The following is a 102,370-nucleotide window of genomic DNA, read 5'->3' as shown; positions in this document are numbered from 1 at the left end:
ATATAAGTCGTTGACAAATTTTGCATGTATTCTTAAAGTGTGAGGTGAAATCGCGTCTGGGCAATGAACAGAGGTAGATGGCACGGGTGAAGATAAAAAATGAACCTGACCACTGCTCGTGGAGACAAAATGATGAGAAAAAAAATCTTGTTATTTGTCTTATTTGTCGTGTTCCTGATCGGCTGTGTCGCACCGCAGACCCAAATCGTCCCCCCGGCTGATTCACCGATGGCTGATTCATCGGCAGCCGATTCGTTGGCGGCGCGAGAAGAATTTGACCCGCAGACGCTCATGGACGACGACCCGGTGTTGCAAACACCTGTACGCGCCGAAGCAATATCCCCTGCGGAAGTATCACAAATTGAGGGCTTCCGCGTTCAAGTTGCAGCCCTTCGCGATCACAACCGGGCAGAAGCTTTGCGCGAACAAATTCAGCGTGAGGCTCAGGTCCTGACATATATGCATCTCGACGAAGACATCCAACTCTACAAAATTCAAGCGGGCAACAGCCGCACGCCCGAATCGGCCAAAACACTACGCGACGCCATCAGAGCACTGGGCTTTCCCGATGCTTATGTGGTTCGCACACAAATTGCCAATGTGCTACCTGAAAGCGGTGCCACATCGGGATTTCGAGTTCAAATTTTTTCGTCATCGACGCGAGGCTCAGCGGAAAATGCACAAATGCAAGCGCGTGTTCAACTGGCGCGCGACGATGTTTTTATCGATTTTGAACCCCCTTATTTTAAGGTGCGCGTCGGCAATTTTCAGACGCGCAACGATGCAAAAATATTACTCGAGGAGGTAACAAAAAAAGGCTATGAAACAGCATTTATTGTACAGACAAAATCTTCTCAATAACGCGAAGGCTGCCATGCGGTATAACCTTTGTCTCATTGCGGTTATAGTTTTGGCGGGTTGCGCTACTACCGCACGCACTCCCCTCACACCCGCACCTGCCCCCGTAACTTTACCAGAAGTTACAGAACCAGCAGAAGTTGTAGAACCAATTATACCAATAAAGCCTTCTATAGCTATAGAAAATATAGAAGATATTGAACCCAAGGGCGATCGTCTCTATGAACTGCTTCAAAATGCCGCAGTCGAAACCCACTCTCTTCGCGTAAGAGCTTTGCTCGATACGGCAGCGCACATGTTGCGCCATCGTTTTGTTTCTGAACCGAATACAGCCGCCAAATGGACCGCGACAATGCGTTTTACACTCGAACGCTATTACGCGATTTCGTCCCGTGCGCCCATACCACCGCATGCGCCACTGGCAACCCTGCTCAATACCCTTCCCGAATCTGTAGTTGCCGACTTGTTGCATCATCCGCACTATCGAGAACTAAAAATAAGAGTGCTGGCAGGGCAAGCCGATGTACCTATTGACCTGACCCCCGAAGTCATGGCTTACATCCAATATTTCCTTACGGAAAAGCGCGACTTCTTTGAACGCAGTCTGTCTCGCTCCACCGCCTATCTGCCCATGATCCAAACTGTTTTCCGCGAACAGGGCCTGCCTTTGGACCTCGCGTACAAAGCCATGATCGAAAGCGGATTTAATCCCCGTGCACTCTCGCGTGCATACGCCCTGGGCATGTGGCAATTTATGTACCGCACTGGCTTGCTCTATGGCCTGCGGCGCAACACCTATATCGACGATCGCATGAACCCCGAAAAATCTACACACGCTGCTGCGCGACATCTCAATCATCTATACACCTACTTTGGAGATTGGCGCCTCGTTGTCGCGGCCTACAACTGTGGACAGGGTCGGATGGATCGCGCCATTGCAAGATCCAGAACCCGCGACTTTTGGGAAATCGACGCATTACCCAGAGAAACCCGCAATCATGTACCCAAATTTATGGCTATGGTCATCATCGCCAAAGACCCCACTTTTTTTGGCTTTAAAGATGTTGTCTATCAACCTCCCATGTCTTATGACAAAGTCGTTTTAACAGAACCAGTAAACCTGCGTTTGGCAGCGGAATGTGCGGGCACTACCTATACCTGGCTGAGGCACCTCAACCCCGAACTGCGTCGTCCATATACACCGCCTGCCATGCGGCGAAACGCCTATACTTTGCGCGTTCCAAAAGGCACAGGCGCGAAATTTAGAGCCAATTACGCGCAAATACCAGAACACAAAAAGATCCAACTCATTGACTATGTGGTCAAACGCGGCGACACCATATCGGGCATCGCATCCCGTGTGGGGGTGTCGTCAGCCGACCTGCAGGCAGCCAATGGCATCACCAACCCTCGCCGCCTGCAAATCGGTCAGAAACTCAGCATTCCAATGTATCCCCACGCCAAACGCGTGTCTGCTACAACACAGACACGCCCGGTACTACAAACAAAAAATATCAGCCACAAGCCCGACCCCAAACACTATCGCCAGATCAATGTCACGGTGCGCACAGGTGATACTCTATGGGGCATTGCCAGACGAAAAGGCATCACGGTCTCGCACCTGCGCGCGTGGAATAATCTGAATACCAATCATCCCATTCATCCGGGAGATCGTCTCACATTATGGGTGCCCAAAGATGGAACATCGGAATCTACTATCTTTTATACAGTACGCACGGGCGATACCTTGTGGGGCATAGCGCGCGCCTTTGATACCAGTGTGGCAGCTTTGCAATCCTGGAATGACATTCGAAGTCCATCGCGCTTGCGGCCCGGCACGCGCATTCGCGTTAGAGAAATTGCGGATTAAAAACTGCCAGCTATCCGTTTTTAATCCGCTCCAATGGGTGAAAGCTGACTGTTTTACCAATGATTATCACCCGCAATATTTTGCTCATTCTTTTGGCACTGCTTATCCAGGCATCCTGGATCGATAGCCTCGCCATTTACGGCATTGCGCCGGACATCGTCATCATCATACTGGTTTTTATTGCCTTTACCCGAGGGCAAATTGAAGCGACGGTACTGGGTTTTATATCGGGATTGCTCATCGACATATACGACCCCGGCACGCGTTTGGGTGTCAATGCTCTCGGCAACAGCCTGATTGGTTTTTTTGCAGGTTATAGCCGTGTGAGCGTTGCCGCAGAAGCCCTGCGGGCACAGGCCGCCATTTTATTTTTGGCAACACTCTTACACGATATAATTTTTTTTCTCGTTGCTTTGCAACCGTTCAAAATTTTGAGCATCGGATTGGGTACAGGCCTTTACACAGCTGTATTGGGTATGGCATTGTCGTCTGTCCTCACTCATTTCTCACTTCTCAATATTGAATCCCATGCAGAATGACTTCACACATAACGGCATTCGAGCACATCGCGCACGCATTCTTTTCGGTGTAATCGCGTTTCTCTTTGGCATATTGGGCATTCGCCTCTATATATTGCAGATTGCCGAATGGGAACAGTATCGCATCCAATCTGAAAAGAATACCATGCAGCCCGTCATCATCCAGGCCAATCGCGGCCTGATCCGCGACCGCAATGGTATCATTTTGGTCGATAACAGACCAGCTTATAACATCTCAGTCATTCCCCCTCGCTTTTTGGCAAATATTGAAGAAGATAAATGTAATGGGCTTCTCGAACGCCTTGGGCAAATTGTAGATCTGCCCTGCAAAACAATAACAGAAAAATTGCAATCGCATAATCGGCATTTTTACGACCCGGTCAAACTCAAACTCGATGTGGATTTTGAAACCATTTCCATCATCGAAGAAAACCGCTATGACTTTCCAGGTGTAGAAATCCAAATCGAACCCCGCAGGGGCTATCCCATCTTTGACACACCCGCGGTGCTTTCCACCGGGTTTTCGCACGCCCAGCACAACACCAGTAACCCCCTGGTCTTAGCACCCCATATTTTGGGCTATGTCGGGCTTATCAACGCATCTCAATATACCCACATGAAAACGCGGGGATATGGCTACGACGACCAGATTGGAAAACGAGGTATTGAGCGCATATTTGAAGACCGAATGCGAGGCCATAAAGGCGTCAAATACATCGAAGTGAATGCAAAAGGACGCGAAGTGGGCAGTTTCCCCGAAAAAACAGATCCTCCCATTTCCGGTGAAGATTTGTGGCTCACGCTCGACTGGCGCGTGCAGCATGCCGCTGAGCACGCCTTTGCAGATAGCATGCGCGGCAGCCTGATTGCCATGCACCCACAATCTGGCGAAATCATTGCCATGGTCAGCAAACCTGGTTTTCATCCACAATCTATCCGGGCCCCCAAAGCCTGGCAGCACTTACAAACAGACCCATCAAAACCCTTGCTCAACCGCAGCCTTAAAGGCGAATATCCACCCGCTTCGGTCTTTAAAATGATCACATCAATAGCCGCTTTGGACCTGGGCATAATCAAAGCCGATGAATATCGCTTGAGACCATGCACAGGAGGCATGGTTTTGGGCGATCGCCGGTTTAGATGTCACAACAAAAAAGGTTGTGGGCCTATCAACATGCGACAAGCACTCGTAAAATCGTGTGATGTATTCTTTTACCAACTCGGCCTCAAAGTGGGCATTGACAACTGGCATCGGTATGCCGCTATGTTCGGATTTGGCGAATTGACAAATATCGACATCGCTTCGGAAGGCGATGGTGAAGCACGCGGTCTGCTGCCCAACCGCGCCTATTACAAGCAAAGGCACGGCTTCTGGGCTGGTGGCTATATGCTCAACCTGACCATTGGGCAAGGGGAACTTCTGGCAACACCCCTTCAGGTGGTGCGCTATACGAGCGCGCTGGCAACCGGTCAGTTACCTACTCCGCATGTGATCAAAGGCGCACAGGGAGGAACCACATCTCTACCCCTCTCGAAAGAGGTAATTAAAACAGTGCAAAGCATGATGGAAGACGTGGTCAACAGCCCTGGCGGCACCGGGTTTTCTGCCCGTTTACCCAATATTGTCGTTGCGGGAAAAACGGGCACCGCACAAAATCCCCATGGTGAAGACCACGCCTGGTTTGTCGCTTATGCACCGGCAGAAAACCCGCGCATTGCCATTGCTGTAATTGTTGAAAACGGCGGTTCGGGGGGTAGAATTGCCGGGCCTATTGCACAAAAAACGCTCGAAGCCTATTTCGAACACACGGTGCCAAAACCCACCGACGAAATGATTGTGGTCAATAACCAGTAACCTCTCTTTTTTCGAGGTAGTTGTGAGTCTTTCTCTATTTGTTCGACGCGACCTCGACATCGGTCTCCTCTCAGCAATATGCCTGGGCATTGGTGTGGGCATTACCACCATATACAGTGCCAGCTACAATTGGGATTTGGGCCTGGCCGGCAATATTTATGAAAAGCAAATCCTCTGGGCCTTACTCGGGTTTATTGCCATGATCATCACCATGGCCATTCCCCTTAAACTTTTTTACGCCTTTGCCTATGTCCTTTATGGCCTGACAGTTACACTTTTGATACTCGTGCTCGAATTGGGGGACCGGCGTTGGCTCAACGTTGGTCCCATTCACATACAGCCTTCTGAATTAGCCAAGATAACGACCGTCCTGGTACTCGCGCGCTTTTTGACCTATCGCAACCGCGACCTGACCCGCGTACGTGCCTTTATCCCTCCTCTGTTGTTCGTTCTCGTACCCATCTTACTCGTTTTTAAGCAACCCGATCTGGGCACCGCTCTGGTTTTTAGCATTCTCATCCTGCCCATGTTCTTTTGGGCCGGTGCCAAACCCCTTCATCTATTTTTTTTGATTTCTCCTGCCCTCACCCTGATATGTGCTTTTCACCCATGGATGCTGGTTGCGGTGGTAATCCTGCTCATTGGGATCCTTTTCCATGAACGCACCCGTTTGTCCACCGCAGGCATCTTGCTATTGGTCAATCTCGCGGTTGCTATCGCCGCACCTTATGTATGGGAAAACAAACTCCACGACTACCAAAAACGCCGTATCCTCACCTTTCTCGACCCCAATATAGACAAACTCGGCGCGGGTTATCAGGTCATTCAGTCCAAAATCGCCATTGGGTCTGGTGGTCTCAAGGGCAAGGGCTTTTTAGAAGGCACACAAACCAAACTCGCCTTTTTACCCGAACAACACACCGATTTTATTTTTTCCGTTATATGCGAAGAATTTGGATTTCTCGGTGCCTTTTTTGTTCTGGCATTATTTGTGTTCATCTTATGGCGCGCCTTGTCCATTGCCGTACAGACCAAAAACCGCTTCTCCAGCTTGACCGCTATCGGTCTGGCGACCATTCTCTTCTTCCACATTTTTGTCAACATCGGCATGACCGTCGGCATCATGCCCGTCACGGGCCTACCTTTGCCTTTCCTGAGCTACGGAGGTTCCACCCTCATCACAAACATGATCCTCATTGGTCTGTTGCTCAACATTTATGCCAACAGGTATGAGGATTATTAAAGATGTAAAACGCAAAAGGCGAGAGGTCATCCGGCCTCTCGCCTTTTATTTTTATTCATTTTTCTCGTCTCTCATCACGCCGTTACAAGCCCCCCCTCGAAGACCATTTCATCGGATTGGCGTCTCGCCGCACGTCGGGCTCGTCCCACCTCAGTTGATACCCAGGCATTAGCCCTGCCGTCCGTGAGTTCGACAATTTCTCGCAACAGGGCATCGGAAGGCAACACCTGAACCTGGCGAGACAGGACGACGGTTGAATGGTCGCGCTCCAATTCCAGATGTAATCGCAACTGACAATTGCCCGGATGTCTCAGACACAGGGTATGCAGTGATTTGAGTGGCTCCATTCGAATCAAATCACCCGGCAACATCACATTGACGGTATCGGCCAGTTGCTCGCGCGCTTGCTCGATAGGCATCGCATTTTCAACCTGCACCGAAGACCGCCCATTGCGTGCGGAAAATCGACCTTGTAAAACCACCATTTCATCGACCAGCAGTTGCTCGCGCAATTTTTCAAAATTATCGGAAAACACCACGAGATCAACCGTGCCGCTCAAATCTTCCAGCACACCAAAAGCCATGGGCCGGCCATCGCGTGTCGTATGCGGTTTTACCTCGGTCAACACGCCTCCAATCTGGACCTCAGCACCATCGGGCAATCCCGTCAGATCACTTACCGATCTCATACCCATTTCCGCCAAATCGGTTCTGTAGCGTTCCAGCGGATGCCCCGAAAGATAAAAGCCCAGCATATCTTTTTCATAAGCGAGGCGTTCGCGCTCAGTCCATTCCTCAACCTCGGGCAGCGATTGGTCGTTCACCACCTGCGTTTGCATCTCGACCATTTCAAACATGGAGATTTGCCCGCGCGCGCGATCCATCTGTACAGATTGCGCCATCTCCAGTGCGCGGTCTAAGGCTTCGAGCAACTGCGCGCGATGCCCCGGCACGCAATCATAAGCACCGGCTTTAATCAGACTTTCGATACACCGCCTGTTCACAGCCTGAGAATCCACGCGGTCACAAAAATCAAATAGCGACTCAAAAGGGCCATCTGCTTCACGCGCTGCAACAATCGCTTGAACCGCACTGCGCCCCACATTGCGAATGGCAGCCATACCCATTCGAATCTCATTTTTGGTCGCCACAAAATCGACCTGCCCTTCATTCACATCCGGGGGCAATACATCCAGATCCATCCGCCGGCATTCTTCAATCAAAACGACCAGACGCTCGATATTGCCAATTTCACTGTTGAGGTTCGCCGCCATAAATTCAGCCGGATAATGCGCCTTGAGATACGCGCACTGGTAAGCCACCATCGAATAGCCCGCACTATGCGCCTTATTGAACCCATAGCCCGAGAAAACCTCAATATCTCGCCATATTTGTTGTGCAACCGTTTTCTCAACGTCATTGGTCATGGCACCTTCTAAAAATTCGAGCCGATACTTTTCCATTACATCGGCCAACTTCTTCCCCATGGCTTTGCGGATGCCATCGGCTTTGGCAAGTGTAAATCCGGCCAGGTCGCGGCACAGGCGCTGCACCTGTTCCTGGTAGGTAATAATGCCGTACGTCTCTTCCAGAGCCGGGCGCATCTTCTCATCGTCATACGTCACTTCTTCCCGCCCGTGCTTGCGGTCAACGTAATTGGGAATGTACTGCATCGGTCCCGGGCGATAAAGCGCGTTCATCGCAATAATATCGTCAATCGTATCCGGCTTCAGTTGTTGCAAATAGCCCCTCATCCCCGCGCTTTCAAACTGAAACACCCCGGTCGTATCCCCCCGGCCAAACAGGCGATAGGTCTTCTCATCGTCCAGAGGCAAGTTATCCACATCCACATCCACGCCGTAATTTTCCTTCACCATCTTCACGGCATCGTCAATCACCGTCAGATTGCGAAGCCCCAAAAAATCCATCTTCAAAAAGCCCAGGTCTTCCACATGGTGCATATTGTACTGCGTCATCACCTCGCCGCCTTTGGGCGCTTTGTAAACGGGCATAAACTCGGTCACAGGCTCGGGCGTAATCACCACCGCAGCCGCGTGAATCGACGCATGGCGCGCCAGACCTTCGAGTTGCTTTCCAATACCGATCATCTTTTGCCCCGTGCCCCCATCTTCCGCAATCTGACGCAACTCGGACACCTGATCGAGTGCTTTATTGAGCGTCACCTTCAATTCTCCGGGCACCAGTTTTGAAATTCTATCGACTTCGGCAAATGGCTGGTCCAACACCCGCCCCACATCGCGAATCACGCCCTTTGCACCCATGGTGCCAAACGTAATCACCTGACACACATTGTCGCGCCCGTATTTTTCCACCACGTAATCAATGATCTGCTCGCGGTCGCGGTCGGCAATATCGTAATCAATATCGGGCGGCGAAATCCGCTCGGGATTCAAAAACCGCTCAAACACCAGCCCGTATTCGATGGGATCCACAGCCGTAATACCCAGTGCATAAGCCACCAGACTGCTCACCGCAGACCCACGCGCGCCTGCGCGGATGCCAGAGGCATTGGAAAATTGCACCAGATCGTGCAAAATCAAAAAATAGCCCGGATATCCCGTCTGATCGATCACACCCAACTCAAACTTCAGGCGCTCCTCATGCTCAGCGGTCACCTGCTTACAACGCGTTTCCATGCCCTTGTGCGCCAGATCTTTCAGATAATCACTGGCCGAATCATACTTCTCTGGCAAAGGGAAATCGGGCGCGTGAGACTCATCAAATGAAATCTCCAGATTGCATTTTTCGGCAATCTCAAGCGTGGGTTCCAGAACGTGTGGCATATCCTTAAACAGCTCGTACATCTCCTCTGCCGACTTAAAATACACGCCTTCGGGATAACACATGCGCTTGGGATCGTCCAATGTCTTACCCGTCTGAATAGCGACCAGAGCCGCATGCGCTTCGTGGTCTTCAGCGCGCGTAAAATGCGAATCATTGGTCGCCACCAAGGGCACGCCCATCTCCTCGTGCAGCTTGACCAATCCGGGATTGATCTTTTTTTCTTTGTCAATGCCGTGTCGCTGAATCTCCAGATAATAATCATCGCCGAAAATATCGAGATACGTCTCCACGGCCTTTTGCGCCGTCTTATATCCCTCGCGTTCGATCAAATAGGGTATCTCGCCCCCGACGCACGCCGACAGGCAAATCAGCCCTTCCGAATGCTGGCGCAGCAAGTCTTTGTCTATGCGCGGATTATAATAATAGCCCTCGAGATATCCCGCGGACACCAGCTTGATCAGATTTTTATAGCCCGTATAATTTTTGACCAGTAAAACAAGATGATTTGAACTGCCCTGAAGACCCGGCATAGATTTTTTGTCAAATCGACTTCCGAGCGCGCAATACACTTCGCACCCGATAATCGGATTGACGCCCACATCTTTCATTGCGCGATAAAAATCAATGGCACCAAAAAGATTGCCGTGATCGGTCATCGCAACCGCAGGCATGCCCCATTCGGCGGCTACCTGGGCAATATCTTCTATTCTCGACGCACCATCGAGCAGGCTGTACATGGTGTGGCTGTGCAAATGGACAAAGTCAGAGGATTTCATCAACACGCTCCCGTAAATGGAGATGTTGGGGGAGGGCATCTCGGACAAACAAAGAAATCGGAGAGAGGGAAAAGAATCAGGAGAGAATATTACAATCTGCTCTCTAATCTAAAACCGGTACCGGAAAAAATCAAGCGACAGAATGGCAGGGTGTAACGCCATTAAAACAGGACATCGAAAAAACGCCCACAGAAAAACTATTGTGCATTGTGCATTTTTAATTTTTCATTTATTTTTAGACCTATGAAAACTCTTGAAATTCAACCCATGACAGCCCCAGTCGATGCAAATGTCGCGATTCCGGGTTCTAAAAGCATCACCAACCGCGTTCTGCTGATTGCCGCACTTGCCGATGGCATCAGCCACCTCAACAACGCACTCATGAGCGATGATACGCAGTATATGGTAAATGCCCTGCGCGATCTGGGCATTCGCGTGGAAGAAAACGAAACAGAGGCTGCATTTCGCGTCTATGGCACAGGCGGGCGCATCCCCGCTGATCAGGCAGAACTTCACATTGGCAACTCGGGCACCTCGGCGCGCTTTCTCGCGGCATATCTCGGCCTGGGTGCTGGAACCTATACCATAGATGGCGTCGAACGGATGCGCGAGCGCCCCATCCAGGATCTTCTCGACGGCCTCACCCCCCTCGGTGTAACCGCGCGTTGTGAAGGCAAGGACGGGCTATGCCCCCCCGCGCTCATCGTCGCCTCTGGCCTCAAAGGCGGCCGCACCACCATGAACGGCAGCAAAAGCAGCCAGTATTTCACGGCTCTGCTCCAGGTGGCTTCCTACGCCCAAAGTGATGTCGAAATCCACGTCAAAGGCGACCTCGTATCCAAACCGTATATCGACCTCACCATTGCCGTCATGCGCGACTTCGGCATTGAAGTCACCAATAATAATTACCGCTTTTTCACAGTGCGCGCAGGTCAGCGCTATCATTCCCGCACCTACCTGATCGAACCCGATGCATCCAACGCCTCCTATTTTTTTGCCGCAGCCGCACTCACCCTCGGTCGCGTGCGCGTACCCAATTTAACAGCGCAATCCATTCAGGGCGACATCGGCTTTGTCGATATTCTGTCCAAAATGGGCTGTGATGTGCGCAAAGACTCTGAAGGCATTGAAGTGCGCGGAACAGGGCGTCTGTCGGGCCTCGACATCGACATGAACGCCACGCCCGACATCGTGCCAACCCTGTGCGCCCTGGCCCCGTTTGCCTCTGCTCCAATCAGCGTACACAACGTAGCCGTCCTCCGCATCCACGAAACCGACCGCATCGCCGCACTCAAAACCGAACTGAACAAGCTCGGCGTGCGCGTTGACACCCGCGCCGACGGCCTCACGGTCTATCCCGCAGACCACATCCAACCCGCGGCACTCGACACGTACGACGATCACCGCATGGCGATGAGTCTATCGCTGATCGGACTAAAAATCCCCGGCATTGTCATTAACGACCCCGACTGCGTCAACAAAACATTTCCGACGTATTTCGATGTCTTAAACTCATTGTATTGAATCTGCATAATTAGCGGCAAAGGTACCTTCTGTCCGCCCCCTTTCATCCGTGTTTATCTGTGTTCATCTGTGGTTGCTTTTTCATGTCCAATTTCCAAAACGAATTTTCCTGGTCGCCTTCGCGCCATCGCATGTTTGATTCGTGCAAACGACAATACTATTTCAACTACTACGGAAGCTGGGGAGGCTGGGACAAAGACGCAGACGCGCAGACCCAGTTGCTCTATCGCCTGAAAAAAATAACCACAGTACCGCAACTCGTCGGTACCGTGGTTCACGACGCCATCAGCAACGCGCTCAACGCACTGAAACTGGGACGCGATATTCTCCCCTTTGCCGTCGAGACCTACGCGCAAAATTTATTCCGCCAACACCTGCAAGAATCCGCGGAACATCTCTGGCGCTATTCAGCCTCTCGATACACCAATTTGTTTGAACACTATTACAACGAACCCTTTACAGAAACCGATCAGAACAAGTCGGCCAATCACATCTCGACGAGTCTCAACGCTTTTTTCGCCTCCAAAGCCTACGCCACCCTGCAATCTGCCCGCCCCGAAGACTATCTCACCATTGAAGACCTCACAGATTTTACCCTTGCCAATACCAAAATCTGGGTCGTGCTCGACGTGGCGATTCGCCGCGACAAATCGGTCTATATCTTCGACTGGAAAACCGGGCGCGAACGCCAGGCCGACCGCCACCAACTCGCTGTGTACGCCCTCTATGCCACCTCGCAGTGGGGCGTCGCATTATCCGACCTGCAACTCCAGGACATCTACCTGCAAACCAACACCGAGCGCACCCTACACCTCTCTCCCGATGACCTCGACCAGACCCGTATATTCGTCACCGAAAGCGTCCAGAAAATGCGCGCCCTCCTCGACGACCCCGAACAAAATACCGCTTCACAAGACACCTTCCCAATGACGACAAATACCCACCTGTGTACCACCTGCCCCTTCAAAGCCGTGTGCTACCCCGATGACAGACCTGCCAGACAATCCACCCCACAACCCGACACAGAACAAGACCCCGTTCAGCTCTCACTTTTTTAATTTTTTGTTGACGAAAGAGTCCAAAATGGAACGACAAGATAACAACAGTTCACCTATCCACATCGGCACAGACCGCCAATTATTCGTGGACAATTTCTGGATTGCCGAAACGCGGGGTGTCACGCAGCGCTTGCATGAACCTGTGCGTCGTGAGGTTGTAATTTCCCCTGAACACCCGTGGGAACGGGGCGGTGTTTCCTATATGGTAACATTCCGCGAGGGCGACCGGTTCCGCGCGTGGTATCGCTGCGACCAGGAGATGCCGATTCATGATACGCGTCAACCGCTCATCGCCTACGCTGAAAGCACCGACGGCATTCACTGGGAGAAGCCACGACTCGGACTGATTGCGTTTCAAGATTCGAAAGAGAATAACCTCGTCTGGACGGGACCGGGTAATAACATGTCGCCGTTTCTCGACGGTAACCCCGACGCGTTGGACGAAGAACGGTACAAAGCCATTGTACGCACTGGCGATGTACTCGCGTTGGTCTCGCCTGACGGTCTCCGCTGGCGACTAATGCAGGATGCGCCAATCCTGACCGATCAACCCTTTGATTCACACAATATCGCCTTTTGGGACGTGGAACGGGAGGAATATGTCGCGTACACGCGCGGCGTGGCGGGTAAGGGCAACTTCATAAACGGGGTGCGCTGGATTCGCCGCACGACCTCCAAAGACTTTCGCCATTGGACACCGCTTGAACTCATCGACACCGGCGAGACGCCCTTTGAACATCTCTATACCAATGCCTGCGTACCTTATGAACGGGCGCCGGGAGTGTATCTGATGTTTCCGTCACGCTTCGTGCCAGAACGCGAGCCAATTCCGGGCTGGAAATACGGTTCAGGCGTAAATGACATCGTGTTTATGTCCAGCCGCGATGGACGCCACTTTGACCGCTTCATGGAGGCTTTTGTCCGTCCCGGGCTCGATGAGGGCAACTGGCATGAGCGCGGGATGTTCATGGAGCGGGGCATTCTGCAAACATCGCCCGATGAACTCTCGCTGTACGGTATGGAAAACTGGCGCCTACCAACTGTCCATATTCGCCGATTCTCGCTCCGGACCGACGGGTTCGTGTCGGTCCGGGCAGGCTACACTGGCGGCGAGTTCGTCACCCGTCCGTTAATTTTCACAGGCGACAGTCTGAGATTGAACTTTTCGACATCAGCGGTGGGATTTGTGCGCGTTGAAATCCAGGATACGGAAGGGCATCCGCAGCCGGGCTTCACACTGGACGAGTGCCCTGAGATATTCGGTGATGCCATCGACGGTACAGTCCGTTGGGAGAGCAGGGGAGATATGCGTCTGCTGGCAGGTCAGCCGGTGCGGTTACGCTTCACCCTAAAGGACGCGGATTTATTTGCGTTTCGGTTCCAGCTAAGTTAAAAACCGCGCGGAGGTTCGGCAGCTTCGCAAACACGTTTTCCAAGAATGCTCAAATTCATTACATTACCTGAATAAAGAATCGCCACCTTAAAACAATAGCCAGATGGCATAGTTTGGCAAGCTCTGATTTTAATTTCTAAACACACGCGCATCAAGGGGCCGGAAAAAAATGGGAAAAATTGCTCAGATAGAAAGAATAGCAGAGTTGTTCTATGAGGATGATGATTTTCGAAAGATCACTAAACACATAAAGAACCGTGGCTTTCACCTCTTTTCTGCAATATGCAGAGACAAGGATGAACGCACCCTTGCAAGATCAATCAGGTATTTTCTCGATCCATCAGAGTCCCACGGATTAGGTCCTAAGCTATTGAGGAATTTCCTTCATGAACTTGTCGTTTTAAAGAGAGAGAAATGTGCTGACTCGGAGCACTGTAAGCTACATATTGATTCACTTCCGCTTGAGCGTTGCTTGGTCCGTCGAGAAGTTTCGCTCGGTGAATTCGGCAGAGCAGATGTGGTAATTGACCTACCTGAAAAACTTTACTGTCTGGTTGAACTGAAACTGTATTCCAGCGAAGGCCTTGAACAGACCAATAGGTACAATGAATTCTTACAGAGTAGAGTTGAACGTAATCACGGCATTGTATTAAGGTGCTTTTTAACGCCCGACGGACATCCTGCACAAAGCGACAACTTTACCCCGATGTCCTTTGAGGTGTTAAAAAAAATATTTGGTAATGCCAAAGTCTTGTCACAGGTCAATAACGATAATCACTTTCTTTTAGATCACCTGGTACGCTGGATAAAGGAATTATGCCCTATGGAAGATAATTTGAAACAGATATGCCGAAGTGTCTATGCAAAATTTCAGAAAGAGATTGATTTGATAATGCAGCATGCCCCGACGCCGACGGCTTTTCTAAAAGAGGTAAGTTCCAAGATCAATGAATTGTATTCCAACGATTACTACGCACATTCTGGAAACAACTGGCTGACAGTGAGTCCGACCTGCTGGCTCGAAGATGAGATGCTTCAAAATACAAAAAGCTACAGCAAGGTATACATAGGGTTGAATTACGATGAAGAAGACCTCCTTCACTGCGACATCATTGTTCCAAATAAAAAGTGTCGCGACTATATATACGAGCAATGTACAGGAGTGAAGGACAGCCATCCTTGGTGGCGTCTCAGGATTGCTACGTACGAGAGCTTTGACCCCAAAAATTTGGCAACCGATTGGGACAAACGAGTAAATAAAATTTCAAAGAAAACGAAAGAACATTGTGATACAATGTTTCGCAATGTGGATGCTGAAGAGATTAAAAATCTCTTGTAAGTCATTTGTTGTCTCTTCACACTGTGTTCTCGCCATGGCTATACGCACCTTTGCCGATCCGAACGTGTAATGAATCAAACAATTTTTTATTTATCAGGAGAGTGCCTTTTGAAAAAAAATGATACTGCAGTAGATGCCCAGCAAATGACGATTCCATCTGCCCCTTCAAATCAGGAATATCTGGACATATCTACCCTTGAAACATGGTTATGGGATGCTGCCTGTGTAATCCGTGGTACAACCGATGCTCCAAAATTCAAAGATTTTATCTTACCCCTAATTTTCTACAAACGGCTCTCCGATGTATTCGATGATGAATTTGCTCAACAGGTTGAGATATTTGGTGATGAAGCAACTGCACGGACAATCATTGAGGCTGACCATGAAGATGCCCTAAAAACTGAACGCAGTCCGATTGTGCGTTTTTATATCCCTCAAAAGTATAGTTGGCAAGAACTCCGTAACCACCCGGCAGATGAACACTTGGGAGAATTTGTAACCGAAGCAATGCGTGAGGTTGCCCGTCTTAATCCACAGTTGGCAGGTGTAATTGATGTCGAGGACTTCAACCAGCGACAGAGCGGACAGCGGACCCTTGACGATGACCGACTAGAGGCACTGATTGAAGTGATAAGTCAGCATCGGCTTGGGCTTCAAAATACAGAGCCAGATATCCTCGGGCGTGCTTATGAATATCTATTGCGGAAATTTGCCGAAGGACAAGGACAGAGCGCGGGAGAGTTCTACACGCCCAAAGAGGTCGGGTGGTTAATGGCAAAACTCATTAACCCTGAATCTTACACCACCATTTACGATCCGACATGCGGTTCGGGTGGACTACTAATCAAACCTCTTCTGCTATTTGAGCAGATGTATCCAGATAAAAAGAGCCAAGCACCCCAAATCTATGGACAAGAATTAACTCCCACGACTTACGCCATGGCGAAGATGAACGCCATACTGCACGATTTTATCGGTGCGGATGTGCGTATCGGCGACACCTTCCGCAATCCACGATTTGTCGCTGACGATTCATCACTTCAACGCTTTGACTATGTGCTTGCCAATCCGATGTGGAATCAGAAGGAGTATGACGAGAATTTTTACACAAATGACCGCTGGAAACGATTTTCCTATGGAGAGGCACCGAATTCATCAGCAGATTGGGCCTGGGTACAGCACATCCTTGCATCCCTAAAAGAAACCGGACGCGCCGCAATTGTGCTCGATACTGGCGCAGTGTCTCGCGGCTCGGGCACTAAGCAGAACAATCGGGAGCGCGAGATTCGCAAAAGGTTTGTGGAAGCAGACCTAATTGAAGGCGTGATACTTTTACCCGAAAATCTATTTTACAACACAGGCGCGCCCGGCATCATCTTGCTACTGAATCGTTGCAAGCCGATAGAACGCAAAGAACAAATCCTGTTGATCAACCTTTCTAATTATTTCGAGAAGGGTACCCCAAAAAACGTTCTAACCGATAAAGGGATTGATGCCGTTACAGAGGTATATCAGGCGTGGGAATCCCGGGAGAAGTTGAGCAACATTATCACCCTTGAAGATGCCCAAAAGACCGATTATAACCTGAGTCCTTCCCAATTCGTGGACGTGGGAGACAAAATTGAACACCGTCCTGTCTATGAGATTCTGACAGACTTAACGGACGCACGTATCGCCCGCGAAAAGGCGGATAAAAAGTTAAAAGATGTGTTGACTCGTCTTGGGTTGAATGAGGAGAGATTTCAATGAGTGAGATGAAAAAGAAAGACGAATCTCGTAAGCAGACGGAGATTGGGAGGATACCTGAAAGCTGGGAGATGGTACGTTTGGGGGAAGTTGCTACATTTACAAAGAAACCAAGGAATCTAATATATTCAAAATATAATGAAGTCCCATTTGTTCCGATGGAGTTGATTCCTATTGCTAAGCTATTTTCGAAAAAATTTATACCTAAAACAAACGACGAACTAAAGAGTGGGACCTACTTTGAAACCGGGGACATTCTTCTTTCTAAAATTACGCCATCCTTTGAAAATGGGAAACAGTGTATCATTAAGGAGTTGCCAACGCCATTTGGTATTGCAACAACTGAGATAATTCCAATTCAGGCAGTTGTAGATGTTAGCGATAAATTCTACCTTTTTTATTATTTATTGCTTCCTAATGTTCGCGCTATGCTTGCAGGGAGAATGCAAGGTACGACTGGTCGGCAACGATTAAGCAAAGAAATACTTGCTAACTTGGAAATCCCCCTTCCCCCACTTCCTGAACAGCACGCCATTGCCCATGTATTACAGACAATCCAAGAGGCAAAGTTTGTCCGGCAACGCGAAATTGCGTTAGAGCGCGAACGCAAAGCGGCGTTGATGGATTACCTTTTTTCACACGGCACGAAAGGCGAACCCCGCAGACAGACGGAGATTGGAGAGATTCCTGAGAGTTGGAAGGTAGTGAAATTGGGCGATAAAGTAGAGTTGAAGAATGGAATTAACTTTAAGAAAGAGCAGAAAGGGCAAGGCATTTTAACAGTAGATGTCTTGAATATGTACTCTGATGGAATTTATCTCAATACTGATAACCTGTATAGGGTTGACTATAAGATACGGGATAGGGATTTATTAAAGACTAAGGATATTTTGTTTGTCCGTTCATCTCTAAAGCAAGAAGGGGTTGCTTGGGCATCATTGTTTAATGAACATGAAGAACCAGTCACATTTTGTGGTTTTTTAATTCGAGCAAGGTTAACAACATTAGAGATTGACCCCGAATTTTTAACTAATTATTTTCGTACTTCTTTCGCTCGAAAATTGCTCGTTTCCAAATCGGCAAGATTGGCAATAACTAACATTAGCCAGGCTACTTTAAGCAGTTGCCCAATTGTCCTACCATCTTTTTTTGAACAGCGTGAAATCGCCGAAATCCTACAAGTCTTTGACAAAAAAATCGCTACCCTTGAACAAGAAGCAGCACACATAGATGAACTGTTCCACACCATGATTGACGAACTGATGACTGGCCAAAGGTCTGCTGTTCCCTTGCTTGAAAGTGGAGTGATACAATGAGCGAATATACGGCTGTCCAGGAACCGATGCTTCGATACGGTGATCAGATTGGATGGACCTGTGTATCCCAGACGCAAGCCCTGCAAATGCGTGGTGGCGATACTGGACTGTACTTTACTGACGTGCTGGAAGCACAACTGATGAAGCTCAACAAAGGAATATTGGACCAATCCGGATGTATGGAAATTATGCGCCGGTTGCGTTTGCTCAAACCGACGCTTGAGGGAAATCAAGACGCGCTTTCATGGCTACGCGGTGAACATTCAATTTTTGTCCCAAGTGAGAATCGCGAGCGTAACATCACCCTGCTTGATTTTGATACTCCTGCCAATAACCTGTTTCATGTAACCGATGAATGGTCGCAAAAAGGCATCGTCCACCGCAATCGTGCCGATGTGGTGTTTCTGATTAACGGGATTCCGGTGGCAGTAGTGGAGGCCAAAGCCGCCAACAAACAGGATGGATTGGCAATCGGTGTGGAACAAATCCGCCGCTATCACCGAGAAACACCGGAGATGTTTACCACCGCGCAACTGTTTGGCGTTACGCAGTTGATGGACTTTTTTTATAGCGTGACCTGGAACACCAGCCGCAAAAACCTATTCAACTGGAAAACCGACGAACCCACGAACTACGAGCAGAAAGTCAAAACTTTCTTTGACCGCGATCGCTTTCTAAAAGTGTTGCATCAGTCTATTATTTTTCAGAGCAAGGATGATGAACTGACTAAAGTTGTGTTGCGTCAGCACCAGACCCGTGCGGTGGAAAGGGTAATAGAGCGAATTCACGACCCGTACAAGCGACGAGGGCTTATCTGGCACACGCAGGGCAGCGGTAAAACCCTGACTATGATAACCATTGCCTCCCGACTATTGCACGGTAGAAGGGAAATAGAAAAGCCCACGGTGTTAATGCTAATTGACCGCAATGAACTGGAAAGCCAGCTTTTTAGAAATATCACTGGTTACGGGATCACCACGCATAAAGTCGCAGCGAGCAAGCGAGACTTGCGAAATATTTTGGCATCCGATTATCGCGGCCTGATCGTATCAATGATTCATAAGTTTGACGATATACCCGCGAATATTAACACCCGTGAAGAGGTAATTATACTGGTTGACGAAGCACACCGTACAACCGGTGGCGATTTGGGAAATTACCTGATGGCAGCCCTGCCCAATGCGACCTATATCGGCTTTACCGGCACTCCGATTGACAGGCTTTCTCAAGGCGAAGGAACCTTTAAGGTTTTCGGTGTGGACGATGAGCAGGGTTATCTGGATAAATACTCGATAGGAGAATCCATTGAAGATGGTACGACTGTTCCTTTGAATTATGCCCTTGCGCCATCTGAGTTGCGCGTTGAACGCGAAACATTGGAACGAGATTTTTTAAACCTTGTGGCAGCAGAAGGCATTAGCGACCTGGAGGAACTAAACGCGATTCTGGATAAGGCAGTACAGTTGAAAGAAATGATGAAAGCTCCTGAAAGGGTGGATAAGATTGCCGAGTATGTTGCCCGACATTTCCGGGACAATGTAGAGCCAATGGGATTTAAGGCGTTTCTGGTTGCTGTAGATCGCGAGGCGTGTGCGTTGTACAAGCAGGCACTCGATAAATATCTACCGTCGGCGTATTCGGAGGTCGTCTATTCACCGTACCATCAAGACCCTGAACTTATGAAAGCGTATCACCACACCCCAGAGAAAGAGAAAGAGATCCGTAAAAAATTTGCCGAGAAAAATGCTCAGCCGAAAATTCTAATTGTGACTCAAAAGCTGTTGACTGGCTTCGACGCGCCGATTCTTTACTGCATTTACCTCGACAAACCGATGCGTGACCATGTGCTGCTACAATCAATTGCCCGTGTCAACCGACCTTATGAGGACGAAGACGGGTTGGTAAAACCATATGGGTTTGTCTTAGATTTTGTCGGCATCTTTGAGAATCTGGAAAAAGCACTTGCTTTTGATTCTGATATGGTAGAGAGTGTGATTCAGAACCTTGACGTACTCAAAGATGCTTTCTCTAAGCTGATTCGCGAGGACGCGCCGCGCTATTTGCCTTTTGCCAGTGGTTGGGACGACAAGGCAAAAGAGCGAGCCATTGAGCATTTTGAGGACAAGGACCGTCGAGAGGCTTTTTTCAAATTCTTCAAGCAAGTTCAGAATCTCTATAATATTCTTTCACCAGATGCTTTTCTACGCCCATTTATCAAAGATTATCAGGCTCTTGCATCGCTCTATGGACTGATTCGTAACGCCTATACAGACCGCATTTACGTTGACAAAGAGTTGACCGCCAAGACGCGGGATTTATTACAGCAGCATACAGAGAGCGATACGTTTGAATTGCCCGGTTCTGTTCACGAATTGGGCGCAGACGCATTGAGAAAAATTACGCAGAGCTATGTATCCGATACGGTGAAAGTGCTGAATTTGCGAAAGGTACTGACTGAGGTGGTAATAGACGAAAGCCCATCAAAGCCGTTTCTGATTTCGATTGGAGAACGCGCAGAGATAGTTTCAGAGGCTTATGAAAATCGTCAGCTTACGACACAACAGGTATTAATGGAGTTTGAGAAGTTATCAGAAGAATATGAACGGGCTTCAAACGAACGCGACCAAATGGGCCTGGACGAAAATGCCTTTGCAGTTTATAAGGTTCTCAACGACTTCAAAAAAGACATTACTCCAGAACATGCACGAGCCGTTAGTGTATTGTTTGATCAATTTCCTGATTATCAGTGGAATCATCACCATAACAGTGAGTTGAGAACTACGCTCTACCAAATATTAATACCTATAGTTGGAGGCAAAAATCTGATCGAAACAGCAAACGCCCTATTGAGGTTGCAGCGAATATGAATTCCGAAAAAGTATGGGATAAATCAGGAGATTTAAAAGGCGTAGTATGGCAATGGGCAGACCGCATTGGTGTGAAGGTGCGGGAGGTTCATCTGCGTGACATGCGAAGGAAGTGGGCATCTATATCGACGAATGGGCGATTGACTCTTAGCACAGATTTGCTCGATCTGCCAGAAGCGTTGAGGGAATTTGTCATTGTTCATGAATTAGTACATCTTCTTGCACCAAATCATAGCAGACTGTTTAAAAGTTTCATGTATGCATACCTTCCCGATTGGGAACAAAGGCAACATGCCTTACAGACCTTGCCTAATAGTGCTGAAACAGGTAATATGTAATCGTTTGGGAAATGTTTTCAGGTGCTATACAGGTCTGTATAAGGTATAGAAACAAAATTAAGGAAGCATAGAGATAAATACGACAGATAAAAATTTATGACTTCACTACGGACATTTTTAGACGTGTAATAGCACACTTGACACGGACATGTCCCCCTGTTATTTTGCTCAAAATCAGCATAGTATAATTATTCGCAAGATGCGGTATATAAGGCTATTACGAACTGTAAAATGAAAAAAAGTATTGTCAAAAACGTACATATGGAGGTGAAAGCGTGAGGGTTACTCTGCCGCCTATTCGTCATGATCGGCGAGGTTTTGAAAGACTTGTTCACCTCCATGCACAAACCAAGGATTGTTTTTGTGATAATATTGAAATTGACATGAGAGGAACGACATGGTTTGACGCCGATATGTGTGCGGCATTTGGTGCAATACTCTATAACTTAGGTGCAAAACTGAACACCGTCAGATTGACACATATCCCTCATGAAGTTCAAAATATTCTTTCGAGAAACGGTTTTCTCAGTCACTACGGACGAAATAAAATTCCAGATGATTGGGGCTCCACCATTACCTACAAACGATTTGATACCAAAGACGACCGCTATTTTTCTGGCTATATTGAATATGAGCTTATATATCGTTCCGAGATGCCTAAAATGTCTTTGGGGCTGCTGAAAAAATTTCGCGAGAGCATTTTTGAGATATTCAGCAATGCCGTTTTGCACTCCAGCACTGAGAGGGGGATTTTTAGTTGCGGACAATTTTTTCATAAACGCAAAAAACTTGATTTTACAGTGGCAGATCTGGGAGTGGGCATGCGCCAAAATATAAAAACTCATACAGGACTTGACTTTTCGCCAGAAAAAGCGATTGAATGGGCAACTGAGGGTAATAATACAACCAAGCGTGGCAGTGTACCAGGTGGATTGGGTTTGAAGATACTCGGTGAATTTATTGACTTAAATCGCGGCTGTATTCAGATCGTTTCGGATGCTGGCTATTGGCAACGTAGAAATGGACATACTTTTACGGCACAACTAAGCGAACGATTTCCCGGCACTGTGGTAAGTGTAGAAATAAATACAGCGGATACAGCGTCCTATGGCCTTACTTCCGAAATAAATGCAGCAGATATTTTTTAGAGGGATTACCATGCAAAAAAATATTGAAATTTCATTATTTGAAGTTGTAGGCAATCCCTTGTGTGTAGCTTCCGGGGATGGACAAAAAGTCTATGAGCGTCTTGAATCTGGACTTAAATCTGGCCATAGAGTTGTACTCTCATTCCGCAATGTTACGACTTTGACCTCTGCATTTTTGAATGCAGCAATTGGGCAGCTATATGGAACATTTAACAGTGAACAAATCCGTTCTCTTTTAGAGGTAAAAGATATAGAACAAGATGATCTGGAGTTATTGAAGCGCGTCATTGAGACAGCCAAGCAATATTTTCGAGACCCGGAAAAATTTAACCAGGCCGTTCAGGATGTGCTGGAGGAAGAAAACGATGGCACTTAATACAGTGTCAGTGGAAAAATATCGTTTTAAATCTCAAGATAAATTGTTTCTGGATACCAATATATGGTTTTATCTCTATGCTCCTCAAAACCCCAACAGTTATTGGGTGAATATATATTCTAAAGCATTTGGGCGTATTCTGGCTGCAAAGAGTTGTATTTATATTGACATCCTTGTCGTTTGTGAATTTATCAATGCCTATGCGAGACTAAAATGGCACACCAATGCATCCCATATTGAATTTAAAACTTTTCGCAACAGCAAAGATTTCAAACCCATAGCTCAAGAAATTGCTGACAATACTAAGCGTGTTCTGAGCCACTGTTCACGGATAGAAAATGACTTTAAGAAAGTAAAAATAGATGACCTCCTGAATGATTATGCTACTGGTGATTTCGATTTTAATGATCAAATGATAACCGATTTGTGTAAAAGAAAAGGATTGAAACTGATCACAAATGACGGTGATTTCAAAGGTCAAGGCATACCTATTCTAACTGCAAACGGCAAGTTATTGCGTTAATTTTATGATGCGATATTGCAAAAAAGAGGCGGCCTGAGTTGATTCAGGCCGCCTCTTATCGTATGCTACAAAGACGGACATCCAGATAGGTCTCATATCGACAGGTATGCAATCCAAAACCATCCTAATTGGAGAAGCACCATGGCCTCGGTTTATGTTGACGTAACGATCCGCAATCCCGCGGACCGACAACGTAGCTGGACCGGCAAATTTTTAGTCGCTACTGGCGCGTTCGACTCACTCGTGCCAAGGGTGTGCCTTGAAGAGATTGGACTCGAACCGAGGGGTAGCCGCGATTACGTACTTGCAGACGGAAATCCTATGACCATGGATATAACCATTGCCGAGATCGAGTTCGAGGGAGAAATCGTCGGTGGAACCATTGTGTACGGAGAAGATGGAGCGGAACCATTGCTCGGCGTTACCGCTTTAGAATCCGGTGGATTCGAGGTTGACCCTCGGAATGAAGAACTTAAGAGGCTACCAGCCGTTCTGCTGAAGGCTACTCATGGCTTTGTTCGCGGCGATATTGAAGGGTAAGAGTAACATGAACGACAACAAAGATGGATTTGTAGGCGGATTCATCAAAGGCTTTTGTGTCGTCTTTTTCGGTGCGTTGCTTATAGTCGGCTTACTCATCGTCATTGCGCTGACTCTTTAAGCCTATTTTAGTTCCACTGTCACCTCTGGCGCGTTTGCCATCCCGGTAATTTTTACTCGTATGGGAATGGCTCTGCCCAGATGAAATCCAGAAAATTGAATGGGCATATCCCGCACATAATCCAACTGCTCCTTCAAAGCCGTGTGCTATCCCCCTGAGAGACCTGCCAGACAACCTACCCTACAACCCACCACATAACAAGAACCCGTCCAACTCTCATTTTTTTAATTTTTTGTAATGGAAACGCTTTTCTTAGCAGTCTAAATTGGTTTCTTTTTTGAAAATTTAATCTAAAAAAAATGATAAGACTGTATGGAGGCATAAATGAATGTAAAAGAAGCCGTGCGGGCGGCGAACAAATACATAACCGAACTATTTGCCGACGAGGAAGTTCAGGACCTGGGACTTGAAGAGGTGGTATTCGACGAAACAGCAAATGCCTGGAAAATAACCATAGGTTTCTCTCGCCCCTGGGAACGGCGGAGCCTGGCAGCCAACCTCGGGGGACAAGACTGGAAGAACCGTTCGTTCAAAGTCGTTGAAATCAATGACCACACCGGTGAAATCGTAGGCATGACCCATCGCTCTCTAACCACCTCGAATTGATCTGATGCGATCTAAAGAAGCCTTTATTGACGCAAATCTCCTGGTGCTACTTGTCGTCGGCCAAGTAGATCGAACACTGATCGAGAGACATCGCCGGACGCGCAGATTTACACCGGAAGACTACGACCGCCTATTGGGAATCATACAAACGCTAAATCGAGTTTTTGTTACACCGAATACGCTTACCGAAGTGTCCAATCTCCTCAAATACGATAGAATGAATCTCACCCGGTTGCTTGAAAAACTCCGATCCATAATTGATGACAGTGAGGAGATCATTGTCGATAGTACCACCGCCGCACACAACAGCGCATTCACTCGGCTTGGGCTGACCGATGCCGCGCTTTTGGAGGTTATTTCAGAGGAAAGGCCACTGATCACTGTGGACTTCGACCTTTACAGTGCTGCTTTTGAGAAGGGAGAGGAAGCCGCGCGTAACTTCACATATCTTCAGAATTTATGACTTTAAAAAATTTGACATTGACGTGCGAAGAACGCATTTGGCTTGAAGCTTACCAGAAAACTCTGGAAGCACAGTTTGCGGATCTCATAAAAGATCTCATTATCTTTGGTTCCAAAGCGCGTGGATCATCTAATGGGGAATCTGATTTGGATGTTCTCGTTATCATCTACGAAGGAGATTGGAAAACTAAGAAGTCCGTTGCTGAACCCGGATATACGCTCGCGATTGGCACCGAGGTTGTGCCTTCGCTTATCGTACTTACTGCGGAGGAATGGATATACCACCAAGACTATGAAGCCCCCTTCTGGCAAACCGTTACGCGAGATGGAATACCTGTTTTTCACCAGAAAACCGAAGATTTTGCCGTTTTTGATCGCGTAGCAGAAGCTTTCAAAGATGTGGATGACTTATCTGCCAAGATAGACCAAGCCATACAAACTGACTCAGCATAAAAGTACAAATCTGTAATACTGAAGTGCTCGTCAATAGGAGTAACTGATGAAAAAACAAAAAGTAAAGCTAATTAGCTCTAACGGAATGGAATTCACTACAATATGGCCTTCGTCATCAGATCCTGAATTTAAACAGGCTATTAAAGAATTTCAAGATGAGGTAGAAAAGATTAAAATGGAATGTCTTAAGACACAACGTATAGAATTTATGGAATTTCCAAGTGCGCCACTCATTGCGGTGATCTTAGATTATTACTCGAAATTAAACATGTTAGATTCTGGATCTGTCAAGATTGAACACCTACCACCAGAGATGACACGGTCAGAAGCTATAAATCGCTTTAAAAAACATCTAACCGCGGAATTATCAGAAATTCTATTCCCATTTGTGAGAGGGTCTATTGCGCATTACTTAACGAAAATTGAGTCTTCAATGCTAACTTTTATGGAGCGTATAGCCACGTCCTATAGTAAAGGAGATACTAGCGTAATAGACCAATCTTGGATCAATGACCTGTTATTTTCGTCCAAATTGAAATGCTTAGAAGAGTATTTGAAAAAAAATAACTACTTAGAAAACTCTTATCAAAGTTCAAAGTTCTTGAAGGGAATCCTTGAAGTTCTCACCGAAGTATCCTTTTTTAGAAATAAAATGAGTCACCCACGTTATTCTATGTCATCTGATAATCCTCTTAGATTAGAATTTTATGATGATCCAAGAACAAGGAATACTACCCAATTCATTGATCTGGATTATGAAACCGCAAAATTTCTTGTTAAATATCTATGGAAACTTTCCTATGTTATGGAAATGATACCAGAGTTCGCCCCTTCTGAGCTTGAACGACTATTTCAAAATAAGGACTTCAAATCGTCGCATAAATTTGTCCTGAACAAGCTGAAGAAGTTTAAAAGTCAAATAAAGACTTCGACATCTTTCAACGAAGAAACGGGACACCTTATTCTTCATCATGATGGACATGACTCACATGAGCAACAATAACAACGATTTTATAGGCGGATTTGTGAGGGGTTTCTGCATCGTTTTTTTCGGCGGATTGATAGTGCTCGGCATAATCATTATCTTGTTGCTGGCTCTTTAAACCTATTTAATCTCCATAGTCACTTCTGGTGCGTTTGCCGGACCGGTAATTTTTACTCGTATGGGAATGGCTCTGCCCAGGCGAAACCCGGCGAATTGAATGGGCATTTCCACATCCAGCACATAATCCAACTGCCCACCCAAAGTCTTACCATTCAACGTACAAGCTATATCTGAAGCAGTGAACTGTGTCCCATCGAGAATCACCTCATCGCCTTGCACCTGAAAAACCACCGTCACATCTTTGAGCGGGACCTCATCGGCATTTATCAAACCCCATTGTGCCATTGGATGCAACAATCGCTGCAAAAAAGCCCACTTCACAATGCGCCCCTCGACCATTTGTGCGGTACCACTCACGCCTGCACCTGAAACCTGGGTCTTAATATCAACCGCGCCGTAAAGCGGTATATCCCAGCCAATCGAACGCACCACCTGTTCTGCCTGAGCATTCGCAAGCGACACAGACCCATCCCACGCGCCATTATCCCACACCAGATCACCCGTGAGCACTCCCTCGTACACCTGTCCCTCTATCCGCGAGATAGATAAACGTCCATTTTGAGGATACAAATCCATCTCCAAACGGCGGAACACAAACTCAATGCGCCTCTGCCCCTCGGGCGAAACAACCGCATCTTCCATCACCAATTCGCCCCACCACCTATCTCCCAACAACCACGCGCTCGGCGACACAGGCACCTGTGCCCGCTCCGCAACCAACAAAGGATAAGAGCCATCCCCCTTTTCCACCCTTAAACCCGAAAACACCACACCATCAGATAGCCCCCACTCTATATGGTCGAACATCACCTCTCTGCCCAAAGCAGACGACAAATGCGGTTGCACAATCGCCTTCAACCGCTGCGGCGTCATATACCAGTACGCACTGGCGACTAAAACAATCAGAACCGCCGTGCTAATCGGAAAAAACCACTTGAGAAAACGAACCATAGGAAGTAGGAAGTGTGAAGTTCGCAAAGACTACTAACTGCCTTTACCTCCGCCGATGCGGGCGCGAATTTGCTCGAATCGCGCGGATGTCTTTTTAAGGCCTGCGGTATTCGGAAGTTTGGCAATTTCAGATCGGACAAAATCAATGCGAGATTGCGTTGGGGGATGGGTCGAAAACCACGCCTCGACCCCTTTGGGTTCCCGTTTGTGCAACTTCAACAGCGTCTCAAAAAAACGCGCTATGCCCTCGGGATCAACATCCGCATTTACCATGCAATGTACCGCGAACTTATCGGATTCGCGCTCTGCTTCTCGTCCGTAGCTTAACACGCCCAATCCTCCGCCAAATCCCAATAATTGGGCGATGACCTTTCGCTTCAACGATGGATCCCCGCTCCCGGATATCACATCGACCACAACAGCAAGACCATACTGCTGTGAGATTTTCTTAGCCCCGTGATGCATCTCCACATGCCCAATCTCGTGCCCAATCACCCCGGCCAGTTCCGACTCGGTCCCAGCTGCTTTAATCAACCCGAGATTCACATATATAAATCCCCCTGGCAGAGCAAATGCATTCACCTCGGGTGCATCGACCACCTTAAAATAATATCGAAACTGTGACAGTCTCGACGCCCGCACCAGAGCCTGACCCAAACTATCTATATAAGCGCGCACCAGCGGATCCCTGTACAATCGCACGGACCGCTCCACCTCTCGCGAGGCTTGCCTGCCAAGCTCCACCTCTTGCTCGGGCGTCAACAAATTTAGCTTATTTATCACCGCGCATGACATCGTCAAGGCAATGATCAATATCAGGGGTATTTTTTTCATAGATCAAATTCCAACACATCTCGTGCAATCCTCACACCCAGACCAATCGGCAGTACCCGCCGCACTTTGCCATGCCCATAGGGCAAACCACAAAAAACCGGGCAGGATACCCGCGCAACAAAATCATCGACCACATCCTCGATCCGGCCCTCTGTCTCGCGCTCGGGTTCGCAATCCACAAATTCCCCAAACACCACACCTGCGACCCGATCAAACACCCCGGCCATCGCCAACTGATTTAGCATCCGGTCCACGCGATACGGCGGCTCATTCACATCCTCCAGCACCAGCACCGCACCATCGAGTACTGGAAAAAACCGCGTACCCACCAGCGACGCCACCAGTGACAAACATCCCCCAATGAATGGACCATTCACCTCCCCACCGCGCAGAGGCGTTAAACCAACGCCCTCAAACCGATGCGAACACACCGCTTCCCATAATGCCTTATCCGTCTCCTCCTGGACACCTTCTACCGTCACATCCGAACATAGCAAAAACCCGGAAAATGTCACCAATTCCGTTCGCGCAAAAATCGCCAACTGCAACGCCGTCGTATCGCTCAACCCCACCAGCACCTTTGGATTTTGGGCAATAGATGTCCAATCCAAAAACTCTAAAATGCGGGCTGCTCCATACCCGCCGCGCGCGACAAAAATACCCTTCACATCCCCATCGGCAAACATCGCATTCACATCATCTGCACGCGCCCGATCCGTCCCCGCCAAATACCGCTCCTGAGCGTAAAGCGATGTCCCCTCGCGCACATCAAACCCCTTCGCGCGCAAAAACGTCAGCCCGGGGGCCAACCGCTCGCGTTCAAAAGACCCGGACGGCGCAATCACCCCCACCGTATCACCCGGTTGCAATTCAGGAGGTAAGCTCATCGCACCCTGCTCTCAATCTGTAATAATATATCTCTTGCAAAATCCGTCAGCGAATCATCCCGCGCGCCCATCACCACAACCCGGTCGCCATTCCGGGCCTCCTCCGCCAAACGCACAACAATATCCTCGCGTCTTTCAATATACTCAGCCCGCCGTCCAGCACGCGCAATCTGAGCGATCAAATCCCCCGACGAAATATCCTTTTGCGCTGTCCCACCGGCATAAAAAATCTCCGACATAATCACCAGATCATCTCCTTCTATCCCATTGATAAATGCCGAAATCAGCCCATCCATCAAAAACCGCGTTGGACCAAACCCGTGAGGTTGAAAAACCGACAACACGCGCCCTGGCTGCGCCTTCAGCGTTGCCAAACTCGCGGCAATTTTATCTGGATTATGTGCAAAATCATCGATCACCGTCACCCCTTGCGCCTTGCCCACCACCTCCAACCGCCTGCCAATCCCTCGAAAATTACCCAATGCTTCTGCCCCATCCCGCACGCTTACTCCAAGCACCCCACACGTGGCAATAGCCGCCACTGCATTGGCAACATTGTGTCGGCCCGGCACGCGCAACCGACAAGCCTGCCCATTGACAACACACCGCACGCCATCGGGCAACAGCTCGACATCGGCAGCATGCACATCTGCCCCTTCGCAATCCACCCCAAAAGTCACCCGCCGTTTTACCCCCTGCGTCAAAGCCATCGACCGCGCGCACAGAAGATTCACCACCGCATCTCTTGCTCGCGCACAGAATGCCCCAAAAAGTGACTCCAATTCCGCCATCGGCTTGTGATCCAGCGAAATATTCGTCAACACCGACACCGTCGGCTCGTACAGCGCAATCGTACCATCACTCTCATCAGCCTCAATCACCACCAACTCGGCATCCCCGCATAATGCATTGCCCAATCGCGGTGGCTGCACCACATCGCGCATCATACCCCCATTGATCACCGTGGGATCCCGCCCGGTCCTGTTCAAAATATGACCAATCATCCCTGTCACTGTCGATTTTCCACTCGTCCCTCCCACGGCAATCCCCGTTCCCCGATGGAACAAATCCGCCAACACCTCTGCCCGCTTGCGAATAGCAATACCGCGATCCAGCCCCGCCTGTACATCTAAAATCGTCGGCTCGACTGCACTCGACACCACCAGCACATCCACATCTGCATCCACGCCCGACCCATCCTGCGGAAACAACACCACCCCAAGCGCCTGCAACCGCGCGTACAAATCCGCATTCTGCCCCTGGTCATAGCTGCGATCCGACCCGCGCACCGCATGACCCTGATGCAACAACACCTGGGCAATGGCACTCATGCCACTGCCACCAATACCGCAAAAGAAAAAAGTTTGTTTTTTCATTACAATCGCCAATGCTGTAGAAGTTGCGTAAAATCAGTATAAAATTAAGTCCTTATACCCATTTTGACAACCATCCCGGCATCATCATGCGGCGGCATCTCTACGTTGCGCTTTTCACCTCGCGCATTTTCCCGTATATTCTGACGATCATAGACAACAAAAGGAGCCTGCCCCAACGACGGGCGGGCACGGGGGCACCGCCCCTACACAGAAGGAAATTCCCATGGAAGGCATGTATCGCTTTGTCCTCACCGATGTCGAACGCGCACTCTGGACAGAATCGTGGACCATCGATGAATCCACCCTGCCACTTGGCACAGAACATACCTGGCGCGTACAAAAAGCCGCCCTCAAAGGCGGCGTACAAGACGGGGTTGATCTCATAGAACTCGACAACGGGGCACTCTCTATATTCATCGTTCCCACGCGCGGCATGGGAATATGGAAAGGCACGTATCGCGGTATCTCCCTCGGCTGGGAATCGCCCGTGCGCGACCTCGTCAACCCGGCCTTCATCGAACTCAACGACCGGGGTGGCCTGGGATGGCTCAAAGGCTTCAACGAATGGATCGTGCGCTGTGGCCTCGACAGCAATGGCGCCCCCGGCAAAGATATCGTAATCGACAACAACGGCAACGAAGCCGAAGTCTTTGTCCCCCTGCACGGCAAAATCGCCAACATACCCGCGCGCTATGTCGAAATACAAATCGACCTGACACCGCCCCGTCGCATCACTGTATTGGGCATCGTCGATGAAACCATGATGTTTGGTCCCGCGCTGCGCCTCACCACAGCCATATCGACAGAACTCGGCAGCAACAACTTCACCATAGCCGATCAAGTCACCAACCTCAACGACAAACCCGCTGAAATGCAACTGCTCTACCACTGCAACTACGGCGCGCCCCTCCTCGAAGAAGGCGCATCCATCGTAACGTCGCACAAAACCGTCTCCCCACGCGACCCACGCGCAGAGGAAGGCTTCAAAACATTCGACCAATGCCTCGGTCCCACCCCGGGTTATATCGAACAAGTTTATTTTTACGAACTCGCTGGCAACAGCGAAGGCAACACATCTGTACTGCTCAAAAACGCCGAAGGCAATCTGGGATCTTCGCTCCACTACGCACTCAAACAAATGCCGTACTTTACCCTCTGGAAAAACACTGCAGCAACCCCAGATGGATACGTTGTAGGCCTCGAACCCGCCACCAACTATCCCAACGCCAAAAGCTTTGAACGCGACGCCGGACGCGTCATCACACTCAACGGCGGCGAAACCCAGCACTGCGACCTCACCATCGCCGTTCACGACACCAAAAGCGGCGTACAGGCCGCAGAGCGCGAAATCGGACAAATAAAATAAGAACAGGACTTTTCCATGCCCAGAACCCTTGGCAAAATGTGCGAACAAGCCATAGGCAAAGTACGACGCTTTGTGCTGCTGCGATTTCGCAAAGCCTATGTCGCGCAACAAGAAAAAAACCGACAGGGCGAATGCAATCAATGTGGCAACTGCTGCGAACTCCTGTTCAAATGCCCCTTTCTCATCAAAAATGACACCGGGGATACCCTCTGTAGCATCTACGAAAACCGCCCCAAACAATGCGCGGCATTTCCAATTGACACGCGGTGTTTATCAGAAGTTGACTTCGACTGCACTTACACCTTTGGCACGGAGCCTTCCATCCTGCAAATTGACAACGTAAAAAGTGAGACATAAGAGACCTCCGACGGGCGGGCACAGGAGCCTGCTCCGTAATGATTTTATACGGAGGCACCGCCCCTACAACGGAACCGAACACCGCCTTTTCGCGTCATAAAAACCATGCGCCATTTCATCCTTCTACTCCTGATAATCTCTGCGTCCAGCCTGGCGCAATTGCAAGACCCGCCCGCCGCATTCACCATAGCGCGTATCAAATACGACGGCGGCGGCGACTGGTACAATGGGCCAACAGAAATACCCAACCTGCTCGCATTTATCAGACAACACACGCCCATCCGCACCGCCGAGCAAGAAGCCCAGGTCGCGCTTACCGACGAACACCTCTTTGCCTATCCCGTTCTATTTCTCACCGGACATGGCAACATCCGATTCTCCGAAGAGGAACTGCGGCGCTTGCGCCTCTATCTCGAACGCGGCGGATTTCTTTTTGCCAACGACGACTACGGCCTGGACGAATCCTTTCGTCGGGAAATCAAACGCGCATTTCCCGACAAAAAACTCGTCCAATTGCCCCCTTCTTTTGGCCTCTTCAAAACGCCGTTTCAATTTCCAAACGGCTTGCCAAAAATCCACGAACACGACGGCGATCCTCCTCAGGCTCTGGGCCTATTTCACGAAGACCGCCTGATCGTCTTTTACAACACGAGTAGCGACATCGCCGATGGATGGGATGACCCCGACGTACACAACGACCCGCCCGAAAAAAGACAAGAAGCCCTCAAAATGGGCACCAACGTCATTGTCTGGGCACTAACGCACTGACCACTGTTCCATGACCTCACACTCTGCACATCAAAAACTCACCCACCGCCTCACAAGACTGCGCACACTGCTGGCGGCGAATCGGGCACTAACGGGCGTAGGACTCGCGCTGGTATTTATCCTCAGCGCGGGAATTGCCCTCCTCATCCTCGAATCGATATTCTACCTGCGCCCAATCCTCAAAATTGTTTTGGAGAGTTTGTGCACCCTATGCCTCTTATACCTGCTCGCCCGCTTCTGCGTCATCCCATTTATCCGCCCTGCCAGCCTCGACCAGATCGCACTGCGCGTGGAACAACACTTTGGCGGCCTCCAGCAACACCTGATCAACGCACTCCAATTGTGGCGACAAAGAGACCGCGAAAAACACGCCACCGCACTCGTCGATGCCGCAATCATCCAGGCAGAACGCGCCACACAGCATCTTCCTTATGAAAGACTCATCAATCGCAAGCCACCCATCCGCGCTGCCACGGCAGTTGTCGTGCTCGCCCTCGTCGCGCTCTTGCTCCACGCGGGATGGCCCACGGCCTTATCCGGCGCAGCCCAACGCCTCGCAAACCCGCAAACCCCATACACTCGCCCGCCAGACACGTACATAATTTTAAAACCGGGCAATGTCGAAATCATCGGTGGGGAGCCACTTACGCTCACCGCACAATTTGCGGGCATTGTTCCGCGCACTGCGCGCCTGTATGTGCGCGAAAAAGGCGTACAAACGTGGGCCTCTTTTGTCTTACCAGTCAAACAAACGGGCACATCTCACCACTTTCCCAATGTCACGCGATCTTTTGACTACCGCCTGTCTGCCCACGACGCGCAAACCCCCACCTACACTGCAACCGTACACCCGCGCCCCATTGTCACGCGCATCTCGCACCGCGACCGATTTCCGCCGCACACAGCCATGCCCGACCGCATCGATCAACAGGGCGGCGACGTAATTGTACCAATCGGCACAGAAATCTCATTGACCATTGAAGCCAACAAACCCCTCGAATCGGCCTCGCTCGTATTTGACGACGCAACCGAATTACCCGCCTCAGTATCTTCATCGCTTGCACAGGCGACCCTGACAGTGAAAAAAGACGGGCGCTATCGCATACACTTGCGCGATCCCTATATGATCGCCAACAAAGACCCCGTAACATATCGCATTGTCGCGCTGCCCGATCAACCGCCAGACGTGCGCCTGTTGCGACCGGGACAAGATATCGACCTCACAGAATCGATGCGCGTCTCCCTCGTTGCCGAAGCCTTTGACGACTATGGCATCTCGCGCCTGCAACTCAGATACCAGAAAGACGACGACAAAGACCACATCCTTCCAATTATCACAACGCCCGGGCGCGAAATTGAGACGTCTTATCACTGGGACCTGTCCAACCTCGACTTGCTACCGGGCGATCAAATCACCTACAGAATCCGCGCTTACGACAACAATCCCAGGCCCTCTTATGGGGAAACAGCCACCTTTACAATTCGCATGCCCAGCCTGTTTGAAATCCATCGAGAAGCGGACAAAACACAGCGCGAAAGCATTGACGAGATCGAAACCGTGCAACAACGCGGGCGCGAACTCGACGCGCGCCTCAAAGAACTCGCCCGCGATATGCTCTCCAAAGACAAACTCGATTGGCAGGAAAAACGCGAACTCGAAAAAGTTCGCCAAACACAGGAACAACTCGCCGAACAAATTGAATCCACAGCCGAACAACTCGAACGCGCACTCGACCGCCTGCAAGAGAGCGGATTGCTCGAAGACGATACCCTGCAAAAACTCGAAGAACTACAAACATTGCTTTCGCAAATTCGCACGCCAGAACTCGAGGCCGTCATGAAAAAATTGGACGAAGCCATCAAAAGTGCCGATGCAAACATGGTGCGCGAGGCCCTTGAACAATTTCAGATGGAACGCGAAAAATTCCGCGAAAGCATCGACCGCACCCTCGCCCTTTTGCGGCGCGTGCAACAACAACAAACCCTCGACGCGCTCAACCAGAAACTCGAAGAACTCGCCCACGCCCAGGATCAGATCACGCAAAATATCGAACGCGAACCCACCGAAGACCTCATCCGCCGCCAGACGCGAATCGCCCGAGACACCGAACAATTACGCACAGAACTGCAACAAGCATCGCAAAAAATGGACAGTCCCACTGACGGCGAACTCGACCAAATCGCCAACGCAATACAAAACAAACAACTCACCCCTCGCATGGATCAAGTGCGCCAGGACCTCGCTCTGGGACAACGGCAAAGCGCGGGACAAAACAGCGATTCTCTCGCCCGGGACTTACAAAACCTGAGTCAGAACCTCGCACAGGCCCGACAACAATTTATCCAGCGACAAAAAGAAGAAATCGCCAGAGAACTCAACCGCGTATTGCACGATCTCCTCACCTTATCCCAGGCGCAGGAACGCACGGCACAGCGCGCCAATGAGGCGGGAAGTCGCGACGACACCGCCCCCCTCGCCCTGGATCAGGCGCGTGCGATAACCGGGGCATCGCGCATGGCACAACGCCTGATGGACGCCTCGCAAAAAACCTTCTTTATGCCCCCCAGCGCACAGGCAGCCCTCGGTCAGGCCTTAAACAAAATGGATGGCGCTGCCGAACAACTCAACGCGGGCAATGCCACTCAGGCAGCCCAACTCGCCCGCGAAGCCATGGGAGAAATCAATCGCGGAGCCATGATGGTACAAAACGCACTGGGACAACTCGCCTCTTCGGAATCGGGCACGGGCTTTGAAGAAATGATGGCAAAAATGGCCCAACTCGCCCAACAACAGGGATCACTCAACGCCCAAACCGAAAATCTATTTGGGCAATCCGGGCAAGGAGGCCAACCCTCGTGGCAAAAACTCGCGGCCCAACAGCGCGCCATCCGGGACGCGCTCAATGCCCTGCGCGGCGAATTGGCGCGGCAACAGCGCGAAATGCTCGGCGACCTGGGCAAAATTGCCAGCGACATGCAGGAAACCGCACGCGAACTTCTCCAACGCCAGGTCGCACCCCAAACCCTCATGCGACAGCGACAGATCCTCTCCCGCATGCTCGATGCCCAACAGGCGATGAGATCGCGCGGAAAGAGCAAAAAGCGACAGGCGCGCACAGGCGTAAATTTGACCTATCGCGGACCGGGAACGCTCCCCGCAGATTTGGGGGAAGCCGACAACCCCCTGCGCCATCTGATGCGCGACGCCCTCAAAGAGGGATATTCACCTGAATACCAGGCCCTCATCCGGCGGTATTTTGAAAACTTGATTGAAGATGCGAAAAAGACAACGGACGAATAAACGAATCAACGAATCAACGAATAAACGAATCAACGAATCAACGACGGAGTTTGTAGTAACTTTGGGTGGCGGGGTGGGGTTCGTCTATTCGTCTATGAACTGCTGGCGCAGTTGTACACCGCTCCGTCTATTCGCTATTCTCCTCTTATGCGTGGGGATTGCCACGGCATCTACCGAGACCGAGCAGATCAACGCCGCGATTCAGCGCGCAATAGCCCTTGAAGCAAAAAAGGACTTCACAAGCGCGATCTACATCTACCGCGGCCTTTACATCCAGCATCCCCATCGCGCCGACCTTCTCATGCGCCTCGAATCCGCACTATCGCGGGCGGGCAGGCATGACGAAGTCGCCGTGCTATTTCGCCAACGCCTCTCATCTGTTCCAAACGATAACAACGCACGCCTTCGCCTGGGCATCGCCCTCTTTGAACTGGGACAAATAGATTCCGCAGCTGCATCCTGGGAACCTCTGCTCCAGAAGGCGACCAACACACATCCCTTTGCCATCATTGCCGACCGCTATCGCAAACGCAACCTCGACAAACGCGCCGAACAAACCTATCGCCGCGCGAGAATTGCACTCCAGGACACAAAGCTGTTTGCTCGCGAACTCGCCGAACTCGCCGAACGCCGCGCCCATTATCCCGATGCCGTGCGCGAATATCTGATCTGGATTCGGCAAAACCCGCAATACCGCGCACACGTTGAAGCACGCCTGCGCGATATGGCCCAAAACGGCGACCAGCACGCCGAGGTCTTTGGCCTGCTCTCATCGCCCAAAGACCAAACCGATCTCAGCCTGCTCATCGAATACGCCCTGCCCGCTGGGTTTGTCGCGCAAACACTCGACCTTTTGCTCTCGCCCAATGCGCCCACAGACAATAACTGGAATTATCTGTTCCGCATTGCGCACTATGCTCTCGACAATGAAAATCCCACAACCGCTATTGCCGCTTATCGGGCAATATGTGACCGCGCAGACCGTTCCGACCATCTGGCGCGTGCACAATTGGGCCTGGGCAAAGCATATCAGCTTGCAAACCGCCCCGCCGAGGCACAAAACCACTACAGCGACCTCATCACCCGTCACCCCAACCGCGCAGAGGCCGACGAAGCCCGTTTTCTCGTGGGCATCATCTTGCGCGACCACCACAACGACGCCGGAGGTGCCCAACAGGCATTTCAAAACCTGATCCAGACCCATCGACGCAGCACCTGGCGATACAAAGCGCTATTTGCCCTCGCCGAAGGACATCTACAGGCGGACAACACAGATAAGACGCGGCTCATCTACCACCAGATCATCGCCGAAAGAGCGACCGCCTCCGAAGCGACCGAAGCCCGTTTTCGCCTCGCCGAATTGCATTTTCTATCGGACCAGATTGACCAGGCTCAAACCCTGCTCGACGCCGTGCTCAAAACAGATGTCAACCGCGACATCATCAACGACACCATCGCCCTATCCGCGCTATTACAAGAAGGCCAGCGCGCAGACGCAACCCTGCTCAGCGCGTATGCCAGTGCCTGCCTCAAACTGCGCCAAAAAGATCAAAACGGAGCATTGCACGCTTTTGAAACCCTCCATCGCGCCCATCCGCAATCCTTTCTCGCGGATCGCTTGCTCGACCATCAGGCCAAAATTTACACCGACCAAAAACGCTATCCACAAGCCCTTCAGACCTATCGCAAACTCATCGCCACACAACCCCATAGCCCACTTTCCCCCGCCGCACACATCGCACAGGGCGCGATCTACGACAAATACCTCGGCCAATATTACGACGCGCAAAAAATCTACGAAACCCTGCTCGTCAACTATCCCACAAGCCTCGAAGCCGACATAGCACGCGAGCGACTGCGAAGCCTCCGACAAAAAATCCAAACCCTCGAAAAAACAAAGGAAGCGGGATGAAAACACCTATCACCCCCGGTGAAATTCTACTGGAAGATTACCTCAAGCCAATGGGGATTTCACAGAATGCCATGGCCTGCGCCATCGGTATTACACCGCAGACAATCAACGAAATCGTTCACGCCCGACGTCCAATCACGCCAGCCATGTCAATCCGCTTTGGTGCCTTCTTCGGCCAGTCCGACGAATTTTGGCACGGACTTCAGGTCGAGTACAACTTTCGCAAACTGGTCAGCGAAAAGCAGCGGCTTACTGCAGGCATCCGCCCAGCCTCAACCCTGAGCCACATAACTTAACCACAGTTCGCGTGATTTTAGAGGGAAATCCAGATGAGCACACAATGGTTGGCTATTCAGAGTTTCCAACAAAGCCAAGAACTCCTATCAGCGATTAACACCCTGTCCATTCATCGTAAATTGACTGACAAGGGGTATCTTGATACGAATAGGAAAGAAGCGGCAGAACAGGTGGTAGAGACCCTTATACCCTTTTTTCAAAAACTGGATAAGATCGTTCAAAATATAGAAGATGGGCCTCGAAAACCTGTTCTGGGCGTAGATGCGCGGTTGCGGCATCTGGCAGAAAACTACGTCCAGGCAAAACGCGCTCAATCTAACTCTCCATTTCTCGAACTTTCTCTTTCTCAAGTCACGGAGTTGTTCTATTCCGAAAGTCCCGAAGACCGTGGTAAAGTCCTGGCAGTACTGGCGGCATTTCGTGAATTATTGGAAGAACATGTGGGTGTTGATGCGAGGCAGTTGCTGGGAAATATCTAATTATCCCAAATCATAGTCAGCGGGCGACCACAGGGGGTCGCCCCTACAAATACCAGATTAACAATATCGCCGTAAGGAATGGCTCCTTTACTATTCCCAGCAGCCAGCAGCCAGCGGCTCAAAACCTTCTGGATTGCGGCTAAAACCATGCCGCAATGACAAGTGCTATTTCTATCGTCTCAGGAAGAACCGAAAAACAAAGGAAGCGGGATGACATTAAAACGACAAAATGTAACTACAGCACATACGAAGCCTACAACGCAACGAAGCCAGATCGCTCGACTCACGTCTTTTATCTGTGTCTATCCGTGTTTATCTGTGGTTGCTTCTCGCCTTTCACTTCTCGTCTTACTTTTTTTTCTAACAACACCATCCATCTCCCCAGCGGCGATTGGTGGCGGAAGCGCGAACGTCGGCAAAATTCTCATCCCCATGGACGTATCGCAAACAGACCATCTCAAAGCCTACGGCATTGCGTATTGGGCATTGCAACAGGGTCATCCCGTCGAGTGGTTGCTCAACTATCGCGGCGGTTCCTTCCTCATCGACAACCACGAAACCATCGCGCGCGAAGCCCGAATACGCGCCGTCTCCTTCCAGGCCATCTCAGCCGCACAGGCCACGCGCATCTACGCCGATATTGAATCCGGCAACATGAACCGCATGCGCCTTGAAAAAGCTCCTCGCATCGCGGTCTATACCCCCCCGAACAAACAGCCCTGGGACGACGCCGTCACACTGGCGCTCACGTATGCGGAAATTCCCTACACCACATTGTGGGACGAAGAAGTCCTCAGTGGCAAACTCGAAAACTTCGATTGGCTGCACCTGCATCACGAAGACTTCACGGGACAATACGGCAAATTTTATCGCAGCCACGGCCACACCCTCTGGTACCGCCAACAACAGGCCGGATTCAAAGCCCTCGCTGGCAAATTGGGTTTTGCCAAAGTCTCCCACCTCAAAGGCGCGGTTGCACAGGCCATTTACAACTACGTCGCACAGGGTGGATTTCTCTTTGCCATGTGCTCGGCCACCGATACCTTTGACATTGCCCTTGCCGCGCGAGGAATCGACATCGTCGATAGCGTTTACGACGGCGACCCCGCAGACCCACAGGCGCGTCAAAAACTCGATTTTTCACGCACAGTAGCCTTTGAAAACTTCAACCTCGTTATGGACCCCCTCGAATACGAACACGGCGACATCGACCTGTCGCCCATTGAAATGAGCCAGATCAAAAATGCCGATATCGACGCCTTTTCACTATTTGAATTCTCGGCAAAATACGATCCCGTGCCCACTATGCTCACGCAAAACCACACACCCATCGTCCCCGGCTTTTTGGGCCAAACAACGGCCTTTCGCAAAAATCGCATCAAAAAATCCGTCACCATTATGGGCGACATACCCGGCACCGACCACGTCAAATACATCCACGGCAACATCGGGAAGGGCACATTCACATTTTATGCGGGACACGACCCGGAAGACTATCAACACTTTGTCAACGACCCGCCCACGCAACTCGCACTGCACAAAAATTCGCCTGGCTATCGCCTCATCCTCAACAATATTCTCTTCCCGGCGGCGAAAAAAGAAAAACGCAAAACCTGAGAAAGGAAACAAAATGCCCGAAGCATCGCCTCACGAAGACCTCCAGGCAGTTGAACAATTAAAAACCGCGTATGACCAGATCGTCGCCGAAATTGGCAAAGTCATTATTGGACAGCGGGAAATCGTCGATCAACTACTCATCGCCCTCCTCTGCGGGGGCCATTGTTTGCTCGTAGGCGTGCCCGGCCTTGCCAAAACACTCCTCATCAGCACCCTCGCGCGCGCCCTTGACCTGTCTTTTAGCCGCATCCAATTTACCCCCGACCTCATGCCTTCAGACATCACGGGCACAGAACTCCTCGAAGAAGACCAGACCACCGGACACAAAGCATTTCGCTTTGTCAAAGGTCCCTTATTTGCCAACATCATCCTGGCCGATGAAATCAACCGCACCCCGCCCAAAACCCAGGCAGCCTTATTGCAGGCCATGCAAGAACACGAAGTCACCGCCGGGGGAGGAACCTTTCGCCTCGAAGAACCATTCTTTGTCTTAGCCACCCAAAATCCCATCGAACAAGAAGGCACCTATCCCCTGCCCGAAGCCCAACTCGACCGCTTCATATTTAACCTGTGGATCGATTATCCCACCCAGGAAGAAGAACGCGCCATTGTCAAAGCCACCACAGGTGCCCAAACCCACGACGTACAGCCCGTAATTAACGCCGAACAAATTCGCAACCTCCAGCAACTCATCCGCAAAGTTCCAGTAGCCGATCACATCGTAGATCACGCAGTGGATCTCGTCCGCAAAACCCGCCCTCAAAATGCAGACACATCCATCGGCAACATGCTCAGATGGGGCGCCGGCCCACGCGCATCCCAATGCCTCATCCTGGGCGCCAAAGCGCGCGCCGTACTCAGCGGACGCTTTGCACCCTCTATAGACGACGTCTCTTTTGTCGCCAAACCCGTCTTGCGCCATCGCCTCGTCACGAATTTCAACGCCGAAGCCGAAGGCATCACCCCGGTCGATCTCATCGATCAATTGTTAGAGGAATAGCCCTCACCTGGAGACTTCCCGTGAACCTAAAAGGCCAGCGCGTCACAGTAATGGGATTGGGATTATTTGGCGGGGGCGTGGGAGCGGTGCGTTTTTTGGTACGCAAAGGCGCGGTGGTGACAGTGACGGACTTGCGCCCTGAAAAAGACCTGCGCGCTTCAGTACGCGCCCTGAATGGATTACCCATCGCCTTTAAACTGGGGGGACATAAGGAAACGGATTTTCGGAAAACAGATTTAATTGTCGCCAATCCCGCGGTACCCCGGTCATCGCGATACTTGAAAATCGCAGAATCTGCGGGCGTACCCATCACATCGGAAATCTGCCTATTTGTCGAACGCTGTCCTGCGCCCATAATCGGCATAACGGGCAGCAGTGGCAAAACCACGACAACTGCGCTCATAGGAGAAATGCTCAAACAAAAAGACAAACGCACGCAAATCGGCGGCAATATTGGGGGATCGTTACTCGATGAGTTGGACCTGCTACACGCCGATGTACCCATCGTACTGGAATTATCGAGCTTTCAACTCGACCGATTGGGAGATCTGCCGTGGAGCCCCCACATCGCTGTCACAACCAACTTCGCGCCAAATCACATCGACGTTCACGGATCTCTACAAGCGTATCGAAAAGCCAAGCAACAAATCGTCATGCACCAGACAAAAGGCGACTGGACGATTGTCAACGGAGAAGATGCCGAAGTATCTCGTTGGACGGGCGCCGGGCAGAGGGTGGTATTCGCCGTTGAAGGCGAAGGGGATGTATTTGTCCGCGAAGGAAAAATTCAACATGCTATCAGTGGCGATACGCGAACCGTCTGCTCTGTCGATACCATATCCTTGCGTGGTCGGCACAACCTCGCCAACGCACTGGCGGCTACGGGTGCAGCAGTCATAAGCGGCGTATCTGAAGAAAACATCGCCGAGGTCTTGCAGACATTTCAGGGGGTACCGCACAGATTGGAGCAAGTAGCAAAAGTCAACGGCGTTCTCTATGTGAACGATTCAATAGCCACGAGTCCCGACCGCACGCGGACAGCACTCATGGCATTTGACAAACCGATCGTGCTGATCGCTGGCGGCTACGATAAGGGAATTGCATTTGACGATTTGGGAGTGGTGATAGCGGAAAAGGTCGCACATCTGATTGTGATGGGCGAAACCGGGGATGCGATTGCGGCAACTGCAAAAGGGAAAACCAGTATTCACCGCGTAGAAAATTTGGAAGAAGCGATGGGCTGTGCAACGGATCTCGCACAAGCTGGCGATGTGGTATTGCTATCGCCAGCATCGGCGAGTTACGACCAGTTTCGCAATTTTGAAGAGCGCGGCCAGCGATTTCGAGAATGGGTGGAAAAATTGCAACGAAATGCAAACCCCGCTAAATCTGGATAGATCACAATAGGCGAATCAGCGAATCAACGACATAGTTTTTAGCAACTTTGGGTGGTAGGGTGGGGTTCGTCTATTCGTCTATTCGTCTATTCGTCTATTCGCTTTTGTTTTTTTCACGTATCTTCCGCATAGGGCATCAGCTTTCGCCCGCGCGTGGGGTGGCGCAACTTTCGAAGTGCTTTTTCTTTAATTTGCCGAATCCGTTCGCGCGTCAGGCGAAATTGCTTGCCAATTTCTTCGAGCGTCATCTCCGCACCGCCGCCCAATCCAAAATAGAGTCGGATCACTTTTTGCTCGCGCTCATCAAGGGTGCTCAAAGCACTTGAGATTTCAGCTTTGAGGGTATTTCTCAATGCCATTGCGTCGGGCGACTCTTGAGAATTGTCGGGCATCATCTCAAGAAGGCTATTTTCCCCATCGCCAAGAGACGTATCGAGAGACAAGGTGCGCTGTCCGCTGGTGAGAATATCCGTAACCTGCTCTACCGGAATATCCAATTCTTCGGCAATTTCTTCTTCCGCAGTGCGCGTCGAAGTCTCTTGCTGCCGACTACTTCTACAGCGAGATATGCGTCTGAGCAATTCCACGCGATTGAGCGGAAGGCGCACGACCCTGGCGTGTTCCGCCAGTGTTTGCAAAATAGATTGGCGAATCCACCAAACAGCATAAGAGATAAACTTAAACCCCCTCGTCTCGTCAAAACGCTCTGCCGCCGTGATCAAACCGACGTTTCCCGCGCTGATGAGATCCACGAGCGGAACGCCTTGATTTTGATATTCGTAGGCAACTGTAATCACAAAGCGCAGATTGGCTTCAATGAGTTTTGCCCGTGCTTCCTGATCGCCTTTGCGAATGCGAACAGCGAGCGCAACTTCCTCTTCGGAAGATAGAGGTTGAGACGAAGCCACATCTTCGAGATAGTGATGCAATGCATCTTTGGAAAAACTTTTAGCCGATGTAGTCAAAACAATCACCTCATTAAAGAGAAAGTGAAGAGTTTGTTAAGTTTCGTTTATCAAACGCCCTGATATATAGCCATTCTGCCACAAGAGTCAAGTAAAAAACACACAGCTTACCACATCTCAATCTCACTGGTCGCGACGGTTTTGCAGTCGGTCGAAAATGTAAATATCGCTCTGACGCGCTTATGCGCCAACACATAGGGATACCAATAGGTAGCATCATCCCACATCGCATCAAAGGGCAGGTGATCAATTTCAAACCACACAGGGCGTATTTCCCCTGTTTCCGTCGGCTCACCCTGCCACCTGCGCCCAATAAAAATACGGGTCGTGAGACTCCATTTGGGACGGGTGGGAAAATAAAACGTCAAATGCCCGGCATCCACAAGATCCTGAACCGACATCACAACGCCTGTTTCTTCACGCATTTCGCGCACAGCGGCTGCACGCACCGTTTCCCCGGGTTCAATTTTCCCACCAATACCCGTGTATTTCCCCACGCCAAAACCGCGTTTTTTGTAGCCGAGCAAAACATGGGTTATGGGATCGCCCCCCTGCTTACCCCCGCAGGGGCAGGCTCTCACGAGTAGTATCAGCGTAGTGTGATTCTCGATACACATACAACTATGGAATCAACAGCACTTTCCCCGTAGTCTGCCGACCTTCGAGGCGCTTATGTGCTTCGGCCGTATTTTCAAGAGGATGTTCTTCTCCAATACGCACATCTAGACTGCCGTCTTGAATCCAGCCCATAACCTCGCTGGTGCGCTGGAGATATTCTTCACGGGTCTGCGTGTAGCTATTGAGCGTCGGGCGCGTGAGATAAATAGACCCTTTTTGCGACAGAAGCAGGGGATCAATCGGCGGAACCGGCCCGCTGGCATTGCCAAAAAAGACCATATAACCGCGCGGCTTGAGGCAATTGATGCTTTTCTCCCAGGTGGCCTGGGCAACGGAATCGTAAACAACCTCGACGCCCTGACCATCTGTGAGGCGCAGAACTTCGGCTTCAAAATCCCGTTCGGTATAAAGAACGATATCATCGGCACCAGCGCCCCGTGCCAGAGCCGCTTTTTCTTCTGTAGATGTGGTGCCAATAACCCGAGCCCCGCGCATTTTTGCCATCTGTACGAGCAAAAGACCAACGCCTCCTGCGGCTGCGTGGACGAGGCAGGTATCGCCTTCTCGAATCGGATAGGTGCTATTGACCAGATAATGCGAAGTCAGCCCTTGCAACATCACCGCGGCTGCGGTTTTAGTAGCGACATCTGAGGGAATTTTGACCACCTCGGCTGCGGCTGCGACAACTTGCTCGGCATAAGACCCCTCCACACTTTTCCAGGCCACGCGGTCGCCCTCAGTCAAATCCGAAACCCCTGCGCCCACCGCATGCACGATGCCGGCACCTTCCAGGCCCAGCGTCAACGGCAAATTCAGCGGATAAAGGCCCGTTCGGTGATAGGTGTCGATAAAATTGACACCCGCTGCTTCTATGGTAATTCTCACCTGTCCCTCGCCTGGATCTGCGACATCAATATCTTCAAAACTCAAAACTTCTGCACCACCGTATTGCGATATGCGAATAGCTTTCACGCGAATCTCCTTTTGATGAGAATAAGAATCCTTTGACAAAAACGGCGTTTTCAAAGTATATAGATATTACCACAATTAGGCAATAGGAGGATAAGATATATGTCATCGCATCGAAATGTGGAAACGCAGTACCGTGCCGTTCGAGAAAACGCGGGAGTATTCAACCGCAGCAAGCGAGGCAAAGTGCGTGCAGAAGGCGCAGATTGTCTGAGATTTTTGCACGGCATGGTGACCAACACCGTTGAATCCCTCGCCGAAAATGAAGGCAATTACGCTGCAGTCACATCGGCGCGAGGACAAACGCTATTAGATGTTTGGGTCCACCGCTTACAAGATTGTATCTATATGGAAACAGAACCGGGACTTGCGACAAAGTTGATGGAAACCCTGGATCGCTATCTGATCGCCGATGATGTCGCACTATCGGACGAATCCGACGCCTGGGCCATATTAGGGGTACAGGGTCCCACAGCCCTTGAGCTGGCCGGTCGAGTTGTTGGGCGCATACCGGCTGACCTCCCCGAACATCATACGATTATACGCAAATTTGAAGGCATCCCAATTTGGGTCACCGCGCGATCATACACGGGTGAACCGGGCTGTGATCTCCGCATTGCACAAAACCGTGCCGATTCATTGCGGCGGGCACTCGTCACAGCGGGAGGAACGCCAATCGGCTGGCAAGTGGAGAAAATATTGCGGGTTGAAGCTGGCATCCCCCGTTATGGCGCCGAGATAGATGAATCAGTCGCGCCCCTCGAAGCTGGTTTAAATCGCGCAGTCGATTTTGACAAGGGATGCTACATTGGACAAGAAGTAATCGCCAAAATGCACTTTCGAGGACGCCCCCGCCGCTACCTAACCGGCTTGTTACTGAATAAAGGCACTTCAGCACATGCATTGAGCGGCAATACGCCTGTTTGTGGCAATATCACAGTCAACGATAAAACCGTCGGACGGGTAACGACATGTGTGAAATCTCTCCACTTCAATCGCGCAATCGCCCTTGCCATCATCCGACGGGGCTATCACGAAGCAGGACAGCGCGTGCTACTGGACGACGGATCAGAGGCCGAAGTGGTCAACTTGCCATTTACAGCAAACCGCTTGACTTAACACATGGAATTGTAAATATTAGCACCATGACAAATGACGTACTGAGAATAAAAAATATGGCTTTTTACGGCTACCATGGACTGTTTGAAGAAGAGGCCAAACTCGGTCAAAAATTTGAAGTTGACGTAGAAATCTATGGGGATTTCAGGGGATTTGCACACAATAATACGTCTCAGTCCGTAGATTATCCGCGCGTCTGTAAAATAGTCGAGCAAGTTGTGACGGGGGAAAGGTTCGGCCTTGTCGAAGCCCTGGCGGACCGCATCGCTGACGTTTTGCAGTCGGAATTGGGATTGTCAAAACTCCTCGTGCGAGTTCGCAAACCCAACCCACCGGTATCCGTCAATTTCGATGGCGTTGAAGTTGAAGTGAGACGTGAAACGTGATCTACATTGGCATTGGCGCGAATTTGGGAGATCGAGAAAAAACGCTTCAGGACGCGACGGGTATCCTAAATGAAAAACCCGAAATCGCCATTATCGCTGCCTCTGCTGTCTATGAAACCGCTCCGATAGGTGTCGTTGACCAGCCGTATTTTCTCAATGCAGTTCTGCAAGTCCATACCAGTCTCTCTGCGCGAAGTTTATTGAATTGCCTACTGGCAATTGAGCGCAAATTTGGTCGCCTGCGCGAGACGCGATGGGGCCCGCGCACACTGGACCTCGATATTTTACTCTATGGCGATGCCATCATCAACCAGCCGGGCTTGCAGGTGCCACACCCACACTTACACGAGCGCGCATTTGTCCTGGTGCCGCTTTGCGACCTCAAACCCGACCTCAAACACCCCGTCCTGGGTCAATCGATTCAATTTTTGACCGAGTCACTGAATAAAGGCACTTCAGCACATGCTTTGGGCAGGGATTTGCCCGTGCGAAAAATTGAAGGTCTCAATTTGATCATGAAAAAATAAGGCCAAGGGATTTAGCATTGCGATATATAGCCATTGAAGGAGTAACAGGTGTGGGCAAAAGGCGTTTGGCTCGCCTTCTGGGACGTCGTCTAAATGCCCGCCTGATGCTCGAAGAACCCGAAGAAAATCCCTTTTTGCCTTTGTTCTACGAGGCTCCCGATCAATATGGCTTTCAAACCCAGGTCTTTTTTATGCTAAGCCGCTATCGACAGCAACAAGAACTACATCAGATGGATTTATTTGAAGAAGCCGTGGTCAGCAATTTTATTTTTGAAAAAGATCGCATCTACGCCAACGTGACACTCAATGATACGGAATTTGCGCTCTATGAGCGGCTGGCCGAAACACTGAGCGAAAAACTTCCCCGTCCAGACCTGGTGATTTATTTACAAACCACAGTCAATCATCTGATGCGGGGTATAAGACGCCATGAACGTGGATATGAAAGAGAGATAACAAAAAAATACATCTCGGAGTTATTGGAAGCTTATAACCATTTTTTCTTTCATTATTCGATAACACCGCTGCTCGCAGTTAATGTATCGGAGGTCGATTTTGAAAACCGTCCGGAACACTTAGAGGATTTATTGGCACAAATTAAATCGCCTCCGTCCGGAACCCGTTATTATCGACCAGCGCACATGGAAGCTGGCAAAACGAGGCGGACTTGACCTATGGGATCGCGCGTAAAACCAGAAACCCTCGCGCTGATGAAACAACGAGGCGAACCCATTGCGATGTTGACCTGTTACGATCATCCCACAGCTGTTTTTCAGGATGCTGCTGGTGTCGATGTCATTTTTGTGGGAGACTCGGTAGGCGTCAATGTGTTGGGATATAAAAACCCACAGCAGGTGACAATGGATGATATGCTCCACCACACGCGCGCAGTGCGGCGCGGAGTCGTGAGTGCTCTGTTGATGGCGGATTTGCCCTATCGAGCTTACGAAACGCCGGAGCAAACAATAGAAAATGCGCGACAATTGGTTTCCGCTGGCACCGAAGTGGTTAAACTCGAGGGGGGGCGCAATATAACGCCCCAGGTCGAGGCGCTCGCCGCCGAGGGCATTCCCGTGGTTGGGCACGTTGGCTATACGCCTCAAACGCGCACGGGTAAACGTCCTGTGTTTGGCGATCGCGCCGAAGAAGCACTTGATGTCCTGAAAGATGCCGATGCACTGGCGTCTGCCGGCGCACTGGCCGTGGTTTTAGAATGTGTGCCCGAGCGCATTGCCGAAGTCGTGACCAAACGGTTGTCCATGCCAACCATTGGAATAGGCGCCGGGCGCGTATGCGATGGACAGGTGCTGGTTGCACACGACATGCTGGGTGTTTACAAAAGCCATTATCGGTTTGTCAAAACATACACAGACCTCAAAAGTGTGATGCATCAGGCATTTGCAGACTATGTCGCAGATATCAAGTCGCGTCGATTTCCAGAAGACAGACACCGTTTTAAGATAAAAAGCGCGGAACTGCGCCGATTTAGAGCGCAAATAGACACATAATGGCCGTAAAAATTATAAAAACCGTCCGCGAAATGCACCGCGCAGCGGACCGTATCCGACAGGCGGGCCTGCGCATCGGGCTTGTACCCACAATGGGATATCTACACGAAGGCCATCTCAGCCTCGTGCGCCAGGCATTAAAAGTGACAGATCGGGTTGTGGTGAGCATTTTTGTCAACCCGCTGCAATTTGGCCCCGCCGAAGATCTTGCAGCCTATCCAAGAGACATTGATCGGGACCTGGAACTGATCGACCAGCACGGCGTGCGTCTCGCATACCTGCCCGAGGAAAAAGAAATATATCCCGGAGATTTTGCGACATCGGTGCGCGTGGCAAAGCTGACCGAAAGGCTTTGTGGTGCAAGTCGTCCGGGACATTTTGAAGGTGTGACAACAATCGTCACCAAACTATTTACAGCCGTAAAACCCCATGTAGCTGTTTTCGGACAAAAAGACGCGCAGCAAACAATCGTCATTCAACGCCTGGTGCGCGATCTCAACCTGGATGTGGAGATACAGATGGCCCCCACAGTGCGCGAAGCAGACGGATTGGCGATGAGTTCGAGAAATGCGTATTTGAGCGCTGAAGAACGGCGAGAAGCCCCCGCGCTTTACCGCGCATTGATGGTGGGGCAAAAAATGATCGATCGGGGCGAAAGGCGTGCCCAAAAGGTCATCGAAGCCATGCGCGATGTCATTGAACCACAGCGCAGTGCAAAAATTGACTATATCGAAGCCGTCGATGCAAAAGACCTCACGCCCGTTGCAGAGCTAAAAGATTCCATTTTGCTCGCCGTAGCTGTGCGCTTCGGCAATGCACGCCTGATAGACAACGCGCTTATTCGCGTCAAATGATTTTTCCAGATATATATCAACTTATTGTAAGTATTTGTGTTATATAAAATAAACAACTTGTATAAGGACTTGACGCCCTTATGGGAGTTCATTATATTTTGATTTCCGACTCAGTAACGCTATTCATCTTTAAACAAGGAGTTTCAAAATGGCATACGAATTGCCCGACTTGCCCTATGCTTATGATGCACTCGAGCCACACATTGACGCGCGGACGATGGAAATTCACCATTCCAGGCATCACAATGCCTACGTGACCAACCTCAATGCCGCGCTTGAGGGACACGATGACCTGGCAAATCAGTCTATTGAGAGTTTGATCACCAATCTGGCCAGTGTGCCAGAAGATATCCGCACGGCTGTTCAAAACAACGGCGGCGGCCATGCCAACCACAGTTTGTTCTGGACAATTATGAGTCCCAATGGCGGCGAACCAGGAGGTGCAGTCGCCAGCGCTATTGTCGCCGATTTGGGCAGCATGGAAGCTGCAAAGGAACAATTTGTCACCGCTGCGACAACGCGCTTTGGAAGTGGATGGGCCTGGCTTGTGGTCAAAGACGGCAAACTCGATATTTTGAGCACTGCCAATCAAGATAATCCGATCATGACAGGTGACGGAACGCCCATTCTCGGCCTCGATGTGTGGGAGCACGCTTATTATCTCAAGTATCAGAATTTGCGTCCCGATTATATTGAAGCCTGGACCAATACAATTAACTGGGACGAAGTCAACCGCCGTTACGAAGCTGCGCTATAAGTTTTCCAAAGGATATGAGAAATGGGTATTACTGTAGGTGACCAGGCACCAGATTTTACGTTGAAATCAAAATCTGGTGATGATATGAACGATATTTCTCTGAGCGATTACAGAGACGAAAAAAACGTCGTAATTTTGTTTTTTCCACTCGCTTATACCGGCGTCTGCACCGATGAAATGTGTTCGGTCAGTGCTGGTTTAGCCGATTACGACGCACTCGATGCACAGGTTTTGGGCATCAGTGTAGATAGTCCCTTTGCCCAGGAAGCATGGGCAGAGAAAGAAGGTATTACCATTCCCCTGCTCAGCGATTTCAACAAAGAAGTCAGCGCGGCTTATGGATCGCAATTCGAAGACCTGATTGGATTTAAGGGCGTGGCAAAGCGTTCTGCTTTTGTCGTAGATAAAAGCGGTGTGGTGCGCTTTGCTTCTGTGTCCGACGATCCAACCGAGTTGCCCGATTTTGATGCGATCAAAGCGTGTCTGCAAGCGTTGAGTTAATGGAGGCATTATATGGTCTGCGTCACAGAAACCGCAGCGGGCAAAATCAAAGAGCTCATGGACCGAGACGGACGTCCCGAAGATCACGGTTTGCGCCTGAAAGTGATCGGTGGCGGATGTTCTGGCCTTCAATATCAGCTCGATTTCGACGAGACAGCCCGCACAGATGACAGCGTGATCGAAGCCTATGGCGTTCGGGTTTTTGTCGATATGAAAAGCGCGCTCTTTTTGACAGGCACGGAACTGGACTACGACGATGGCTTGATGGGAACGGGGTTTCGGTTCAACAATCCCAATGCCAAAAATCAGTGTGGATGTGGGGAATCGTTTAACGTTTGAACGTCGCTTTGTAGAAAAGCCCATGTGCAGAAGGGAGGGGTCGTCTCGCGATTCCTCCCTTTTGGGTCTCTTAAAATATTTGGGTTCACGACATAACCCCTTTATCGCTTTAAGTCAGCTTCTGAGGAACAAAAACGCATGACCCCTATTTTTTATCTGCTTTTTCTTATTTGCGATGCGTATAACGCATCGGCGCAGTTTGTGCAGAGAGACATCTTCAAACGCACCTGCGCTATGGATATAAAACCGGATTTGAATTTTGACAGGAGGCTCCAATGGACATGCTACTTCAGGGAGCTTCAATGGCAGCTAACAGTATCATCTATCTGGCAGTCGCCATTGCCCTTATTACGTTTGGAATCGGGTGGTTTGTTGGCACCCGCATTAGAGATCGAAAGATGCGAGATATTGAACAGCAGGCAGAGAAACACGCAACCCAACTCGCAAAAAAGGAAGACCGAGATCGCAAGGCTGCTTTTTTAGAAATTAAAAATAGCTGGTATGAAGAAAAGGCCGAAATTGAAAAGTCTTTTGATCAAAAACAGCGTTCTTTAGACCGTCGAAATGACGAATTTCACGAACAAGAGACTCGCCTGGCAAAACAGGCCGAAGTTGCAAGTCAGCGAGAAAAGACCTTAACCCGGCGGGAACAAGAAGGAAATCAAAAAGCCGTACGTTTGGAGAAACGAGAACTGGAACTGACCGATATTCTCGATCAGCAACGGGCGCAATTGGAGCGTATTTCGGGCATGAATGCCGACCGCGCCCGCGAGATGCTACTCGAAAACATCCGAAATTCACTGCGTCAGACAGCCGCAAATATCGGCCGAGAAATTATCGATCACGCCAGGGAACGAGCCGACCGCGAAGCCAAGAAAATTCTGGCACAGGCAATAGAACGCTGTTCCACAGATCAAACCGTACAGTCATCCATATCGGTTGTCACATTGCCCGATGATCATATCAAGGGACGCATCGTCGGCAAAGAGGGGCGCAATATCATTGCTTTTGAAGCTGCCACAGGTGTAAAAGTTATTGTAAACGATACACCCGAGGCGGTTGTCTTATCCAGCTTTGATCCGGTTAAGCGCGATGTGGCGCGTTTGTCTATGGAGCAATTGGTGCGCGATGGTCGGATCAATCCAAGCCGCGTTGAAGCGGTTGTTGCCAATTGCGAAAAAAAGATCTATTCGCTCATTGCTGAAGAAGGCCGTCGGGCAGTGCGCGAATTGGGCATTGAGTCCGTGCATCCAGAACTGGTCAAACTAATCGGAAAGCTCAAATATCGCACGAGTTATGGGCAAAGCGTTTTGGGGCATTCCAAAGAAGTGGCTTTTCTGGCCGGTGCAATGGCAGCAGAATTGGGCATGGATGAAAAACTCGCGCGGCGATGTGGGATGTTGCACGATATTGGCAAAGCCGTGGACCAGGAACTCGAGGGCAAACACACCGACATTGGCGCGCACCTGGCCGGCAAATACGGCGAGGGCCAGGAGGTTATCAACGGTATTTTTTATCACCACGGCGAGGCAGAGGCTTCTACCCCGCTTTCGTTTTTGGTCAAAGCAGCCGATGCAATTTCTTCATCGCGGCCCGGTGCTCGTCGCGACGATGCCGAAGGGTATATCAAACGGGTGCGCGATTTAGAGGAGGTGGCGCAATCTTTCGATGGCGTGCGCGATGCATATGCCATCAATGCTGGTCGCGAAGTGCGCGTGCTGGTCAATGCCGGGCGTGTGAACGACGAACAGGCCAAAGATCTATCCTTTGCAATTGCTGAGCGCATTCGCGAGGAAATGACCTATCCAGGCGAGATTCAGATCACGGTGATTAGACAAATAATCGCCACAGATTGGGCTGGTCGCTCTGGCAAACGCATCTCGCGCAGCCGGGGACGACGCTACGGACGACGCGGTCGCAATAGCAATTATCGCTCGGGAACTTCTGCACGGGCCGGTGCGTAATTCCATGTCTGACGGTTACTCCACGATCTTACGGGATCATTTTGAACATCCCAAAAATGTCGGCGCATTGGACACCCCCGATGCGACTGGATTTGCAGAAAATCCCGCTTCGGGGACGACCCTATCCCTGCATCTTGCCATCAAAGACGGCGTTATTGATCGCGCGCTCTTCCGCGCACAGGGATGTGCTGCGACCATTGCTTCGGGATCTGTGCTCACGGAATGGGTGGTTGGCAAAACGCCCATTCAAGCGTGCAAAATCGCTCGCGGTGATATCGAGACCGCGCTTGGCGGCTTGCCCCCCACGCGAAAACACGCCGCTGATCTGGCGGTAGATGCGGTTCACAACGCACTTGGCAAACTGGCTCGTCAGACCTGAGAATCACGGGGCAGGGCATTGTTGTGTCCTGCCCTCTATTTTTGGAGTGCCTGCATGACCCACCGGATTAAGAACGCGGCGCGGCGTTTGGGATTTGATCCCGTGGGGATTGCATCCGTAGATCCCCCGCAACACTGGGCATTTTATCAAAAGTGGTTGGGAATGGGCTACGCGGGGGAAATGGGGTATTTGGCTCGCAATCTGGATCGGCGTTCAAATATTCGCCAGATATTTCCAGACGCCAAATCAGTACTGTGCGTGGGTCTCAATTATCAGCCCCGTTCCGATGGGTCTGATAATGGCGGTGAGCCCAAAGGGCAGATTGCGCGCTATGCGCGTGGCGATGATTATCACACCGTCATGAAAGACCGCTTGCTACAACTCCTATCTGAAATTCAGCAAATCGAACCCTCTGCTGAGGGGCGGGTCTATGTCGATACCGGACCTGTTTTGGAGCGCGATTTCGCCGCTCGAGCCGGGCTGGGCTGGTTTGGGAAACACACCTGCTTGATTGACAAGGGTCGCGGTTCCTGGTTTTTTTTGGGCGAGATTATTCTAAATCTCGATCTCAAAGTTGATCGCCCGCAACTCGATCACTGCGGCACCTGTACGCAGTGCCTGGACGCGTGTCCAACAGATGCCATTCCAGAACCTTATGTCGTGGATTCGCGGCGGTGTATTTCCTATTTGACCATTGAATTGAAAGGCGCTATTCCGCGGGATTTGAGATCGGATATAGACAACTGGGTCTTTGGATGTGATATCTGTCAGGAAGTATGCCCCTGGAATCTCAAACACGCAAAACCAACCTCTGAAAATGCTTTTCAAGCGCGCGAGGGTTTGAATGCGCCCGCGCTAACCGACTTGCTCCACATGGATCAAGAGGCTTTTTCAAAGCGATTCAAAAACAGCCCGATCAAACGCGCCAAACGGCGTGGATTATTGCGAAATGTTGCCATAGCACTGGGCAATGTGGGAAGCAAATCTGAAGTTCCCGCCCTGGCAAATGCCCTGAAAGATGATGAGCCACTCGTGCGACAACACGCGGCCTGGGCACTGGGCAAAATTGGGGGTGCGCGGGCGAGACGGGCACTTGATAAAGCACTATTGTGTGAACGCGATGCAGAAGTAATTGAAGAGATGCGTTTGGCAAGAAACAAAATAAAAAGGAAACGAACGTGAGCGCATTGCTCAATATCGAATTAGACGGTCGCGCCGTACAAACCGAGCCCGATATACCTGTCGCGCCCATGTCTGGGCAAAAGGTTTTTATCGAGACGTACGGTTGCCAGATGAATGTATCGGATACAGAACTGATGCAGGGCATTTTGAAGCAATCGGGCTATACCTCTGCTCATCGCCCAGAAGATGCCGATGTCATTGTGCTGAACACCTGCGCGATACGCGAACACGCCGAAGAGCGAATAAGGGGCAGATTGGGGCAATTGCGCAAGCTGAAGTATCGGCGTCCAGACCTGATTATGGGGGTATCGGGGTGCATGGCCAAGCACGTTTCAGAATCCCTGATGAACGACGCCCCCTACGTCGATCTCGTCGTGGGGCCAGATTCATATCGGCGACTACCCGAACTCATCGCCGAAGCGCGTGGCGATTCCGCTCTGGATGTGCGTTTGGATCGCGGCGAATATTATATGGACATCAATCCCTTGCGCGAAGAGGGCAGCAATGCCTGGATTACCATTATGCGCGGATGCGATAAGTTTTGCACATTCTGCATCGTGCCCTACGTGCGCGGCAGAGAGCGCAGTGTGCCAGCGCGCGAAATTGTCAGACAGGCTCGTGCCGCCGCCGATGCGGGTTTTCGAGAAGTCACCTTATTGGGCCAAACCGTCAATTCTTATCGCGATGGCACCTGTGATTTTGTCGATCTGCTTTCGATGATTGCGCGCATAGACGGCATTGACCGCATTCGCTTTACCTCGCCCCATCCGAGTGATTTCTCTGAAAAATTCATTGAAATAATGGCGCGTGAAAAGAAAATTTGTCGCTTTATTCATTTGCCTGTGCAATCGGGGTCAAACCGCGTTCTAAAAGCGATGAAACGCAGCTATACGGTCGAAGATTACCTCGCCCTGGTAGATGATTTGCGCAGCGCGATGCCAGATCTGTGTTTGAGTACAGATATTATCGCCGGTTTTTCCGGTGAAACCCAAACCGACTTTGAAGCTACGCTGGAATTAATGGCGCAGGTGCGTTATGATTCCGCGTTTATGTTTAAGTATTCTGCTCGAAAAGGCACAGTCGCTTTCCGCGAGATGCCCGATACGGTACCAGAAGAGGAAAAGGTAAAAAGACTCGAAACCATTATAGCACAACAAAATCGCATTTCTGAAGAAATCAATGCGACTTATATTGGTCGTACGCTCGAGGTTTTAGTACAGGGAAATGCCCGCAAAGGCGAGGGGTTCGCCGTGGGAAAATCCGATGGTTTTAAGACAGTCGTATTTCCCCGTGAGGGCGTCGCAGACAACGCGCTGACCAATGTCGAGATTACCCAGACGACCTTGCGCACACTGACCGGGCGGAGGGTGCAATGAATGGCTTGATGGACATTGAAACACCTCCCGTGCGCCGAAGGCGACTGCCCGAATGGTTTCGCGTACCAGCCCCGGGCAGTGAGGGATACCGCGCGTTGAAAAACTTGATGCGCGGGTTAAATCTCCACACAGTGTGCGAAAGTGCGCGCTGTCCCAATATCGGCGAATGCTGGAACTCGGGCACGGCGACATTTATGATTTTGGGAGATGTGTGTACGCGGAGTTGTGGATTTTGCGCGGTAAAAACCGGTCGTCCAGAGGGCCTTGATACCGAAGAACCCGAACGGGTCGCCGAAGCCGTGCAGACAATGGGATTGCGGCATGCAGTGGTCACATCGGTCAACCGCGATGAACTCCCAGACGGGGGCGCACGCATCTTTGCCGAAACGATATATGCGATTCGGCGGTTGTGCAGACACACAAAGGTCGAAGTCTTAATCCCGGATTTTCAGGGCAATTGGCGGGCATTGCACATAGTCATAGAAGCAGCACCCGATATCTTAAACCACAATGTCGAAACCGTACCGCGCCTGTATAAAACCATGCGTCCCCAGGCAAAGTACGACAGGTCGCTGGCACTTTTGAAACGGGCTAAAGCAATGGGGCGCAATATGCCTACAAAATCGGGTATTATGGTCGGCGCGGGCGAAACCCCGGCCGAAGTGCGCCAGACGACACGAGATATCGCAGATTGCAAAACAGATATTCTCACAATAGGCCAATATCTGCAACCGTCTGCTCAACACGTTCCTGTGGCGCGCTTTTACCATCCCGATGAATTTTTGGAGCTCAAACAATTCGCGCTCACACTGGGTTTTCGGCATGTCGAATCCGGCCCACTGGTGCGCAGTTCCTACCACGCCGCAGATCAAGTGGCTTGATAACGCTTGATTCCATTTTCTCAACTTTTTATACTGTTCTTACAATACCAGCCGGGGAATTGTGGTCTATAACACCTGGAGGATCGTCATGCGTCTCATAAAATGGTATGTTGCGATAGTCGCCGCCTGTTTCTGGACAACGGCATATGGGCAAGAGGGTGCACCAGTATATCGGGATATGCCTTTGCGCTCAAAGGGCGAATTGCGCGTTTTTGCCGAAACCGCTGCATTTCGAGGACCTCAAAACCTCACGCGTCTGGAAGTCTATACATTAATAGATGCGCGACAATTGCAGTTTGTACCCGAAGAAGGCAAATACGTATCCCAAATTGACTTTGAACTTTCTCTGCAAGACTCCGCGGGAAATCCCACAGTGCAAGAGTTGTGGACGCGAAATGTTTCGGTAGTAAATATCCGAGAATTGAAACAAAATGGCGCGCTGGTGCGCGATATCATCGCCGTTGATATTGCGCCCGGTCCCTACAAAATGACGCTGACAGCCGAAGATATTTACGGAGATATTTCAGGCATTTGTGAAGGGAATATGCGCGTGCGCCGTTTTGAGGGTACTGAGTTGGTCGTAAGCGATGTGGTATTCGCTTCGGAATTGAAAAAAGCCGAATCTGCCGGGCGCTTTGTCAAAAATGGATGGCACGTCGTCCCCAATACAACGCGCTTCTTCCGCGTGGGTAAACCAATACAGATCTACTTTGAGGTTTACAACTTCAAGGTCATGCCCAACAGTCCCAATGATTCATTTGTTTTGGGATACAGTGTGCTCGACACCGCCGATGTCGTTGTCAAATCGTATCCGGCAAAGCGACTGATTAAGCCCGGCGAAAGCGTGGTAAAAACAGACGTTCTGGAAACAGAAGGACTATCTGGCGGCGCGTACGATTTGCAAATCGAGTTATTTGACCGCAGCACGCGCGAACATGTGCGACATAAACGCAAAGTCTTTCTCATTTCAGATGAAAATGAAAATCCACAATTGACGGAGGCACAACAGGAACAATTGCGATATTTTCAAACCATTCATCACATTGCGTCTGAAAAAGATCTCGGTCTTTACGAATCTTTGCCAACACAGGATTCAAAAATGAAATTCCTCCGGACATTTTGGAAAAAACTGGATCCGACTCCAAAGACGCCCTTAAATGAACGGCTTCGAGACCATATAAATCGCATGAAATACTCCGATGATACGTTTACATCGCAGCCGGGAAAGCGGGGATCAGAGACAGACAAAGGGCGTGTTTATATCAAATACGGGCCGCCCAGCGAGCGCGACTATACCACATCGGCTGCAATAGGAAAAGCCATAGATACCTGGACTTACGAAAAGTCGGGACGATATATTTTTATATTTTTCGATCGCCGCGGAACCGGCGTTTACGAACTGGTGCATTCGACCATGTCGGGTGAACTCTACAATCCCAATTGGCAAGACACAGCATTTTAAAATGTACTAACCTTCGGTGACTAAAGTTTAGGCAGAGCAAAAAGTCCTAACAGGAGGCCTTTCAATGCAGATGAATATACAGGAAGCAAAATCCCAACTTGCGCGGCTGGGAGAACTGGCTTGGCAGGGCGAGGAGGTCGTAATAACCAAGGCTGGCAAACCATATTTGAATTTGGTGCAGTATCGCGGTTCTAAGAAAGTGCGAAAACCCGACTTGCTGAAAGGACAAATTTGGATTGCCCATGACTTCGACGAAACATCCGAGGAAGTGATTGATTCGTTCTACAATAGCACTTTATTTCCCGAGGAGTAATGCAACGTCTTTTGCTTGATACGCATGCCCTCATTTGGTGGTTTGCAGAGTCCGAGAAATTAAAGCGATATGCCTACGAGGCTATTACCAACTCGGAGAATGAGGTTTTTGTTAGTGCTATTAGTGGTTTGGAGATTGCTATCAAATCCTCTCTGGGTAAGCTTAAAGGTCCTAATAGCTTAGGTGCCATGGTTGAGGAGGCAGGCTTCACGCATCTTCCTGTGACTTTCTTTCATGGAGAACAGGCAGGCCATCTTCCATTATATCACCGAGACCCCTTTGATCGAATACTGGTTGCCCAGGCCCAAGTCGAAAAACTTATACTCATTACCAGAGACTCTCAAATCATGCAGTACGACGTGTCTATCATAGAGGCATAAACACAAGTAACACGCAATCTATTCATAAACATTTTAGAATGAATTGCAACCACGCTTTAAAACAAATTTTATGAGATTTTGTAATGGCTGACAATTTCAATCCAGACGTTCCAACCTTTAACGATCTACTAAATCCGACACTTACTGCGCTCCATGCTCTTGGGGGCAGTGCTTCTATTAGAGAAATCACCAATCAAGTAATTAAACAGATGGAACTGTCTTCTTGTATTGCCCAAGTTCCGCATGGGAGGGGAAGCCAGACAGAACTGGAATACAGATTAGGCTGGGCGAGAACCGCCCTCAAAAAGTACGGTTTGATCAATAATTCAGAGAGAGGTATATGGTCTCTTACTGCTAAGGGAAGTAAAACTCAGAATGTTGATCATGGAGAAGTTAGAAAGGTTATTCAACAGAATCAAGCTGGCAAGCAAGCCAATACCGACGAAGGCGTCCTACCACAAGAAATCAAAATCTCAGCCGAGGATTTCGCAAATGAAACTGCTACCTGGCGTGAAGATTTGCTGGATATCCTCCGAAACATTTCTCCCGACGCATTTGAGCGATTATGCCAAAGGCTATTGCGAGAATCGGGCTTTATTGAGGTTGAGGTGACGGGGAAATCGGGCGATGGTGGAATTGACGGGCATGGAATAATCCGTCTTGCGGGGCTTATTAGTTTTCCTGTACTGTTTCAGTGTAAGCGCTACAAAGAGAGTGTGAGCGCGAGTGTGGTCAGAGATTTCCGCGGCGCAATGCAAGGCCGTGCAGATAAGGGGTTGATCCTAACTACAGGCAGCTTCACGAGGGGCGCGCAACGAGAAGCCACGCGGGATGGTGCGCCGCCGATAGACTTGATTGATGGCGAATTGCTGATGGAAAAAATGAAAGATCTCAAACTCGGCGTGAGCGTGAAGACAAAGAGGGTTGAGGTCGTAGAAGTGGACAGAAGTTGGTTCGATTCGATTTAGCGGATATATCGCATTGCGTAAAGGATATTGATGGATCCTCGATTTACATTTGAAAAGGGCACGGGCATTTTTACGGGCAATGAACTCATCGTCAAAGGTTGCCTCGAAGGCGGCATGGGGTTGATGACGGGATATCCCGGATCGCCTGTGGCAGAAGTATTTGATGCAGCAGAGCGCATCCGCGAGTTGTTGATGGAAAAAGGCGTAATGGTGCAAATTGCCAACAACGAAGCCCTGGGAGCAGCGCGTCTCAATGGGGCGCAGATGGAATCTATTCGCGCCATCGCAGTCATGAAAAGCGTGGGCGTGCACGTCGCTTCAGACGCGCTGGCACTGGGCAATATGGCCGGAACGGGCGAAGGTGCTGCTGCGGTTGCCGTATTTGGCGATGATACGTGGTCTGAGGGCACACAAGTGCCTGCTGATTCTCGCTTTATCGCCAAACATCTGTACATGCCCTTGTTCGAACCCAGCACCTTTCAGGAAATGAAAGACTGGATCAAAGTCGCCTTTGAGTTATCGGAAAAGACCCGGCTCTATATCGCCTACCTCGTGACGTCCAATCAGGCAGATGGCGGGGGCACGGTCGAAGTACACGCAAACCGGTTTCCCGAAAAAACATTTAACAATCCCATCCGTCTGGACCCGCTGACGATTTCCCCAGATGATCGCGTGATTATCCCGCCACATACAGTGGTAAAAGAAAAGGAGGTCCTCGAGCAGCGTTTTCCAAAGCTGCTCACCCTCGCAAAAGAATACGAGTTGAATCGAATTTTATATCGGCCAGACTCTGGCAAAAAGCGAATCGGCTTTGTCACCAGCAGTTTGGCCTATTGTTATTTGGAACACGCGCTCAATATGGTTGGGTTGGGGGGTAGCATACCCATTTTGAAATACGGGATTACGTATCCGATTGATTCGGAGATCTTGCGCGAATTTGCGGACCTGGTCGATGAAATTTACGTGGTGGAAGAAAAACGCGGTTTTCTGGAAGAACAAATTGGCGCCGCTTTACAAAACCTGTATCAGGCAGGAAAAACAAAAGCCTTCCGGATATGGGGCAAACGCTTTCCCAATGGATCAGGTTTCCCCGACAGTTGTGGCCTGAATCCCAGTATCGCGCTCAATGTGCTGGCTCCAGTGTTGAAATCGCTCGACGACCCCACAGTACCCGTAGATGCCGAGCGCATTGATACTATTGTCGCCTTGATGGCTCAGACAGAAACATTTGACCTGAGCGCATCGGTTCGCACACCCTCGTTTTGTCCGGGCTGTCCGCACCGCGATTCGGCCAGTGTGCTGGACAAGATGATCGACGATTTCCAAGATGGCGATTATATGCAGCGCAAGCACGGCACAGATCCAATGGATCTGATTTTCCACGGAGATATCGGATGTTATTCTCTGTTGAAATACGAGCCATTTAACCGGCTGATGCACAATTTATCGGGAATGGGACTCGGCGGTGGCACGGGTGCGGGTATCGATCCTTTTATCGACAACAAACAACTCGTATTCATGGGCGATTCGACATTTTTCCACAGTGGAATGGCGGCGATTTCCGATTCGATCAAACACGGGCAAGATATTACCTATGTCATTTTAGACAATAAGACCACGGCAATGACGGGGCATCAGCCCACGCCGGGGGTAGATATTGACCTGATGGGACGCCCGACCTTTGCTCAGGATATTGAACAGGTCGTGTGCGGTTTGGGTGGCGGTACAAATGGCCCGGTGATGGTCGCCCGCATGAATCCAGAAAATCGGGAGGCGTATCGCGATATCCTGGAACAGGCACTTCTAAAAGACGGCGTCAAAATAGTCATTGCCGACAAAGAATGCGGCATCACATATCACCGTCGCGTGCGCGCAGAGCAGATACAGACCGTTCGGGAAAAGGGATTTCTGTCGGAAGAAACCCACATCAACATCACGCCAGAAGTCTGCGAATATTGTCTGGAATGCACGCAAGCAACCGGATGCAGCGGCTTGACCGTAGAAGAAACCCTCCACGGTCCAAAAGTCGCGACCGATCTATCTTTGTGCGTTGCCGACGGAGCGTGTACAAAGGTCGAAGTTGCAAATGGCGATAAAACGTGTCCCTCGTTTGAACGCCTGACCGTTCACCGATCGCGCGCGCCCGAGGTGCAAACCGAATCAATCGATCTATCGAATATTCCCGAGCCCGAATGCCGCGACTTCGATACGGCCTGGTACGCGTATGTAGCTGGCGTAGGCGGCATGGGCATCAATACCATTTCTGCGATTATCTCCGTTGCAGGCGCGAAACAGGGATATACCGTGCGATTTACCAACAAAAAAGGACTGGCTATTCGCAACGGCGGCGTGTATTCGCACGTCAGCTTCACCAAAGACGAGCGGGTGATTTCACAATTGACGCCCTACGGACATGCAGACTTGCTGTTGGGATTGGATATTCTGGAGGCCGTGCGCGGGTTAGATCCGAATGGAACCGGCCGCGTGGGCAGCCCACAGCGCACCACAGCCGTTGTGGAAACTGGCAAGCGCGAGACCATTTTGTCGATGATTGGACGAGATGATTTTGATACAGACCATCTGGAGAATATCTTGCGGCGTTATACCAACGCCGACACGTATTTTGGGATGGACCTCGGCGAAATCTCCGAACGATACCTGGGCAATAAAATCTATGCCAATAGCATCTTGCTGGGCGCGGCATTTCAACGGGGCGCATTGCCCCTAACACTGGAAAATATCCGGTGGGCGATGAAGCAAAATATCAAATCGAATGAACTCGAAGCCAATCTCAAAGCATTTGAGATGGGGCGCAAAGCCGCGTTGGATCCCGATGCATTTTTCAAACCCAAACTCGTAACCACATACAGGGGCCTCATCGACGACAAAGCGGAAATTCTGGCCAAAACGCGAGGCGAAAAATTGGCCAAAACCTATCGCACCCTCTCGGAGACAGTCGCAGACTGGTTACTTTCCGACGCGACAAAATTGCAATTTGCCCTCGGCGTTTACGACCTCATTCAATGGGGCGGTATCGAATACGCGCAGTCTTATGTCGTCCGCGTAAAAGGGATTTACGACCGCGATAATGTCCAATATCAGTATCGCGCAACCGATGCTGCGGTGCGCTTTCTCGCCCGCGTGATGGCCTATAAAGATGAAATCTATGTGGCTCATCTATTGACAAGCGAAGAAAAGTACCGCCGCGATCGCGCGCGTTACGATGTCGATCCCGGTCGCGGCGACCGAATTTCTTACAGGCATTTAACCCGGCCGCATTTCACCGTCCTGGGACTGGACATCAGATTCGATATTCAAACCCGCGACTGGATGCTCAATATCATGAAGCGGGCGCGCTTTTTACGCAGGCTTCCCGCCTGGCACCGCGAGGAAAAAAACTATCGAGACTGGTATATCGATCTGGTAGATAATTTTGATTTTGACAATACAGAGCGATACGATATTTATGTGAAAGTCCTGCGCCTGCCCGACGACGTACGGGGCTACCGCGAGGTAATCTGGCCCAAGATGGCCGCCGCCAGAGAAATGGCGAACTACTGGCTCAATGGCAAAGGAACACCCCCCAAACTCGACCGCGAGGTCCTCGATATCGAGCCTGTGGTCGAAAACGCTTAAAAAATGTACACAAGATTTGCCTCTATTAAAAACGGGATAAATAGGAGGCCATAGTGAGTTTTTGGAGCACCTTAGGTGAGATTGGTAAGGTTGCATTGGCTATTCTGGATCAGTTATCAGGGGACCCAGTCTATCCGACACTTCAAGCCGCGATGCATAAATATATTAACGCCGATGGCTACACCGTAATGAAACGCGAGACTTTTGAGGCCAAACTAGAAAAACAAGGCACTTTTGGTACTAAGACCGTCACGCTTACCGTGCAAGAAGATGGCTCTGTTTACATCCTTGAAAGTGGTATCTTCGGAGGGGAAACAATATTTCCCAAAGCAGCAGGTGTGCCGACACCTCATGAATTCCTACAGATGCTTCAGGAAAGGGAGGCGCAAAATCAAGCTGCTCAGGCGTTGGATGAGGAGGAAAAACGGAACGCCATCTTTAGAACGATATTTTTAATGTTTGGTAAGATAGCAAAGACCGACTTGCACGTATCTGAAGATGAGGTTAACGCGATTAAGGCTATTATGGTCGAAGAAGAATTCGACCAAGATACTCAGAAAATGGCTATTGAATTTTTAAATGAAGCCAAGACAACGGAAGTCCCATTTAAGGAAATTGCCGCCGAATTTGCACAATATGTAGAAGACATTGAGCATCGTAAAGGCATACTATATCGTCTCGTGAAAATAGCTGCCGCTGATGGCACGTTGCACGCGGCAGAAGAGCAATCCCTCAATGATGCGGCCACCGCATTTGGATTATCGTCAGACTTTGTGACTCAGGCATTGGAAGAAATGCTGCCTGACATTGAAAAATACTATGCGGTCTTGGGTTGCGACCCTTTGGTTTCCGATGACGAATTGAAACGACACTATCGCGAATTATCATTGCAATATCACCCAGACCGAATATCCTCGAAGGATCTCGCACCGGATTTTCACAAGTTTGCAAAAGAAAAATTCCAAGAGATACAAAACGCTTATGAAATCATAACTGAACATCGCAAATAAGGGACTCTCGCTCCAAAACTATGCTCCAATACACGGCAAGCATAGCTAACAGAATCTCAATATTTTTAGGAGAAAACATGCGGCGCACTTACAAAGCCATCCTGCGCGATGACCACGTTGAATGGCTCGACGGGTCTCCAGAAACCGCCGAACCGATTTCGGTTGATATTATTATCCTGGACAAAGCGAAACAGGAACTATCTCAAGCCAAAGAGAAAACAGCAGGAGAATTGCTTGCAACTTTGGCTGAAAAAGGTACTTTCGCCGACATAGAAGATCCGGTCGCATGGCAACGCGAGCAACGCAAAGACCGCCCGTTGCCCTATCGAGATACCGATGCTGATTGACAGCAATATAATTATCTATGCCGCGCAACCGCATCATACCGATTTGCGGCAGTTTATTGATGAGATTACCCCATCTGTCTCGGTGGTGAGCTATATTGAGGTACTTGGGTATCACAAATTGGAGGAAGATGAACGGCAAAATTTGGAACAGTTTTTTCAAAAAACTGAAATACTGCCTTTGTCAGATACAGTCATGCACCGGGCAGTTAGTTTGCGCCAACAGCGTCGTATGAGTTTAGGAGATGCGATCGTCGCGGCTACTGCCATCGTCCATGATCGCATATTGGTGACACATAATGTTCAGGATTTTCTTTGGATCAGTGAACTCAACGTGTTAGATCCCCTCACGGAAGGAACTTGAATTAGACCAACACGTCCCGCGACATATTGTGTAGAGAGGCAATGATATGAAGCGCACTTTTACCGTAAAGGCTGTCTGGGATAATGAGGCACAGGTCTTCTATACGGAAAGCGATATTGAAGGCTTACATATTGAGGCCGCCACTCTCGATGAATTTGAAGAAATCATGCTGGATACGGCACCTGAACTAATTATGGTCAACCACCGTAGTGTGTCCGATATATCCGAATATCCTTAGAGCTAAAAGTACCCCCATCTTGGACGCCTGCTTAAGACATGCAGGCGTGACGACAGGAATGGCAATTGTCATTTTTGTATAAATAGAGAAGATATCATGGAAATCGTCTTAGTCTTATATTCATTAGGTTCATTGGCAATCGTTGGTGGCATAGTAGTAGGACGGAAATATTTCCTGAAAAAGGACGTAAGCGACCAGGCACAATCTGTGCGTACACCACGCGACCTCGGGGCTTTGGTACTGGTTGAGCGATTTGGCCAATCCAAATCTCAATTAGAAGACCAGGATTCTGCCTCTTCTTCGGATTCTGACATCAATGAACCGAATGATTTACCCCCTTCTTCTCTTCCAAACTCCGCTACGCCTCCACCATCCATACCCAACTTCACCGTTAAACAGCCTCAAGATCCCTATGCTGCAATTACTGCGGCTGTGCAGGGTGCCTGGTTAGGTAAGGAGCCCCTTGAGAATCTGCTGGAAATAGACGAACATGTGTACACGGCGATGGGACAACTTGCCGGAGATCAACTCGACTCGATCGGCGACTTGCGTAATTATCTTTCGAGTTGGGATTCAGCCGAGATAGGTGAAGCACTTCCGGAAGGAGCCTTAAACAAGCTAATGGGCCATTTAGCTGAACCCATTGTTGGTCAGCATCTGGAGGAGTTAGGCATGCAGGTAGAGATGCCTGGTCTGTCTAACCAACCGGGATATGATCTAATATTGAACGGAGAACATGCCGTCAATATCAAAACCGTTAGCGATTTCAGTTCCCTCGCCGATCATTTTGAAACGTATCCCGATATCCCTGTTATCGTACCCGGAGACATGGCTGGAATACCCGACAATGCGATTCATCTTGACGCAGCCGGTTCTCTCGAACAACTCAACGAAGTGGTGGAATTAGGGGAAGAGAATATCGTCCTGGTGGATAACGCCTTGTCGCATGCTGATATGCTGGAGCATGCCGAAGGGGTAAGCGATGCACTTCTGGAGAATGTAGATGTGGGAGGCATCCCATTTATCACAGCAGCTCTTTCCGGTTTCCGAGAAATCAAACTTTTAAAAAATCACGATACTGATGTAGCTAATGCCATGAAGAATTTTGGGTTGGACGTAGCGGGGACAGGGGGTGGCGGAGCCGCTGGGGCTGCGCTTGGGGCTACTATTGGCTCTGCTATATTTCCGGGCGTTGGCACGGCCATCGGAGCTTTATTGGGTGGCATTGGAGGTGCCATAGGGGGTCGTAAGGCCAGTAATGCCGTCAAAGAGAAACCTTTCCAAGACGCGCTACAAATGTACGAAGAGATACAGGGCAAAGCGAAGGAGAAGGCTACTGTCGCACAAGCAGAAGCCGAGAAACAGTATGAACGTACGGTAGAAAGCGAAGAAAAAAGCCTCGCCCAAACCGTAGAAAGTCGCAAACACAAACTCCAGCAACAACAAAATGCTTTAATCCAAGAGCGTAGAGATGAATACGCGCTCGAACCTGCACAAGCGAGAGAACTTCTGGACGCTGCCCTCAGTGACCTGTCAGCGCACATCGCCAGCGCACAAGCCCAACTAAACAATATACCCTCTTGGAAGAAAATACTCTGGCCCGATGAATCCACTGTTTTGCTTCAGCAGTCTATCCTGCACCTCGAAAAGCTATCCAGCCTCCTGAGGCAACAAGCAGAATCTATCTTACAAAATGTACAATCGCAAAAGCTGGTGGGAGACCGTGCTACCTCTTTCCTGCAGCTACTATTGGCCGTTGATGGTGCGACACCCAATATCCGTGAGTTGATTCACGCCCACGAAGAACACCGCCGAGAGCGAGAAGCCCAATGGCGTGCTGATATAGAACAGATTCGGATTGAAGTTGCTGATCGTAGATATCAATGTTTCCAAAAGTTGGCCGAAACTCTCGAAGAGTTACAAAAAAAGATGGAAGCGACGATGAAACCCTTCGTTGAAAAAGTAAAAAGTGCCTCGGAGGCTGTACAGACTGAGGCCACTCGACTGGGCAAGTCGTAGTATTTGTTTTATCTAATAGACTGGATTACTGGCGTTATGCTGTGTGTAGCGGCTAAAGCATGCCTTAAGCAGGGGCCATGCTACAATTACAACCTCTGGATTGCGGCTAAAACCATGCCGCAATGACAATCAAAACCTCGCGTTTCATTTTTCCGTACAGCGAGAATTACTTGAAACAAACGCTTTGATTAGTTATATTTCGCATTCGCAATTTTCTGAATAAAACGCATAATTTAAGGAGGATGTATTTTGAGCACCAATGACTGGAGAACACACAACGAATCGGGCAGCAAGCGCGTAGTCGTAACCAAAGAATTGCCCGGCGACCGCTGGCTTGAGATACTCACCGCTGCTGATTGCCGCGTAGAGATTGGCACATCCACAGAAATTTTGAGTGTCGAAGAAATCAAAGACAAAATCGGCGATCAATGCGATGGCGTAATCGGACAATTGACGGAAAAGTGGGGTGAAGAACTGTTTACCGCCCTCAAGAATGCGGGAGGCAAAGCGTATTCCAACTATGCCGTGGGATACAATAATGTAGATGTTGGCGTAGCGACAAAATACGGCATACCGGTGGGCAATACGCCGGGTGTATTGACCGAGACCACCGCGGAAATGGCCGTCTCCCTCACCTTTTCAGCAGCGCGTCGGGTAATCGAAGCCGACGCTTTTATGCGCGCCGAAAAATATCACGGCTGGTTGCCTACGCTTTATTTGGGCGAATTGATGACCGGAAAAACAGTCGGCGTAATTGGCGCTGGTCGCATCGGCTGTGCTTATGCCAAAATGATGTCCGAAGGGTTCAAGATGAACGTGGTTTATTTTGACCCGTACCCCAATGAATACATGGAAAATTATATCGCGGCTTATGGCGAATTCTTAAAAGCTCAAGGCGATGAACCCATAACCTGTCGGCGTTTGGACTCGGTCGAAGACGTGTTGAGAGTTGCCGATGTGGTCAGCTTACATCCACTACTGGATGACACCACCTTCCACTTGATGAACACCGAGCGTCTTGCACTGATGAAGGACAATGCGATACTCATCAACGCCAGCCGAGGCCCGGTCATCGACGAAGTCGCACTGGTCGCACACTGCCAAACCCATCCCGATTTCAAAGTCGGCCTCGATGTATTTGAAGACGAACCCCTGATGAAACCCGGGCTTAAAGAGTTGCCCAATGTGGTCATTGTACCGCATATTGCATCGGCGACAATATGGACTCGTTCGGGAATGGCCATTTTGGCGGCCTCAAATGTTGCTGGTGTTCTGAATGGCTATGGCGCCTGGCAAGATCCGGACGGTGTGTTGCCCTTCCTCGGCGACAATCCCCCACAGGCAGCCCCCAGTATTGTCAATGCAAGTGAAGTCGGGCTTTCCGCCTATGCGTGATAAACACTGGTATTAATCCAAAACGAGTCGGTTGCCCATGTAATCGACTCGTTTTTTTGTTGAGTTTTTATATGGCTATTGGAAACAGCAGGCGATTTTCAATCGCGCCCATGATGGATTGTACAGACCGGCACGAGCGGTATTTTCTGCGCCTGATCACCAAACGGGTTTTGCTATACACCGAAATGGTTGCCACCGGCGCAATCATACACGGCGACCGCACGCGTTTATTGGGATTTGATCCGATTGAACACCCCATAGCCCTGCAATTGGGCGGAAGCGACCCCGCTGACCTCGCACAGTGCGCCAAAGTGGGTGAAGACTGGGGATATGATGAGATCAATCTGAATGTGGGATGCCCGAGCGACCGCGTGCAATCGGGGCTTTTTGGAGCGTACTTGATGAAAGAACCCGAACGGGTGCGCGATGGTGTAGGCGCAATGCGCGACGCGGTGAATATTCCCGTAACCGTGAAAACGCGAATCGGCGTTGACAATCGCGATTCTTACCAGGAACTGGTGCATTTTGTCCAGACCGTTGCCGAATCGGGATGCCGTATCTTTGCGTTTCACGCGCGCAAAGCATGGCTTCAGGGCCTGAGTCCCAAAGAAAACAGAGAAATTCCCCCATTATCTTACGACATCGTCTATCGCATCAAACGCGACTTTCCAGATCTGGATATCGTAATCAACGGGGGAATTACATCGCTCGACGAAGCCGCCGCGCATCTGGCGCGTGTCGATGGCGTGATGGTCGGGCGGGAAGCCTACTCAAACCCCTATTTTCTATCCGATGCCGACCATCGATTCTTTGGCGAAACACGCCCAATACCATCTCGACACGAAATCCTGCACGCGTATCTGCCCTATGTCTCCGACCAACTCGAACGCGGTACGCGCTTGCACCATATAGCACGACATCTCATAGGGCTATTTGCCGGCATGCCGGGTGCAAAAGCCTGGCGGCGATATATCAGCGAAAATGCGTACAAAAAGGATGCTGGGATTGAGGTATTGGAGGCCGCGGGCGAACTGGTTGACTCACCCGAGCACATTTACTCCTTAGCTTCGAGCTGATCCACCAGACGGATGGAATGGATAACATCTCGCAGGTCGTTGTGAGGCACCTCGTTTTTATTGATACAATCGACAAAATGCTGGTGCATCGTCAAAACACCCTCGTAACTGGCGACATCATCCTCTTCCACGCCATCAACTTCCCATCCCCCCAGGGTACGCACCTGATTGTCTTCGTGAATCTCGATCTCCTGGGGAATCTTCATATAACACCCAATACCCACACCGTGCAGTTCAGAGCGCAACACGCGCCCACCAGAAGCGCGATTGCCATGGATGGTGCCGACCGCGTTATTCTCAAAACGTATGAGAGCCGTGTAATTATTATAGCTCTCCCCACCAAATTTGTCCTGATAGGCGGACACCTCCACGGGTTCACTCCCGGCCATATAGCGCGTGAGATCGACAATATGGCAGACGTCATTCCACAGAGTAGAAGTAAATTCTTTGCCATCGCCACCGAGCATTTGCTTGTTGAATGTCGTGACAATAGATGAAACGGGACCTTTTTCTGCTACGACACGCATGGCCTCGCGCGTAACCGCGGTATAGCGCCGCTGGAACCCAACCATAGCAAACACATTGTTGGACACCGCCGCCTCGAGCAATTGCTCGGTCTCTTCGAGATTGGCGCCAGGTGGCTTTTCAATAAAAATGTGTTTGCCCGCATTCATGCAATCAATAGCCGTCTGCAAAATCCATTTTTCATTCATAACGCAATAGATGATATCGAGATCGGCTTCGCCGAGCATCTTTTTGTGATCTGTATATACTTGCGGAAACTCGTATTTTTTCGCAACCTGATCCAGGCGTTCTTCATCGAGTTCGCAAACCGCGCACATCTCGACATCACGCTCCAGGCGATGGACATTTGGATAATGCGCGCCCTGACTGCGCCCCCCAGCTCCGATAAATCCGGCTTTTAACATATGACCTCCAAAAGTAGTTAGTAAATTAAGAAGTGAGACGTATTTATGCTTGCTGTGGGCGGCAATGTCAAGTCGATTGTTGAGCGGATGTAAGAGCACTTTGATATTTTGTTTGTTGGAGCTATAATTATTTGAATCAAGACAAGGAGGGCAATCATGGGATTTATCGATGCGGTAGATAAACACGTACAGGAAGTATTTGCGCGTTGCACACACAAAAACAGTGCAATGCTGGCAGACGGCCTCGACCTATCGACCTCGCAGCCGCTGATCTGGGAAGGAAATATGCTTTCCAATCTCGCGTGTCAGCAGAATTTTTTGCGGGCACTGGATGCATTGGGAACGTTGACCGCGCAGGACAAATACCACAAACGGGCAGATGAATGGATTGGCTATGCGCTGGATAAAATTCACGATATAGAATCTGACCTATTCTACTGGGGCGGCCATACCAGCTACGATCTGTTGACAGATGCGCCAGTGCTGGGCAATCACGAAATGAAATGCGTCTATCCGCATTATGCGTACCTATATAAAGTTCATCCCGAACGCATGCGCCGCTTTGTCAAAGCGGTCTGGCACGCGCATATCTGGGAATGGTCCACCTTGCTCTTTAACCGACACGGAATTTACGAAGCGTGGCGTGAAAAGTGGGATGCAGAATTTGAAGGAGGCCCATTGCCAATAGTGGAGAACACCGCGCTTTCCTTTGTCAACACGGGAAGCGATTTAATCCTGAGCGGGGCAATACTACACGCGCTCTCAGGCGATGAAACACCTTTGAGATGGGCAAACCATCTACTTTCCCGATATGATCAAATCCGGCATCCCGAGACGGGATTAGCGGGGTATCAGTTTAATCATCGAGATCCCTGTCGGGTGCGAGAGTCATTCAAATCACCGTTTAGCGAGCGGACAGATGTTAACGAAGTAACAGTTATCACCAATAACGTGGTCCAGGTTCGATACGGACGAGCCGCCGTCACCTTTCTCAATGCTGCGGAGGTCCTGGGCAATGAAAAGGGCAAAGCATTTCTCGATGTAGTAACCGCGGATTTAGAAGCCCTGGCAACCCACTGTTACAATATCAACGACCACAGCTTTTATCCCGCAATCAATGACGGCACCCGCCTCTATCCAGAAAATAGCAATGAAGCAATCGGCTATTGTCCGCCCACAAAGCTGAGAAAAGTCCCTGCAAATGGCCTGATGTTCTTATCTTACGCGCGGGCATACCATCTGACCGGCATTGATCGTTTTCGAGAAATAGCCTTTTCCACAGCCCAGGGGATGGGCTGGGGCGACTTAAACGCGCCTGTGGATTTTGGATCTGGCGGTTCGCCTGCAAGTGATGAAGCGTGGGTAAACAAAGGACAAAACGACGCCTGCGCGTTATTCGGTTTATTGGAACTCCACTCGGCAACAGGCGATAATGCGCTATTGCAGTCCGCCACCTCTCTCGGAGAACAATTGCTGCGGCAATATCAGGTGAATGGCCTGATTGTCTCAGATAGTCGGGAAGGCGAAACGAATATCGATACCGCGCTACCACTCGCACTATTGCATCTGGAAGGTGCGAGACAGGGGGATCGCTCATCGCTGCCCGATTTTTATCCGAACAACACCTATTTCGATCCCAAAATTGTGATTCGCCGCTGGGAAGAAGAAGGTCGATAGACGAATAGACGAATAGACGAATAGACGAACCCCGCTCCACCACCCAAAATTATTACAAACTCTGTCGTAGATTCGTAGATTCGCTGATTCGTAGATTCGCATTCATAACAGGAGGTCCACAATGAAAGCCGCTGTTTTGCGCGAAGCACATCAGCCAATAAGTGTAGAAGATGTCGAAATTGCCGATCCAATCGGGCGCGAAGTATTGATTCGTACCGCCGCCGCAGGAGTCTGTCACAGCGATGTTCATTATCAGCAAGGACTTTATACCTGCGAGCTACCTGCCGTGCTCGGCCACGAATCAGCGGGCATTATAGAGGCGGTCGGGCCAGACGTGACCTATGTAAAACCCGGCGACCACGTAATCACCTGTCTATCGGTTTTTTGCGGACATTGTCGCTACTGCACCACCGGACGTCCAAATCTATGTGAAGATAGGGAATCGACACAGCGCAAAGAGACAGATAAACCGCGCCTATCCCAGGATAATCAAGCGTTCTTCCAATTTGCAAACCTCGCCTCTTATGCAGAACAGCTATTGGTACACGAAAATGCGGTATGCAAAGTCCGCGAAGACATGCCACTGGACAAAGCAGCCCTGATCGGATGCGGTGTGACAACCGGCGTTGGCGCTGCGCTCAACACCGCCAAAGTAGAGGCTGGCAGCACAGTAGCCGTTGTCGGATGCGGTGGCATTGGCCTGAGTGCTGTACAGGGTGCGCGAATAGGCGGTGCAGGGCGTATTATTGCAGTAGATACCGTCTCTTCCAAACTGCAACTGGCCCGAGAATTGGGCGCGACAGACCTGGTCAATGCCAATGATGGCGACCCCGTTGAGCAAATTATGGATCTGACCGGCGGAAAAGGCGTGGCGTACTCTTTTGAAGCCGTCGGCTTAAAACAGACTGCGGAACAGTGTTTTTATATGCTCGAAGAAGGCGGCACCGCCACGATAATTGGCATGATTCCCCAGGGCGTTAAAATTGAACTTACAGGACACAACTTTTTGCGCGAGCGCAAAATTCAGGGATCGAGCATGGGGTCCAATCGCTTTCGCGTGGATATGCCGCGGTATGTGGATATGTATCTCATGGGCAATCTCAAGATCGACGAAATGATTTCACACAATATATCCTTAGATGATATTGACGATGCGTTTAAGGCTCTGATCGCAGGTGAAGTCGCCCGGCAGATCATCATATTTGACATATAACCAAATGGATGCGCTATGAGTTTAAATACCGATCTAAACCGAATCCGCAGAGATGGCTGGACCGTAATAGAAGGCGTAATCCCGGAAAATGAGATAGATGCCATACGCGATCACGTATGGCATTCGACCGGGATACACGGCAGAGCAAAGGCCGCAAAAGAGGGCATCGGACACGTGCCGGGATTTATACGCTATGACCAATCCCTCGCGCCCTATCTCGCAGACGCAAGGCTGATGGCTATCCTCGAAGCTCTTTTTGGCTCCTTTGTCAAAGTGTCTTATGTCTCAGCGACCATCAACCGCCGAGACAACCCACGGGGCAGATGGCATGCAGACTGGCCGTTCAATCAGATCAACGCCGCGCATGTGCTTGCACCTTATCCAGATGCGGTAATGCATATCACAACCCTGTGGATGTTATCTCCCTTTACCCATGAGAATGGCGGCACATTGATCGTGCCGGGCAGCCACCGATGGTCGAATAATCCAACCGGAAATATAGATGTAGATCCGCTCGAACCTTATTCAACCGAGATGAATGCAACGGGTCCGGCGGGAAGTGTCCTCGTGCTGGACAGTCGGATATGGCACGCAACCGCCCCCAATCAATCGCAAGAGGACCGGGTATCCGTTGTCGTTCGCTATGCCCCCTGGTGGTTGAACACGCGCGTATTGATGCCCGGGTCTGAAGAGCGCAAAATGATGGTGGATGAAACCGGCTTGACCGACAACGATCAGGAACCTGTACCCCGCCAGGTTTACGAGGAATTGCCAGAAAACGCAAAACCCCTGTTCCGACACTGGATAAGCGACTGAAAGGAAAAAGAATGAGCACAGTCACCGAACAACATATCCAACAGTATCGAGAAGAGGGATACTGCCATGTGGAGGGATTGATCCCCGCCGAACTCATGGCGAACGCCTGGGCGCGAGTACGGAAAATAGTAGATCATCCGCCAGATTGGCAAAAGGGCAGATTTCAAGTCCTCAATCCCGAAATATACCGCGCCACATCAGGCGATCCAGTGCCCAAGGGCATTCAACGTCCGGGCCTGGAAGAAGCAGTATTTGCTAAAGTCGCAGAACACTGCAATATGGCAAATGCGATGGCGGGAGTTTTGGGAGGCGATGTGGAACTCTTCACAGATCAGATAGGGGTTAAACACGGATGGATTGACACTGAGCAAGGTGGATGCAGTTATTTTCACCAGGACTCGTGGTACTGGAAAATCGATCCCGAATTGGGGTGCAATTGCTGGATCCCGATGCAAGAAGTGGGAAAAAACGCCATCGCATTATCGGTCATGCCGCGCAGCCATATCGGCTGGAAACTCGTGCCACACGAATCTTATTACGACGACCCGCCGATGTTCAGAAAATCCCGTGTGAATGGCGAAGAAACCTATGAACCCTTTAAGCGCCACCGCATCCCCCTGGATCAGATCGATTACTCCGATGAAGTCCTGGTCAAAATGAAACCGGGTGACGGCCTCTTCTTCACAAATTACACCTGGCATCGGAGCGAGCCAAATCGCACGGGTAACTCAATGGCATTTTACGCGATTGCATATCAGTTGAAAGACCCTGAATAAAAACAGGGATCTATCCCTCTCGCCACGGGGGCACAGTCCATGTATTGTGCCAATCCCACGCCCACACAACTTTTTTTTCGGGCAATTCAATCTCGTACTGAACGCCAGCAGTGAAAGGCAAAATTTGGGTTCGGTCGCCAGCGTGCTCGCGGATGCTCTCGATAAAAGCATTCGCATCCGTAACATCGGGAGGCCAATGTCCTTCGGGAACAGGATCGGTTTTGCGATCTGTTCGATAATGGGTTGGAATCAAAAATCGGGGCTGCACGAGATCGAGAAGACTTGAAAACACAGACCAGTTCTTCAGCCCCGTTTTCATGTGGATGAGATAATCCACACGGCCCTTCAGATTGCCGAGCGCAGGGTAGGTCGCGTGAAGATCCCCGGTGTGATAGAACGAGATATCTTTCTCGATATATGTGATTAAATAACCACAGGTGGGTAAATCGGGCCGCGCATTTTCACCACTTTCAACAGCTTCTACCCGCACAGCGCCCAGGTCGCACGAAAAGGGACCGGGAAAAATGCGCATGTCATCGGTGCGATATTTGGGAAAGAGCACCTGGATTTTTTCTTCGGGTATATGCTTGCTAATGGGCAAATCCCGAGAAAAAGCCGCGTCGCCATAATTTTCGTCAACAGGTTCATTTGGCGTCATACAACCGATATTGACAAAGAGTTTTTTAAAGCGATCTCCCCGACACAATTTCGTCAGGGTTTTGGGGTGACAATGATCAAAATGTTCGTGGCTAATAAAAATATAATCGTAAATAGGTTCAGCCTCTTTTAGATTATCACCGAAAAGATACGGATCAATGGCGATATTGACATCCTCAGAGAGAATGTCGAAAGCACCACACCCCCACCATCTCAGATATATATTGTCCATTGTAAACCTCCTGTAGTGTAAGTTTGACCAATAGCGTTTCGTAGTTTATTGTTAATTAGCAAACTAAATTTAAATGCGAAAGGAAAAAAAATGGCGCGTGTTGGGCTAATCGGTGTCGGAGATATGGGCAGTGGGATGGCGGCGAACATCTTGAAGAACGGCCATGAGCTTGTCGTGTATGATTTGCGCCCCGAACAATTGGAACCATTTGTCGAGCGGGGAGCTTATGCAGCCAAAAATGTAGGCGAAGTAGGCGAACGCACAGACTTCGTGTTCGTCATGGTCATGAACGGCAATCAAATTAAAGCAATCTTAAACAATGGCTTGTTGGACGGCATGAAACCGGGATCGACATTTATCTGTACCGCAACCATATTGCGATCGGAATTGGTCGAAATCGCGCAATCCTTAAAAGAGAGAGACATTCGCGTCATAGACGCCCCGGTAAGCGGTGGCGCACCCGGCGCAGCGGCTGGCACACTGACAATGATGGTAGCAGCACAGCGGAATGTTTTTGAGGACGCGACAGAAGTTCTCAACGCAGTCGGAGAAAATATCTACCACGTCGGCGAAGAAATCGGAGTCGGACAAACCGTGAAAGCGTGTCTGGCCGTCTTGACAGGTGTAACCTATGCGGGCATCTTCGAAACCCTGGCACTGGGCGTAAAAGCCGGTGTAAAAGCCGAGACCCTCTACGAAGTCATCAACACGAGCGTGGTCGGCAGCTTCTTATTTCGGGACACAACGCAAAACATCCTGGAACGAAATTTTGCGGGCCAAAGCCGCATTGGCACAATGTACAAAGACCTCGGAATCGCAAAAACACTGGGACGAGAATGTGGCGTGCCACTGTTCACGCTCTCATCGGCTGCAGAGTGGTTTCAAGCGGGCATCAGCGTAAACCCCGAAGAAGCGAACTGGGCCATCATCAAAATTTTTGAAAACATGCTGGATATTGAAGTGAAAAAACGGTAAGACGAGATTGGAGCTTACAGTGAAACTCGGTGTAATTACAGATGGAATCAGCAGAGATTTTGAACACGCATTGAATGTCATGGCGGAATATGGCCTGAGATATCCAGAACTCCAGTTTGTATGGGATCGAGAAGTGGGAGATCACGACGCCGGGCAAGTGGCGCGCATAAAGGCACTACTGGATCAGCACGACATGGAAGTCTCGTGCATCTCGCGGCACAACTTTGGCGGCTTGCCCGTATTGCAGACCGAGATAGGAGATACCACATTTGAGGACCATGTATCGGGATTGCGGCGGTGCATTGCCCTTGCCAAAACCCTCGGGACAAATATTGTCAGAATCATGAGTTGCAAAAAAGAAATGATCCTATTTGGGTACAACGGCGCAGAAGATTGGATTGTCACCGCTGGTGCTTGGGACAAACTGGTGAAACTGATGGCTGTACCCGTCCAAATAGCCGAAGAAGAAGGCGTGACACTCGTCGTTGAAACGGGTAATAATGCCATGATAACATCGGGCTTTCTGGCGCGAAAGTTGATCGACGAATTGGGTAGCTCCCACCTCAAACTCCTATGGGATATTCCCAACACAATGTACTGTACGGATATCCCCTTCCCCGATGCCTACAATGAAATTCGCGATTATATCGGCCATATTCACATCAAAGACGCAAAAGCCGATATTGCGCGTGCCACCGTTGGATTCTATCCCCTGGGCGAAGGCGATGTCGCGCCATACCTGGAACCCATTGCAAACGCGCTCAAACGCGACGGGTATGCGGGCGCAATCTCTTACGAAAGCGTCTATCGCCCCGAAGGCGGCACTTTTGAAGACGGATTCAGGGCGAGCGTTGCGAAATTTGTGGAAATTTTTAGCTAAGGAGGCCCCATGGCTGATCCAATGCAGTTATTGAATGATGAAAAGGTACAGCGATTTATCGTGGATGGATGCATGACAGTCCACGCGGATTATCCGCCCTCATTCCACGCAAATATCTACGATCAGATCGAGGCCGTCTTTGAAAAAGAGGGCAACCCCGGCAATAACATATTGCCCCGGATACCGCAGATCGGGCAGGTGTTTGAACACCCCAATGTGAAAGGAGCACTGACCAGCTTACTCGGACCGGGATACATCTTGAACCCCCATCGACATTGTCACCTGAATCCCCCGGGACGAAACGGACAGCGATGGCATAAAGACTGTTATGTATATGATCACAATTTGCGGCACCCGAGATTCTACTGGCTGCTCGCTTTTTATTTTCCACAGGACACAACTGAGGATATGGGACCTTCGGGCGTATTGCCCGGCATGCAAATATACAAAACCATCAGCGATGTAGATCCCGTACAAACAAAAGAAAAAGCCCGCGCATTTTGTGGACCTGCGGGCACCGTAGCTCTAATCCACTTCGATTCCTGGCACCGCGCAACCGAAAATATAAGTACCAAAAAACGATACATGCTGAAATTCCAATTTGCGCGCACACAGGAACCGCAAAAACCCACCTGGGATCACCAGAGTCGCGCGTGGTCCCCCGGCATTGAAGATCGGCATCCAGCTATTTCACAGGACGTATGGAACTGGATGTGCGGAAACACGCAAAAAGAACGCGACACGCGACAGCGCAATCTGAAAAACTTGATTCAAGACTTACAGAATGGACCGGAATGTGAACGATTGGACGCGGCGTATAAACTCGCTGAATTTGGCGAAGAAGCCGTACCTGAACTCATCGCCGCCATGCGAGAAGAAACACTGGCAACAATTGAGGAAACAGAAGCAAAAACACCGGACAATGCCCATGGAACAAATCCCACGAGCGGATGCGCGGCTCTATCCCTCGCAACCATAGGAGAACCCGCAGTCGCCGCCCTCACAGAAACATTATCAGACAATCACTGGTGGATACGAGCGGTCGCTGCCAATGTATTGGGACATATCGGATCAAACGCCGTTGTTGCTGCACCCGTTTTAAGAACGGCGATAAAAGACAATCACTGGTGGGTGCGCCGCAATGTGATCGAAGCACTGGGCGCAATCGGCGATTTCTCCCCAGAACTACTCTCCAACCTGACACAGGCACTTGGCGATGAAGACTATCGCGTGCGCCGCAACGCAGCCCTCACCCTCGCAAAATTTGGAGAATCGGGCGATATTGCAGTTGAATCGCTGGCGACAATGCTCGAAGACGAAAATCGCTACAACCGTTTTTACGCTACTTATGTATTGCAGCGGATCGGCACACCTGCTGCACGAGATATATTATTCCACACCTTATTTAACGCCCGGTGGTGTCCGATCACGACAAAAGACAATATGTACTGAATCCTCCTTACGCCTCTACAAAAAAAGATGCGGAATTTTTATTTTTTATTACATTATGTATAAGTAAGTAAGTTCTTACTTGGGGCCAGATGCTTCAACACGGGCGGGCACGGGGGCACCGCCCCTACATACCTCTATTCCTATCCCCGTAGCGAAGCATTGAGTAATAAATACCGATCACCGACTCCTAACACTATCCAGGAGCAAAAATATGATCAGAGCGTGCTTGCTTGGGCTTTTCTGTATAGCGATTTGCGCGCCATCGGCTAATAGTGATGACACAGCCGGTATTGTCAAAGAAATCACGGGCGATCTCGCTTATGTATCTGGACTCAACGGGGCGGCATCCCTGGGAAGCCAATTGCAGATGGACAATGGGTCAACGCTTCAGGTCATCAAAAAACTCGACGACAATGTGCTCGTAGCTCGCGTAGTCGAAGAAAACGGCTCACCCGTAAAGGTATCGGATCGCATTCGCGTTGTCACCACACAGACTTCTGACGATGCACCGCGCGCTGTTTATGCCACCCGCGTGGATGAAGGTCCCAAAATGGACGGGCGTTTGGACGACCCTGCGTGGCAAAATGCAAAACCCATCGAGGGCTTTGTCCAGCGCGATCCGGGCTACTGGGTACCGAGCACCGAACGCACAACAGCCCGTATTATTTACGACCAGAGAAAAATCTATTTCGGATTTGAATGTTTTGATTCCGAGCCAAACAAAATCGTGGCAAATAACATGCGGCGCGATTCGCAATTGTGGGGCGATGACAATGTACAAATTCTTCTGGACACTTATAACGACCGTCAGACCGGCGCATTCTTCTTCGTCAACTCTCTGGGCGCAAAGCGCGATCTGCTCCTATCGCGGGAAGGCCGCACCTACAACGACGATTGGGATTGTATCTGGGAAGCCAAAGGCCACCGGGACGATAAAGGGTGGTCGGTTGAGGTGGCGATACCATTTGATCAACTGAGATTTAAGGACGAAGATGATGCGGTATGGGGCATTAACCTGGCGCGATTTATTGCCCGCAAAACCGAATCGACAGCACTGATGATCGGACAAAGATCGACATCACCAACGCAGCGCTATCGCACCACAGACCTCGCAGAACTCAGGGGACTAAAATCCTTAAAAACCCGCCGCGTATTTCAGATCAAACCCTATGTATTGCCCGGTGCTGTAAAAGATTTGCAGGCAGAAGACCCATCTGCTCAAACCTCTTTTGAATCGGGTGTGGATGTGCGATACGGCTTAACGCCCAATATGATACTGGATCTGTCTTATAATACCGATTTTGCCCAGGTTGAAGGGGACCAGGAGGAAGTAAACCTGACGCAATTCTCACAATTCTTTCCCGAAAAGCGAGAATTCTTCCTGGAGGGATCCACCCTCTTTGACTTTGGAGAAGCCGCCACGAGACGCGGTGGGGACAGCCGACCTCCTACGATTTTGTTTTACAGCCGCCGAATCGGCCTGGAATCTGGGGAACCCGTACCCATTCTCCTGGGCAGCAAACTGGCGGGCAAAGCCGGCAAGACGAGCATTGGCGCATTGAATGTGTTGACGGATTCCAAAACGCTTCAGGATGATACATTTGTTCAGCGCAGCAATTTTTCGGTCTTGCGCCTGAAGCACGATGTGCTGGGACGATCAAATATCGGTGCAATTATTGTGAACAAACAAACCCCTATTCCAGGCGCGGGTTGGGATCAATACAACCGCGCTGCAGGGCTTGATTTCAGTTTTTCGCCATCCAATGCCCTCAATTTCCAGGGATTTTACGCACAAACCTGGGATTCTGCTGAAAACGCCCAGACAGGGGATGCGGGATTTTTACAGGGCACCTATTCGGGGGGTGTTTATTCCAGCACCCTAAAATACGTCGATATCGGAGAGCATTTTCTACCCAAAGCCGGATTTGTCAACCGCCGCGCAGGATTGAAGAGACTCAGGCGATACGAGGCACAATTCAGAGCGCGAATACCTGCCAATACGAATCTCATTCGCTATATTTCCACTGGACCGAGGTTTCGGCTCTTTACAGATCCCAGTGACCCAATAAATAAAATCAAATTCTGGGATTTGCAGGTATCTACTTATACGCGGTTCAATGCCGGAGACTGGTATCGGGTAGAATTTGCGCGAACGCACGACGTGGTCGAGCGCACGTTCAAGCCATCGAAAAAACGACCAGATATAATTATCCCACACGGCACATACAATTTTACAAAATTCAGAACCGGCCCCTATCCGAGTCGCTCGCGGAAAGTCCGCCCCGAGTTCGATATTGAGATCGGCAACTATTACACGGGCAAGCGATATAAACTTTCACTCGAAAATACCTTCACGCCTTCTGGAAAACTTTCTATTGAAACAGATTACGAAGTCAACTGGCTGCGCTTACCCCAGGGCAACTTCAATATTCAGGTATTGAGCAACCGCTTGATCTATTCATTTTCCACGGACTTTTATGTCAAACTATTCGCCCAGTGGAATAATGACCGCGAACAGGCGAGTGTAAACGTATTGCTGAATTACCGTTTCCGCCCCGGCAGCGATATTTACTTTGTCTATGATCAGGGCTTTGACGTCACTTACGATCACAACCTGGATGACCGGGATGTCCTGCGCGAATGGAGCGAAAGAAACCGGGCCGTTCTCATAAAAGTCTCATACATGCTGGGGATGTAACCCCTCTCCCATAGTATCAACTAAAAAGACCGGACAAAGCGTCCGGTCTTTTTTTTAACCGCGACCGATATAAGGCATCTTAGTCGCCATAATCGTCATAAACTGAACATTTGCATCTAACGGAAGGCTCGCCATATTGAGCACGGCTTGCGCGACGCCCCTGACATCCATCGTAGGCTCTACCAGAGTAGATCCATTGGCTTGCGGAACCCCTCTTTTCATGCGCTCGGTCATATCGGTCGCTGCATTGCCAATATCGATCTGTCCGCAAGCGATATCGTATTTGCGCCCATCGAGCGAAGCGGATTTTGTCAGACCGGACACCGCGTGTTTGGTCGATGTATAAGGCGCAGAATTTGGACGGGGAACATGCGCCGATATCGACCCATTATTGATGATCCTCCCGCCCCGGGGCGTCTGGTCTTTCATAATTTTAAATGCCTCCTGAATACACAAAAAGACACCCGTTAAATTGGTATTGACAACCGTTTGCCATTGCTCAAAAGTCAAATCCTCGAGATTGACACCAGGTGCGCCCACACCCGCATTATTGAAAAGCACATCCAGGCGTCCAAATTTCTCTTTTGTCCGCGCAAAAAGATTTTCCACAGACGCTGGATCGCCAACATCTGTCGGCACAACAAGCGTTTTTGAATCATCTACGCCCGCTTCACTCACCGTAGCTCTCAAGGGATCTTCGCGTCGTCCTGCCAGAGCAACTGAATATCCCGCATCCAAAAAGGCAAGGGTCGTGTGTTTGCCAATCCCGCTGCCCGCGCCAGTGATGATTGCAACTTTGCTACTCATAGTCAAATCTCCTGATGGGTTGTGGTTTATGTCTGACGCATGATAACATACAGAACGCATAAGTCAAAAAATTTATGTACAGCCAGACACACGGAGATTTTAACACAACTTCTCACGTTCGGGCATCATGACTATTTTTATTTGGCAAATCCATGTCTCTCATGTTATCATGCCTTATAAGGGCTAATAAAAATGCTTAAACCCCCACAATAAGGAGGAAAACATGCGTCTATTAATACTTGCAACCCTCTCCATCGGTCTTCTGACTCAACCGCTTCAGGCCAGGATTGGATCACAATCAGGTAATCCGGACTTTGATGCGAGTGGCGAGGTCGATTTTACCGACTTCTTGCTCTTTGCCGGCAAGTTCGGGGCTCGTCAGGGCGATGAGAGGTATGAAGTCCGATTCGATCTGGATGGCGACGGCGAGGTCGGATTTGGCGACTTTCTGATATTCGCCGGGAGCTTTGGCAAAGAAGTGCCTAAGGCTATGGGCAAGATATACTGGACAGACTCCGGCACGGGTGGCTCCAACCCTCTACAGGATGATAAAATCCAGAGCGCCAACCTCGATGGCTCCAACGTTGAAGCCCTCCTCACCTACGACAACGCGTTGCGACTTCCAAGGGGCATTGCTCTGGATGTAGCCGCGGGAAAAATGTACTGGACGGACTCCGTCACAGATAGCATTCGGCGTGCCAACTTCGATGGTTCTGACATAGAACTGGTCATAGATACCAGAACAATCGGCGGGCAGTCACTTCCCGGCCCGGCCACCACCCCGCGCGACATTGCCCTGGACCTGACAAGCGACCCCCCAAAGATGTACTGGGTAGATGCTGGCAGGGCCAATGTCGATAATGGTAAAATCCAGCGCGCCAACCTCGACGGATCCAGTCCCGAAGCCCTCGTCACCTCTGGATTGGTTAATCCACAGGGCATCGCCCTGGATGTGGCCGGAGGCAAAATGTACTGGACAGACTCCGGCACGGGTGCCCCCAACCCACTTCAGGACGATAAAATCCAGCGCGCCAACCTCGATGGCTCCAACGTCGAAACCCTCCTCACCTTCCAAAACTTCTTGCGGGTTCCAAGAGGCATTGCACTGGATGTAGCTGCGGGAAAAATGTACTGGACAGACATCGTCAGAGATAGAATCCGGCGTGCCAATTTAGATGGTACTGAACCAGAAGATATCCTCAACACCAGAACATTCGGTGGACAGTCACTCGGCGGTCCGGCTACCGCTCCGCGCGATATTGCTCTGGACCTGACAAGCGATCCCCCAAAGATGTACTGGATAGATGCTGGCACCGGTAACGTCGATAACGGTAAAATCTGGCGTGCCAATCTCGACGGCTCCAGTCCCGAAGCTCTCGTCACCTCTGGATTGGTTAACCCACATGGCATCGCTCTGATGCTCGCGCCGTAGGCTATGAAAACCGCGGGTTCGTCCAGCACAGGGCGAACCCGTTTGCCGTCTCACCTTACCCCTTCCCTCAAAACCTTCCCTTCCCACAATGCATTCGCATTTTTTGGTTCTTGTTTGTCCAGACAAGACGCATTATCTTGCCGTTCATGTAAAAGAACAATAAGAACGTTATTTTTAAGAAAGGATGGATAATGGCGATTCTGTTTGCTCGGACGGAAAACCTGGAACGGTCATGGCCGTTTGTGCCAGAGGCACTGATGGCGCGGCTAAATGAAATAGATGAAGTGCGCGTAGTACAGGTAGAACGCGGCATACCACTTTCGGAATTGACGGATTTATCGCATATATCCGCCATCGCGCTATTCGGCGGACAGCTAACAGAAGCGTGTTTGGCACGCGCACCCGAATTAAAAGCCGTGGGAGGTGTGCTGGATAATTGGGGCCATCGCTCTCTTCCAGTCGATGGCCTGTTTGAACGCGACATCCCCATCATTGATGGCACGCGTGCATGGGCGGCATCTGTCGCAGAAATCACGCTCGCCCTGACATTAAACGCCCTGCGCATGATACCGCAATGGCACAAACGCATGGCATCGGGAGAACGCCTGTGGAATTTTGAATACGTGCAATTTTGCGACAATCCAGATTTCGTCAACGGCACATTGGGAACCAAAACCGTCGGCGTCATGGGACTGGGACAAATCGGCGGGAGGATGGCAATGTGGTGCAACGCCCTCGGATCGCGCGTCCTCGGTTACGACCCATTTATTCCAAAATCGCGGTTGGATGAACTCGGCGTAGAAGGCGTGGAAATGGACACCCTCGTAGATGAATGCGAGATAATCGTCGTCACCATACCACCAACACCATCTGCCAGAAAAATCCTATCGCGGGAACGCATTTATCGATTGCGCAAAGGCAGCCTGATCGTCATAACCACGCGCGCACACGCCGTCGATATGGACGCATTGCGGGAGCGCATTATCACCAACGAACTCGCCGGTGCATTTGACGTATATGACAACGAGCCGGTGCCTACAGACGATCTATTGCGAAACCGTGTCAATGTCGTCCACACCCCCCACATTGCCGGACGCACACGAGATGCGAACTTACAAGTCGCCGAAGTAATCGGCGATGATTTCGAGCGAATCTTAAATGGCGAATCGCCCCACGCACGGCTCTCCAGAGAAGCGATAGACGTGCGAGGATCGCGCACAGATTTACCGGCGATGCAATCATAATAATCAGTTACAGAATCTCCAGACCCGTTCACTAACCAGTTGTACACTATTCTGTTGATTCGTTGATTCGTTGATTCGTCGATTCGTTGATTCGTCGATTCGCGTATTTTGAAACCCCTTACAGGAGGAAACATGAAACTCGGACTCAACTCTGTTCTCTTTGGCGCATGGGACATGGAAACCGCTTTTAAGTACACTGCCATGGCCGGATACGACGGCATAGAAGTCGCGGCAATTAGCGGCATGAGCCAGCACCTCGTCCTCGACAACTGGCGCGAAACAGCCCGGGAAGCCAGACGCCTGGGACGTGAATACGGCCTCGAACTCCTCGCCATGGAACAACCCAGACAAGATCCCGACACCATGGAAAAAGCATTTCAAGCTGCAAACGAAGCCGGCATCCCCGTCGTCAATTGCGGTCCGGGTGGAAAATCAGACGACGAAGAAACTTTCCAACAAAGCATCGACTCCCTCGGCAACCTCGCCAACAGAGCCGAAAAATACGGCGTAACCCTCTGCGTCAAAGCCCATGTGGGCGCAGCCATCTACAACACCCCAACCACCCTGCGCGTGATGGAAGCCATCTCATCCCCCGCCTTTGGCATTGACATGGACCCCTCACACATCCACCGCGCAAACGAAAATCCAGTAGAAGCCATCGCAGCCGTCGTCTCGCGCGTCAAACACGTCCACATCCGCGACTGCAAAGGCCGCGAACGCGGACCCGGCGCCCCCGAAAACCAGGCCAATGGCCGCGGCGACATCGACCTCGTCGGCTATATCCGCGTCCTGCACGAAAACGGTTACGACGGACCCGTCAATCTCGAAGTCATCGGCACAAAAGCACAGGGACACAGCCTAGAACAATGTTGCATCATCGGTGCGGAAACTCGCGGACACATGCAGGCATCCTTGCAAGCGTGCGGCGCGCGATAAAGACGAATAGACAGAACGGGGTACAACTGGTCGTTTCCCAGACCAGTTCATCAGCGAATCAGACCAACCATCCAACGGGCAGGCACAAGACCTGCCCCTACAAACGAATGGATTTTTTACCATGCCCATTAAACCCAACATCCTCTGGATCTATGGCGAAGACCTCTATCCCGACCTCGCCTGCTATGGCACACCAGCAGTGCAAACGCCCAACATCGACAAACTCGCATCGGAAGGCACGCTATTTACAAATGCATTTGTCACCTGCCCGGTGTGTTCTCCGAGCAGATCGGCCATCATCACTGGTCGATATCAAACCAGCTTTGGCGCGCACAATCACCGCAGCAAGCGCGACACCCCATTGCCCGAACACATTCGCCTCATCACCGACTATTTCCGCGATGCGGGATATTACACCTGCAACAGCCCGGGACCGCCCTTTGATAAATCCGGTAAAACCGACTTCAACTTCCAGCGGAATGGCGTCTTTGATGGCATAGACTGGACCCAACGCGCAGAGGGCCAGCCCTTTTACGCCCAGAACAACATCACCGACACCCATCGCAACTTCACACCCGACCCGCAAAACCCCGTTGATCCCGACGCCGTAGAAATTCCGCCTTATTATCCCGATCATCCCCTCATCAGAAAAGACTGGGCCATGTATCTCGAAAGCGTCCAGGTCTTCGACCACAAAGTCGGCCAGGTGCTCCAGCGCCTCGAAGACGAAGGCGTAGCCGACAACACCATCGTCTTCCTCATCGCCGATCACGGACGCGCGCATATCCGCGACAAACAATTCCTGTACGACGGTGGCATTCGCATACCCTGCATTGTGCGCTGGCCCGGGCACATCGACGCAGGCGTCGTAAGCGACGAACTCGTCAGCGGCATAGACCTTGCACCCACCGCGCTCTCGCTCGCGGGTTTAGAAGTCCCCCCGGAAATGGAAGGCAACATCTTCCTCGGTCCCGATGCAAAATCCCGCAGCGAAATCTACTCAGCACGCGACCGATGTGACGGCACAGTAGATCGCATCCGCTGCGTACGCACAAAAAACTACAAATACATACGCAACTATCATCCCGACCGCCCCTACATGCAATTCAACCGCTACAAATACCAGCAATACCCCCTCTGGACACTCCTTCCCCTACTTGGCAAAGAAGACAAACTCACCGAAGCACAGGCAAAATTCCTCGCACCCTATCGCCCTTACGAAGAACTCTACGACCTGCAAGCCGACCCCCACGAAGTCGAAAACCTCGCAGAATCGCCAGACCATCAAAACGCGCTCAACGACCTGCGCTCGCGCCTCGACAACTGGATCGAAACATACGGCGACCAGGGCGAAATCCCCGAAGATCCAGAGGTCATCGCAGCACAAGCAGAAGACATGTACGACAAACATCGAAGCGCGCCGGACAGTCAACTATCGCCCGAAGAATACATAAAAACATGGGAACAGAAATTGCTGGGATAAGAGATTCTTCCCCACAAGAATCCGTCATCCGGCGCATGACCCGTCTATCCCTTGAACACAATGCCTTGAACCTCTCTCAGGGGATCACAGACGAACCCGTACTCTACGACCTCGCCTGGGCGGGCATCGCCGCCATACTGGGTGGCTCAGATGAAGGTGCCGAGCAATTGCACGCGCTCACCCTCTGCGACCTCCTCGTGCGCAACGCGGGCAACGACCACCTCAACCATTCCCTCAAAGACCTCTGCGCCATCCTCCAACCCCAGCACGACCGCTACAACCAGTACTCCTTTCCCTACGGATTGCCTGAACTGCGGGAAGCCATCGCAGACTACACCCGGCGATTCTACGCCTTTCGTCCCAACCCCGAAACGCAAATCACCGTCACCGCAGGCGCAACCGAAGGCCTCTCCTCAACACTTCGCGCCCTGTGCAATCCCGGCGACAGCGTCATCGTCTTACAACCCTTTCACGAAATGTATCCCAACCAGGCCAGCCTGTTCGGGCTGCGCTGCGAATATGTCACCCTGCGCGAAAAAAGCGATGGCTGGGTGCTCGACAAAGACGAATGGATCGCCGCGGCAAAACGCGCGCGCGCACTCATCCTCAACACGCCACACAACCCCACGGGCAAAGTATTCTCCGAAACAGAACTCGCCTTCATTGCAGACCTCTGCTCCAAACACGACCTATTTTTAATCACCGACGAAATCTACGAACACATCCTCTACGGCGATAGCGTCCACATCTGCCCTGCAACACTCGCCGGCATGGCCGGGCGCACCATTGTCATCAACGCCATCACCAAAACCGCCAACGCCAGCGGCTGGCGCGTCGGCTGGGTCATATCGCCCGAACAACACACCCCGAGGATTCGCGCGGTTCACGACACCCTCGTCGTCCAGGCTCCCACCCCATTGCAAAAAGGCGCCGAGCACCTGTTGCAATTGCCCGACGCCATCTTCAAAAATATGCACAAACCATTCTTACAAAAACGCAACCTGCTCCTCAACGCACTCCAATCCACCGGATTCAAAATCACCCCCCCCGACGGCTCCTACTACCTCTTTGCCGATTACCGCTCCGTCCCCACCTTATGCGACATGAACGCAACCGACGCTGCCATGTACATGACCCGGGAAATCGGTGTCACCCCCGTACCCGGCGACAACTTCTACGCAACGGGCAGTGAAGGCGACCGATACTTGCGCTTTGCCTTCTGCCGCACCCTCGACAGCCTGAGCGAAGCAGCAGAACGGCTGAAAAGGTTAAAGACGTAAGCTGACTTCATCGCCTCTCGTATTCGAATGGGAACGTCACAGGTTCACCATCGTTTGCCCACGATCTCGCCATCGCCACGTCAATCTCCCGGTCCTTGCGACCATTATAAGCCCCATATTCTGGCTCGGTATCGTTGCGAACGGCATTTGCGATACTCATCAATTCTGATGCGACGGTAATTTCGCCATCACTGAGCGGATAATTTTGCAACGGATTTTCCCACACCACCTCCGGCGTTGTATCCGCCACGAGAGCGGCGAGGGTCTCAAATCCATTGACATCGTTGGTTTTGCGGGCAATCGTGATTTTGCGTTGCTCATCGGCGGTATCGTTTAGAATGACCGCTTCATCGCGGAAGCACATCCCACGCTCGGCGTAGAACTTCGTGCCATTAAAACCCCGAAGCGGCGAACCGTAAGACAAACTGCTGAAATGGAATACCCCGACCGCGCCATCGACAAATTCGATAACGCCTTGCTGCCAATCCTCTGAGTCGCGTGTCGGCTGACCTTGCCGCCAGACATGCTCCTGCACTGCGAAGCTCTTTCGCAAACCGAACACGCGCAGGGGTTCGTTATCAAAACCGACGTAACTGCGAATCAAGCCGACCCCGTGATACCCGTGTCCGCGAAACTCGTTGTAGGCAACATTGATCTTGCCGAATACACCCGCCAGAATCATCTCACGTTTAATCCGTTCCGATGGCACGCGATAATAGTTTTCATTGACCTCAATCTTCGTCCCGTGCTGCTTTGCGGACTCAATCATCTCATCCGCCCAGCCGAGGTCTGTGTCGATCGGCGTCTCAGTGCAGTAACTCACGCCATGTTCAGAGCACAACAGCCCCGGGATATGATTATTGCTCGGGGTAATAACGATGGAGCAAATATCTGGCTTCTCTTTTTCCAGCATCTCAGCAGTATCTGTGTATGCAGCAACGCTATACTTTGCGCCCTGCGCCTTGACAGAATCTTCGCTTACATCGCAAACAGCGACCAGTTCAAGATCGTCCTTCAATTTAGCAATGAGCGGAAGATACACATTTGCCCCTCGATTCCCCGTGCCGATATGTGCAATTTTGAGCTTGTCCATTGATATGCCTCCAATTGAAGAAAGCCGACATGGTATGCCCCCAGTCTCACCCTTCACAAAGCATCTTAAACAACGCATCCGCAATGATAAAATGTCCTGTCCGATTGGGATGCACAGGCTCTGGACAGAAAGTCTCTGAATCTCTATATTTCAAATGCGTCTGGAAAAGATCGTGCAACCGCAACAGCTTTGTCCCGTACTTCTCGCTCATCTTCTCCACAATGTCGATATACTCCGGAATCAACGCCATAACCTCGCTCTGGAACGTCTCCCCGGATGTATCTGTCGAAATATAAAAAGGTGTAATCAGCACAATTGGACACCCAATCTCCCGTTGTGTCGTATCCAGAATAGCATCGTACAATTCTTCAAATCGCGCGGGCGGAACCGCATCCTCCGCCTGTCGCAAAACGCTGTGCAAATCGTTGATCCCGATCTTAATCGACAACTTATCCGGCGCGTGATCAATCACGTCTTCTCGCCAGCGCTCGTGCAAATGCGTCACGCGATTACCGCCAATACCCTTATTGATATACGCGATCTTTCGCTCGGGAAACTGTGCCGTCACAATCTCAGTAAACGCCCGCACATATCCACTGCCCAGCGGTGCCTCAGCCGCACGCCGACCACAATCCGTAATACTATCGCCAATCAACAACATCGTCTCGCTATCTTGAACCCAAAAATCGGACATACTATTCTCCTTATCCCATGAAAAAACTATTCATCTACATCTTCATCGCAACCTGTTTCTCAACGCGCGGAATCACCCTTGCCGAACCCGTCACCGTATATGCTGCAGCCAGCCTGACAAGCGCACTGCAAGACCTCTCCAAAACCGCAGAAAAACAGGGCATATCGTTGCGAATGTCTTTTGCCAGCTCTTCGATCCTCGCCAAACAGATAGCCCAGGGAGCGCCTGCGGATATATATTTTTCAGCTAATGTAAAATGGATGGATTTTTTGGCAACGGAAAAATTGATCGAACCCGATACCCGAATCGATCTACTGGGCAACGCCCTCGTAATTATCTCCCCCAAAAATGAAAAATTCTCTGTCGAACCCCACGCAGACTTTGACTTCCCCAGCGCATTCGATGGACAATTAGCCCTGGGCGACCCATCTCACGTGCCTGCGGGTATCTACACTGTAGAAGCCCTGAAAAAATTGGGCTGGTGGACATTGCTCAAAAACCGCATCGCCCCGACAATGGACGTACGCGGCGCACTCACACTGGTCGCCCGCGGAGAATGTGCCGCCGGCATTGTCTATGCCACAGATGCGACAATCAGCGATGGCGTCGCAGTCATTGCCACACTTCCCGACTCCCTATTGCACACACCCATTGTCTATCCAATCGCCATCGTAAAAGGACGACGCACACCAACAGTCGAAGCCGCCATGCACTTTTTTCAATCAGACACAGCGGCTACGGTCTTTCAGCGGTATGGATTCCGGGTGTTGGATTCTGGGAACTAAAAAAAATTAGTAACGATTCAGGTTCTTGCAGTCGCTCAGGAAGGAAACCGAACAAGCTACCGAACAAGTAATCGAACAAGCAAAACAGCGTATGTGAAACGTGAGACTCCAATGTATCTAATTTATTTTAATGAATCCGGCAATACGGGAAATAATCTTGCGGATGTTCAGCAATCCGTCATAGACAGAGATGGCATTGACGGCATAGACCCGCTGATTTACATCTGAACGACAGCTATCTAAAACCGAAACGTAGCAATCGCTGATAATCTTCCATCCGAATTAGGTGCCAGTCCCACAGAAAAACGGCGAACTTTAAAGGCATCTGACAACTCGGACATCATCACCGCTCCAATTAATGGACAGATCAGCACCGAGGGCCAGAGCTTATCGGAGAGCGTAGTAGTCATTGACCAGCCTGCTACGACTCCCATTCCACTACCTAACATTGGCGGTATGGGATCAGATGACACTATGCTCACACCTATAGGCACGCCGATTACGTAACCTATATAGCCCAAGGAAACAGCAGCAAAACCCGGACCACAAAAATCTCCATCTTCTGGGCAGTCTTCTGCAACTGTGAATCCAATAAGCCCTCCCGTTGCTCCTAAAAGAACACCGCCAAAAAAGCCAGCCGACCATTTATTGCTATTTTTTTTATCGGGCTGTTTCAAAATTTCTTCTTTATTGTTTTCTCTAATAAACCGATTCACGTCATTCATCTGCTTTACAGGGACGGTTGATTCATCGCTCATAATCACGGCGATAACGCTGTCGTAGGCGATGACCGTTCTGTTTCTAATGCCTCCGCTGCGAATGGTAAACGTGCTATCGCCAATCGCATCAATCCATCCCTTCGCCAATTTCTGTTTGCCTTTGCTGTCGTAATAGGTGACTGCAACGTAGGCATCTTGGACCAACGTGTTGGTATTGACCTCAGTGCCTTGTAGATATGTGGCTGCGTGGGCAAGTGTGGGAGCCATCGCGATGAGCAGGAGGGCTGTAGTGACCAGGATGGCGATGGTTTGACGAACATTGTGCTCTGTGTACATGAGATTCTCCTATTTTTTTGTTGATATAACCTTGAATATTGAGTAATCTAATTCAAGCTGGAGGGCATAATGCCAAGGGTCAGCAACATACAGGGGCCATATCGATTTTTCTTTTATAGTTTTGACTGTCATGAACCTCGGCATGTGCATGTGAGACGAGACAGAAGAACATGCAAATATTGGCTCGAACCCATTGCATTATGCAAAAATTACGGGTTCTCTCCTCATGAATTGAGTGAGATTCGGCGGTTAATCCAATCGAACTACGTGATAATTTTGGAGGCATGGCGTGAACACTGCGAATAATACTGAACCTCGCATCAAAGCCATCAGGATCACTGGGGAATTGATCATCGCTGATTTGGTGGATGGTCGGACAATCAGTGTACCGCTCGTCTGGTCCTGGCGACTTGCAGACGCAACGCCTGCTCAGCGTGAAAACTATGAATTTATCGGCGATGGTCAGGGTGTTCACTGGCCGGATATTGACGAAGACATCAGTGCAGAAGGCATGTTGATGGGCGCACCCGCACGACCCGCCAAACAGCGTGTGTAAAGTGCGAGATACGAAGGCATTATTCTTAGGCGACTATCAGAGTCGCTTTTTTTATTTATTTTTCGCCAACCTCAATTAAAAATTAAACGTGAGTGCGGCGCGAAGCCCTTTTGTGGATGTAGGTGTGAGGCTCAGGTTGAGACTCTGGGGCGACACCTCGATCCATTTGTCGGATTTTATTGTAGCACCAATGATAGTGGAGAGAACCCAAATAGGTAGAGATATAAACGTCGCGGTCACGATTGTGGCAAATCTTTGCCATTCGTCCTCATCTCTCGCGTCTGCTATCGCAACTGGAGCAAGGATAGCAAGACCGAGAGCCAAACCGAATATAGAGCCTTTCCCCGTGTTTCTATGCTGTCCAATGTTCACTTCAAAATCGGAAATTGAAGAAAGAGGCACCTTACGTCCATAAAGTGCAAGTTCTCCACGGACAACGAGTGTGTCTTGCGTCATTTTTTCAACCTTGCCAATCATCCATTGCTTTTGAATTGAAGGAACGCGGGCACGCACTTTGGCATTTCCCTCATGGAGCAATTGCATAACCATCCATCCTTCAATATCTCGTTGATGTTTCGCAATAGCGAGTCTATCAATCTCGCTGTATGCTATTTTCCAGCTTTTCCAGAACTCCTCCCTATTTTGGATTACAATACGGTCTGAGTCCTTATGGATAATCTTTCCAGTTGCTGTTTTTTTTATCTTTTTTCTAATGTAGATGACATGGGCATACCATCTCTTCGTAATCTTTGCAGGATCAATCTGCCCGCGTGACATGATCGTGATGGCCTTCAACTCTTCCTCTTTTTTTCTCTCTCCAATAAACCGATTCACCTCATTCATCTGCTTTAGCGTGGTTGATTCTTCGCTCATAATCACGGACAGCACTTTGGCGTATGCAATGTTTTTCTTGGTCCAGTGTCCACTGCGAATTGTAAACGAAGTTTCATCAACCGCATCAATCCACCCCTTATCCAATTTCTGTTTGCCTTTGCTATCGTAATATGTGACTGCAACGTAGGCATCTTGGACCAACGTATTGGCATTGACCTGTGTGCCTTGCAGATATGTGGCTGCGTGCGCGAGCGTGGGAGCCATCGCGTTGAGCAGGAGATTTGTAATAACAAAGACTACGGTTAATTTTTTCATAAATTTATCCTTCAGAATTTTTGGCATACACCTGCCCAGAATCAAAACGACTGTGGCTATCCATCTCCTGACCGAATCAGTGAACCGCACTCTAAAAATTGAAAGCAACGCTGAGAATATGCACCCGTTCATCATCGAAAAGGGCGCCAAAGGACTTGCTTGTGTAATCCACCTTTAAGCCTATACCATGGGTCTTAAACAGCACGCCAATACCCAGAGTGTTGGGATCTATTAGGCTTCGGGGCCTTTTTTGATGTCCTGCTCGTAGTGAAAATCCCAACATATCGCCTATAGCGGTCTGGTACATATATGTATATTCGATACCTATATCTGTGTAGAAACCATCCTCAGAATCATTTGGATTATTCACATCCACGACCAGGTCCAGATTATGAGGCAAGGGACCAACATCCGTCAGAGCAACCACATCAATGAGCACTCCCATCCGCATATTTTTTGGGAGTCCCCCTTGCTCTGGCTCGCCTAACCCGCTCGTGCTCAAGTTCTCCACACCCATCGCGATCACCGTATTCCGCAATCCCGTGGCAAAATACGTGCCCAAATCAACGGCAAAGACATTTTGCTTGTGATCCTCCCAGGAATAACTCTCATGGATCAGCTTGAGGGTGGTCCCCACCGCAATCCGGTCGGTAATCATGCCCCCATAAGCCACTGAAATGGCATACTTGCTGGTTTCTTGCGTGGTATTCTCAAATCTGACAGGACCGATATCGTGATTCACAACAGACAACCCAAATGTCCCTATACGCGGCACATTTGCTGAAACGCCAGCCACATAGTGCTTGGTACTAAAAATCCAATCTACATACGTAAAATACGCTTCCCGCCCTTCCATAAAAGCCAGTCCTGCTGGATTGTACAGAATAGCCTGCCCGCTTCCGATCAACCCTACGCCCGCCTCACCCAAAGCCATCGTGCGAGCACTGGTGGGAAACTGCAGAAAAATGAACCCCGTTCTCCTGACATACTCCTGGGCAAATCCCTCATCTGACATCAACCCAATCAGCGTGCATAACCCAATTAGCGTATATCGTCTCATAATCATTCACCTTTCGCGATTGGCCTTTTAAAAAATCGAGAATGAAACGCTATCGATAAGACGATATGTCCCTCGTTGTCTCATTCAGGCTCCGGGAAAGCACCCTTGCTTCCGAGAACAACACCAAAGCTCAAACGAACCGCGATATGGTTCTCTTTTGCCCTGAACCATCGTATATACGATGTCTCCAACCTCACAGCCATCCTGTTCTGGAAAACGTGGCGATATCCAAGACCTCCTCCCGCACCAAATTGAGTGCTGGAATTATCCGTACTCAATGTCGCCAAGACAGACCTGACGTAAACAGAGTTCGAAGCTGCTCCTTGAGGAAAGTAAGTGAATCCACTGCGCGTCATCCATGAGGTATTGTTCCCCCCGTCATAGGACCAGGAGGTAAGCCCCAGTCCCAGGTCAAAAGCCAATTTGTTAAAAAAGAAACTGGACATATAGATGGACGGAGATGTTCTTACCAGACCACCTCCCATATTGATAAGTGTCGTGGAAGCGTACTGACCAGTCTGGAATTCGACGGATAGAAGGTCTGCCCCGAGTTCGAAGGATGACTTTCTTTTTTCCTCCTGAGCAGACGTTGCAATGATCAGCTTTTGAATATGCTCTAATGCAATTACCTTCTTCCAAAATCGTTCGCCAATAGTCAGAGTCTCTGTATCAATAGCTTGAATATATCCCCTTGCCGTATCCAGTCTCTCCCACTCCTCTGACACCGGGTCTCGCTCCCCCCTCCCATAGATAATCTCGACATAGGCACCAGGTTTAACCGTGCTGCTATCAATTTCATCGGCTTCAAAGGTCACCCAGGCCAATAAGGTCTCTGGCATACACAGGCCCAGGACCAGAACGATTGCCGCTATTCGCGCCATAAATTCCTCCTGTTGAAATACGTAAACACCACCGCTATCTCGATGCCGCTTGTCCAAATAGAATGAGCGAATCTCCCACGGCGGTCTGGATACCAGCGTGGTTCAAAAATTGTGGCAGTGCAGGTGCTGGACCCAGACGCACTGTGACCGAATTACCCTCACCTGGCGGTACCATAACAGGTTCGCTTTTAATCTCACCCGCTACAATCGTAGCTGTATTGGCCGACAAGGTGCCGCCCTGTGCCGACAGACTGACGGTCATATCGAACGGTGCCCCCTCGGCAACTTTGACTACAATGGTAGCGGGTCCCTGTGCATTATTGTCCATATTGTCTGTGCGTTCCAACTCTATTGTCAGAGTAAAGGGAGCTCCGGGGTTCCAATGAAGCCATAGTAACTTCAGCCTGGACAAGCCAGAGAATATCCCTTCGGGTAGCCTGCTTAGATTATTGTCGTAAAGTTGTAGCGTTCGCAAGCTGGACAGGTCCCAAAATATATCCTCTGGCAGTGTACTCAGCAGATCATTACCAGAAAGATTTAGCCATTGCAAGTTGGATAAGTCGGCAAACAAGCCCTCTGGTAGTGTGCTGAGCAGATCATTAGAAGTAATATTTAGATCCTGCAAGTTGGATAAGCCGGCAAACAAGCCCTCTGGTAGTGTACTTAGCTGATCGTTGAAAAAAAGGTCTATCCTTTGCAAGTTGTCCAGGTCTGAGAATATGCCCTCTGGCAGGGTACTCAACAGATCGTGAGAATGAAGAGATAGGTATTTCAAGTTGTCCAGATGTGAGAACACGCCCTCTGGCAGGGTTTGCAAAAAAGTGCTGGAAAAAGATAGGCTTTTCAAGCTGGATAAACCGGTGAACACGCCCTCTGGCAGTGTGTTTAAACCGTTAGAATAAAGAGATAAGAATTGCAAGTTATTCAAGCTGGAGAACACACCCTCTGGTAGCGTGTGGAGACCGGTCGTGTGCAGCCTTAATGTTTGCAAATTGGTCGGCATATCTGAGAACACATTTTGGGGTAGTGTTTGCAGGTCCTTGAAACTAAGGTCTATCTTTTGCAAGTTGTCCAGATGTGAGAACACGCCCTCTGATAATGTGTTTAGAGCATTATTTTCCAGATTGAGAACTCGTAAGCTATCCAGGCCCAAAAACACACCAGTTGGTAGGGTATTCAGAGCGTTGTTTTGCAACTCCAGTTCCCCCAGTTTGGACAGGCCCGAGAACACGCCTTCTGGTAGCGTGTTTAGATCATTGCTGCCAAGTCTGAGAACTCGCAAGCTATCCAGGCCAGAAAACACACTGGCTGGCAAGGTGCTTAAAGAGTTGTAGTCAAGACCTAACCATCGCAAGCTATCCAGGCCAGAAAACACACCGGCTGGTAGGGTGTGCAGACTATTGAAGCTAAGATCTAAACTTTTCAAACTGGATAAACCGGCGAACACGCCTTCTTTTAGAGTGCTTAAAGAATTAAAGGAAAGAGATAGCCCTGGCAAGTTGTCCAGGCCATAGAAGTCGGCTCTCCGCAAATCGGTGATTCCCTGGTCATTCAGATCCAGACGCGTGATTGAGGATAAATGCGTCTCTGTGACCAGGGCACAATTATCGATGTCGGATAGCATAGCCAGGATGGCATCGCGCACCTGTGGGGTTCTGTAGCAAATACCCATTGTGCCCGCTGTTATCTCGTCCAAATCCCCTGGTCCCAGTGTATCTTTGCTGTTTCCTCCACAGGCCATCAGGCCAAATAGCGCGAATAGAACGGTGCTTTTGAGAAAACTTTTCACGGGGGTCTCCTGTGTGTTCACCTTCAGGTAGAAATAACGGGAGGAATTGATCATCGCGGATAAAGTGCGAGATATGGAGATATTATTTTGGGCGACTCAATGGTCGCTTTTTTTGTGGATTTATTCTTAAACCACCTCATCTGTCTGAGCAGATTTTGGGAGCCATTTAAAACCGCAACGTAGCAACCGCTGATAAATTTCCGTCACGGTCGGGCGCGAGACCCACAGAAAAATAGCTCGCTTCGGGCGGTCTGCGCGACAACTCAGAGCCGATTACCGCACCTGTAATTGGAAAAATTACAACAGCCATTGCCGCTAAACCAACATCAACAGGGATCAGTCCCATACCTGCGCTGGCTCCTATAAAAGAGCCTACAAACGAACTCGTAAACTGATCATAAGGATCCAACATGCTCACACCGACCGCCACGCCGAGTGTATAGCCAGCCATAAAACCTATTAACTTCTTGCTATAACTGGATCCTGTATCCAAACCCAGGCGTGCTAAAGGGATGCCTACCACAAACCCACCAGCCGCCTTTATGGTGATCCGACCGCTGGGGTCCATCATCCCTATGAGGTGTGTGATACCTGAAGCAGGTGTTACAATGGGAGTAGGTTTTGCAATGACTGTGACAAGGCTTATGACGTTGTCGTAGGCGATAACCGTTCTATTTCTAATGTCTCTGCTACCAATAGTAAACGTGCTGTCGTCAATCACACCAACCCATCCCTTCACAACTTTCTGCTTACCACTGCGGTCGCTATAGGTAACTTGCACATAAGCATCTCGAACAAGCGTATTGGCATTGACACGTGACCCCTGTAAGTATGCAACAACAGGGCTTTGTTGAAGAAACCGATTCACGTCATTCATCTGCTTTACGGGGACGGTTGATTCATCGCTCATAATCACGGCAATAACGCTGTCGTAGGCGATGACCGTTCTGTTTTTAGTGCCTCCGCTGCGAATGGTGAACGTGCTGTCACCAATCGTATCAATCCATCCCTTCACGACTTTCTGCTCACCACTGCGGTCGCCATAGGTGACATGTACATAAGCGTCTCGAACAAGCGTATTGGCATTGACACGTGACCCATGCAAGAGTATGGCTGCGTGTGCGAGGGTGGGGACTATCGCGTTGAACAAAAGGGCTGCGATGATAAAAACGATTGGTTTCAAGATATTCTCCTTATACACTATTCTCATAAAAGTACCCCCTCAATCTTTATTCATACCAGTTACGAGTAGATCCATTTTCAGGCCGTTCGCAATTAGCCAATATATCTTTTAACATTGTCAATTTGATGATACGGCTTTGCCAAAAGCATTAGCAAAAATCAGAAAATCTCCGAATCCAATTGTCCCATCCCCATCCAGATCAAACTGCGCTTCATATCCCTCGTCATCCTCACTGACCCCGAACTGTGACACAAAAAGCAAAAAATCGGCAAAACCAACAGCACTATCGCCATCAAAATCGAGAACAGAGGGTTGAGGTGTAATGTACAGTAACATATTCCACAGCAGAACTGTATGGTCCCAACTTCCACTGGCAAGCGTGCTACCATCTGGGGAAAACATCAGGGAACTGATACCACCGCTATGTCCCTCAAGAGTTGTTATAAGTTGACCAGTGACAACATCCCACAACCGAATCTTTACTTCATTACCTCCAACAGCAAGAGTGTTACCATCCGGGGAAAACGCTACGGCACGAACAGAAGTAACATGTTGAAGGACCTTTTTGTTCTCACCGGTGACAACATCCCACAACCGAATCATCAGGTCATCACTTCCACTGGCAAGCAGGCCACCATCTGGTGAAAACGCCACAGCATTGACATCGTCCTCATGCCCTGTAAGAGTCTTTTTGAATTGTCCGGTGACAACATCCCACAACTGTACTGTCCCGTCTTCATGCCCACCGGCAACCGTGCTACCATCCGGGGAAAACGCCACCGAATTAACCCCTGACGGAAACCATATAGGGGTCGCCGTATCTCGGCCAGTGGTAACATCCAGAAACCGAATTGCGCCACTTCCGCTTCCACTGGCAAGCCTACTTCCATCTGGCGAAAACGCTACCGATCTAATCGCCGACATCGGCCATCTACGAGTCGCCCTGTGTTGCCAGGTAACGGCATCCCACAACTGTACCATGCCGTCATTACTTCCACTGGCTAATGTGCTGCCATCCGGGGAAAATGCCACGGAACGAAAAGGTATCTCATTCCCGCCTATAGGCACGTCGCCAAGTGTCTCTGTGAGTTGGCCGGTAAGAACATCCCACACTCGAATCGTACTACCCCAATCTCCACTGGCAAGCGTGCCACCATCCGGAGAAAACGCCACAGAATTGATAGAACTCCAATGGTTAAGTGTCCGCTTGAGTTGTCCAGAGACAACATCCCACAACCGAACGGCCCCGTCATCACTCCCACTGGCAAGCGTGCCACCATCTGGGGAAAAAGCTACGAACGCCACGGAACTAAACCTCGTTGTACGCTCATCAAATAGCTTCTTGCGTTGCCAGGTAACAGCATCCCACAATAGGACAACCCCGGTTTCAGTCCCACAAACAAATATGTCGCCATCCGGAGAAAACGCCAGGGAATAGACATAAATCTCCTGCGTCTCAAGTGTCCGCTTGAGTTGCCCGGTGGCAGCATCCCACAATCGAACTGTCCCGTCTCTACTCCCACTGGCAAGCGTGCCACCATCCGGAGAAAATGCAATAGCATAAACCCGTGATGTATGATCTGTAAGGATCGCCTTATGTCCTCCGGTAGCAGCATCCCACAATCGAATTGTCCCGTCTCTACTCCCACCGGCTAATGTGCTGCCATCCGGGGAAAACGCCACAGAAGCCACAGAACTCGTATGT

General features: G+C 50.2%; 93 protein-coding genes. 73 read left to right on the top strand and 20 right to left on the bottom strand.

Going from position 1 to position 102,370, the window contains the following annotated elements:
• Positions 1–99 precede the first annotated feature (99 nt).
• The 5 genes from F4Y39_00660 to rodA are packed head-to-tail and all read left to right on the top strand — an operon-like array spanning position 100 to position 6,365.
• Positions 100–861, top strand: a complete 762-nt coding sequence (locus F4Y39_00660) for an SPOR domain-containing protein (GenBank protein ID MYC12215.1) — start codon at positions 100–102, stop codon at positions 859–861.
• The gene (locus tag F4Y39_00655; GenBank protein MYC12214.1) at positions 821–2,728 is read left to right on the top strand and encodes a LysM peptidoglycan-binding domain-containing protein; all 1,908 of its coding nucleotides are present in this window, start codon (positions 821–823) and stop codon (positions 2,726–2,728) included. The genes F4Y39_00660 and F4Y39_00655 overlap by 41 nt, the downstream gene beginning before the upstream one ends.
• A 59-nt stretch (positions 2,729–2,787) precedes the next feature.
• Entirely contained in the window at positions 2,788–3,267 is a 480-nt protein-coding gene (gene mreD / locus F4Y39_00650; GenBank protein ID MYC12213.1) for a rod shape-determining protein MreD, read from the top strand.
• Positions 3,257–5,122: a penicillin-binding protein 2 gene (locus F4Y39_00645; GenBank protein ID MYC12212.1), complete on the top strand. Its 1,866-nt coding sequence runs from the start codon at positions 3,257–3,259 to the stop codon at positions 5,120–5,122. The genes mreD and F4Y39_00645 overlap by 11 nt, the downstream gene beginning before the upstream one ends.
• Positions 5,103–6,365: a rod shape-determining protein RodA gene (rodA, locus tag F4Y39_00640; GenBank protein MYC12211.1), complete on the top strand. Its 1,263-nt coding sequence runs from the start codon at positions 5,103–5,105 to the stop codon at positions 6,363–6,365. Before F4Y39_00645 ends, rodA begins: the two co-directional genes overlap by 20 nt.
• A gap of 74 nt (positions 6,366–6,439) precedes the next feature.
• Here rodA and F4Y39_00635 read toward each other — a convergent pair whose 3' ends face one another.
• A complete protein-coding gene (locus F4Y39_00635) occupies positions 6,440–9,994 on the bottom strand; it encodes a DNA polymerase III subunit alpha (GenBank protein MYC12210.1) in 3,555 nt (1,184 codons plus the stop codon).
• 195 nt (positions 9,995–10,189) lie between these two features.
• Here F4Y39_00635 and aroA point away from each other — a divergent pair, with 195 nt between their 5' ends.
• The 16 genes from aroA to F4Y39_00555 all read left to right on the top strand — a co-directional run bounded on the left by aroA (position 10,190) and on the right by F4Y39_00555 (position 26,759).
• On the top strand, positions 10,190–11,470 hold the full coding sequence (gene aroA / locus F4Y39_00630) for a 3-phosphoshikimate 1-carboxyvinyltransferase (protein ID MYC12209.1): 1,281 nt from the start codon (positions 10,190–10,192) through the stop codon (positions 11,468–11,470).
• An 83-nt stretch (positions 11,471–11,553) separates the two neighbouring features.
• Positions 11,554–12,528, top strand: a complete 975-nt coding sequence (locus F4Y39_00625; GenBank protein MYC12208.1) for a PD-(D/E)XK nuclease family protein — start codon at positions 11,554–11,556, stop codon at positions 12,526–12,528.
• Positions 12,529–12,553: 25 nt separating this feature from the next.
• A complete protein-coding gene (locus tag F4Y39_00620; protein MYC12207.1) occupies positions 12,554–13,921 on the top strand; it encodes a hypothetical protein in 1,368 nt (455 codons plus the stop codon).
• Positions 13,922–14,090: 169 nt separating this feature from the next.
• A complete protein-coding gene (locus F4Y39_00615; GenBank protein MYC12206.1) occupies positions 14,091–15,260 on the top strand; it encodes a hypothetical protein in 1,170 nt (389 codons plus the stop codon).
• 144 nt (positions 15,261–15,404) lie between these two features.
• Positions 15,405–17,009, top strand: a complete 1,605-nt coding sequence (locus tag F4Y39_00610; protein MYC12205.1) for an SAM-dependent DNA methyltransferase — start codon at positions 15,405–15,407, stop codon at positions 17,007–17,009.
• On the top strand, positions 17,006–18,322 hold the full coding sequence (locus F4Y39_00605) for a hypothetical protein (protein MYC12204.1): 1,317 nt from the start codon (positions 17,006–17,008) through the stop codon (positions 18,320–18,322). The genes F4Y39_00610 and F4Y39_00605 overlap by 4 nt, the downstream gene beginning before the upstream one ends.
• A complete protein-coding gene (locus F4Y39_00600) occupies positions 18,319–21,189 on the top strand; it encodes a type I restriction endonuclease subunit R (GenBank protein ID MYC12203.1) in 2,871 nt (956 codons plus the stop codon). Before F4Y39_00605 ends, F4Y39_00600 begins: the two co-directional genes overlap by 4 nt.
• Positions 21,186–21,527 (top strand): M48 family metallopeptidase, encoded by a 342-nt coding sequence (locus F4Y39_00595; GenBank protein MYC12202.1) that lies wholly within the window; start codon positions 21,186–21,188, stop codon positions 21,525–21,527. Before F4Y39_00600 ends, F4Y39_00595 begins: the two co-directional genes overlap by 4 nt.
• Before the next feature lie 275 nt (positions 21,528–21,802).
• Positions 21,803–22,675, top strand: a complete 873-nt coding sequence (locus tag F4Y39_00590; protein MYC12201.1) for a HAMP domain-containing histidine kinase — start codon at positions 21,803–21,805, stop codon at positions 22,673–22,675.
• A 10-nt stretch (positions 22,676–22,685) separates the two neighbouring features.
• Positions 22,686–23,051, top strand: a complete 366-nt coding sequence (locus F4Y39_00585; GenBank protein ID MYC12200.1) for a DUF4325 domain-containing protein — start codon at positions 22,686–22,688, stop codon at positions 23,049–23,051.
• Complete coding sequence (locus tag F4Y39_00580) at positions 23,020–23,574, top strand: PIN domain-containing protein (protein MYC12199.1); 555 nt, start codon at positions 23,020–23,022, stop codon at positions 23,572–23,574. The genes F4Y39_00585 and F4Y39_00580 overlap by 32 nt, the downstream gene beginning before the upstream one ends.
• A 141-nt stretch (positions 23,575–23,715) precedes the next feature.
• Complete coding sequence (locus tag F4Y39_00575) at positions 23,716–24,114, top strand: clan AA aspartic protease (GenBank protein MYC12198.1); 399 nt, start codon at positions 23,716–23,718, stop codon at positions 24,112–24,114.
• 445 nt (positions 24,115–24,559) lie between these two features.
• Positions 24,560–24,841 carry a hypothetical protein gene (locus F4Y39_00570; GenBank protein MYC12197.1) on the top strand — a complete coding sequence of 94 codons (282 nt, stop codon included), beginning with the start codon at positions 24,560–24,562 and terminating at the stop codon, positions 24,839–24,841.
• A 4-nt stretch (positions 24,842–24,845) separates the two neighbouring features.
• Positions 24,846–25,304, top strand: a complete 459-nt coding sequence (locus tag F4Y39_00565; GenBank protein ID MYC12196.1) for a hypothetical protein — start codon at positions 24,846–24,848, stop codon at positions 25,302–25,304.
• On the top strand, positions 25,301–25,756 hold the full coding sequence (locus tag F4Y39_00560; protein ID MYC12195.1) for a nucleotidyltransferase domain-containing protein: 456 nt from the start codon (positions 25,301–25,303) through the stop codon (positions 25,754–25,756). Before F4Y39_00565 ends, F4Y39_00560 begins: the two co-directional genes overlap by 4 nt.
• A 46-nt stretch (positions 25,757–25,802) precedes the next feature.
• Entirely contained in the window at positions 25,803–26,759 is a 957-nt protein-coding gene (locus tag F4Y39_00555) for a hypothetical protein (protein ID MYC12194.1), read from the top strand.
• 102 nt (positions 26,760–26,861) lie between these two features.
• On the opposite strand, the gene F4Y39_00550 is transcribed toward F4Y39_00555, so the two are convergent.
• From F4Y39_00550 to F4Y39_00535, 4 genes are read right to left on the bottom strand one after another with little or no spacing between them, the layout of a single operon-like run.
• Positions 26,862–27,812, bottom strand: coding sequence for a hypothetical protein (locus F4Y39_00550; protein ID MYC12193.1), 951 nt, complete (start codon positions 27,810–27,812; stop codon positions 26,862–26,864).
• Positions 27,813–27,845: 33 nt separating this feature from the next.
• Positions 27,846–28,646 carry a M48 family metalloprotease gene (locus tag F4Y39_00545; protein MYC12192.1) on the bottom strand — a complete coding sequence of 267 codons (801 nt, stop codon included), beginning with the start codon at positions 28,644–28,646 and terminating at the stop codon, positions 27,846–27,848.
• Positions 28,643–29,533, bottom strand: coding sequence for an LD-carboxypeptidase (locus F4Y39_00540; GenBank protein ID MYC12191.1), 891 nt, complete (start codon positions 29,531–29,533; stop codon positions 28,643–28,645). Before F4Y39_00540 ends, F4Y39_00545 begins: the two co-directional genes overlap by 4 nt.
• The gene (locus F4Y39_00535) at positions 29,530–30,909 is read right to left on the bottom strand and encodes a UDP-N-acetylmuramate--alanine ligase (GenBank protein ID MYC12190.1); all 1,380 of its coding nucleotides are present in this window, start codon (positions 30,907–30,909) and stop codon (positions 29,530–29,532) included. The genes F4Y39_00540 and F4Y39_00535 overlap by 4 nt, the downstream gene beginning before the upstream one ends.
• 223 nt (positions 30,910–31,132) lie before the next feature.
• Here F4Y39_00535 and F4Y39_00530 point away from each other — a divergent pair, with 223 nt between their 5' ends.
• The 10 genes from F4Y39_00530 (at position 31,133) to murD (ending at position 43,403) form a co-directional block, all read left to right on the top strand.
• Complete coding sequence (locus F4Y39_00530) at positions 31,133–32,275, top strand: aldose 1-epimerase family protein (protein MYC12189.1); 1,143 nt, start codon at positions 31,133–31,135, stop codon at positions 32,273–32,275.
• Positions 32,276–32,311: 36 nt separating this feature from the next.
• Complete coding sequence (locus F4Y39_00525; GenBank protein ID MYC12188.1) at positions 32,312–32,632, top strand: hypothetical protein; 321 nt, start codon at positions 32,312–32,314, stop codon at positions 32,630–32,632.
• Positions 32,633–32,737: 105 nt separating this feature from the next.
• Complete coding sequence (locus tag F4Y39_00520; protein MYC12187.1) at positions 32,738–33,400, top strand: DUF4159 domain-containing protein; 663 nt, start codon at positions 32,738–32,740, stop codon at positions 33,398–33,400.
• Between the two features lie 10 nt (positions 33,401–33,410).
• Positions 33,411–36,701 (top strand): hypothetical protein, encoded by a 3,291-nt coding sequence (locus tag F4Y39_00515; protein MYC12186.1) that lies wholly within the window; start codon positions 33,411–33,413, stop codon positions 36,699–36,701.
• Complete coding sequence (locus F4Y39_00510) at positions 36,676–38,613, top strand: tetratricopeptide repeat protein (protein MYC12185.1); 1,938 nt, start codon at positions 36,676–36,678, stop codon at positions 38,611–38,613. The genes F4Y39_00515 and F4Y39_00510 overlap by 26 nt, the downstream gene beginning before the upstream one ends.
• Positions 38,610–38,909, top strand: a complete 300-nt coding sequence (locus F4Y39_00505; GenBank protein ID MYC12184.1) for a HigA family addiction module antidote protein — start codon at positions 38,610–38,612, stop codon at positions 38,907–38,909. Before F4Y39_00510 ends, F4Y39_00505 begins: the two co-directional genes overlap by 4 nt.
• 33 nt (positions 38,910–38,942) lie before the next feature.
• Positions 38,943–39,389 carry a hypothetical protein gene (locus F4Y39_00500; protein MYC12183.1) on the top strand — a complete coding sequence of 149 codons (447 nt, stop codon included), beginning with the start codon at positions 38,943–38,945 and terminating at the stop codon, positions 39,387–39,389.
• A gap of 375 nt (positions 39,390–39,764) precedes the next feature.
• The gene (locus tag F4Y39_00495) at positions 39,765–41,006 is read left to right on the top strand and encodes an asparagine synthetase B (protein ID MYC12182.1); all 1,242 of its coding nucleotides are present in this window, start codon (positions 39,765–39,767) and stop codon (positions 41,004–41,006) included.
• A 13-nt stretch (positions 41,007–41,019) separates the two neighbouring features.
• Complete coding sequence (locus tag F4Y39_00490) at positions 41,020–42,006, top strand: MoxR family ATPase (GenBank protein ID MYC12181.1); 987 nt, start codon at positions 41,020–41,022, stop codon at positions 42,004–42,006.
• A 20-nt stretch (positions 42,007–42,026) separates the two neighbouring features.
• Complete coding sequence (gene murD / locus F4Y39_00485) at positions 42,027–43,403, top strand: UDP-N-acetylmuramoyl-L-alanine--D-glutamate ligase (protein MYC12180.1); 1,377 nt, start codon at positions 42,027–42,029, stop codon at positions 43,401–43,403.
• Between the two features lie 113 nt (positions 43,404–43,516).
• On the opposite strand, the gene F4Y39_00480 is transcribed toward murD, so the two are convergent.
• From F4Y39_00480 to F4Y39_00470, 3 genes are all read right to left on the bottom strand, one after another.
• On the bottom strand, positions 43,517–44,374 hold the full coding sequence (locus tag F4Y39_00480; GenBank protein ID MYC12179.1) for a sigma-70 family RNA polymerase sigma factor: 858 nt from the start codon (positions 44,372–44,374) through the stop codon (positions 43,517–43,519).
• A 101-nt stretch (positions 44,375–44,475) separates the two neighbouring features.
• Positions 44,476–44,985 (bottom strand): 8-oxo-dGTP diphosphatase, encoded by a 510-nt coding sequence (locus tag F4Y39_00475; GenBank protein MYC12178.1) that lies wholly within the window; start codon positions 44,983–44,985, stop codon positions 44,476–44,478.
• A gap of 4 nt (positions 44,986–44,989) precedes the next feature.
• Entirely contained in the window at positions 44,990–45,958 is a 969-nt protein-coding gene (locus tag F4Y39_00470; GenBank protein MYC12177.1) for a quinone oxidoreductase, read from the bottom strand.
• A gap of 99 nt (positions 45,959–46,057) precedes the next feature.
• Here F4Y39_00470 and F4Y39_00465 point away from each other — a divergent pair, with 99 nt between their 5' ends.
• The 26 genes from F4Y39_00465 to dusA all read left to right on the top strand — a co-directional run bounded on the left by F4Y39_00465 (position 46,058) and on the right by dusA (position 70,933).
• Positions 46,058–47,074 carry an aminomethyl transferase family protein gene (locus F4Y39_00465; GenBank protein MYC12176.1) on the top strand — a complete coding sequence of 339 codons (1,017 nt, stop codon included), beginning with the start codon at positions 46,058–46,060 and terminating at the stop codon, positions 47,072–47,074.
• The gene (gene folB, locus F4Y39_00460; protein MYC12175.1) at positions 46,927–47,460 is read left to right on the top strand and encodes a dihydroneopterin aldolase; all 534 of its coding nucleotides are present in this window, start codon (positions 46,927–46,929) and stop codon (positions 47,458–47,460) included. The genes F4Y39_00465 and folB overlap by 148 nt, the downstream gene beginning before the upstream one ends.
• Positions 47,457–47,987 carry a 2-amino-4-hydroxy-6-hydroxymethyldihydropteridine diphosphokinase gene (gene folK, locus F4Y39_00455; protein MYC12174.1) on the top strand — a complete coding sequence of 177 codons (531 nt, stop codon included), beginning with the start codon at positions 47,457–47,459 and terminating at the stop codon, positions 47,985–47,987. The genes folB and folK overlap by 4 nt, the downstream gene beginning before the upstream one ends.
• A gap of 17 nt (positions 47,988–48,004) precedes the next feature.
• On the top strand, positions 48,005–48,658 hold the full coding sequence (locus F4Y39_00450; protein MYC12173.1) for a deoxynucleoside kinase: 654 nt from the start codon (positions 48,005–48,007) through the stop codon (positions 48,656–48,658).
• A 3-nt stretch (positions 48,659–48,661) separates the two neighbouring features.
• Positions 48,662–49,495 (top strand): 3-methyl-2-oxobutanoate hydroxymethyltransferase, encoded by an 834-nt coding sequence (gene panB / locus F4Y39_00445; GenBank protein MYC12172.1) that lies wholly within the window; start codon positions 48,662–48,664, stop codon positions 49,493–49,495.
• A complete protein-coding gene (locus F4Y39_00440) occupies positions 49,495–50,349 on the top strand; it encodes a pantoate--beta-alanine ligase (protein MYC12171.1) in 855 nt (284 codons plus the stop codon). The genes panB and F4Y39_00440 overlap by 1 nt, the downstream gene beginning before the upstream one ends.
• A gap of 148 nt (positions 50,350–50,497) precedes the next feature.
• Positions 50,498–51,106: a superoxide dismutase gene (locus F4Y39_00435; GenBank protein ID MYC12170.1), complete on the top strand. Its 609-nt coding sequence runs from the start codon at positions 50,498–50,500 to the stop codon at positions 51,104–51,106.
• A gap of 21 nt (positions 51,107–51,127) precedes the next feature.
• Complete coding sequence (locus tag F4Y39_00430) at positions 51,128–51,607, top strand: redoxin domain-containing protein (GenBank protein MYC12169.1); 480 nt, start codon at positions 51,128–51,130, stop codon at positions 51,605–51,607.
• Positions 51,608–51,619: 12 nt separating this feature from the next.
• Positions 51,620–51,946 carry an iron-sulfur cluster assembly accessory protein gene (locus F4Y39_00425; protein ID MYC12168.1) on the top strand — a complete coding sequence of 109 codons (327 nt, stop codon included), beginning with the start codon at positions 51,620–51,622 and terminating at the stop codon, positions 51,944–51,946.
• 275 nt (positions 51,947–52,221) lie between these two features.
• Positions 52,222–53,910, top strand: a complete 1,689-nt coding sequence (rny, locus tag F4Y39_00420; protein ID MYC12167.1) for a ribonuclease Y — start codon at positions 52,222–52,224, stop codon at positions 53,908–53,910.
• A gap of 4 nt (positions 53,911–53,914) precedes the next feature.
• Complete coding sequence (locus F4Y39_00415) at positions 53,915–54,289, top strand: iron-sulfur cluster assembly scaffold protein (GenBank protein ID MYC12166.1); 375 nt, start codon at positions 53,915–53,917, stop codon at positions 54,287–54,289.
• A 54-nt stretch (positions 54,290–54,343) separates the two neighbouring features.
• Positions 54,344–55,471 carry a tRNA epoxyqueuosine(34) reductase QueG gene (gene queG, locus F4Y39_00410; protein MYC12165.1) on the top strand — a complete coding sequence of 376 codons (1,128 nt, stop codon included), beginning with the start codon at positions 54,344–54,346 and terminating at the stop codon, positions 55,469–55,471.
• Positions 55,468–56,847, top strand: coding sequence for a tRNA (N6-isopentenyl adenosine(37)-C2)-methylthiotransferase MiaB (gene miaB, locus F4Y39_00405; GenBank protein ID MYC12164.1), 1,380 nt, complete (start codon positions 55,468–55,470; stop codon positions 56,845–56,847). Before queG ends, miaB begins: the two co-directional genes overlap by 4 nt.
• On the top strand, positions 56,844–57,728 hold the full coding sequence (gene lipA, locus F4Y39_00400) for a lipoyl synthase (GenBank protein ID MYC12163.1): 885 nt from the start codon (positions 56,844–56,846) through the stop codon (positions 57,726–57,728). The genes miaB and lipA overlap by 4 nt, the downstream gene beginning before the upstream one ends.
• Before the next feature lie 88 nt (positions 57,729–57,816).
• A complete protein-coding gene (locus F4Y39_00395; GenBank protein MYC12162.1) occupies positions 57,817–59,190 on the top strand; it encodes a GWxTD domain-containing protein in 1,374 nt (457 codons plus the stop codon).
• Positions 59,191–59,266: 76 nt separating this feature from the next.
• A complete protein-coding gene (locus F4Y39_00390; GenBank protein ID MYC12161.1) occupies positions 59,267–59,503 on the top strand; it encodes a type II toxin-antitoxin system prevent-host-death family antitoxin in 237 nt (78 codons plus the stop codon).
• Positions 59,503–59,883 carry a type II toxin-antitoxin system VapC family toxin gene (locus F4Y39_00385; protein MYC12160.1) on the top strand — a complete coding sequence of 127 codons (381 nt, stop codon included), beginning with the start codon at positions 59,503–59,505 and terminating at the stop codon, positions 59,881–59,883. The genes F4Y39_00390 and F4Y39_00385 overlap by 1 nt, the downstream gene beginning before the upstream one ends.
• Before the next feature lie 83 nt (positions 59,884–59,966).
• On the top strand, positions 59,967–60,851 hold the full coding sequence (locus tag F4Y39_00380) for a restriction endonuclease (protein MYC12159.1): 885 nt from the start codon (positions 59,967–59,969) through the stop codon (positions 60,849–60,851).
• A 30-nt stretch (positions 60,852–60,881) separates the two neighbouring features.
• On the top strand, positions 60,882–64,487 hold the full coding sequence (locus F4Y39_00375) for an indolepyruvate ferredoxin oxidoreductase (protein ID MYC12158.1): 3,606 nt from the start codon (positions 60,882–60,884) through the stop codon (positions 64,485–64,487).
• Between the two features lie 53 nt (positions 64,488–64,540).
• Positions 64,541–65,497 (top strand): DnaJ domain-containing protein, encoded by a 957-nt coding sequence (locus F4Y39_00370; protein ID MYC12157.1) that lies wholly within the window; start codon positions 64,541–64,543, stop codon positions 65,495–65,497.
• A gap of 77 nt (positions 65,498–65,574) precedes the next feature.
• Entirely contained in the window at positions 65,575–65,844 is a 270-nt protein-coding gene (locus tag F4Y39_00365; protein ID MYC12156.1) for a hypothetical protein, read from the top strand.
• Entirely contained in the window at positions 65,834–66,205 is a 372-nt protein-coding gene (locus F4Y39_00360; protein MYC12155.1) for a type II toxin-antitoxin system VapC family toxin, read from the top strand. The genes F4Y39_00365 and F4Y39_00360 overlap by 11 nt, the downstream gene beginning before the upstream one ends.
• 46 nt (positions 66,206–66,251) lie before the next feature.
• Entirely contained in the window at positions 66,252–66,443 is a 192-nt protein-coding gene (locus F4Y39_00355; GenBank protein ID MYC12154.1) for a DUF1902 domain-containing protein, read from the top strand.
• A gap of 96 nt (positions 66,444–66,539) precedes the next feature.
• Positions 66,540–68,462 carry a hypothetical protein gene (locus F4Y39_00350; protein ID MYC12153.1) on the top strand — a complete coding sequence of 641 codons (1,923 nt, stop codon included), beginning with the start codon at positions 66,540–66,542 and terminating at the stop codon, positions 68,460–68,462.
• A 246-nt stretch (positions 68,463–68,708) separates the two neighbouring features.
• A complete protein-coding gene (locus tag F4Y39_00345) occupies positions 68,709–69,857 on the top strand; it encodes a D-glycerate dehydrogenase (GenBank protein MYC12152.1) in 1,149 nt (382 codons plus the stop codon).
• Positions 69,858–69,928: 71 nt separating this feature from the next.
• Positions 69,929–70,933: a tRNA dihydrouridine(20/20a) synthase DusA gene (gene dusA / locus F4Y39_00340; protein MYC12151.1), complete on the top strand. Its 1,005-nt coding sequence runs from the start codon at positions 69,929–69,931 to the stop codon at positions 70,931–70,933.
• Here dusA and F4Y39_00335 read toward each other — a convergent pair.
• Positions 70,912–71,862 carry a Gfo/Idh/MocA family oxidoreductase gene (locus F4Y39_00335; GenBank protein ID MYC12150.1) on the bottom strand — a complete coding sequence of 317 codons (951 nt, stop codon included), beginning with the start codon at positions 71,860–71,862 and terminating at the stop codon, positions 70,912–70,914. The two genes, dusA and F4Y39_00335, sit on opposite strands and share 22 nt — an antisense overlap.
• Before the next feature lie 156 nt (positions 71,863–72,018).
• On the opposite strand from F4Y39_00335, the gene F4Y39_00330 reads away from it, so the two are divergent.
• From F4Y39_00330 to F4Y39_00315, 4 genes are all read left to right on the top strand, one after another.
• Positions 72,019–73,539, top strand: a complete 1,521-nt coding sequence (locus F4Y39_00330) for a hypothetical protein (protein ID MYC12149.1) — start codon at positions 72,019–72,021, stop codon at positions 73,537–73,539.
• 121 nt (positions 73,540–73,660) lie between these two features.
• On the top strand, positions 73,661–74,752 hold the full coding sequence (locus F4Y39_00325) for a Zn-dependent alcohol dehydrogenase (protein ID MYC12148.1): 1,092 nt from the start codon (positions 73,661–73,663) through the stop codon (positions 74,750–74,752).
• Between the two features lie 15 nt (positions 74,753–74,767).
• Entirely contained in the window at positions 74,768–75,568 is an 801-nt protein-coding gene (locus tag F4Y39_00320; protein ID MYC12147.1) for a phytanoyl-CoA dioxygenase family protein, read from the top strand.
• A gap of 11 nt (positions 75,569–75,579) precedes the next feature.
• Positions 75,580–76,344 (top strand): phytanoyl-CoA dioxygenase family protein, encoded by a 765-nt coding sequence (locus F4Y39_00315; protein ID MYC12146.1) that lies wholly within the window; start codon positions 75,580–75,582, stop codon positions 76,342–76,344.
• Between the two features lie 10 nt (positions 76,345–76,354).
• Here F4Y39_00315 and F4Y39_00310 read toward each other — a convergent pair whose 3' ends face one another.
• Positions 76,355–77,233, bottom strand: a complete 879-nt coding sequence (locus F4Y39_00310; GenBank protein ID MYC12145.1) for an MBL fold metallo-hydrolase — start codon at positions 77,231–77,233, stop codon at positions 76,355–76,357.
• 90 nt (positions 77,234–77,323) lie between these two features.
• Between F4Y39_00310 and F4Y39_00305 the strand changes: the two genes are divergently transcribed.
• The 4 genes from F4Y39_00305 to F4Y39_00290 all read left to right on the top strand — a co-directional run bounded on the left by F4Y39_00305 (position 77,324) and on the right by F4Y39_00290 (position 83,238).
• Entirely contained in the window at positions 77,324–78,208 is an 885-nt protein-coding gene (locus F4Y39_00305; protein MYC12144.1) for an NAD(P)-dependent oxidoreductase, read from the top strand.
• 19 nt (positions 78,209–78,227) lie between these two features.
• Positions 78,228–79,088, top strand: coding sequence for a sugar phosphate isomerase/epimerase (locus tag F4Y39_00300; GenBank protein MYC12143.1), 861 nt, complete (start codon positions 78,228–78,230; stop codon positions 79,086–79,088).
• A 9-nt stretch (positions 79,089–79,097) separates the two neighbouring features.
• Positions 79,098–80,540: a hypothetical protein gene (locus F4Y39_00295; protein ID MYC12142.1), complete on the top strand. Its 1,443-nt coding sequence runs from the start codon at positions 79,098–79,100 to the stop codon at positions 80,538–80,540.
• Positions 80,541–80,751: 211 nt separating this feature from the next.
• Positions 80,752–83,238, top strand: a complete 2,487-nt coding sequence (locus tag F4Y39_00290; GenBank protein ID MYC12141.1) for a carbohydrate binding family 9 domain-containing protein — start codon at positions 80,752–80,754, stop codon at positions 83,236–83,238.
• A gap of 54 nt (positions 83,239–83,292) precedes the next feature.
• On the opposite strand, the gene F4Y39_00285 is transcribed toward F4Y39_00290, so the two are convergent.
• Entirely contained in the window at positions 83,293–84,045 is a 753-nt protein-coding gene (locus F4Y39_00285; protein ID MYC12140.1) for an SDR family oxidoreductase, read from the bottom strand.
• Between the two features lie 223 nt (positions 84,046–84,268).
• Between F4Y39_00285 and F4Y39_00280 the strand changes: the two genes are divergently transcribed.
• The 5 genes from F4Y39_00280 (at position 84,269) to F4Y39_00260 (ending at position 90,420) form a co-directional block, all read left to right on the top strand.
• Positions 84,269–85,477, top strand: coding sequence for a hypothetical protein (locus F4Y39_00280; protein ID MYC12139.1), 1,209 nt, complete (start codon positions 84,269–84,271; stop codon positions 85,475–85,477).
• A 191-nt stretch (positions 85,478–85,668) separates the two neighbouring features.
• Positions 85,669–86,721, top strand: a complete 1,053-nt coding sequence (locus F4Y39_00275) for a hypothetical protein (protein ID MYC12138.1) — start codon at positions 85,669–85,671, stop codon at positions 86,719–86,721.
• A gap of 132 nt (positions 86,722–86,853) precedes the next feature.
• Positions 86,854–87,657, top strand: a complete 804-nt coding sequence (locus F4Y39_00270) for a sugar phosphate isomerase/epimerase (GenBank protein ID MYC12137.1) — start codon at positions 86,854–86,856, stop codon at positions 87,655–87,657.
• 121 nt (positions 87,658–87,778) lie between these two features.
• A complete protein-coding gene (locus F4Y39_00265) occupies positions 87,779–89,140 on the top strand; it encodes a sulfatase (GenBank protein ID MYC12136.1) in 1,362 nt (453 codons plus the stop codon).
• A complete protein-coding gene (locus F4Y39_00260; protein ID MYC12135.1) occupies positions 89,116–90,420 on the top strand; it encodes an aminotransferase class I/II-fold pyridoxal phosphate-dependent enzyme in 1,305 nt (434 codons plus the stop codon). The genes F4Y39_00265 and F4Y39_00260 overlap by 25 nt, the downstream gene beginning before the upstream one ends.
• A 7-nt stretch (positions 90,421–90,427) precedes the next feature.
• Here F4Y39_00260 and F4Y39_00255 read toward each other — a convergent pair whose 3' ends face one another.
• Both F4Y39_00255 and F4Y39_00250 read right to left on the bottom strand, forming a co-directional pair.
• Positions 90,428–91,591 carry a Gfo/Idh/MocA family oxidoreductase gene (locus F4Y39_00255; GenBank protein ID MYC12134.1) on the bottom strand — a complete coding sequence of 388 codons (1,164 nt, stop codon included), beginning with the start codon at positions 91,589–91,591 and terminating at the stop codon, positions 90,428–90,430.
• Entirely contained in the window at positions 91,560–92,207 is a 648-nt protein-coding gene (locus tag F4Y39_00250) for an SGNH/GDSL hydrolase family protein (GenBank protein ID MYC12133.1), read from the bottom strand. Before F4Y39_00250 ends, F4Y39_00255 begins: the two co-directional genes overlap by 32 nt.
• Before the next feature lie 17 nt (positions 92,208–92,224).
• Between F4Y39_00250 and modA the strand changes: the two genes are divergently transcribed.
• Positions 92,225–92,992, top strand: a complete 768-nt coding sequence (modA, locus tag F4Y39_00245; protein MYC12132.1) for a molybdate ABC transporter substrate-binding protein — start codon at positions 92,225–92,227, stop codon at positions 92,990–92,992.
• Between the two features lie 239 nt (positions 92,993–93,231).
• Here the strand turns inward: modA and F4Y39_00240 are convergent, their stop codons facing one another.
• Positions 93,232–94,047, bottom strand: a complete 816-nt coding sequence (locus F4Y39_00240) for a hypothetical protein (GenBank protein ID MYC12131.1) — start codon at positions 94,045–94,047, stop codon at positions 93,232–93,234.
• A gap of 69 nt (positions 94,048–94,116) precedes the next feature.
• Here F4Y39_00240 and F4Y39_00235 point away from each other — a divergent pair, with 69 nt between their 5' ends.
• Positions 94,117–94,353, top strand: a complete 237-nt coding sequence (locus F4Y39_00235; protein MYC12130.1) for a DUF4160 domain-containing protein — start codon at positions 94,117–94,119, stop codon at positions 94,351–94,353.
• Positions 94,337–94,603 (top strand): DUF2442 domain-containing protein, encoded by a 267-nt coding sequence (locus tag F4Y39_00230; protein ID MYC12129.1) that lies wholly within the window; start codon positions 94,337–94,339, stop codon positions 94,601–94,603. Before F4Y39_00235 ends, F4Y39_00230 begins: the two co-directional genes overlap by 17 nt.
• Positions 94,604–94,678: 75 nt before the next feature.
• On the opposite strand, the gene F4Y39_00225 is transcribed toward F4Y39_00230, so the two are convergent.
• From F4Y39_00225 to F4Y39_00200, 6 genes are all read right to left on the bottom strand, one after another.
• The gene (locus tag F4Y39_00225; protein MYC12128.1) at positions 94,679–95,752 is read right to left on the bottom strand and encodes a hypothetical protein; all 1,074 of its coding nucleotides are present in this window, start codon (positions 95,750–95,752) and stop codon (positions 94,679–94,681) included.
• A 91-nt stretch (positions 95,753–95,843) separates the two neighbouring features.
• Positions 95,844–96,818 (bottom strand): PorV/PorQ family protein, encoded by a 975-nt coding sequence (locus F4Y39_00220; protein MYC12127.1) that lies wholly within the window; start codon positions 96,816–96,818, stop codon positions 95,844–95,846.
• A gap of 74 nt (positions 96,819–96,892) precedes the next feature.
• A complete protein-coding gene (locus F4Y39_00215; GenBank protein MYC12126.1) occupies positions 96,893–97,693 on the bottom strand; it encodes a hypothetical protein in 801 nt (266 codons plus the stop codon).
• A 34-nt stretch (positions 97,694–97,727) separates the two neighbouring features.
• On the bottom strand, positions 97,728–99,536 hold the full coding sequence (locus F4Y39_00210; protein ID MYC12125.1) for a leucine-rich repeat protein: 1,809 nt from the start codon (positions 99,534–99,536) through the stop codon (positions 97,728–97,730).
• 112 nt (positions 99,537–99,648) lie between these two features.
• Positions 99,649–100,665: a hypothetical protein gene (locus F4Y39_00205; protein ID MYC12124.1), complete on the bottom strand. Its 1,017-nt coding sequence runs from the start codon at positions 100,663–100,665 to the stop codon at positions 99,649–99,651.
• 117 nt (positions 100,666–100,782) lie between these two features.
• Positions 100,783–102,370, bottom strand: a 1,588-nt coding sequence (locus F4Y39_00200; GenBank protein ID MYC12123.1) for a hypothetical protein, incomplete at its 5' end; no start/stop codon positions are given.

Source organism: Gemmatimonadota bacterium (genome assembly GCA_009838845.1).
Lineage (GTDB): Bacteria > Latescibacterota > UBA2968 > UBA2968 > UBA2968 > VXRD01.
This window is presented reverse-complemented; position numbering and strand designations above follow the sequence as displayed.

What these genes read in the sequence shown, in the direction of transcription:
- F4Y39_00335 (MYC12150.1), bottom strand. Translation starts at nt 71,862, where the DNA reads ATGTTAAAAGCCGGATTTATCGGAGCTGGGGGGCGCAGTCAGGGCGCG.
- F4Y39_00325 (MYC12148.1), top strand. Translation starts at nt 73,661, where the DNA reads ATGAAAGCCGCTGTTTTGCGCGAAGCACATCAGCCAATAAGTGTAGAA.
- panB (MYC12172.1), top strand. Translation starts at nt 48,662, where the DNA reads ATGGGATCGCGCGTAAAACCAGAAACCCTCGCGCTGATGAAACAACGA.
- F4Y39_00380 (MYC12159.1), top strand. Translation starts at nt 59,967, where the DNA reads ATGGCTGACAATTTCAATCCAGACGTTCCAACCTTTAACGATCTACTA.
- F4Y39_00595 (MYC12202.1), top strand. Translation starts at nt 21,186, where the DNA reads ATGAATTCCGAAAAAGTATGGGATAAATCAGGAGATTTAAAAGGCGTA.
- F4Y39_00555 (MYC12194.1), top strand. Translation starts at nt 25,803, where the DNA reads ATGAAAAAACAAAAAGTAAAGCTAATTAGCTCTAACGGAATGGAATTC.
- F4Y39_00425 (MYC12168.1), top strand. Translation starts at nt 51,620, where the DNA reads ATGGTCTGCGTCACAGAAACCGCAGCGGGCAAAATCAAAGAGCTCATG.
- F4Y39_00260 (MYC12135.1), top strand. Translation starts at nt 89,116, where the DNA reads ATGGGAACAGAAATTGCTGGGATAAGAGATTCTTCCCCACAAGAATCC.
- F4Y39_00295 (MYC12142.1), top strand. Translation starts at nt 79,098, where the DNA reads ATGGCTGATCCAATGCAGTTATTGAATGATGAAAAGGTACAGCGATTT.
- F4Y39_00285 (MYC12140.1), bottom strand. Translation starts at nt 84,045, where the DNA reads ATGAGTAGCAAAGTTGCAATCATCACTGGCGCGGGCAGCGGGATTGGC.
- F4Y39_00615 (MYC12206.1), top strand. Translation starts at nt 14,091, where the DNA reads ATGGGAAAAATTGCTCAGATAGAAAGAATAGCAGAGTTGTTCTATGAG.
- F4Y39_00305 (MYC12144.1), top strand. Translation starts at nt 77,324, where the DNA reads ATGGCGCGTGTTGGGCTAATCGGTGTCGGAGATATGGGCAGTGGGATG.
- F4Y39_00360 (MYC12155.1), top strand. Translation starts at nt 65,834, where the DNA reads ATGCTGATTGACAGCAATATAATTATCTATGCCGCGCAACCGCATCAT.
- F4Y39_00375 (MYC12158.1), top strand. Translation starts at nt 60,882, where the DNA reads ATGGATCCTCGATTTACATTTGAAAAGGGCACGGGCATTTTTACGGGC.
- F4Y39_00255 (MYC12134.1), bottom strand. Translation starts at nt 91,591, where the DNA reads ATGCGTTGTTTAAGATGCTTTGTGAAGGGTGAGACTGGGGGCATACCA.
- F4Y39_00645 (MYC12212.1), top strand. Translation starts at nt 3,257, where the DNA reads ATGCAGAATGACTTCACACATAACGGCATTCGAGCACATCGCGCACGC.
- modA (MYC12132.1), top strand. Translation starts at nt 92,225, where the DNA reads ATGAAAAAACTATTCATCTACATCTTCATCGCAACCTGTTTCTCAACG.
- F4Y39_00330 (MYC12149.1), top strand. Translation starts at nt 72,019, where the DNA reads ATGGGATTTATCGATGCGGTAGATAAACACGTACAGGAAGTATTTGCG.
- F4Y39_00235 (MYC12130.1), top strand. Translation starts at nt 94,117, where the DNA reads ATGCCAAGGGTCAGCAACATACAGGGGCCATATCGATTTTTCTTTTAT.
- F4Y39_00225 (MYC12128.1), bottom strand. Translation starts at nt 95,752, where the DNA reads ATGAAAAAATTAACCGTAGTCTTTGTTATTACAAATCTCCTGCTCAAC.
- F4Y39_00565 (MYC12196.1), top strand. Translation starts at nt 24,846, where the DNA reads ATGCGATCTAAAGAAGCCTTTATTGACGCAAATCTCCTGGTGCTACTT.
- F4Y39_00605 (MYC12204.1), top strand. Translation starts at nt 17,006, where the DNA reads ATGAGTGAGATGAAAAAGAAAGACGAATCTCGTAAGCAGACGGAGATT.
- F4Y39_00280 (MYC12139.1), top strand. Translation starts at nt 84,269, where the DNA reads ATGCGTCTATTAATACTTGCAACCCTCTCCATCGGTCTTCTGACTCAA.
- F4Y39_00505 (MYC12184.1), top strand. Translation starts at nt 38,610, where the DNA reads ATGAAAACACCTATCACCCCCGGTGAAATTCTACTGGAAGATTACCTC.
- F4Y39_00550 (MYC12193.1), bottom strand. Translation starts at nt 27,812, where the DNA reads ATGGTTCGTTTTCTCAAGTGGTTTTTTCCGATTAGCACGGCGGTTCTG.
- F4Y39_00265 (MYC12136.1), top strand. Translation starts at nt 87,779, where the DNA reads ATGCCCATTAAACCCAACATCCTCTGGATCTATGGCGAAGACCTCTAT.
- F4Y39_00620 (MYC12207.1), top strand. Translation starts at nt 12,554, where the DNA reads ATGGAACGACAAGATAACAACAGTTCACCTATCCACATCGGCACAGAC.
- F4Y39_00540 (MYC12191.1), bottom strand. Translation starts at nt 29,533, where the DNA reads ATGAGCTTACCTCCTGAATTGCAACCGGGTGATACGGTGGGGGTGATT.
- F4Y39_00515 (MYC12186.1), top strand. Translation starts at nt 33,411, where the DNA reads ATGACCTCACACTCTGCACATCAAAAACTCACCCACCGCCTCACAAGA.
- F4Y39_00660 (MYC12215.1), top strand. Translation starts at nt 100, where the DNA reads ATGAACCTGACCACTGCTCGTGGAGACAAAATGATGAGAAAAAAAATC.
- F4Y39_00220 (MYC12127.1), bottom strand. Translation starts at nt 96,818, where the DNA reads ATGATTATGAGACGATATACGCTAATTGGGTTATGCACGCTGATTGGG.
- dusA (MYC12151.1), top strand. Translation starts at nt 69,929, where the DNA reads ATGGCTATTGGAAACAGCAGGCGATTTTCAATCGCGCCCATGATGGAT.
- folB (MYC12175.1), top strand. Translation starts at nt 46,927, where the DNA reads ATGTGTGAAATCTCTCCACTTCAATCGCGCAATCGCCCTTGCCATCAT.
- F4Y39_00535 (MYC12190.1), bottom strand. Translation starts at nt 30,909, where the DNA reads ATGAAAAAACAAACTTTTTTCTTTTGCGGTATTGGTGGCAGTGGCATG.
- F4Y39_00610 (MYC12205.1), top strand. Translation starts at nt 15,405, where the DNA reads ATGACGATTCCATCTGCCCCTTCAAATCAGGAATATCTGGACATATCT.
- F4Y39_00510 (MYC12185.1), top strand. Translation starts at nt 36,676, where the DNA reads ATGCGAAAAAGACAACGGACGAATAAACGAATCAACGAATCAACGAAT.
- aroA (MYC12209.1), top strand. Translation starts at nt 10,190, where the DNA reads ATGAAAACTCTTGAAATTCAACCCATGACAGCCCCAGTCGATGCAAAT.
- F4Y39_00250 (MYC12133.1), bottom strand. Translation starts at nt 92,207, where the DNA reads ATGTCCGATTTTTGGGTTCAAGATAGCGAGACGATGTTGTTGATTGGC.
- F4Y39_00350 (MYC12153.1), top strand. Translation starts at nt 66,540, where the DNA reads ATGGAAATCGTCTTAGTCTTATATTCATTAGGTTCATTGGCAATCGTT.
- F4Y39_00275 (MYC12138.1), top strand. Translation starts at nt 85,669, where the DNA reads ATGGCGATTCTGTTTGCTCGGACGGAAAACCTGGAACGGTCATGGCCG.
- F4Y39_00500 (MYC12183.1), top strand. Translation starts at nt 38,943, where the DNA reads ATGAGCACACAATGGTTGGCTATTCAGAGTTTCCAACAAAGCCAAGAA.
- F4Y39_00600 (MYC12203.1), top strand. Translation starts at nt 18,319, where the DNA reads ATGAGCGAATATACGGCTGTCCAGGAACCGATGCTTCGATACGGTGAT.
- F4Y39_00560 (MYC12195.1), top strand. Translation starts at nt 25,301, where the DNA reads ATGACTTTAAAAAATTTGACATTGACGTGCGAAGAACGCATTTGGCTT.
- F4Y39_00530 (MYC12189.1), top strand. Translation starts at nt 31,133, where the DNA reads ATGGAAGGCATGTATCGCTTTGTCCTCACCGATGTCGAACGCGCACTC.
- F4Y39_00240 (MYC12131.1), bottom strand. Translation starts at nt 94,047, where the DNA reads ATGTACACAGAGCACAATGTTCGTCAAACCATCGCCATCCTGGTCACT.
- F4Y39_00215 (MYC12126.1), bottom strand. Translation starts at nt 97,693, where the DNA reads ATGGCGCGAATAGCGGCAATCGTTCTGGTCCTGGGCCTGTGTATGCCA.
- mreD (MYC12213.1), top strand. Translation starts at nt 2,788, where the DNA reads ATGATTATCACCCGCAATATTTTGCTCATTCTTTTGGCACTGCTTATC.
- F4Y39_00315 (MYC12146.1), top strand. Translation starts at nt 75,580, where the DNA reads ATGAGCACAGTCACCGAACAACATATCCAACAGTATCGAGAAGAGGGA.
- F4Y39_00575 (MYC12198.1), top strand. Translation starts at nt 23,716, where the DNA reads ATGGCCTCGGTTTATGTTGACGTAACGATCCGCAATCCCGCGGACCGA.
- rny (MYC12167.1), top strand. Translation starts at nt 52,222, where the DNA reads ATGGACATGCTACTTCAGGGAGCTTCAATGGCAGCTAACAGTATCATC.
- F4Y39_00570 (MYC12197.1), top strand. Translation starts at nt 24,560, where the DNA reads ATGAATGTAAAAGAAGCCGTGCGGGCGGCGAACAAATACATAACCGAA.
- F4Y39_00465 (MYC12176.1), top strand. Translation starts at nt 46,058, where the DNA reads ATGTCATCGCATCGAAATGTGGAAACGCAGTACCGTGCCGTTCGAGAA.
- F4Y39_00385 (MYC12160.1), top strand. Translation starts at nt 59,503, where the DNA reads ATGCAACGTCTTTTGCTTGATACGCATGCCCTCATTTGGTGGTTTGCA.
- F4Y39_00625 (MYC12208.1), top strand. Translation starts at nt 11,554, where the DNA reads ATGTCCAATTTCCAAAACGAATTTTCCTGGTCGCCTTCGCGCCATCGC.
- queG (MYC12165.1), top strand. Translation starts at nt 54,344, where the DNA reads ATGACCCACCGGATTAAGAACGCGGCGCGGCGTTTGGGATTTGATCCC.
- F4Y39_00320 (MYC12147.1), top strand. Translation starts at nt 74,768, where the DNA reads ATGAGTTTAAATACCGATCTAAACCGAATCCGCAGAGATGGCTGGACC.
- F4Y39_00270 (MYC12137.1), top strand. Translation starts at nt 86,854, where the DNA reads ATGAAACTCGGACTCAACTCTGTTCTCTTTGGCGCATGGGACATGGAA.
- F4Y39_00585 (MYC12200.1), top strand. Translation starts at nt 22,686, where the DNA reads ATGCAAAAAAATATTGAAATTTCATTATTTGAAGTTGTAGGCAATCCC.
- F4Y39_00490 (MYC12181.1), top strand. Translation starts at nt 41,020, where the DNA reads ATGCCCGAAGCATCGCCTCACGAAGACCTCCAGGCAGTTGAACAATTA.
- F4Y39_00290 (MYC12141.1), top strand. Translation starts at nt 80,752, where the DNA reads ATGATCAGAGCGTGCTTGCTTGGGCTTTTCTGTATAGCGATTTGCGCG.
- F4Y39_00210 (MYC12125.1), bottom strand. Translation starts at nt 99,536, where the DNA reads ATGATCAATTCCTCCCGTTATTTCTACCTGAAGGTGAACACACAGGAG.
- F4Y39_00355 (MYC12154.1), top strand. Translation starts at nt 66,252, where the DNA reads ATGAAGCGCACTTTTACCGTAAAGGCTGTCTGGGATAATGAGGCACAG.
- F4Y39_00435 (MYC12170.1), top strand. Translation starts at nt 50,498, where the DNA reads ATGGCATACGAATTGCCCGACTTGCCCTATGCTTATGATGCACTCGAG.
- F4Y39_00475 (MYC12178.1), bottom strand. Translation starts at nt 44,985, where the DNA reads ATGTGTATCGAGAATCACACTACGCTGATACTACTCGTGAGAGCCTGC.
- F4Y39_00655 (MYC12214.1), top strand. Translation starts at nt 821, where the DNA reads ATGAAACAGCATTTATTGTACAGACAAAATCTTCTCAATAACGCGAAG.
- F4Y39_00430 (MYC12169.1), top strand. Translation starts at nt 51,128, where the DNA reads ATGGGTATTACTGTAGGTGACCAGGCACCAGATTTTACGTTGAAATCA.
- F4Y39_00395 (MYC12162.1), top strand. Translation starts at nt 57,817, where the DNA reads ATGCGTCTCATAAAATGGTATGTTGCGATAGTCGCCGCCTGTTTCTGG.
- lipA (MYC12163.1), top strand. Translation starts at nt 56,844, where the DNA reads ATGAATGGCTTGATGGACATTGAAACACCTCCCGTGCGCCGAAGGCGA.
- F4Y39_00415 (MYC12166.1), top strand. Translation starts at nt 53,915, where the DNA reads ATGTCTGACGGTTACTCCACGATCTTACGGGATCATTTTGAACATCCC.
- F4Y39_00525 (MYC12188.1), top strand. Translation starts at nt 32,312, where the DNA reads ATGTGCGAACAAGCCATAGGCAAAGTACGACGCTTTGTGCTGCTGCGA.
- F4Y39_00520 (MYC12187.1), top strand. Translation starts at nt 32,738, where the DNA reads ATGCGCCATTTCATCCTTCTACTCCTGATAATCTCTGCGTCCAGCCTG.
- F4Y39_00310 (MYC12145.1), bottom strand. Translation starts at nt 77,233, where the DNA reads ATGGACAATATATATCTGAGATGGTGGGGGTGTGGTGCTTTCGACATT.
- F4Y39_00365 (MYC12156.1), top strand. Translation starts at nt 65,575, where the DNA reads ATGCGGCGCACTTACAAAGCCATCCTGCGCGATGACCACGTTGAATGG.
- F4Y39_00440 (MYC12171.1), top strand. Translation starts at nt 49,495, where the DNA reads ATGGCCGTAAAAATTATAAAAACCGTCCGCGAAATGCACCGCGCAGCG.
- F4Y39_00545 (MYC12192.1), bottom strand. Translation starts at nt 28,646, where the DNA reads ATGAAAAAAATACCCCTGATATTGATCATTGCCTTGACGATGTCATGC.
- F4Y39_00580 (MYC12199.1), top strand. Translation starts at nt 23,020, where the DNA reads ATGTGCTGGAGGAAGAAAACGATGGCACTTAATACAGTGTCAGTGGAA.